General features: G+C 64.7%; 118 protein-coding genes, 4 tRNA genes and 1 pseudogene (2 of these 123 running past the window's edge). 33 read left to right on the forward strand and 90 right to left on the reverse strand.

All coding sequences use genetic code 11. The annotated features are described in order from the left end of the window. On the forward strand, positions 1-791 hold the 3' portion of the coding sequence (locus Sa4125_RS11520; protein ID WP_223998225.1) for a diguanylate cyclase. Its footprint begins 223 nt before the window's first position; only the last 791 of its 1014 coding nucleotides appear in the window; its start codon lies off the left edge, out of view; it ends in the stop codon at positions 789-791. 47 nt (positions 792-838) lie between these two features. On the opposite strand, the gene Sa4125_RS11525 is transcribed toward Sa4125_RS11520, so the two are convergent. From Sa4125_RS11525 to crcB, 5 genes are all read right to left on the reverse strand, one after another. Further along, a complete protein-coding gene (locus Sa4125_RS11525) occupies positions 839-2371 on the reverse strand; it encodes an acyl-CoA carboxylase subunit beta (protein WP_223998226.1) in 1533 nt (510 codons plus the stop codon). An 84-nt stretch (positions 2372-2455) separates the two neighbouring features. After that, the gene (locus Sa4125_RS11530; protein ID WP_223998227.1) at positions 2456-3229 is read right to left on the reverse strand and encodes an ATP12 family protein; all 774 of its coding nucleotides are present in this window, start codon (positions 3227-3229) and stop codon (positions 2456-2458) included. Positions 3230-3255: 26 nt separating this feature from the next. Further along, positions 3256-3954 carry an HAD-IA family hydrolase gene (locus Sa4125_RS11535; protein WP_223998228.1) on the reverse strand — a complete coding sequence of 233 codons (699 nt, stop codon included), beginning with the start codon at positions 3952-3954 and terminating at the stop codon, positions 3256-3258. A gap of 2 nt (positions 3955-3956) precedes the next feature. Continuing rightward, complete coding sequence (locus Sa4125_RS11540; protein WP_223998229.1) at positions 3957-4943, reverse strand: RluA family pseudouridine synthase; 987 nt, start codon at positions 4941-4943, stop codon at positions 3957-3959. Between the two features lie 385 nt (positions 4944-5328). Beyond that, positions 5329-5709 (reverse strand): fluoride efflux transporter CrcB, encoded by a 381-nt coding sequence (gene crcB / locus Sa4125_RS11545; RefSeq protein WP_223998230.1) that lies wholly within the window; start codon positions 5707-5709, stop codon positions 5329-5331. 189 nt (positions 5710-5898) lie between these two features. On the opposite strand from crcB, the gene Sa4125_RS11550 reads away from it, so the two are divergent. Then, positions 5899-6234, forward strand: a complete 336-nt coding sequence (locus Sa4125_RS11550; RefSeq protein WP_223998231.1) for a DUF3291 domain-containing protein — start codon at positions 5899-5901, stop codon at positions 6232-6234. 44 nt (positions 6235-6278) lie between these two features. Here Sa4125_RS11550 and Sa4125_RS11555 read toward each other — a convergent pair whose 3' ends face one another. From Sa4125_RS11555 to Sa4125_RS11775, 46 genes are all read right to left on the reverse strand, one after another. Next, the gene (locus Sa4125_RS11555; RefSeq protein WP_224007766.1) at positions 6279-7598 is read right to left on the reverse strand and encodes a replication-associated recombination protein A; all 1320 of its coding nucleotides are present in this window, start codon (positions 7596-7598) and stop codon (positions 6279-6281) included. Between the two features lie 49 nt (positions 7599-7647). Then, complete coding sequence (locus Sa4125_RS11560; RefSeq protein WP_223998232.1) at positions 7648-9150, reverse strand: DegQ family serine endoprotease; 1503 nt, start codon at positions 9148-9150, stop codon at positions 7648-7650. A gap of 149 nt (positions 9151-9299) precedes the next feature. Continuing rightward, entirely contained in the window at positions 9300-9434 is a 135-nt protein-coding gene (locus Sa4125_RS24200) for a hypothetical protein (protein ID WP_267461327.1), read from the reverse strand. A gap of 279 nt (positions 9435-9713) precedes the next feature. Next, positions 9714-10814, reverse strand: a complete 1101-nt coding sequence (locus tag Sa4125_RS11565) for an NAD-dependent epimerase/dehydratase family protein (RefSeq protein ID WP_223998233.1) — start codon at positions 10812-10814, stop codon at positions 9714-9716. A 68-nt stretch (positions 10815-10882) separates the two neighbouring features. Then, positions 10883-11305, reverse strand: a complete 423-nt coding sequence (gene rplQ / locus Sa4125_RS11570) for a 50S ribosomal protein L17 (protein ID WP_223998234.1) — start codon at positions 11303-11305, stop codon at positions 10883-10885. Between the two features lie 165 nt (positions 11306-11470). After that, entirely contained in the window at positions 11471-12490 is a 1020-nt protein-coding gene (locus tag Sa4125_RS11575; RefSeq protein WP_223998235.1) for a DNA-directed RNA polymerase subunit alpha, read from the reverse strand. Between the two features lie 141 nt (positions 12491-12631). Then, complete coding sequence (gene rpsK, locus Sa4125_RS11580; RefSeq protein WP_223998236.1) at positions 12632-13018, reverse strand: 30S ribosomal protein S11; 387 nt, start codon at positions 13016-13018, stop codon at positions 12632-12634. Between the two features lie 85 nt (positions 13019-13103). After that, complete coding sequence (gene rpsM, locus Sa4125_RS11585) at positions 13104-13472, reverse strand: 30S ribosomal protein S13 (RefSeq protein ID WP_223998237.1); 369 nt, start codon at positions 13470-13472, stop codon at positions 13104-13106. Between the two features lie 228 nt (positions 13473-13700). Next, entirely contained in the window at positions 13701-14369 is a 669-nt protein-coding gene (locus Sa4125_RS11590) for an adenylate kinase (RefSeq protein WP_223998238.1), read from the reverse strand. Further along, a complete protein-coding gene (gene secY / locus Sa4125_RS11595) occupies positions 14366-15709 on the reverse strand; it encodes a preprotein translocase subunit SecY (RefSeq protein WP_223998239.1) in 1344 nt (447 codons plus the stop codon). The genes Sa4125_RS11590 and secY overlap by 4 nt, the downstream gene beginning before the upstream one ends. Positions 15710-15838: 129 nt before the next feature. Continuing rightward, complete coding sequence (rplO, locus tag Sa4125_RS11600; protein WP_223998240.1) at positions 15839-16312, reverse strand: 50S ribosomal protein L15; 474 nt, start codon at positions 16310-16312, stop codon at positions 15839-15841. A gap of 18 nt (positions 16313-16330) precedes the next feature. Then, complete coding sequence (gene rpmD, locus Sa4125_RS11605) at positions 16331-16534, reverse strand: 50S ribosomal protein L30 (protein WP_188854896.1); 204 nt, start codon at positions 16532-16534, stop codon at positions 16331-16333. Positions 16535-16603: 69 nt separating this feature from the next. After that, entirely contained in the window at positions 16604-17155 is a 552-nt protein-coding gene (gene rpsE / locus Sa4125_RS11610) for a 30S ribosomal protein S5 (protein WP_188854895.1), read from the reverse strand. A 70-nt stretch (positions 17156-17225) separates the two neighbouring features. After that, positions 17226-17588, reverse strand: a complete 363-nt coding sequence (gene rplR, locus Sa4125_RS11615) for a 50S ribosomal protein L18 (protein WP_223998241.1) — start codon at positions 17586-17588, stop codon at positions 17226-17228. A 10-nt stretch (positions 17589-17598) separates the two neighbouring features. After that, positions 17599-18132 (reverse strand): 50S ribosomal protein L6, encoded by a 534-nt coding sequence (gene rplF, locus Sa4125_RS11620; RefSeq protein WP_223998242.1) that lies wholly within the window; start codon positions 18130-18132, stop codon positions 17599-17601. A gap of 42 nt (positions 18133-18174) precedes the next feature. Beyond that, complete coding sequence (gene rpsH / locus Sa4125_RS11625) at positions 18175-18573, reverse strand: 30S ribosomal protein S8 (RefSeq protein ID WP_188854892.1); 399 nt, start codon at positions 18571-18573, stop codon at positions 18175-18177. A gap of 12 nt (positions 18574-18585) precedes the next feature. After that, positions 18586-18891 carry a 30S ribosomal protein S14 gene (gene rpsN, locus Sa4125_RS11630; RefSeq protein ID WP_223998243.1) on the reverse strand — a complete coding sequence of 102 codons (306 nt, stop codon included), beginning with the start codon at positions 18889-18891 and terminating at the stop codon, positions 18586-18588. A 25-nt stretch (positions 18892-18916) separates the two neighbouring features. Then, positions 18917-19474 (reverse strand): 50S ribosomal protein L5, encoded by a 558-nt coding sequence (rplE, locus tag Sa4125_RS11635; protein ID WP_223998244.1) that lies wholly within the window; start codon positions 19472-19474, stop codon positions 18917-18919. Then, positions 19467-19790 carry a 50S ribosomal protein L24 gene (gene rplX, locus Sa4125_RS11640; protein ID WP_223998245.1) on the reverse strand — a complete coding sequence of 108 codons (324 nt, stop codon included), beginning with the start codon at positions 19788-19790 and terminating at the stop codon, positions 19467-19469. Before rplX ends, rplE begins: the two co-directional genes overlap by 8 nt. A 12-nt stretch (positions 19791-19802) precedes the next feature. Further along, entirely contained in the window at positions 19803-20171 is a 369-nt protein-coding gene (gene rplN, locus Sa4125_RS11645) for a 50S ribosomal protein L14 (RefSeq protein ID WP_056504767.1), read from the reverse strand. 140 nt (positions 20172-20311) lie between these two features. Beyond that, on the reverse strand, positions 20312-20554 hold the full coding sequence (gene rpsQ, locus Sa4125_RS11650) for a 30S ribosomal protein S17 (RefSeq protein WP_223998246.1): 243 nt from the start codon (positions 20552-20554) through the stop codon (positions 20312-20314). Positions 20555-20565: 11 nt separating this feature from the next. Then, positions 20566-20766 carry a 50S ribosomal protein L29 gene (gene rpmC / locus Sa4125_RS11655; RefSeq protein ID WP_188854887.1) on the reverse strand — a complete coding sequence of 67 codons (201 nt, stop codon included), beginning with the start codon at positions 20764-20766 and terminating at the stop codon, positions 20566-20568. Positions 20767-20777: 11 nt separating this feature from the next. Continuing rightward, the gene (gene rplP / locus Sa4125_RS11660; RefSeq protein ID WP_188854886.1) at positions 20778-21191 is read right to left on the reverse strand and encodes a 50S ribosomal protein L16; all 414 of its coding nucleotides are present in this window, start codon (positions 21189-21191) and stop codon (positions 20778-20780) included. A 25-nt stretch (positions 21192-21216) separates the two neighbouring features. Next, positions 21217-21924 (reverse strand): 30S ribosomal protein S3, encoded by a 708-nt coding sequence (rpsC, locus tag Sa4125_RS11665; protein WP_223998247.1) that lies wholly within the window; start codon positions 21922-21924, stop codon positions 21217-21219. Further along, positions 21924-22313, reverse strand: a complete 390-nt coding sequence (rplV, locus tag Sa4125_RS11670) for a 50S ribosomal protein L22 (RefSeq protein ID WP_223998248.1) — start codon at positions 22311-22313, stop codon at positions 21924-21926. Before rplV ends, rpsC begins: the two co-directional genes overlap by 1 nt. A 2-nt stretch (positions 22314-22315) precedes the next feature. Continuing rightward, positions 22316-22594: a 30S ribosomal protein S19 gene (rpsS, locus tag Sa4125_RS11675; protein WP_188854883.1), complete on the reverse strand. Its 279-nt coding sequence runs from the start codon at positions 22592-22594 to the stop codon at positions 22316-22318. Between the two features lie 12 nt (positions 22595-22606). Further along, positions 22607-23443: a 50S ribosomal protein L2 gene (gene rplB / locus Sa4125_RS11680; RefSeq protein ID WP_223998249.1), complete on the reverse strand. Its 837-nt coding sequence runs from the start codon at positions 23441-23443 to the stop codon at positions 22607-22609. Between the two features lie 22 nt (positions 23444-23465). Beyond that, positions 23466-23759, reverse strand: coding sequence for a 50S ribosomal protein L23 (locus Sa4125_RS11685; RefSeq protein WP_223998250.1), 294 nt, complete (start codon positions 23757-23759; stop codon positions 23466-23468). After that, positions 23756-24376 carry a 50S ribosomal protein L4 gene (rplD, locus tag Sa4125_RS11690; protein WP_223998251.1) on the reverse strand — a complete coding sequence of 207 codons (621 nt, stop codon included), beginning with the start codon at positions 24374-24376 and terminating at the stop codon, positions 23756-23758. The genes Sa4125_RS11685 and rplD overlap by 4 nt, the downstream gene beginning before the upstream one ends. Beyond that, a complete protein-coding gene (gene rplC / locus Sa4125_RS11695) occupies positions 24376-25098 on the reverse strand; it encodes a 50S ribosomal protein L3 (protein WP_223998252.1) in 723 nt (240 codons plus the stop codon). Before rplC ends, rplD begins: the two co-directional genes overlap by 1 nt. Positions 25099-25123: 25 nt before the next feature. After that, positions 25124-25432, reverse strand: a complete 309-nt coding sequence (rpsJ, locus tag Sa4125_RS11700; protein ID WP_007066362.1) for a 30S ribosomal protein S10 — start codon at positions 25430-25432, stop codon at positions 25124-25126. Positions 25433-25603: 171 nt separating this feature from the next. Further along, positions 25604-26779, reverse strand: coding sequence for an elongation factor Tu (gene tuf / locus Sa4125_RS11705; RefSeq protein ID WP_223998253.1), 1176 nt, complete (start codon positions 26777-26779; stop codon positions 25604-25606). Between the two features lie 68 nt (positions 26780-26847). Then, positions 26848-28938, reverse strand: coding sequence for an elongation factor G (gene fusA / locus Sa4125_RS11710; RefSeq protein ID WP_223998254.1), 2091 nt, complete (start codon positions 28936-28938; stop codon positions 26848-26850). Between the two features lie 30 nt (positions 28939-28968). Beyond that, on the reverse strand, positions 28969-29439 hold the full coding sequence (gene rpsG / locus Sa4125_RS11715) for a 30S ribosomal protein S7 (RefSeq protein WP_188854877.1): 471 nt from the start codon (positions 29437-29439) through the stop codon (positions 28969-28971). 56 nt (positions 29440-29495) lie between these two features. After that, on the reverse strand, positions 29496-29867 hold the full coding sequence (gene rpsL, locus Sa4125_RS11720; RefSeq protein ID WP_188854972.1) for a 30S ribosomal protein S12: 372 nt from the start codon (positions 29865-29867) through the stop codon (positions 29496-29498). 545 nt (positions 29868-30412) lie between these two features. Next, positions 30413-34609 carry a DNA-directed RNA polymerase subunit beta' gene (gene rpoC / locus Sa4125_RS11725; RefSeq protein WP_223998255.1) on the reverse strand — a complete coding sequence of 1399 codons (4197 nt, stop codon included), beginning with the start codon at positions 34607-34609 and terminating at the stop codon, positions 30413-30415. A gap of 142 nt (positions 34610-34751) precedes the next feature. After that, the gene (gene rpoB, locus Sa4125_RS11730) at positions 34752-38888 is read right to left on the reverse strand and encodes a DNA-directed RNA polymerase subunit beta (RefSeq protein WP_223998256.1); all 4137 of its coding nucleotides are present in this window, start codon (positions 38886-38888) and stop codon (positions 34752-34754) included. 360 nt (positions 38889-39248) lie between these two features. Continuing rightward, complete coding sequence (rplL, locus tag Sa4125_RS11735; RefSeq protein WP_223998257.1) at positions 39249-39623, reverse strand: 50S ribosomal protein L7/L12; 375 nt, start codon at positions 39621-39623, stop codon at positions 39249-39251. A gap of 48 nt (positions 39624-39671) precedes the next feature. Further along, positions 39672-40190 (reverse strand): 50S ribosomal protein L10, encoded by a 519-nt coding sequence (gene rplJ, locus Sa4125_RS11740; protein WP_223998258.1) that lies wholly within the window; start codon positions 40188-40190, stop codon positions 39672-39674. A gap of 387 nt (positions 40191-40577) precedes the next feature. After that, positions 40578-41279, reverse strand: a complete 702-nt coding sequence (gene rplA / locus Sa4125_RS11745) for a 50S ribosomal protein L1 (RefSeq protein ID WP_223998259.1) — start codon at positions 41277-41279, stop codon at positions 40578-40580. Between the two features lie 4 nt (positions 41280-41283). Then, positions 41284-41712, reverse strand: coding sequence for a 50S ribosomal protein L11 (gene rplK / locus Sa4125_RS11750; protein ID WP_223998260.1), 429 nt, complete (start codon positions 41710-41712; stop codon positions 41284-41286). Between the two features lie 200 nt (positions 41713-41912). After that, positions 41913-42443, reverse strand: a complete 531-nt coding sequence (nusG, locus tag Sa4125_RS11755; RefSeq protein WP_223998261.1) for a transcription termination/antitermination protein NusG — start codon at positions 42441-42443, stop codon at positions 41913-41915. A gap of 22 nt (positions 42444-42465) precedes the next feature. Beyond that, the gene (gene secE, locus Sa4125_RS11760) at positions 42466-42666 is read right to left on the reverse strand and encodes a preprotein translocase subunit SecE (protein WP_223998262.1); all 201 of its coding nucleotides are present in this window, start codon (positions 42664-42666) and stop codon (positions 42466-42468) included. A 202-nt stretch (positions 42667-42868) separates the two neighbouring features. Further along, positions 42869-42944: transfer RNA gene (locus Sa4125_RS11765), tRNA-Trp, on the reverse strand. Positions 42945-43016: 72 nt separating this feature from the next. Beyond that, the gene (locus tag Sa4125_RS11770) at positions 43017-43901 is read right to left on the reverse strand and encodes a 3-deoxy-manno-octulosonate cytidylyltransferase (protein WP_223998263.1); all 885 of its coding nucleotides are present in this window, start codon (positions 43899-43901) and stop codon (positions 43017-43019) included. A 36-nt stretch (positions 43902-43937) separates the two neighbouring features. Further along, positions 43938-44633 carry a glycosyltransferase gene (locus Sa4125_RS11775; protein WP_223998264.1) on the reverse strand — a complete coding sequence of 232 codons (696 nt, stop codon included), beginning with the start codon at positions 44631-44633 and terminating at the stop codon, positions 43938-43940. 133 nt (positions 44634-44766) lie between these two features. Here Sa4125_RS11775 and Sa4125_RS11780 point away from each other — a divergent pair, with 133 nt between their 5' ends. Together Sa4125_RS11780 and Sa4125_RS11785 are read left to right on the forward strand one after the other, a co-directional pair. Next, the gene (locus tag Sa4125_RS11780; RefSeq protein ID WP_223998265.1) at positions 44767-45885 is read left to right on the forward strand and encodes a hypothetical protein; all 1119 of its coding nucleotides are present in this window, start codon (positions 44767-44769) and stop codon (positions 45883-45885) included. Between the two features lie 8 nt (positions 45886-45893). Further along, positions 45894-46628 (forward strand): hypothetical protein, encoded by a 735-nt coding sequence (locus Sa4125_RS11785; RefSeq protein WP_223998266.1) that lies wholly within the window; start codon positions 45894-45896, stop codon positions 46626-46628. 541 nt (positions 46629-47169) lie between these two features. Here the strand turns inward: Sa4125_RS11785 and tuf (Sa4125_RS11790) are convergent. The 3 genes from tuf (Sa4125_RS11790) to Sa4125_RS11800 all read right to left on the reverse strand — a co-directional run bounded on the left by tuf (Sa4125_RS11790) (position 47170) and on the right by Sa4125_RS11800 (position 48687). Then, complete coding sequence (gene tuf / locus Sa4125_RS11790; RefSeq protein WP_223998253.1) at positions 47170-48345, reverse strand: elongation factor Tu; 1176 nt, start codon at positions 48343-48345, stop codon at positions 47170-47172. A 125-nt stretch (positions 48346-48470) separates the two neighbouring features. Continuing rightward, positions 48471-48544: transfer RNA gene (locus tag Sa4125_RS11795), tRNA-Gly, on the reverse strand. A 59-nt stretch (positions 48545-48603) separates the two neighbouring features. Then, a tRNA-Tyr gene (locus tag Sa4125_RS11800) sits at positions 48604-48687 on the reverse strand. A gap of 187 nt (positions 48688-48874) precedes the next feature. Between Sa4125_RS11800 and Sa4125_RS11805 the strand changes: the two genes are divergently transcribed. Both Sa4125_RS11805 and Sa4125_RS11810 read left to right on the forward strand, forming a co-directional pair. Then, positions 48875-49735, forward strand: a complete 861-nt coding sequence (locus Sa4125_RS11805; RefSeq protein ID WP_223998267.1) for an RNA methyltransferase — start codon at positions 48875-48877, stop codon at positions 49733-49735. Positions 49736-49902: 167 nt separating this feature from the next. Next, entirely contained in the window at positions 49903-50586 is a 684-nt protein-coding gene (locus Sa4125_RS11810; RefSeq protein ID WP_223998268.1) for a DUF1007 family protein, read from the forward strand. A gap of 18 nt (positions 50587-50604) precedes the next feature. Here the strand turns inward: Sa4125_RS11810 and Sa4125_RS11815 are convergent, their stop codons facing one another. The 3 genes and pseudogenes from Sa4125_RS11815 to Sa4125_RS11825 all read right to left on the reverse strand — a co-directional run. Next, positions 50605-51000, reverse strand: a complete 396-nt coding sequence (locus Sa4125_RS11815) for a Fur family transcriptional regulator (RefSeq protein ID WP_223998269.1) — start codon at positions 50998-51000, stop codon at positions 50605-50607. Beyond that, a complete protein-coding gene (gene znuB, locus Sa4125_RS11820; protein ID WP_223998270.1) occupies positions 50997-51818 on the reverse strand; it encodes a zinc ABC transporter permease subunit ZnuB in 822 nt (273 codons plus the stop codon). The genes Sa4125_RS11815 and znuB overlap by 4 nt, the downstream gene beginning before the upstream one ends. Positions 51819-51942: 124 nt before the next feature. After that, positions 51943-52728 (reverse strand): annotated as a pseudogene (locus tag Sa4125_RS11825) (ATP-binding cassette domain-containing protein); the annotation flags it as partial. A 153-nt stretch (positions 52729-52881) separates the two neighbouring features. Between Sa4125_RS11825 and Sa4125_RS11830 the strand changes: the two are divergent. Continuing rightward, a complete protein-coding gene (locus tag Sa4125_RS11830) occupies positions 52882-53877 on the forward strand; it encodes a zinc ABC transporter substrate-binding protein (RefSeq protein WP_223998272.1) in 996 nt (331 codons plus the stop codon). A gap of 305 nt (positions 53878-54182) precedes the next feature. Here the strand turns inward: Sa4125_RS11830 and Sa4125_RS11835 are convergent, their stop codons facing one another. The 14 genes from Sa4125_RS11835 to Sa4125_RS11900 form a co-directional block, all read right to left on the reverse strand. Continuing rightward, positions 54183-55271 (reverse strand): hybrid-cluster NAD(P)-dependent oxidoreductase, encoded by a 1089-nt coding sequence (locus Sa4125_RS11835; protein ID WP_223998273.1) that lies wholly within the window; start codon positions 55269-55271, stop codon positions 54183-54185. Positions 55272-55277: 6 nt separating this feature from the next. Further along, positions 55278-56519 carry an aromatic ring-hydroxylating dioxygenase subunit alpha gene (locus Sa4125_RS11840; protein ID WP_223998274.1) on the reverse strand — a complete coding sequence of 414 codons (1242 nt, stop codon included), beginning with the start codon at positions 56517-56519 and terminating at the stop codon, positions 55278-55280. Between the two features lie 309 nt (positions 56520-56828). Next, the gene (rirA, locus tag Sa4125_RS11845; protein WP_223998275.1) at positions 56829-57272 is read right to left on the reverse strand and encodes an iron-responsive transcriptional regulator RirA; all 444 of its coding nucleotides are present in this window, start codon (positions 57270-57272) and stop codon (positions 56829-56831) included. 151 nt (positions 57273-57423) lie between these two features. Next, a complete protein-coding gene (gene msrB / locus Sa4125_RS11850) occupies positions 57424-57831 on the reverse strand; it encodes a peptide-methionine (R)-S-oxide reductase MsrB (protein ID WP_223998276.1) in 408 nt (135 codons plus the stop codon). 434 nt (positions 57832-58265) lie between these two features. Then, entirely contained in the window at positions 58266-59447 is a 1182-nt protein-coding gene (locus tag Sa4125_RS11855) for a Gfo/Idh/MocA family oxidoreductase (protein WP_223998277.1), read from the reverse strand. 54 nt (positions 59448-59501) lie between these two features. Further along, positions 59502-60557, reverse strand: a complete 1056-nt coding sequence (locus Sa4125_RS11860; protein ID WP_223998278.1) for a sugar phosphate isomerase/epimerase — start codon at positions 60555-60557, stop codon at positions 59502-59504. 201 nt (positions 60558-60758) lie between these two features. Continuing rightward, the gene (gene rbsK, locus Sa4125_RS11865) at positions 60759-61679 is read right to left on the reverse strand and encodes a ribokinase (RefSeq protein WP_223998279.1); all 921 of its coding nucleotides are present in this window, start codon (positions 61677-61679) and stop codon (positions 60759-60761) included. Between the two features lie 306 nt (positions 61680-61985). Next, positions 61986-62732, reverse strand: coding sequence for an SDR family NAD(P)-dependent oxidoreductase (locus tag Sa4125_RS11870; RefSeq protein WP_223998280.1), 747 nt, complete (start codon positions 62730-62732; stop codon positions 61986-61988). A 12-nt stretch (positions 62733-62744) separates the two neighbouring features. Beyond that, positions 62745-63932: an alanine--glyoxylate aminotransferase family protein gene (locus Sa4125_RS11875; protein WP_223998281.1), complete on the reverse strand. Its 1188-nt coding sequence runs from the start codon at positions 63930-63932 to the stop codon at positions 62745-62747. 24 nt (positions 63933-63956) lie between these two features. Beyond that, positions 63957-64763, reverse strand: coding sequence for an N-acyl homoserine lactonase family protein (locus tag Sa4125_RS11880; protein ID WP_223998282.1), 807 nt, complete (start codon positions 64761-64763; stop codon positions 63957-63959). 50 nt (positions 64764-64813) lie between these two features. Then, the gene (locus Sa4125_RS11885; RefSeq protein WP_223998283.1) at positions 64814-65749 is read right to left on the reverse strand and encodes an ABC transporter permease; all 936 of its coding nucleotides are present in this window, start codon (positions 65747-65749) and stop codon (positions 64814-64816) included. 3 nt (positions 65750-65752) lie between these two features. After that, a complete protein-coding gene (locus tag Sa4125_RS11890) occupies positions 65753-66844 on the reverse strand; it encodes an ABC transporter permease (RefSeq protein WP_223998284.1) in 1092 nt (363 codons plus the stop codon). Next, entirely contained in the window at positions 66841-68403 is a 1563-nt protein-coding gene (locus Sa4125_RS11895) for an ABC transporter ATP-binding protein (protein ID WP_223998285.1), read from the reverse strand. The genes Sa4125_RS11890 and Sa4125_RS11895 overlap by 4 nt, the downstream gene beginning before the upstream one ends. A gap of 64 nt (positions 68404-68467) precedes the next feature. Continuing rightward, positions 68468-69520: a BMP family protein gene (locus Sa4125_RS11900; RefSeq protein WP_223998286.1), complete on the reverse strand. Its 1053-nt coding sequence runs from the start codon at positions 69518-69520 to the stop codon at positions 68468-68470. 70 nt (positions 69521-69590) lie between these two features. On the opposite strand from Sa4125_RS11900, the gene Sa4125_RS11905 reads away from it, so the two are divergent. Next, positions 69591-70001: a hypothetical protein gene (locus Sa4125_RS11905; protein WP_223998287.1), complete on the forward strand. Its 411-nt coding sequence runs from the start codon at positions 69591-69593 to the stop codon at positions 69999-70001. 20 nt (positions 70002-70021) lie between these two features. Here the strand turns inward: Sa4125_RS11905 and Sa4125_RS11910 are convergent, their stop codons facing one another. From Sa4125_RS11910 to Sa4125_RS11960, 11 genes are all read right to left on the reverse strand, one after another. Continuing rightward, positions 70022-71029: a TRAP transporter substrate-binding protein gene (locus Sa4125_RS11910; RefSeq protein ID WP_223998288.1), complete on the reverse strand. Its 1008-nt coding sequence runs from the start codon at positions 71027-71029 to the stop codon at positions 70022-70024. A gap of 14 nt (positions 71030-71043) precedes the next feature. After that, entirely contained in the window at positions 71044-72315 is a 1272-nt protein-coding gene (locus Sa4125_RS11915) for a TRAP transporter large permease (RefSeq protein ID WP_223998289.1), read from the reverse strand. Beyond that, the gene (locus tag Sa4125_RS11920) at positions 72312-72866 is read right to left on the reverse strand and encodes a TRAP transporter small permease (RefSeq protein ID WP_223998290.1); all 555 of its coding nucleotides are present in this window, start codon (positions 72864-72866) and stop codon (positions 72312-72314) included. The genes Sa4125_RS11915 and Sa4125_RS11920 overlap by 4 nt, the downstream gene beginning before the upstream one ends. 4 nt (positions 72867-72870) lie before the next feature. After that, positions 72871-73800, reverse strand: a complete 930-nt coding sequence (fhmpcd1, locus tag Sa4125_RS11925; RefSeq protein WP_223998291.1) for a 5-formyl-3-hydroxy-2-methylpyridine 4-carboxylate 5-dehydrogenase — start codon at positions 73798-73800, stop codon at positions 72871-72873. 85 nt (positions 73801-73885) lie between these two features. After that, positions 73886-75502, reverse strand: a complete 1617-nt coding sequence (locus Sa4125_RS11930; protein WP_223998292.1) for a choline dehydrogenase — start codon at positions 75500-75502, stop codon at positions 73886-73888. A 108-nt stretch (positions 75503-75610) separates the two neighbouring features. Next, positions 75611-76330, reverse strand: a complete 720-nt coding sequence (locus Sa4125_RS11935; RefSeq protein WP_223998293.1) for a class II aldolase/adducin family protein — start codon at positions 76328-76330, stop codon at positions 75611-75613. A 19-nt stretch (positions 76331-76349) separates the two neighbouring features. After that, the gene (locus Sa4125_RS11940; RefSeq protein WP_223998294.1) at positions 76350-77633 is read right to left on the reverse strand and encodes an IS66 family transposase; all 1284 of its coding nucleotides are present in this window, start codon (positions 77631-77633) and stop codon (positions 76350-76352) included. A 133-nt stretch (positions 77634-77766) separates the two neighbouring features. Further along, positions 77767-78225, reverse strand: coding sequence for a YbhB/YbcL family Raf kinase inhibitor-like protein (locus Sa4125_RS11945; RefSeq protein WP_223998295.1), 459 nt, complete (start codon positions 78223-78225; stop codon positions 77767-77769). Positions 78226-78252: 27 nt separating this feature from the next. Beyond that, positions 78253-78843, reverse strand: coding sequence for an amino acid synthesis family protein (locus Sa4125_RS11950; RefSeq protein WP_223998296.1), 591 nt, complete (start codon positions 78841-78843; stop codon positions 78253-78255). Between the two features lie 61 nt (positions 78844-78904). Further along, positions 78905-80044 carry an NAD(P)/FAD-dependent oxidoreductase gene (locus Sa4125_RS11955; RefSeq protein WP_223998297.1) on the reverse strand — a complete coding sequence of 380 codons (1140 nt, stop codon included), beginning with the start codon at positions 80042-80044 and terminating at the stop codon, positions 78905-78907. A gap of 46 nt (positions 80045-80090) precedes the next feature. Then, on the reverse strand, positions 80091-80921 hold the full coding sequence (locus Sa4125_RS11960) for an alpha/beta hydrolase (RefSeq protein WP_223998298.1): 831 nt from the start codon (positions 80919-80921) through the stop codon (positions 80091-80093). A 217-nt stretch (positions 80922-81138) separates the two neighbouring features. Here Sa4125_RS11960 and Sa4125_RS11965 point away from each other — a divergent pair, with 217 nt between their 5' ends. The 5 genes from Sa4125_RS11965 to Sa4125_RS11985 all read left to right on the forward strand — a co-directional run bounded on the left by Sa4125_RS11965 (position 81139) and on the right by Sa4125_RS11985 (position 85452). Then, positions 81139-81807, forward strand: a complete 669-nt coding sequence (locus tag Sa4125_RS11965) for a GntR family transcriptional regulator (protein ID WP_223998299.1) — start codon at positions 81139-81141, stop codon at positions 81805-81807. A 108-nt stretch (positions 81808-81915) separates the two neighbouring features. Next, positions 81916-82872, forward strand: a complete 957-nt coding sequence (locus Sa4125_RS11970) for a GMC family oxidoreductase (RefSeq protein WP_223998300.1) — start codon at positions 81916-81918, stop codon at positions 82870-82872. A gap of 63 nt (positions 82873-82935) precedes the next feature. After that, positions 82936-84144: an IS256 family transposase gene (locus Sa4125_RS11975; RefSeq protein ID WP_223998301.1), complete on the forward strand. Its 1209-nt coding sequence runs from the start codon at positions 82936-82938 to the stop codon at positions 84142-84144. 135 nt (positions 84145-84279) lie between these two features. Next, positions 84280-84858 (forward strand): GMC family oxidoreductase, encoded by a 579-nt coding sequence (locus Sa4125_RS11980; RefSeq protein ID WP_223998302.1) that lies wholly within the window; start codon positions 84280-84282, stop codon positions 84856-84858. A 518-nt stretch (positions 84859-85376) separates the two neighbouring features. Beyond that, positions 85377-85452 (forward strand) — tRNA-Thr (locus Sa4125_RS11985). A 346-nt stretch (positions 85453-85798) separates the two neighbouring features. On the opposite strand, the gene Sa4125_RS11990 is transcribed toward Sa4125_RS11985, so the two are convergent. The 5 genes from Sa4125_RS11990 to Sa4125_RS12010 all read right to left on the reverse strand — a co-directional run bounded on the left by Sa4125_RS11990 (position 85799) and on the right by Sa4125_RS12010 (position 90027). Further along, positions 85799-86575, reverse strand: a complete 777-nt coding sequence (locus Sa4125_RS11990; RefSeq protein WP_223998303.1) for a glutamine amidotransferase — start codon at positions 86573-86575, stop codon at positions 85799-85801. Between the two features lie 114 nt (positions 86576-86689). Beyond that, positions 86690-87523 carry an ABC transporter permease gene (locus Sa4125_RS11995; RefSeq protein ID WP_223998304.1) on the reverse strand — a complete coding sequence of 278 codons (834 nt, stop codon included), beginning with the start codon at positions 87521-87523 and terminating at the stop codon, positions 86690-86692. After that, complete coding sequence (locus tag Sa4125_RS12000) at positions 87513-88325, reverse strand: ABC transporter ATP-binding protein (RefSeq protein ID WP_223998305.1); 813 nt, start codon at positions 88323-88325, stop codon at positions 87513-87515. The genes Sa4125_RS11995 and Sa4125_RS12000 overlap by 11 nt, the downstream gene beginning before the upstream one ends. Further along, on the reverse strand, positions 88322-89029 hold the full coding sequence (locus tag Sa4125_RS12005; RefSeq protein WP_223998306.1) for a M24 family metallopeptidase: 708 nt from the start codon (positions 89027-89029) through the stop codon (positions 88322-88324). Before Sa4125_RS12005 ends, Sa4125_RS12000 begins: the two co-directional genes overlap by 4 nt. An 8-nt stretch (positions 89030-89037) precedes the next feature. Next, a complete protein-coding gene (locus Sa4125_RS12010) occupies positions 89038-90027 on the reverse strand; it encodes an ABC transporter substrate-binding protein (RefSeq protein WP_223998307.1) in 990 nt (329 codons plus the stop codon). A gap of 231 nt (positions 90028-90258) precedes the next feature. Here Sa4125_RS12010 and Sa4125_RS12015 point away from each other — a divergent pair, with 231 nt between their 5' ends. From Sa4125_RS12015 to Sa4125_RS12070, 12 genes are all read left to right on the forward strand, one after another. Then, positions 90259-91131 carry a nitrilase family protein gene (locus Sa4125_RS12015; protein ID WP_223998308.1) on the forward strand — a complete coding sequence of 291 codons (873 nt, stop codon included), beginning with the start codon at positions 90259-90261 and terminating at the stop codon, positions 91129-91131. A 64-nt stretch (positions 91132-91195) separates the two neighbouring features. Further along, positions 91196-91795 carry a cupin domain-containing protein gene (locus Sa4125_RS12020; RefSeq protein WP_223998309.1) on the forward strand — a complete coding sequence of 200 codons (600 nt, stop codon included), beginning with the start codon at positions 91196-91198 and terminating at the stop codon, positions 91793-91795. A gap of 130 nt (positions 91796-91925) precedes the next feature. Then, positions 91926-92864, forward strand: a complete 939-nt coding sequence (locus tag Sa4125_RS12025) for a substrate-binding domain-containing protein (protein WP_223998310.1) — start codon at positions 91926-91928, stop codon at positions 92862-92864. A 112-nt stretch (positions 92865-92976) separates the two neighbouring features. After that, the gene (locus Sa4125_RS12030; protein ID WP_223998311.1) at positions 92977-93768 is read left to right on the forward strand and encodes an ATP-binding cassette domain-containing protein; all 792 of its coding nucleotides are present in this window, start codon (positions 92977-92979) and stop codon (positions 93766-93768) included. Positions 93769-93803: 35 nt separating this feature from the next. After that, complete coding sequence (locus Sa4125_RS12035; RefSeq protein WP_224007768.1) at positions 93804-94799, forward strand: ABC transporter permease; 996 nt, start codon at positions 93804-93806, stop codon at positions 94797-94799. After that, on the forward strand, positions 94799-95881 hold the full coding sequence (locus tag Sa4125_RS12040) for a phosphotriesterase-related protein (RefSeq protein WP_223998312.1): 1083 nt from the start codon (positions 94799-94801) through the stop codon (positions 95879-95881). Before Sa4125_RS12035 ends, Sa4125_RS12040 begins: the two co-directional genes overlap by 1 nt. Next, positions 95878-96828: a ribokinase gene (locus tag Sa4125_RS12045; protein WP_223998313.1), complete on the forward strand. Its 951-nt coding sequence runs from the start codon at positions 95878-95880 to the stop codon at positions 96826-96828. Before Sa4125_RS12040 ends, Sa4125_RS12045 begins: the two co-directional genes overlap by 4 nt. 13 nt (positions 96829-96841) lie before the next feature. Next, positions 96842-97684, forward strand: a complete 843-nt coding sequence (locus Sa4125_RS12050) for a BtpA/SgcQ family protein (protein ID WP_223998314.1) — start codon at positions 96842-96844, stop codon at positions 97682-97684. Between the two features lie 647 nt (positions 97685-98331). After that, the gene (locus Sa4125_RS12055; RefSeq protein ID WP_223998315.1) at positions 98332-99198 is read left to right on the forward strand and encodes a transporter substrate-binding domain-containing protein; all 867 of its coding nucleotides are present in this window, start codon (positions 98332-98334) and stop codon (positions 99196-99198) included. A 39-nt stretch (positions 99199-99237) separates the two neighbouring features. After that, on the forward strand, positions 99238-99882 hold the full coding sequence (locus Sa4125_RS12060; protein ID WP_223998316.1) for an amino acid ABC transporter permease: 645 nt from the start codon (positions 99238-99240) through the stop codon (positions 99880-99882). After that, positions 99879-100532 carry an amino acid ABC transporter permease gene (locus Sa4125_RS12065; protein WP_223998317.1) on the forward strand — a complete coding sequence of 218 codons (654 nt, stop codon included), beginning with the start codon at positions 99879-99881 and terminating at the stop codon, positions 100530-100532. The genes Sa4125_RS12060 and Sa4125_RS12065 overlap by 4 nt, the downstream gene beginning before the upstream one ends. Positions 100533-100542: 10 nt before the next feature. Continuing rightward, complete coding sequence (locus Sa4125_RS12070) at positions 100543-101328, forward strand: amino acid ABC transporter ATP-binding protein (RefSeq protein ID WP_223998318.1); 786 nt, start codon at positions 100543-100545, stop codon at positions 101326-101328. Between the two features lie 51 nt (positions 101329-101379). On the opposite strand, the gene Sa4125_RS12075 is transcribed toward Sa4125_RS12070, so the two are convergent. Continuing rightward, positions 101380-102315 (reverse strand): LysR family transcriptional regulator, encoded by a 936-nt coding sequence (locus tag Sa4125_RS12075; protein ID WP_223998319.1) that lies wholly within the window; start codon positions 102313-102315, stop codon positions 101380-101382. 118 nt (positions 102316-102433) lie between these two features. Here Sa4125_RS12075 and Sa4125_RS12080 point away from each other — a divergent pair, with 118 nt between their 5' ends. The 8 genes from Sa4125_RS12080 to Sa4125_RS12115 all read left to right on the forward strand — a co-directional run bounded on the left by Sa4125_RS12080 (position 102434) and on the right by Sa4125_RS12115 (position 109206). Continuing rightward, complete coding sequence (locus Sa4125_RS12080) at positions 102434-103432, forward strand: ABC transporter substrate-binding protein (protein ID WP_223998320.1); 999 nt, start codon at positions 102434-102436, stop codon at positions 103430-103432. Positions 103433-103463: 31 nt separating this feature from the next. Beyond that, positions 103464-104336 (forward strand): ABC transporter permease, encoded by an 873-nt coding sequence (locus Sa4125_RS12085; RefSeq protein ID WP_223998321.1) that lies wholly within the window; start codon positions 103464-103466, stop codon positions 104334-104336. Further along, positions 104336-105112: an ABC transporter ATP-binding protein gene (locus Sa4125_RS12090; protein ID WP_223998322.1), complete on the forward strand. Its 777-nt coding sequence runs from the start codon at positions 104336-104338 to the stop codon at positions 105110-105112. Before Sa4125_RS12085 ends, Sa4125_RS12090 begins: the two co-directional genes overlap by 1 nt. Beyond that, on the forward strand, positions 105109-105870 hold the full coding sequence (locus tag Sa4125_RS12095) for an SDR family oxidoreductase (protein WP_223998323.1): 762 nt from the start codon (positions 105109-105111) through the stop codon (positions 105868-105870). Before Sa4125_RS12090 ends, Sa4125_RS12095 begins: the two co-directional genes overlap by 4 nt. Beyond that, complete coding sequence (locus tag Sa4125_RS12100) at positions 105864-106574, forward strand: SDR family oxidoreductase (protein ID WP_223998324.1); 711 nt, start codon at positions 105864-105866, stop codon at positions 106572-106574. The genes Sa4125_RS12095 and Sa4125_RS12100 overlap by 7 nt, the downstream gene beginning before the upstream one ends. Positions 106575-106627: 53 nt before the next feature. After that, the gene (locus Sa4125_RS12105; protein ID WP_224007770.1) at positions 106628-107404 is read left to right on the forward strand and encodes a creatininase; all 777 of its coding nucleotides are present in this window, start codon (positions 106628-106630) and stop codon (positions 107402-107404) included. After that, on the forward strand, positions 107401-108396 hold the full coding sequence (gene speB / locus Sa4125_RS12110) for an agmatinase (RefSeq protein WP_223998325.1): 996 nt from the start codon (positions 107401-107403) through the stop codon (positions 108394-108396). The genes Sa4125_RS12105 and speB overlap by 4 nt, the downstream gene beginning before the upstream one ends. A gap of 108 nt (positions 108397-108504) precedes the next feature. After that, on the forward strand, positions 108505-109206 hold the full coding sequence (locus Sa4125_RS12115; protein ID WP_223998326.1) for an urea carboxylase-associated family protein: 702 nt from the start codon (positions 108505-108507) through the stop codon (positions 109204-109206). A 254-nt stretch (positions 109207-109460) separates the two neighbouring features. On the opposite strand, the gene Sa4125_RS12120 is transcribed toward Sa4125_RS12115, so the two are convergent. Further along, positions 109461-110765: an amidohydrolase family protein gene (locus Sa4125_RS12120; protein WP_223998327.1), complete on the reverse strand. Its 1305-nt coding sequence runs from the start codon at positions 110763-110765 to the stop codon at positions 109461-109463. A 23-nt stretch (positions 110766-110788) separates the two neighbouring features. Then, a protein-coding gene (locus tag Sa4125_RS12125; RefSeq protein WP_223998328.1) for a LysR family transcriptional regulator crosses the window boundary here: on the reverse strand, positions 110789-110800 show its end. Its footprint extends 927 nt past the window's final position; the window shows 12 of its 939 coding nt (coding positions 928-939); its start codon lies beyond the right edge, outside the window; the stop codon is at positions 110789-110791.

Consider the following 110800-nt stretch of genomic DNA (forward strand, 5'->3'; position numbering starts at 1 on the left):
GCCTCGCCGATCTGGTGCTGCGCGAGCGGTCCGACACGATCGATGCGCTTTACAGCGTCAATCGCAGCAAATCCTTCGGCGATACCGGGCTTTCCGCAGAGAACTGGTGCGAGCCGCCGAACGCCCACGGCGCGCGACGCTACCTCGCCTTGGACGCCGGGCCGATCTTCAGCGAGACGGGGGAACTCCTGGCCGTCGTCGAGACCCTTCGCGACATCACCGTTCAGAAGGAAGCCCAGATGGCACTGGAGGCGCTGGCCAGCCAGGATGGGCTGACCGGCATTCCGAATCGGCGCTACTTCGACCAGTTCCTCGAGCAGGAATGGCGCCGCGCCATTCGCGACGATCGGCCCCTGTCCCTGCTCATGATCGATATCGACCACTTCAAGCAGTACAACGACCTCCTCGGTCACCAGAACGGTGACGAGTGCCTGAAGCGCACCGCCTCTCTTCTCTCAGGTTCCATGCTGCGGACGACCGACTTCGTCGCGCGCTATGGCGGCGAGGAGTTTGGCGCCATCCTGCCGGGCACCGACCTCAACGGTGCGGTCCGGGTCGGCGAGCGCATTCTGGAAATCATGAAGGCGAGCGCTCTGCCCCATCCGGGCATCAACCCGAAGATCCTGACCGTCAGCATCGGCGCCGCGAGCCTTGATGCGGGAACGGGCTCGCCCGATGGGCTGATCGCGCGCGCCGACGAGGCCCTCTACAGCGCCAAGCGCCTCGGCCGGAACCGCGTCGCCATCGCCGAGCCCATCACTGTCCGCCAGGACACGCTGCTGACGGCATGATGGCCGGAACTTGACCTGCCACGCTTGGGACAGCGACCGCCCCGCTCCTACAGCGGAATGTTGTCGTGTTTCTTCCAGGGATTTTCGAGATCCTTGTTGCGCAGCATCGCGAGCGCCCGCGAAACGCGCCGCCGTGTCGAATGCGGCATGATCACCTCGTCGACATAGCCGCGTTCCGCGGCGACGAAGGGCGAGAGGAAGCGGGTCTCGTAGGCCTTGGCATGGGCGGCGATCTTGTCCGGGTCCTTCGCGTCGCGGCGATGGATGATCTCGGCCGCGCCCCGCGCGCCCATCACGGCGATCTGGGCGGACGGCCAGGCATAGTTGATGTCGCCGCGCAGATGCTTCGACGCCATCACGTCGTAGGCGCCGCCAAAAGCCTTGCGGGTGATGATGGTCACCTTCGGCACCGTCGCCTCGGCATAGGCAAAAAGCAGCTTCGCCCCGTGCTTGATGAGGCCGCCGTATTCCTGCGCGGTTCCCGGCAAGAACCCCGGCACGTCGACGAAGGTCACGACCGGGATCGAAAAGCAGTCGCAGAAGCGCACGAAGCGGGCCGCCTTGCGCGAGGCGTCCGAGTCGAGAACGCCGGCGAGCACCATCGGCTGATTGGCGACGATACCGACCGTGCGACCCTCGATGCGGCCGAAGCCGGTGATGATGTTCCGGGCAAAAGCTGCCTGGATCTCGAAGAAATCGCCCTCGTCGACGGTCTTGCGGACGAGTTCCTTCATATCATAGGGCTTGTTCGCGTTGTCCGGAACAAGCGTATCAAGAGACATGTCCATATCGTTGATGGACTGAGAGAATTCGATTTCTGGTACTGGCGAGGTGTTGGATGCCGGGAGGAAGTCGACCAGACGGCGCATGGCCAGCAGCGCCTCGACGTCGTTGTCATACGCCCCGTCGGCAATCGATGATCTCGTCGTGTGAACGGAGGCGCCGCCGAGCTCTTCGGCCGTCACCGTCTCGTTGGTCACGGTCTTGACGACGTCCGGCCCGGTGACGAACATGTAGGACGTGTCGCGGACCATGAAGATGAAGTCGGTCATCGCCGGGGAATAGACGTCGCCGCCGGCGCAAGGCCCCATGATCACCGAGATCTGCGGGATGACGCCCGAGGCCAGCACGTTGCGCTGGAAGATCTCGGCATAGCCGCCGAGCGCGGCGACACCCTCCTGGATGCGCGCGCCACCGGCGTCGTAGAAGCCGATGATCGGCGCGCGGTTGCGCAGCGCCATGTCCTGGACCTTCTGCACCTTTTCCGCATGTGCCTCGGAAAGAGACCCGCCGAACACGGTGAAATCCTTGGCGAAAACGAAGACGGTTCGGCCGTTCACGGTACCCCATCCGGTGACGACGCCGTCGCCAAAGACCTTCTGGTCCTCCATGCCGAAATCGGTGGAGCGATGCTGGACGAACATGTCGAATTCCTCGAACGATCCCTCGTCGAGAAACACCGCGAGGCGCTCGCGCGCGGTGAGCTTGCCCTTGGCGTGCTGCACGGCGATGCGGGCGGTGCCGCCACCCATGCGGGCGAGCTCGCGCCGACGCTCCAGTTCGACGATGACGTCCTTCATGCCCGCGCCTCCGCATGCCCACCCATTACCGCCGGGTCTAGCATGCGCCGCCGAACCGCGGAAATCAGACGGAAGGCTGAGGGATCAGGAAGCCTCTTGCGGGAAATGTCCCGCCGCGTCATCGCCGCTCTCCGGCGCGAGCGCCTGGAGCAGGATCACCGCCGCGCGCATGTCGGCATACCGTGCCGCACGCCGCGCCTCGGCTTCCGCATCTCCGCCCCAGAGGCCGATGTTCCAGTCCTCGTCGACATGCGCCGCCTCCCAGGCCAAATCGGCATCGAGCCAGCCTTCCGCGATGCCCAGCGGCAGCAGCGCCGAGCCGGTCAGCGTCGTCATCTGGTGGAGCGCGGCAACCGCGAAGGGATCCTCCACGGCATCGATCCGCTGGCGAAACGCTGCGATGGACGCAGGCGGCTGGGCGGCGTGCATGACGCCCTCGGCCAGAACGAAGCGGCTGCCGATGCGCCGTTCGGCCTCGGCGATGATCGGATCCCAGGCCGCGCGCTGGCGCTCGACCAAACGTTCGGGATAGCCGGCACGGTAGAACAGCATGTCGGTCTCGATATAGCCGGCGAGATCGGCGCGCACGCTGCCCGGATCGTCGGCGATGCCGTCGATCACGGTATTGGCGAGCCGGGTCAGCGGCATGGTCGCGGGATCGATCCGCTCCTTCTGCGCTTCCCATTCGCTCGCAAGGAGCGCGGCAAGCGCTCGCGTCGGCACGACGAGCTTGCGCCGCAGCGGCGTGCGCAGGCCCCGCCCATCCAGCTCGATGGAGAAACCGCCGCCCTCGGCGGTGACGACCGAGACGGCGGTATAGAAGCGCTTGGGCAGTTCCGGGCGATTGAGGGAGGACATGAGGATCTCGTCAAAATGCAGGGAACTCAGGCTGGGATGAACCGGGGGCCAGAGACGGTCTCGCCGGAAATCCAGAAATCGATCAGACGGCCCATTTCGCCGACATCGGCAGCGACTCCAAGGGCGCCGGCTTCGGACAGAGCGTGGGGCGTGCTCGCTCCCCAGGCGACGCCGAGCCCGGCGGCCGCGGCCGCCAGAGCCATCTGCATGTCGAAGACGGCGTCGCCGACGACCAGCGTGTCGGCAGGCTCGACGCCCACCGTCTTGCAGCATTCGAGCACCATCGCCGGATGCGGCTTGGACGGGCAGTCGTCGGCCGTGCGGATGGCGTAGAACACGCCGTCCAGCCCATGCGCCTCGACGACCGCGTCGACACCGCGGCGGGTCTTGCCGGTAACGAGACCGAGCCGAACATCCTGCCGCGCGCCAAGATCGGCGAGCAGAGCCGGAATGCCGTCGAAGAGCGTCTCGCGAAACGCTGCGTCCTCTCGCGCGGCGCGAAAGTTCAGCCGATAGGCCGCAACCAGCAGCGGCAGCATCTTCGGCGCACATTCCGGGTAGAGCCGCAGGATCGCCGTATCGAGCGACAGGCCGATGATGGCCTGCGTCGCAGCATCTTCAGGCACCGGCAGATCGTGTGCGGCAAAGGTCCGGCGCATGGCCTCGCAGATCAGCCCGAAACTGTCGGCGAGCGTGCCGTCGCAGTCGAAGAGAACGAGCTTCATGGTCAGTCTCCGGTCTCGGACTCGTCGAAGCCGAAGAGGTTCCAGGTCTGGACCATGTGCGGCGGCAGCGGCGCCATCTGCTCGATCACGCCGCCGTCGGGATGCGGGATGGCGATGCGGCGCGCGTGAAGATGGAGCCGTTTCTGCACACCGCCGGGAAAGTCCCAGTTGATGTCCGCATCGAAATATTTGGGATCGCCGATGATCGGATGGCCGATGTGCAACGCATGGACGCGGAGCTGGTGGGTGCGGCCGGTATAGGGCTCGAACTCGATCCAGGAGAAGTTCTGCGCCGCCTGGTCGACGACCCGGTAATGCGTCAGCGCATGGTCGGCGCCGTCCTCACCGTGCTTGCCGACGCGCATGCGGTCGCCGTCCTGCGTCTCCTCCTTCACCAGATAGGTCGAGATCCGCCCCTCCTTCGGGTTCGGCACGCCCTTCACGATCGCCCAGTAGGTCTTCTTGGTGTCGCGCTCGCGGAACATCTTGGTGAGGAAGGACGCTGCGCCCCGTGTCCGGGCGACGACGAGAACGCCTGATGTATCGCGGTCGAGCCGATGCACGAGGCGGGGCTTTTCGCCGCGCTTGTTGCGCCAGGCTTCCAGCATGTCGTCGACATGCCGCGCGACGCCCGAGCCGCCCTGGACGGCAAGGCCCGCAGGCTTGTTGAAGACGAGAACCTTCTCGTCCTCGTAGATCAGCATCTGCGAGAGGACGTCGCCATCCTGCCGGCCCTTCATCAGATTGGTGGTGAGCGGCGCGCCCTTGGCACGGGCAGCGTCCGTGCCGATCGGCGGCACGCGCACCATCTGGCCCGGCGCGATGCGCGTGTCGGACTTCACCCGCCCACCGTCGACGCGGATCTGCCCGGAACGCAGCAGCTTCTGCAGATGCGTAAAGCCGAGGCCGGGATAGTGGATCTTGAACCAGCGATCGAGGCGCAGGCCGGCCTCGTCGTCTTCGACGCGTTTCTGTTCGATGATCGCCATATCAGGGCGAACTCCTTGTTGATCCGCCGGCACGGGGCCGACCGGCATTGCCGGGAGACTGTCGGCGACGCCGAACATCAAGTCTTCTTCACTGGGGAAGCACTGAAGCCCGGAAGAATCGGACACTGCCGGCACATCGCAGAAGCACCGCCGACAGTGTCAGCCGAGCGACTTCGACGCCGTGCGGCAACGGCCCGTCTTCTTCCCCTTTGACAGGGCACAGACTTCGATCTGTCGGTGACGGCGAAGGCGCCCAACAAAAGCGAAGAGAGCAGGACCGGTACCAAGCCTGCTCGTATCACATTCGGAAGGGGGTTGTAACGTCGCACGTCGATCTGCCTCGCCAGAGGGTGAACCGGCCTGTTCCGCGCCACCCCCTTTTCCCTTAGGCTAGGGCGCGAATCAAAAAGAGGCCCCCAACCAGGGCGGCAATGCCGGTCAGCACCGAGCCAAGGACATAGGCCAGAGCCAGCAGCGCGTATCCGCGCTCGAAGAGGCTGACGGCATCGAGCGAGAAGCTGGAAAATGTCGTGAATCCACCCAGAAATCCCGTGGCCAGCAAGAGCCGCAGCTCCATCGACATGTCGAAGCGGCGCGCCAGGACCTCGATCAGGACGCCCATGGCAAACGAGCCGGCGATATTCACCGTCATCGTCCCCCAGGGAAAGCTCATCCCGAAGAGCCGCGTGCAGCCGACGACGACGAGATGACGGAGGGCCGAGCCAGCGGCGCCGCCGGCGGCGACGAGGAGGATTTGCTTGAGCATTCGCAGACTGCCTGATCCGGGCGAGCCCGTTCCTAGCGACGAAGGCGCCGACCGTAAAGACTTCAACATCTGTGTCGGCGTCATGACACGCTCATTGCCGAGGCTCCAGAATCGGCTCCCGGGCCTTGCAGCCAGGCCTCGCGCGTGATTTTGCTTGTGCCATTCGCGGCATCGGGGACGCATGCGCTCATGGCCTATCGGCTGGCCCTGTACAATTTCGGCATGTTTCGCCGTCCCTCGGACGATCCGGTCAATCGCGGCTTCCACGACAGGAACGATCCGAACCTGCGCGCCGTCGAGGCGAGCGACGGCTTCATTTCCCGGTCCGGCTATCCCGACGAGCCGGGACCACCCAGTTGGGGCGTGCAGGTTTTTCCGCGCTTTTTCGTGGACAACGGCGACGGCTGGGCGCCCTCGACGCTGTCGCTGCGCAAACGAGGATTTTTCAGGCCTCCTGAAAGACCGCAATTTCATGGTCGTCTGCCGGCACCAGACCGATTGAACGTCGATGCGCCATGCGCCTGAAAGCCTCGATCCGGTGCCCGTGGATGATCGTCAGCGCTGTCGCCTTAGTCCTCGCCGCGTTCCGCCCGCAGCCTCGCCCAGTGATCCATGCGCTTCTTCAGCGTCGCCTCGAAGCCGCGTTCGACCGGCTGGTAGAAGCCCTGGCGGCCGAGTGCCTCGGGAAAGTAGTTCTGGCCGGAAAAGGCGTCGGGCTGATCGTGGTCGTAGCGGTAGCCCGTGCCGTAGCCCTCGCCCTTCATCAGTTTGGTCGGAGCGTTGAGGATGTGCTTGGGCGGCACCAGCGAGCCGTGCTCCTTGGCCGCCCGCATCGCCGCCTTGTAGGCGGTGTAGACGGCGTTCGATTTCGGCGCGGTGGCGAGATAGACGGTCGCTTCGGCAAGCGCCAGTTCGCCCTCGGGCGAGCCGAGATAGTCGAAGGCGTCCTTGGCGGCATTGGCGATGACGAGCGCCTGCGGATCGGCGAGGCCGATGTCCTCGGACGCCATGCGCACCAGCCGGCGGCCGAGATAGAGCGGGTCCTCGCCGGCATCGAACATCCGGCAGAGATAGTAGAGCGCGGCGTCGGGATCGGAACCGCGGACAGATTTGTGCAGCGCCGAGATCAGATTGTAGTGGCCGTCCTGGCCCTTGTCGTAGACCGGGGCGCGGCGCTGCACGATCGTCTGAAGAGCCGTCGCGTCGAAGATTTCGCCGGGCTTGGCGGCCCGCCACACCTCCTCGGCCAGCGTCAGGATGGCTCGGCCGTCGCCATCGGCCATGCGCACGAGCACGGCACGCGCCTCATCGTCGAGGGGCAACGACCTGTCTTCGACCGCCTCGGCCCGGCCGAGGAGCTGCGACAGGCTTTCCGCGTCATGCGGATGAAAGGTCAGGACCCGCGCCCGCGACAGGAGAGCCGCGTTGAGCTCGAAGGACGGGTTCTCCGTCGTCGCGCCGACGAGGACGACCGTGCCGTCTTCCATCACGGGAAGAAAACTGTCCTGCTGGGCGCGGTTGAAGCGGTGGATCTCGTCGACGAAGAGAAGCGTCGGTCGCCCGTTGCTGCGCCGCAGCCGCGCCGATTCGAACATCTTCTTGAGATCGGCGACACCCGAGAAGATCGCCGAGATCTGCTCGAAGGCGAAATCGACCTGGCCCGCCAGAAGCCGCGCGACCGTCGTCTTGCCGGTACCGGGCGGCCCCCAGAAAATCATCGAGCCCAGCGTCTCCGCGCCCAGCATGCGCGTCAGCACGCCGGAGGGCCCCGTCAGGTGATCCTGCCCCACGACCTCGGCAAGCGTCGTCGGCCGGAGCCGGTCGGCCAGCGGGCGGCGCGGTTCGGCGGCGGCCCTGTCGCCTACAGCGCGGCGCGGCTCCGTCGGCATGGAGGCCGCGGACGCGTCGCCGAACAGGTCGCTCACGAACAGATCCTCATCAGCGCACCGTCTGCACCATGCGCTTGCCGTCGCGCTCGATCTCGTAGCGCCAGCCGCGCCGCGTCGCATCGGCCATGCGCTCAAAGGCCTGCGTCGAGCGCGCCGGCTCACCGTTGAGACCGACGATGATGTCCTTCGGCCGAAGACCGAAGCGCGCCGCAAAGGACCGCGGATCGATCTCCGTGACGACAACGCCCATCTTCGTCGCGGGAAGGTCGAGTTCGTCGGCAAGACGCGGCGACAGATTGGCGATGGTCGCGCCGGAGAACGGCGTCTCGCCTTCGAGCCGGCGTAGATCGCGCGGCGGATCCTCGGGCGCCGCGGCAAGCGCCAGGGTCAGCGTCTCCCGTTCCCCCGCAGACAGAACGTCCAGCGAAACGCTGCGGCCGATGCCCGAGGTCGCCAGCCGGTAGCCGAGAACGTCCGGATCGCCGACGACGAAGCCATCGATGGCCAGAACCACGTCGCCCGGCTTCAGCCCGGCGTCATTGGCCGGCCCCTTCGCCGCGACATCCTGGACGAGCGCCCCGCGTGGCAGGTCGAGACCGACGGCAGCGGCGACATCGGGCGACACCGGGGTGAAACTCGCGCCGATATAGGGACGCTCGAAGCGCCCGCCCTTCTTCGCCGCCTCGACGAAGACGCGGACCATGTTCGAGGGGATGGCGAAGCCGATGCCGTTGGAGCCGCCCGAGCGCGAGAAGATCGCCGTGTTCACGCCGATGAGGTCGCCCCGCATGTCGATCAGCGCGCCGCCGGAGTTGCCCGGATTGATCGCCGCATCCGTCTGAATGAAGTAGCCGGCATCGTTGACGCCGATATGGGTGCGGGCAAGCGCTGAGACGATGCCGTTCGTCACGGTCTGGCCGATGCCGAAGGGGTTGCCGATCGCGAGCACCAGATCCCCGATCTCGAGCGCGTCCGAATCGGCAAGGCCGATCGAGGGGAACGGCTGATCACCCTCGATCTTGAGGACGGCGAGATCTCCCCGCTCGTCCTTCAGCAGAACCTTCGACGTGAATTCGCGGCCGTCACTGAGCGCCACCTTCACCTCGTCGGCGTCGCGGATGACGTGGTTGTTCGTGACGATGAGGCCGCTCTGGTCGACGATCACGCCGGAGCCAAGCGAGGCCTGCATGCGGGGCCGCTGCTGCTGCAGGCGACGGCCGAAGAACTGCTCGAAAAATGGATCGCCGGCAAAGGGCGAGCGCTGCGGCATGGCTCGCGCCGCATAGACGTTCACCACCGCCGACGCGCTCTTCTTGACCAGCGGCGCGAAGGACAGCTTGATCTCGGTGGCGTCCGCCGGAACCTGACGACCGGTCACTGTCGATGCGGGGGCCGCTGGCTCGATCGGCACGGGAGCGGCCGGCGGCGTGTCGGATGCTGCCTGGCGCTCCTCCTTGTTGCCGAACAGTCCGGAGAGCCATCCATCGGCCGCCATGGCGGGATGAGCGGTCAGGAGGACGGTGGCGACGAGAAGGTATTTTTTGTTCTTCACGCAGAGGGTTCCCATGCAATTGCCAGGCTGGTTGACCTTCGCCAGGCCTAGCGCCTCAGGCGCCCGATGTCGCCGGCTGATTGCAACGAAAAAGGGGCCGCAACGCGACCCCCCTCTCTAAATTCTTGCGATGTCAGGCGTGGCGTCGCTCAGCGACCGACCATCACCTGCGGCGCCGAACCGTTTATGGCGCTCTCCGCCGGCAGATCTGCCGTGGCATAGCTCGCTGTCAGGACGCCGAAGGCGGCGACAGCGCCGAGGAGAGTAAGGAGAGTGCGGCGCATGGAGGGGATACTCGTTCCAATTTCGATCGTGTTATCATTCATTTGAATCATTTAATCCGCGTAAATCCCGCCACACATGCGGCAACAGTCCCTTGTCGCCATAGAAATGACGTGACGCCGACAAAGTTGCGTTGCCGCTGGAAAATCTGGCACCGATCTCCGCGGGCGAGCCTATCGCACGGGGCGGACCCTCCCACCTATCGCAAAGCCGCAACACTTGCCGGCAGATCAATCAGATTGACAGAACAACACGTTGGCAACGCAAGCGGAATCCAACTCTCAGGCGGCCCCGTGGGCGATCAGGCTCGCGGCCATGGCAGCGATGGCTGCCTCGGGCGACCGAAATGCAACATCCAGGATTTCTTGCGCCGGACGTGCATCCAGAAGCTTCGGCGGTCCGAGTTCCGGCAAGAGCTGGGCCGCCGCCGGCACAGCCAGCGCCGCCGCCCGCACCACCCAGTCCGGCAGTGTCGCTCTCGGAAGCTTCCAGCGATAGGCCGGCTGCGCCGACGCGATCACGGCCGCGATCTCGCGCAGGGATCGCGATCCGGCCGACAGGATGAAGCGTTGCCCCGCCGCTGCCGGCACCGCGAGGGCCCGCACATGGGCGTCGGCGACGTCGCGGACATCGACGAGCCCGAAAGAGACGTCGGGTACGAGAGGCAGGCGTCCTGACATCATCATCTGCACGAGCCGGGCCGAGGTGCCCACCGAGCGGCCAAGAATCGGTCCGAGCACCAGCGCCGGATTGATCGACACCAGTTCCGTCGCGGATCCCTCCAGCATCTCCCACGCGGCGGCCTCCGCCATCGTCTTCGACACCGCGTAAGCCGAAATCGCGGCGGCATGAACATTGGAATGGTCAGCGGCCGAAAAAACCCGGCTCGGATCCGGGCTGTGACCGTAATAGATCGCCGCGACGGACGAGGTCATCACCACCCGTTCGACCCCCGCCCGCATCGCGGCACCGATGACCCGCGCGGTGCCGCCGCGCGCCACGGCGACCAGCGCAAACCTGTCTTTCGGCACGGAAGCCGGAAAAGGCGAAGCGGTGTGGACGACGAAGCGACATCCCGAGACCGCCGTTTCCCAGCCCCCATCTTCCGTGAGATCGGCAAGGACGAAGTCGAGCCGTTCGCACGAGGTACCCTGCCCTTCAATAGCAGCCGACACGCGCTCCATGACATCCTTCGACCTCACGGTACCGCGAACGGCGTAGCCGGCCTCCAGAAGCGCGCGTACGACGTGCCTTGCGATGAAGCCCGCCGCTCCCGTCACCAGTACCCGGTCGCCCTGAGGTGCCATCGCCCTGCCCTGCCTGTCTGCCATTGCCGGTAACCTGTCTTCCCGAGTTCCCGCGTCGAACCCGCGCCACCCCATAAGGCCGCTCTGCCCCGGAAACGAAAAAGGGCCCCGCAGGGCCCTTCGCGCATCAATGGACGTTCCGCTTACGCGGCGTCGGCAGCCGCTTCGGCTTCGACCCGGTCGCGATCGATCTGGCCGCGGGCTTCGGGGTTGCGGTCGACGAACTCGATGACTGCCATCGGGGCGTTGTCACCGCGGCGGAAGCCGGCCTTGAGAACGCGGCAGTAACCGCCCTGGCGATCGGCATAGCGCGGCGCGAGGGTGTCGAAGAGCTTCTGGATGCAGGTCTCGTCGCGGACCTTGGAGATCGCCTGGCGACGAGCGTGCAGGTCTCCGCGCTTGCCGAGCGTGATCATCTTTTCCATGATCGGGCGAAGATCCTTCGCCTTCGGCAGGGTGGTGACGATCTGCTCGTGCAGGATCAGCGATGCCACCATGTTGGCGAACATCGCCTTGCGATGTTCGGCGGTACGATTGAGTTTACGGCCGCGGCTTCCGTGACGCATGGACTTGTTCCTTTAAGAAATGGCCGGCTCGTTGAACCGGGGGACGGCATCCTCGCATCCACGCCTTCGGCGATGTGCATGTGCCTTTGAATGATTGGGCAGTTCGCAGAACCCGCCTCCCAGGCGGGACACAATCCCGCCGCCCGGAGGCGGCGGAAGAATGGCTTAGTACTGGTCTTCGTAGCGCTTGGCCAGATCGTCGATATTCTCCGGCGGCCAGGCGCTGACTTCCATGCCGAGATGAAGGCCCATGGCAGCGAGGACCTCCTTGATCTCGTTCAGCGACTTGCGACCGAAGTTCGGCGTCCGGAGCATTTCCGCCTCGGTCTTCTGGATGAGGTCGCCGATGTAGACGATGTTGTCGTTCTTCAGGCAGTTCGCCGAACGGACGGACAGTTCGAGTTCGTCGACCTTCTTGAGGAGAGCCGGGTTGAACGCCAGCTCCGCGATATGCTCCTCCGCACTGCGGGTCTCGCGCTGCGGCTCCTCGAAGTTCACGAAGATAGAGAGCTGGTCCTGCAGGATGCGCGCGGCATAGGCGACCGAATCCTCGCCAGAGATCGAGCCATCGGTCTCGATCTGCATGGTGAGCTTGTCCTTGTTCAGGTCCTGCCCCTCGCGGGTGTTCTCGACCTTGTAGGACACCTTCTTCACGGGCGAGAACAGGCTGTCGACCGGGATCAGCCCGATCGGCGCGTCTTCCGCCCGGTTCTGGTCAGCCGGAACGTAGCCCTTGCCCGTGTCGACGGTGAACTCGATACGGATCTCGGCGCCCTCGTCGAGGGTGCAGAGCTCGTGCTCGGGGTTCAGGATCTCGATGTCGCCCACGGTCTGGATGTCGCCGGCGCGCACGATGCCCGGACCAGACTTGCGCAGCACCATCCGCTTCGGGCCTTCGCCCTGCATGCCGATGGCGATTTCCTTGACGTTCAGGACGATGTCGGTGACGTCCTCGCGGACGCCCGGGATCGAGGAGAACTCGTGCAGCACGCCGTCGATCTGGATCGCGGTGACGGCCGCACCCTGGAGCGACGACAGGAGCACGCGCCGCAGCGCGTTGCCGAGCGTCAGGCCGAAGCCGCGCTCCAGCGGCTCGGCCGTCAGGGAGGCCTTCGTGCGGCTTCCGCCGCTCTTGAAGACCACGCTGTTGGGCTTGGTGAGATTTTGCCAATTGCTGGAAATCATGGCATTTGCCTTTCAGTAACCTCGCCACCATCCAATCGTGGCGATAGGTCTGAGCGAGGAAGGGATCACCTTCCCCAAGGGGCCGATCATGCGAACGCCGCCCCTTGGACAGGGGCGGCATCGCAGTCAAACTCGTCCGGACTAGACGCGCCGACGCTTGCGCGGGCGAACACCGTTGTGCGGAATAGGCGTCACGTCACGGATCGAGGTGATCGTGAAGCCGGAAGCCTGCAGGGCGCGCAGCGCCGATTCGCGGCCGGAACCGGGACCCGAGACCTCGACTTCCAGCGTCCGCATGCCGTGTTCCTGCGCCTTCTTGGCAGCATCTTCGGCAGCGATCTGGGCGGCGAACGGGGTCGACTTGCGCGAGCCCTTGAAGCCCTGGGCGCCAGCCGACGACCAGGCGATCGTGTTGCCCTGCGCGTCGGTGATGGTGATCAGGGTGTTGTTGAAGGTCGACTGCACGTGCGCGACGCCCGACGAGATGTTCTTGCGCTCGCGACGGCGGATGCGCTGCTCTTTAGCCATGGTTCATTCTTCCTTGAGATATCGACACCGCCGTAGTTCCAGCGGCTCCACCACCCAAGCGCCCGCTCAGCGGGCGCCTCGGCAATTACTTCTTCTTGCCGGCGATCGCCTTGGCAGGACCCTTGCGCGTGCGGGCATTGGTGTGCGTGCGCTGGCCACGGACCGGAAGGCCGCGACGATGACGCAGGCCACGATAGCAGCCGAGGTCCATCAGACGCTTGATGTTCATGGATGTCTCGCGACGCAGGTCGCCCTCGACCTGATAGTCGCGGTCGATCATCTCGCGGATCTGGAGGACTTCAGAATCGGTCAGGTCGTTGACGCGGCGCTCGGGGCCGAGATTGACCTTCTCGACGATTTCCTTCGCGACGGTCGGACCGATGCCGTGAATGTACTGAAGCGCAATGACGACGCGCTTGTTGGTCGGGATATTAACGCCTGCGATACGGGCCAAGTCCGTACTCCTTGAAAATGGGGCTCGAAGCCCTTGTGAAGCAAGGAACGGAGCCGATAAGCGAACAGCGCCCGGCTCGTGCTCCTCGAAAGGAACCCGGGCCGACCGCAGGAAAATCGCGATATGGCGCCGGATATAGTCTGGAAGTCCGGCGGGAGTCAACCAAGCCGGCGCTTCTCATTGCTTGTCAGCCGGGGCTCGAGGCCCCGGGATCCGATGTCGTCGCGGTCAGACGGCAGCAGCCTTCCCGGTACTCTCGATGATCGCCGAGAGATCCGCCGTCACCTCGTCGATGGCCTTCATGCCGTCGATGAAGCTGAGAATCCCCTTGCAGTGGTAATAGCCCACCAGAGGAGAGGTCTCCTTGTAGTAGGCGCGCAAGCGGGTGCGCATCACATCGGCATTGTCATCGGGGCGACGCTTGAAGTTCGAATGCCCGCAGTCGTCGCACACACCCTCAGCACGCGGCTTGCGATCGGTATCATGATAGACAGCGCCGCATTCAGCGCAGGTGTAGCGCCCGGAGACGCGATGGACGAGGACCTCGTCGTCGACGCGCATCTCGATCACGTGATCGAGCTTCATCCCCTTCGCCTTCAACATGGCCTCAGTCGAATCGGCCTGTTGAAGCGTCCGGGGATAGCCATCGAGAATGAACCCGTTGGCGCAGTCCGCCTGGTCGATCCGCTCGGCGATGATGGCATTGACGATCTCGTCCGAGACGAGCGAGCCGGCATCCATCACCGACTTCGCCTTGAGACCGATCTCGGTCTTCGCCGCGACCGCGGCCCGCAGCATGTCGCCGGTCGAGAGCTGCACGATGCCGTATTTCACGATGAGACGGTGGGCCTGCGTCCCCTTGCCCGCACCCGGTGGCCCTAGAAGTATCAGCCTCATCTTGCTCCCCGTTTCCCCCCACGGAGCTTCGCCTTTTTGACGAGCCCTTCGTATTGATGTGCCAGCAGGTGTCCCTGCACCTGGGCGACGGTATCCATCGTCACGCTGACCACGATCAACAGCGAGGTGCCACCGAGATAGAACGGAACGCCGGCGGCCGATATGAGGAATTCGGGCAGTAGACAAATGACGACCAGATAGATAGCGCCGATCACCGTAATCCGGGTCAGCACAAAGTCGATATACTCCGCCGTACGATCGCCCGGACGAATACCGGGGATGAAGCCACCGTGCTTCTTCAGGTTGTCTGCCGTGTCCTTCGGATTGAAGACCACCGCCGTGTAGAAGAAGGCGAAGAAGGCGATCATCGCCGCGTAGAGCAGCATGTAGAGCGGACGCCCATGTCCGAGCGACGCGATGACCGTCCCCGCCCAGCCCGGCAGGCTCGCCGTATCGGCGAAATTGGCGACCGTCACCGGCAGGAGCAGAAGCGACGAGGCGAAGATCGGCGGGATGACGCCGGCGGTGTTCAGCTTCAGCGGCAGGTGCGAGGTGTCGCCCTGGAACATCCGGTTGCCGACCTGACGCTTCGGGTACTGGATCAGCAGCCGGCGCTGGGCGCGCTCGAAGAACACGATTCCCGCGATGCAGGCGATCGCCACGAAGATCACGATGAGGATGATCGCCGCCGACAGCGCTCCGGTGCGGCCAAGCTCCAGCAGGTTGGCGATGGCGCTCGGAAGATTCGCGACGATGCCGGCGAAGATGATCAGCGAGATGCCGTTGCCGATGCCGCGCGAGGTAATCTGCTCGCCCAGCCACATCAGGAACATCGTGCCGCCGGTGAGCGTCAGGACGGTGGAGATGCGAAAGAACGTGCCGGGATCGCTGACGATGTTGGACGACGATTCGAGGCCGGCGGCGATGCCGTAGGCCTGCACCAGAGCCAGGAGCACGGTACCGTAGCGCGTATACTGGTTGATGACTTTGCGGCCCTGCTCGCCCTCCTTCTTCAGCGCCTCCAGCGTCGGAATGACCGAGGTCATCAGCTGGATGATGATGGAAGCGGAGATGTAGGGCATGATGCCGAGGGCGAAGATCGCCATGCGCCCGACGGCGCCGCCGGCAAACATGTTGAACAGGCCGAGAATGCCGGAGGACTGCTGCTGGAAGGCTTGAGCCAGCGCTTCCGGGTTGATGCCGGGCATCGGGATGTAGGTTCCCAGGCGGTAGACCAGAAGGGCCCCGAGGGTGAACCAGATTCTCTTCTTGAGGTCTCCGGCCTTCGAGAAGGCAGAGAAATTCAGATTCGCGGCAAGTTGTTCCGCAGCCGATGCCATCGCGTGTTATCTCCGGATTGCCTCAAGGGGGAGTCGGACGAACAGCCCCCTCCCCCCGAGGGAGCACGAGAGATAGGCGGCTGTGCCGACGCAATCAAGCGAAGGCTTCAGCCCTCGCCCGGCCGGTGATCAGGCTTCCGCGGCAACCGCGGGAAGCGTGACGGAACCGCCAGCCTTTTCGATCTTCTCGATCGCCGACTTCGACGCACCGGCGACCGTGATCGCCAGCTTGCCGGTCACTTCGCCGTCGCCGAGCAGGCGAACGCCGTCGCGGGTCTTGCGAACGATGCCGGCCAGCTTCAGCGCGTCGACGTCGATCGGCTTGCTCGCATCGAGCTTGCCGGCGTCGATCGCGATCTGGATGCGCGCCAGGGACACCACGGTGTAGTCCTTGGCGAAGATGTTCACGAAGCCGCGCTTCGGCAGGCGGCGATACAGCGGCATCTGGCCGCCCTCGAAGCCGTTGATCGCAACGCCCGAACGGGACTTCTGTCCCTTGACGCCGCGGCCACCGGTCTTGCCGGTTCCCGAACCGATACCGCGACCCACGCGCTTGCGCGAATGGGTGGCGCCGGCCACATCGGAAATCTCATTGAGTTTCATCGGATAAGCTCCTCGGGATCAGGCCTCGTCCACAACGCGGACGAGATGGCTGACCTTGGCAATCATGCCGCGAACCGAGGACGTGTCCTCGAGGGTCCGGGTACGGTGCATCTTGTTGAGGCCGAGACCGATCAGCGTCTGGCGCTGCTCGATCGGACGGCGGGTCGGGCTACCGATCTGTTCGACTGTGACAGTCTTGCCCTGGGTTTTCGTATCGGCCATCGCTTGGCTCCTTCGTCAGGCAGGCGGACGCTCCGAGCGCCCTGCCCCGCCAAATCAATCTTCGGCCTATCAGTCTTCAACGGCTACGAGGTCGCGACGGCGAGCCTGGAGCGCGGAATACTTGATGCCACGACGGGAGGCGACATCCTTCGGATGCATCGATCCCTTGAGCGCGTCGAAGGTCGCGCGCACCATGTTGTAGGGATTGGACGAACCGAGGGACTTGGCGACGACGTCATGAACGCCGACGGCCTCGAAGACCGCGCGCATCGGACCGCCGGCGATGATGCCGGTACCAGCCTCGGCCGAGCGGATGTAGACCTTGCCGGCGCCATGGCGGCCAGCGACGTCGTGATGGAGCGTACGCGCATCGCGCAGCGGCACGAAGATCAGGTCGCGCTTGGCGGCTTCCGTCGCCTTGCGGATGGCCTCAGGCACTTCACGCGCCTTGCCGTGGCCGAAGCCGACACGACCCTTGAGGTCGCCGACGACGACGAGAGCAGCGAAGCCGAAACGGCGACCACCCTTCACCACCTTGGCGACGCGATTGATGTGAACCAGCTTGTCGACGAAACCGTCGTCACGCTCGGTGCGGTTGTTGCGATCGTCTCTTGGCGCCATGATCCTATCCTTATTCTTTTCCGGAGGCGTCCAGCATTGTCAGCCTGCTCTTTGACGAGCAGTGCCGGGCTTAGAAGTTCAGGCCGCCTTCGCGGGCCGACTCGGCAAGAGCCTTGATACGGCCGTGATAGATGAAGGCGCCCCGGTCGAAGACGACGTCGGTGACGCCAGCTTCCTTGGCACGCGCGGCAACGAGCTTGCCGACGGCAGCAGCGGCACCGGTATCGGCGCCGGTCTTCAGTTCCTTGCGCAGGTCCGCGTCGAGCGTCGATGCGGCGGCAAGCGTCCGGCCTTCGACATCGTCGATGACCTGGGCGTAGATGTTCTTGGAAGAGCGGTGAACCGAGAGACGCGGGCGTCCGTTGGCGACCTTCTTCAGCGAACGACGGACGCGCGAAGCGCGGCGCCGCAGATTTTCTTTCTGGGTAGCCATTGGTCGAGCCCTACTTCTTCTTGCCTTCCTTGCGGACGATCGTTTCGCCCGCGTACTTCACGCCCTTGCCCTTGTAAGGCTCGGGCCCGCGATAGTCGCGGATCTCAGCGGCAACCTGACCGACACGCTGCTTGTCGATGCCGGAGATGACGATCTCGGTCGGCTTCGGAACGGTGATCTGGATGCCCTCAGGCACCGGATAGAGCACCTCGTGGCTAAAACCAAGAGCCAGCTGCAGGTTCTTGCCCTGCAGCGAGGCGCGGTAGCCGACGCCGTTGATCTCGAGCTTCTTCTCGAAGCCCTTCTCGACACCCGACAGGATGTTGGCGATCATCGTGCGCGACATGCCCCACTTGGACCGGGCCGTCTTGGTCTGGTCACGCGGATCGACGGCGATCGCGCCGTCTTCCATCTTGACCAGGACCTCGTCGTTGACGACGAACTTCAGTTCGCCCTTCGTGCCCGTGGCCTTCACCGTCTGGCCGTCGACCGTCGCGGTCACGCCCTTGGGGATGGAAATGGGCTTCTTACCAATACGAGACATGTTGAAACCTGTTCGTTTCTGCGCGTTGAAAGCTGTGCTGCGTCAGACGACGCGGCACAGGATCTCGCCGCCGACATTCTGTTCACGGGCACTGTGGTCGGCCATCACGCCCTTGGGCGTCGACAGGACCGAGATACCAAGCCCGTTGGCGATGTGCGGAATCGTCTTCGCCGACACGTAGACGCGGCGGCCAGGCTTCGACACGCGGGCGATTTCCCGGATGACCGGGCCGCCTTCGTAATACTTCAGCTCGATCTCGAATTCCGACTTGCCGTTCTCGAAGGCTGTTTCCGTGTAGCCACGGATGTAGCCCTCGTCCTTGAGCACGTCGAGAACGCGGCCGCGCAGCTTGGAAGCCGGGGTCATCACCGAGGTCTTGTTCCGCATGACAGCATTGCGGATGCGGGTCAGCATATCGCCGAGGGGATCTGACAAAGACATGGGGTCTACTCCTTACCAGCTCGACTTCACGATGCCGGGAATCTGGCCATTGTTGCCAAGGTCCCGGAGCGCGATACGCGACATCTTCAGCTTGCGATAATAAGCGCGCGGGCGCCCGGTCACTTCGCAACGGTTGCGAATGCGGACCTTGGAGCCATTGCGCGGCAGCTCGGCAAGCGCCAGCTGGGCCCGGAAGCGGTCTTCCATGCTGGCGCTCTGGTCCTTGGTGACGACCTTGAGAGCCGCGCGCTTGGCGGCGAACTTCGCCACCAGTTCCTGGCGGTGCTTGTTCTTCTCGATCGAGCTTTTCTTAGCCATATCTTCGTCCTTTGCTCGCGCGCCGTTACTGGCGGAACGGGAAGTTGAACGCCTTCAGCAGCGCCCGGGCTTCGTCGTCGGTCTTCGCCGTCGTACACACGATGATGTCCATGCCCCACATCTGATCAACCTTGTCGTAGTTGATCTCGGGGAACACGATGTGTTCCTTGATGCCCATGGCAAAATTGCCATTGCCATCGAAGCTCTTCGGGTTCAGGCCGCGGAAATCGCGGACGCGGGGCAGAGCGATCTGGATCAGGCGATCCAGGAACTCGTACATCTTGTCCTTGCGCAGCGTGACCTTCGCGCCGATCGGCATGTTTTCGCGGACCTTGAAGCCAGCGATGGAGGTGCGGGCCTTCGTGATCACCGGCTTCTGGCCGGCGATGCGGCCGAGGTCCTCGGCAGCGACCGTCGGCTTCTTCGAGTCGGCCGTGGCCTCGCCGACGCCCATATTGATGACGATCTTGTCCAGACGCGGGACCATCATCTCGTTGGCGTAGGAGAACTCCTCCTGCAGGGCCTTGCGGATGTCGGCCCGGTAGACCGCCTTCAGGCGCGGAATGTACTGGGTATCAGACATCGATCTGTTCTCCCGAACGCTTTGCGACGCGAACCTTGCGCGCCGACTCGCCCTCGCCGACCACCTTGAAGCCGACGCGGGTCGGCTTGCCGTCCTTGGGATCGGCGACCGAGAGGTTCGACAGGTGGATGGAGGCTTCCTTGGAAATGATGCCGGCTTCTTGCGTCGCGGACTGGCGGGTATGGCGCTTGACCATGTTGATCCCGCGCACCACGGCGCGATCGTCCTTCGGCATCACTTTCAGCACTTCGCCGGCACGGCCCTTGTCCTTGCCCGCCAGCACGACGACTTTGTCGCCCTTCTTGATCTTCTGCATCGATCCGGTTCCTTACAGCACTTCAGGCGCCAGCGAGATGATCTTCATGTGGTTGCGACCACGAAGCTCGCGGGGGACCGGTCCGAAGATACGCGTGCCGACCGGCTCTTTCTTGTTGTCGATGAGAACGGCGGCATTCCGGTCGAACCGGATCACCGAACCGTCGGCACGACGGATGTCTTTCGCGGTGCGGACCACCACGGCTTTCATCACGTCGCCCTTCTTCACGCGGCCGCGCGGGATCGCCTCCTTGATCGAGACGACGATGATGTCGCCGACCGAGGCATACTTCCGCTTCGAGCCGCCGAGCACTTTGATGCACATGACACGACGAGCGCCGGAATTGTCGGCCACGTCGAGGTTTGTTTGCATCTGAATCATGTCAGGCCGCCTTCAAACGCTATGAGCGCGTCCACCGGTCCGACCGGAGAAAGAAACGCTCAATTCAAAAACAGGAGCGCCACACGAGAGTGCGACGCCCGTTGTCCGAAAACGCGGCATACCGCGTTCATCGGGAAATGTCAGGCCGGGACCTCGTCCCGAAGGACGATCCAGGTCTTGTCCTTCGAGATCGGCCGGGTCTCCTCGATGGAGACCTGATCACCGACCTTGCAAAGGTTGTTCTCGTCATGCGCCTTGTACTTCTTCGAGCGCCGCACCGTCTTCTTGAACAAAGGGTGCGTGAAGCGACGCTCGACGAGGACGACGACGGTCTTCTCATTCTTGTCGGAGACCACTGTCCCCTGCAAAACGCGTTTGGGCATAGTGATCTACCTCAGGACTTTGTCTCGGCCGCCTGCTGGCGGGCGATGGTTTTGATCCGCGCGATATCGCGACGCACCTGACGAACACGCGAGGTGTTCTCGATCTGCCCGGTGGCGCCCTGGAAGCGCAGGTTGAACTGCTCTTTCTTCAGCTTGCCCAGAGCGTCAGTCAGCTCGTCGGATGTCTTTGTCTTCAACTCGGAGGCTTTCATGTCACCTCTCCTTATTCGGCAATGCGCTGGACGAAGCGCGTTCTGATCGGCAGCTTCGCAGCGCCGAGTCGCATCGCCTCGCGGGCGAGCTCCTCGGATACACCGTCGATCTCGAACATGATACGGCCGGGATGAACACGCGCCGCCCAATATTCGACGGAACCCTTGCCCTTGCCCATGCGCACTTCGGTCGGCTTGGCAGTGACCGGGACATCCGGAAAGATCCGGATCCAGACACGGCCCTGGCGCTTCATCTGACGCGTGATGGCCCGGCGGGCCGCCTCGATCTGACGCGCGGTCACCCGCTCCGGCTCCACGGCCTTCAGGCCGTAGGTGCCGTAGTCGAGGTTCGTGCCGCTCTTGGCAGCGCCATGGATGCGCCCCTTGAACGTCTTTCGGTACTTCGTGCGCTTTGGTTGCAGCATCTATTCTACTCCGAAACCCTGATGATCAGGCGTGTTCGCGACGGCGGTTACCGCCACCGGACTGATCGCCCTCGATCGCGCGGCGCTCGGACGCCATCGGATCATGTTCGAGGATCTCGCCCTTGAAGATCCAGACCTTGACGCCACAGACGCCGTATGCGGTGTGCGCTTCGGCCGTGCCGTAGTCGATGTCGGCCCGGAGCGTGTGCAGCGGAACGCGTCCCTCGCGGTACCATTCCATGCGCGCGATCTCGGCGCCGCCAAGGCGGCCGCCGCAGTTGATACGGATGCCTTCGGCACCCAGGCGCATCGCCGACTGGACGGCGCGCTTCATGGCGCGACGGAAGGCGACGCGGCGCTCGAGCTGCTGGGCGATCGACTGCGCGACGAGCGTCGCGTCGGTCTCAGGCTTGCGCACCTCGACGATGTTGATGTGCGTCTCGGCCTTGGTCATCGAAGCCAGCTGCTTGCGCAGCTTCTCGATGTCCGCACCCTTCTTGCCGATGACGATGCCCGGACGCGCCGAGTGGATCGTGATGCGGCACTTCTTGTGCGGACGCTCGATGACGATCTTGGAGACCGCCGCCTGCTTCAGCTCTTCCATCAGGAACTTGCGGATCGCAAGGTCCTCGTGGAGGAGAATGCCGTACTCGCCGGTGTTCGCATACCAGCGCGAATCCCAGGTCTGATTGATCCCGAGCCGGAAACCGGTCGGATTGATTTTCTGACCCATCAGGCGGCCTCCTCGACTTCAGCGACTTCGCGAACGACGATAGTCAGATGCGAAAACGGCTTCTCCACCCGGCTGGCGCGACCGCGGCCACGAGCGTGGAAACGCTTCATGGTGATCGACTTGCCGACATAGGCCTCGGAGACGACGAGTGCGTCGACGTCGAGATCGTGGTTGTTCTCGGCGTTGGCGATCGCGCTCTGCAGCGTCTTCAGCACCGTCTCCGAGATCCGCTTGCGCGAGAAGGTCAGGTCGGCCAAAGCGGCCGAAACCTTCTTGCCGCGGATCATCGCAGCGACGAGATTGAGCTTCTGCGGGCTGACACGGATCGTCCGCGCGACGGCGCGCGCCTCGGTATCCTTCAGCTGGCGTTCCAGCTTTGGCTTGCCCATCGTTACTTCCTCTTCGACTTCTTGTCGGCGCCGTGCCCGTAATAGGTCCGGGTCGGGGAAAACTCGCCGAACTTATGGCCGATCATGTCCTCGTTGACGTTGACCGGGATGTGCTTGCTGCCGTTGTAGACGCCGAAGGTGAGACCGACGAACTGCGGCAGGATCGTGGAGCGACGGCTCCAGATCTTGATCACCTCGTTGCGGCCGCCTTCACGGACCTTGTCGGCTTTCTTGAGAAGGTAGCCATCGACGAACGGACCCTTCCAGACGGAACGTGCCATGAAGAAACCCTCTTACTTCTTGCGCTGATGGCGCGAGCGCATGATGAACTGGTCGGTCGCCTTGTTCTGGCGGGTCCGCTTGCCCTTGGTCGGCTGACCCCATGGCGACACCGGATGACGGCCGCCCGAGGTACGGCCTTCACCACCACCGTGCGGGTGATCGACCGGGTTCATCGCGACACCGCGAACATGCGGACGCTTGCCGAGCCAGACGTTACGTCCGGCCTTGCCGAGATTGATGTTGCCGTGATCGGCATTCGACACCGCGCCGACCGTGGCAAAGCACATGCCCGACACCAGGCGCTGTTCGCCCGAGTTGAGACGCAGGATCGCCATGCCGGCATCACGGCCGACCAACTGTGCGTAGGTGCCGGCGGAGCGGGCGATCTGACCACCCTTCTCCGGCTTCATCTCGACATTGTGGACGATCGTGCCGACCGGCATGGCCGAAAGCGGCATCGCATTGCCCGGCTTGATGTCGATACCCGACAGACCCGAGACGACCTTGTCGCCGGCGGAAATGCGCTGTGGCGCGAGGATGTAGGCAAGATGTCCGTCCTCGTACTTGATCAGCGCGATGAACGCGGTGCGGTTCGGATCGTATTCGAGCCGTTCGACCGTGCCGACCATGTCGAACTTGCGGCGCTTGAAGTCGATGATGCGGTAAGAGCGCTTGTGCCCGCCGCCCTGATAGCGCGCGGTGATGCGGCCGGTATTGTTGCGTCCACCCTTCTGCGACAGGCCTTCGGTCAGAATCTTGACCGGCTTGCCCTTCCAGAGGGAGGAACGGTCGACGAGGACGAGCTGGCGTGTGCTCGGCGTCACCGGATTGTAATTTTTCAATGCCATGACTTAAATCCCAAGCTCGCCTTCAGAGGCCCGTCGACACGTCGATCGACTGGCCCTCGGCCAGCGTCACGATGGCCTTCTTCTGGTCGCTCTGATGACCGATGCGGCCCCGGAAGCGCTTCGTCTTACCCTTGCGGATCAGCGTGTTCACACCGGTGACCTTGACGCCGAAGAGATACTCGACGGCCGCCTTGATCTGCGGCTTCGTCGCGGTCTTCGGAACGTTGAAGACGACCTGGTTGAACTCGGACACCATGGTCGACTTTTCCGTGATCACCGGGCTGGTGATGACGTCGTAATGGCGAAGGTCGCTCATTTGAACCGCTCCTCCAGAGCTTCAACCGCAGCCTTGGACAGAACCAGGGTATGCCGGCGGAGAATGTCGTAGACGTTGATGCCCTGGACCGGCAGCACGTCGATGTTCGGGATGTTGCGGGCCGAACGCGAGAAGTTCACGTCGAGGACCGGGCCGCCGATGAACAGCGCGTTGGCAAGGCCGAGACCTTCGAACGTCGAGACCATGTTCTTAGTCTTGGCATCCGTCGCCGTCAGATCGTCGATGACGACGATCGAACCCGTGCGGGCCTTGGCCGAAAGAGCGTGGCGCAGCGCGAGCTGGCGAACCTTCTTCGGCAGGTCATGGGCGTGGCTGCGCGACTTCGGGCCATGGGCCTGACCACCGCCGCGGAACTGCGGCGCACGCGCCGAGCCGTGACGGGCACGTCCGGTGCCCTTCTGCTTGTAGAGCTTGGCGCCGGTGCGCGCGATCTCGGCGCGGCCGAGGGTCGAGTGCGTGCCCTGCTGGCGCTTGGCCAGCTGCCAGCGAACCATGCGCTGCAGAATGTCCTCGCGCGGCATCAGGCCGAAGATCTCTTCGGCGAGCGTGACGGTACCGGCATCCTTGCCGTCGAGAGACTTGATCGTAATGTCCATTATTCCGCTCCCTCGGAGGCTGCCGCGGTCTCGTTGCCGCCGTTTGCAGACGCGCGAAGGCCAGCCGGCTTCGGTGCGGCTTCCGGAAGCGCCATTTTCACGGCGTCGCGGATCAGGATCCAGCCGCCCTTCGATCCCGGCACGGCGCCGCGGATGAGGATCAGGCCCTTGTCGGCGTCCGTGCGGACGACTTCGAGGTTTTGGGTCGTCACGCGGGTCGAGCCCATGTGGCCGGCCATCTTCTTGCCCTTGAACACCTTGCCCGGGTCCTGACGCTGTCCGGTCGAACCGTGCGCACGGTGGGAAACCGAGTTGCCGTGGGTCGCGCGACCACCACCGAAGTTGTGGCGCTTCATCGAACCCTGGAAGCCCTTGCCGACCGACGTTCCCGTCACATCGACCTTCTGGCCGGGGACGAAATGCTCGGCGGTGAGTTCGGCACCCAACTCGATCATGTTGTCTTCCGACACGCGAAACTCGACGAGCCGCTTCTTCGGCTCGACCGAGACCTGCGCGAAAACGCCGCGCATGGCCTTGGACGTCCTGTTGACCTTGGCGAGCCCGGCGCCGAGCTGCACGGCGGTGTAGCCGTGCTTGTCCTCGGTCCGCTGAGCCACGACCTGGCAGTTCTCGATCTTGAGAACGGTGACCGGAACATGTTCGCCGGCGTCGTTATAGACGCGGGTCATGCCGACCTTCTGTGCAATCACACCTGAACGCATGCGCGTTATCCTTCCCGTGCTCTGATCAGAGCTTGATCTCGACGTCGACGCCAGCGGCGAGGTCGAGCTTCATGAGAGCATCCACGGTCTGAGGCGTGGGGTCGACGATGTCGAGCAGACGCTTGTGGGTGCGCATTTCGAACTGCTCGCGCGACTTCTTGTCGATGTGCGGCGAACGGTTCACGGTAAACTTCTCGATACGCGTCGGCAGCGGGATCGGCCCGCGCACGTTCGCGCCTGTGCGCTTCGCCGTCGAGACGATCTCGCGGGTCGATGCATCCAGCACGCGGTGATCGAACGCCTTCAGGCGGATGCGGATATTCTGGCCGTTCATTGGAATTATCCTCTCGTCGGCGAACTGCCGGTTCGCCGGCAACTGTCCGAGCGCTTGTCAGTCTTCAGCCAATTCAAACGGAACGCTGCAAACCAGCGAACCAACCGCCCGTTTCCGGGCAGGACCGCCCGCTCCCGTCATGGGAGCGGGCAAGCCCAAACTCGATCGAGCCTACTCGAGGATCGACGACACGATGCCGGCGCCGACGGTGCGGCCGCCTTCGCGGATGGCGAAGCGCAGCTTGTCTTCCATCGCGATCGGCACGATCAGCTTGACGTCCATGGTGACGTTGTCGCCGGGCATGACCATCTCGGTGCCCTCGGGCAGCGTCACGACGCCGGTCACGTCCGTCGTGCGGAAGTAGAACTGCGGGCGGTAGTTGGTGAAGAACGGCGTGTGACGGCCACCCTCCTCCTTCGTCAGGATGTAGGCCTCGGCCATGAAGCGCGTGTGCGGCTTCACCGTGCCGGGCTTGCACAGCACCTGGCCGCGCTCGACGCCCTCGCGGTCGACGCCGCGAACGAGCGCGCCGATGTTGTCGCCGGCCTGGCCCTGGTCGAGCAGCTTGCGGAACATCTCGACGCCGGTCACCGTCGTCTTCTTGGTGTCGCGGATGCCGACGATCTCGACTTCCTCGCCGACCTTGACGATGCCACGCTCGACGCGGCCGGTGACGACCGTGCCGCGGCCCGAGATCGAGAACACGTCCTCGATCGGCATCAGGAAGGGCATGTTGATCGGACGCTCAGGCGTCGGGATGTACTCGTCGACGGCGGCCATCAGGGCGCGAACGGCGTCTTCGCCGATGGTCTTGTTGGAGTCTTCGAGCGCGGCCAGCGCCGAACCCTTGACGATCGGGATGTCGTCGCCGGGATATTCGTACATCGACAGCAGTTCGCGAACTTCGAGTTCGACGAGCTCGAGCAGCTCCTCGTCGTCGACCTGGTCGACCTTGTTCAGGAACACCACGATCGCCGGCACGCCGACCTGGCGGGCGAGCAGGATGTGCTCGCGGGTCTGCGGCATCGGGCCGTCGGCAGCCGAACAGACCAGGATCGCGCCGTCCATCTGGGCGGCACCGGTGATCATGTTCTTGACGTAGTCGGCATGGCCCGGGCAATCGACGTGGGCATAGTGACGGGCCGGCGTCTCGTACTCGACGTGCGCCGTCGAGATCGTGATGCCGCGTGCCTTCTCTTCCGGCGCCGCGTCGATCTGGTCGTAGCGCTTGTACTCGCCGAAGTACTTCGTGATCGCCGCCGTCAGGCTCGTCTTGCCGTGGTCGACGTGACCGATCGTGCCGATGTTCACATGCGGCTTGTTGCGCTCGAATTTGCTCTTGGCCATGTTGCCACTCCGTTATCTGGTTCGGACCGCGAACGGTCCTGTTCGGTTATCGCCTCGCGATCAACGCGTCAGGCGAACTTCTTCTGAATCTCTTCGGCGACCTGGTTCGGAACCTGCTCGTAGTGGTCGAAGGACATCGTGTACTGGGCCCGACCCTGCGACATCGACCGCAGCGTGTTGACGTAGCCGAACATGTTGGCGAGCGGCACCATGGCATTTACCACCGTGGCGATACCGCGTGTCTCGGTGCCCTGGATCTGACCGCGACGCGAGTTCAGATCGCCGATCACGTCACCGACGTAATCCTCGGGGGTGACGACCTCGACCTTCATCACCGGCTCGAGCAGCTTCGGAGCCGCCTTGGCGATGGCTTCACGGAAGCCGGCGCGCGATGCGATCTCGAAGGCCAGGACCGAGGAGTCGACGTCATGGTAGGCGCCGTCGAGGAGCTCGGCCTTGATGTCGACCATCGGGAAGCCCGCGAGCGGACCGGAGGTCATCACCGAAGCGATACCCTTCTGGACGCCCGGCACGTATTCCTTCGGAACCGAACCACCGACGACCTTGGATTCGAACACGTAACCCGTGCCCGGCTCGCCCGGCTCGATGTGGATCTTGATGCGGGCGAACTGGCCCGTACCACCGGTCTGCTTCTTATGCGTGTAATCGACGTCGGCGCCACGCGTGATCGTCTCGCGGTAGGCAACCTGCGGCGCACCGATGTTCGCCTCGACCTTGTATTCGCGGCGCATGCGGTCGACGAGGATGTCGAGATGCAACTCGCCCATGCCGGCGATGATCGTCTGGCCCGACTCCTCGTCGGTCTTGACGCGGAAGGAAGGATCCTCGGCAGCCAGGCGGTTGAGCGCCAGGCCCATCTTCTCCTGATCGCCCTTGGTCTTCGGCTCGATCGCGATCTCGATGACCGGCTCGGGGAATTCCATGCGCTCGAGAATGACCGGCTTCAGCGGATCGCAGAGCGTATCGCCCGTGGTGACATCCTTGAGACCGGCGAGAGCGACGATATCGCCCGCGAACGCCTCTTCGATGTCTTCGCGCGAGTTGGAATGCATCTGCAGCATGCGGCCGAGACGCTCTTTCTTGTCCTTGACCGTGTTCTGCAGCGCGGTTCCCTTGGAAACCTTGCCCGAATAGATCCGGCAGAAAGTGAGTGAACCGACGAAGGGGTCGTTCATGATCTTGAACGCCAGCATCGACAGCGGCTCGTCGTCAGAGGCGCGACGCTCGATCTCGGCATCGTTCTTCGGGTCGATGCCCTTGATCGCCGGAACGTCGATCGGCGACGGCAGGTACTCGACGACGCCGTCGAGCAGCGGCTGGACGCCCTTGTTCTTGAAGGCCGAACCGCAGAAGATCGGCGTGAACCAAACGTCGCAGGTACCCTTTCGGATCAAGGCACGAAGCTTCGTGTTGTCCGGCATGACGCCTTCGAGATAGGCTTCCATCGCCGCCTCGTCGACTTCGACGGCGGTCTCGATCAGAAGCTCGCGATACTCCTTCGCCTTTTCGACCATGTCGGCCGGGATCTCGACGACGTCCCACTTCGCGCCGAGCGACTCGTCGCGCCAGATGAGAGCGTTCATCTCGATCAGGTCGACGACGCCCTTGAACTCGGTCTCGGCGCCGATCGGCAGCTGGACGACGATCGGACGGGCGCCGAGGCGCGTCTTGACCATTTCGACGCACCGGTAGAAGTCGGCACCGGTCTTGTCCATCTTGTTGACGAACATCATCCGGGGCACGTGATACTTGTCGGCCTGGCGCCAGACGGTCTCGGTCTGCGGCTCTACGCCGGCATTGGCGTCGAGCAGCGCGATCGCGCCGTCGAGAACGCGCAAGCTGCGCTCGACTTCAATGGTGAAGTCGACGTGGCCGGGCGTGTCGATGATGTTGAAGCGGCGCATGGTGCCGTCACGACCGGCCCAGTAGGTGGTCGTCGCAGCGGAGGTGATCGTGATGCCACGCTCCTGCTCCTGCTCCATCCAGTCCATGGTCGCAGCGCCGTCATGCACTTCGCCGATCTTGTGCGACTTGCCGGTGTAGTAGAGAATCCGCTCGGTCGTCGTGGTCTTGCCGGCGTCGATATGCGCCATGATCCCGAAGTTGCGGTAGTCCTCGATCTTATATTCGCGCGCCATATGGCTTCGCCTTTCAATAAACTTCGGGGGTTACCAGCGGTAGTGCGAGAAGGCGCGGTTCGCTTCCGCCATGCGGTGCGTGTCTTCGCGCTTCTTGACGGCGGTACCACGATTGTTCGCTGCATCCATCAGCTCGCCGGACAGACGATCGACCATGGTCGTCTCGTTCCGGTTGCGGGCAGCGGTGATCAGCCAGCGGATCGCCAGCGCCTGACGGCGCTCGGGACGAACGTCGACCGGGACCTGGTAGGTTGCACCGCCGACGCGCCGCGAACGGACTTCGACGTGCGGCGCAATGTTCTCGAGCGCCTGATGGAAGATCGTCAGAGCCTCCTGGCGGCTCTTGTCCTTGACCACGTCAAACGCGCCATAGACGATCCGCTCGGCGATCGACTTCTTGCCGTCGTACATGACGGCATTCATGAACTTGGTGACAACGAGATCGCCGAACTTCGGGTCCGGGTTGATTTCGCGCTTCTCGGCACTGTGACGACGGGACATCTATAGGTCTCTCAATCTCTGGCAGTCGGTTCTGGCTTCAGGAACCGTCGGGCGCCTTACTTCGGACGCTTGGCGCCGTACTTCGAACGCCGCTGCTTGCGGTCCTTGACACCCTGGGTATCGAGGACGCCGCGGATGATGTGGTAGCGAACGCCGGGAAGATCCTTCACGCGACCGCCGCGGATCATGACCACGGAGTGCTCCTGAAGGTTATGGCCCTCGCCGGGAATGTACCCGATGACTTCGAAACCGTTCACGAGGCGAACCTTGGCGACCTTACGCAGAGCCGAGTTCGGCTTCTTCGGCGTCGTCGTGTAGACGCGGGTGCAGACACCGCGCTTCTGCGGGTTGGCTTCAAGGGCCGGAACCGTGTTGCGCTCGGCAGGGCGAACGCGCGGGTTGCGGATCAACTGGTTGATGGTCGGCATTCCAACCTTACCTCTTCTTTCAAATTCCGGTTCGCCACGAACGGCAAGGCCGGCATCATGGGTGGAACCCATCATGCACGTATCCAGGCATCGATCCGCATGTGTTGCGGACTGCCTGGAAAAATGCAGAGGACCGACAATGTCGGTCATGCGGCCAGCGATTTGTCGTCTCGTTGAACGGGGCCTTGTTTGAAGCGCTTTTCCCGGACGCGGCGTCCTGGGGAAGATTCGGCTTCACATCGGCTCTGTTGGCCGGTGTTTAACGATTCCACCCCTGCCCGTCAAGGGTTGTCCGGCAATGCTTTTGCTTCGGAGGCCATGCGCCGGGATCGAAGCGTAAAGAATGCGTGAAGATCGACGCTTTAGTGACTCTTCGTCACCGCCAAGCAGATCCGGATCGTTGCCGACCCCCCTGCCCGTCTTATTGGCGGCTGTCCCCGGCACAACGGCAGCTGGGCGCCCTCATAAACAAAGAAGGCCGCCCCCGGGGACGGCCTTCTTCTTACACTGCGCACTCGGGCGACGTCGCCGCCGGAGCGATCGCCCTATTCGGCGGCGTTCGTCATGTCCGTCAGCATGCGGTCCGCACCTGCGGCGTTCGACGTTGCGCGGCGATCCTCGATGATGAGGTCGTCGCGGGCCGTCGCGATGCGGCGGACCTGGGTCATCATGCCGCCGGTACCGGCCGGGATGAGGCGGCCGACGATGACGTTTTCCTTCAGGCCCTGCAGCGTGTCGGTCTTTCCGGCAACGGCCGCCTCGGTGAGGACGCGGGTGGTTTCCTGGAAGGATGCCGCCGAAATGAAGGACGGCGTCTGCAGCGAGGCCTTGGTGATGCCGAGGAGGACCGGGTTGCCGGAAGCCGGGCGCTTGCCCTCCTCCTCCAGCCGCTCGTTCAGCTCGGCGAGCTCGATCCGGTCGACATGGTCGCCCGGAATGTAGCCGGAATCACCCGACTCCACGATCTCGACCTTCTGCAGCATCTGCCGGACGATGACCTCGATGTGCTTGTCGTTGATAAGCACGCCCTGCAGCCGGTATACCTCCTGGATCTCGTTGACGAGGTAGCTCGCCAGAGCTTCCACGCCGCGGATCGCCAGGATGTCGTGCGGTGCCGGGTTGCCGTCGAGGATGTAGTCGCCCTTCTCGATGACGTCGCCTTCCTGGAGATGGAACGGCTTGCCCTTCGGGATCAGATACTCGACAGGCTCGACGCCGTCCTCATGCGGCTCGATGATGATCCGGCGCTTGTTCTTGTAGTCGCGGCCGAACTTCACCGTGCCGTCGATCTCGGCGATGACCGCATTGTCCTTCGGCTTGCGGGCCTCGAACAGTTCGGCAACGCGCGGCAGACCGCCCGTGATGTCCTTGGTCTTGGCGCTTTCCATCGGAATACGCGACAGAACGTCACCAGCACGCACCTTGGAGCCCGGCTCGACCGACAAAATGGCGTCGACCGAAAGGAAGTAGCGGGCGTCCGTGCCGCGGGCGAGCTTCTGCACTTCGCCGTCGGCATTGCGGATGATCATCGCCGGCTTCAGATCCTGACCGCGCGGGCTTGCCCGCCAGTCGATGACCGCCCGCTTGGTGATGCCTGTCGCCTCGTCCGCCTGCTCGGAGACGGAGACGCCCTCGACCAGATCCTCGAACTCGACGATGCCGTCGATTTCGGTGAGAACCGGACGGGTGTAGGGGTCCCACTCGGCGATGCGCTGGCCGCGACGGACCTGGTCGCCATCGTCGACGAAGACGCGGCTGCCGTAGGTGACGCGGTGCGACGCCCTCTCCTTGCCCGCCGGGTCAAGGATCAGGATCGCCATGTTGCGGCCCATCGCCACCAGTCGGCCGTCCGAGTTGCGGACGACGTTGCGGTTGCGGATCTGCACCGTGCCCTCGTAGGACGCCTCGAGGAAGGAACTGTCGACCACCTGCGCCGTGCCGCCCATGTGGAACGTGCGCATGGTGAGCTGCGTGCCCGGCTCGCCGATCGACTGCGCCGCGATGACGCCGACGGCCTCGCCCATGTTGACGGGCGTGCCGCGGGCGAGATCGCGCCCGTAGCAGATGGCGCAGATGCCGGTCCGGATCTCGCAGGTGAGCGCCGACCGGATCTTCACCGACTGGATCGACGCCTTCTCGATGATCTCGACATCCGGCTCCTCGATGGTGACGCCACCCTTGACGATGACCTCGCCGGTGAGCGGATGCACGATGTCCTCGAGCGCCGTACGGCCAAGGATCCGCTGGCCGATCGAGGCCACGACCTGGCCGGCATCGACGATCGGCTGCATCGTCAGGCCCTTCTCGGTGCCGCAATCGGTCTGCGTGATGATGCAGTCCTGCGCCACGTCGACGAGGCGACGCGTCAGATAGCCCGAGTTCGCCGTCTTCAACGCGGTGTCCGCGAGACCCTTACGGGCGCCGTGGGTCGAGTTGAAGTATTCGAGAACCGTCAGGCCCTCCTTGAAGTTCGAGATGATCGGCGTTTCGATGATCTCGCCCGAAGGCTTGGTCATCAGGCCGCGCATCGCGGCGAGCTGGCGCATCTGCGTCGGCGAGCCACGCGCACCGGAGTGCGACATCATGTAGATCGAGTTCATCGGCTTCTGACGGCCGTCCTCGTTGAACTCGATCGCCTTGATGCGGATCATCATCTCTTCGGCGATCTTGTCCGTGCACTTGGCCCAGGCGTCGACCACCTTGTTGTACTTTTCGCCCTGGGTGATCAGGCCGTCATTGTACTGCTGCTCGAATTCCTTCGCGAGCGTCTGCGTCTCGGCGATCATCCGCGGCTTGGTTTCCGGGATGAGCATGTCGTCTTTGCCGAACGAGATGCCGGCCATGCAGGCGTGCTTGAAGCCGAGCTGCATGATCTTGTCGCAGAAGATGACCGTGTCCTTCTGGCCGCAGTGAGGGTAGACCTGATCGATCATCCGCGAGATGTTCTTCTTCGTCATCAGCTCGTTGCAGATGTCGTAGGGAACCATGTGGTTCTTCGGCAGCAGCTGGCCGATGAGCATGCGGCCCGGCGTCGTCTCGTAGATCTTCGAGACCGGCTTGCCCTCGGCGTCGACGGTCTTGAAGCGGCCGCGGATCTTCGAGTGCAGCGTCACCGCCTTGGTGAACACGGCCTGCTCGAGTTCGCCGATGTCGGAGAAGGCCATGCCCTGCCCCGGCTCGTTCTCGTTCATGATCGACAGGTAGTAGAGCCCCAGCACCATGTCCTGCGACGGCACGATGATCGGCTGACCGTTCGCGGGATGCAGGATGTTGTTCGTCGACATCATCAGGACGCGGGCTTCGAGCTGCGCCTCGATCGACAGGGGCACGTGCACCGCCATCTGGTCGCCGTCGAAGTCGGCGTTGAACGCCGTGCAGACGAGCGGATGCAGCTGGATCGCCTTGCCCTCGATCAGCACCGGCTCGAAAGCCTGGATGCCGAGGCGATGCAGCGTCGGGGCGCGGTTCAAGAGCACCGGATGCTCGCGGATGACCTCGTCGAGGATATCCCAGACTTCCGGACGCTCCTTCTCGACGAGCTTCTTGGCCTGCTTCACCGTCGAGGAGAAGCCCTTGGCGTCGAGGCGCGCATAGATGAACGGCTTGAACAGCTCGAGCGCCATCTTCTTCGGCAGGCCGCACTGGTGCAGCTTCAGCTCGGGTCCCGTCACGATGACCGAACGGCCGGAATAGTCGACGCGCTTGCCGAGAAGGTTCTGGCGGAAACGGCCCTGCTTGCCCTTCAGCATGTCCGACAGCGATTTCAGCGGACGCTTGTTGGCGCCGGTGATGACGCGGCCGCGGCGGCCGTTGTCGAACAAAGCGTCGACGGCTTCCTGCAGCATCCGCTTTTCGTTGCGGATGATGATGCCGGGCGCGCGCAGCTCGATCAGCCGCTTCAGGCGGTTGTTGCGGTTGATGACGCGGCGGTAGAGGTCGTTCAGATCGGACGTGGCAAAGCGGCCGCCGTCCAGAGGGACGAGCGGGCGGAGATCCGGCGGGATCACCGGCACGATGCGCATGATCATCCACTCCGGCTTGTTGCCGGACTCGATGAAGTTCTCGACGATCTTCAGCCGCTTCATCAGCTTCTTGGTCTTCAGCTCCGAGGTGGTCTCGGCGAGATCGGTGCGCAGGTCGCCCGCGATCGTCTCGAGATCCATCGTCGCCAGAAGTTCCTGGATCGCCTCGGCGCCGATGAGCGCGGTGAAGCTATCCTCGCCGTATTCGTCGACGGCGAGCATGTAGTCCTCTTCCGACAGGAGCTGGTGCTCCTTCAGAGCGGTCAGGCCCGGCTCGGTGACGATGTAGTTCTCGAAATAGAGGACCCGCTCGATGTCCTTCAGCGTCATGTCGAGCAGCGTGCCGATGCGGCTCGGCAGCGACTTCAGGAACCAGATGTGCGCGACCGGGGCGGCCAGCTCGATATGGCCCATGCGCTCGCGCCGCACGCGCGAGAGGGTGACCTCGACGCCGCACTTCTCGCAGATGATGCCCTTGTACTTCATGCGCTTGTACTTGCCGCACAGGCACTCGTAGTCCTTGATGGGCCCGAAGATCCGGGCGCAGAACAGGCCGTCGCGCTCCGGCTTGAAGGTCCGGTAGTTGATGGTTTCCGGCTTTTTGATCTCGCCGAAGGACCAGGACAGGATCTTCTCGGGACTGGCCAGCGAGATGCGGATCGAGTCGAAAGTCTGCGCCTGCACCTGAGGATTGAAAAGGTTCATAACCTCTTGGTTCATGGGGCTCTCCTCATGGGGCGTGATAGCCCCGATTGCGCCGGACGAGGCCGGCGACCAGAAATTCCGAACGGACGAACCGGCGCCTGAAACGAGGCGCCGGCATGGCCGCGGCTGTTGCCGCGACGCTTTGTCATGACGCGGCCTATTCGGCGGCGTTCGGCAGGGCGGTCTGCCCCGGCAGATCGATCGAGTTCGCCAGGTCGACGTCGAGACCGAGCGAGCGCATTTCCTTGACGAGCACGTTGAAGCTCTCGGGAATGCCCGACTCGAACGCGTCGTCGCCGCGCACGATCGACTCGTAGACCTTCGTGCGCCCGGCGACATCGTCGGACTTGACCGTCAGCATCTCCTGCAGCGTGTAGGCGGCGCCGTAAGCCTCGAGCGCCCAAACCTCCATCTCGCCGAAACGCTGTCCGCCGAACTGCGCCTTGCCGCCGAGAGGCTGCTGGGTGACCAGCGAGTACGGGCCGATCGAGCGGGCGTGGATCTTGTCGTCCACCAGATGGTGCAGCTTCAGCATGTAGATGTAGCCGACCGTCACCTGCCGATCGAAGGATTCGCCGGTACGACCGTCGTACAGCGTGACCTGGCCCGACCCCTTCAGGCCCGCCTTCTCCAGCATCTCGACGATATCGGCCTCGACCGCGCCGTCGAAGACGGGCGTGGCGATGGAGACGCCGCGCTTCATCTGCCTTGCCAGGGTCAGGACGGACTCGTCGTCGTAGTCCTTGACCTTCTCGTTGCGGTCGTTGTCGCCGAGCAGCGACGCGATCTCGTCGCGCAGCGGCCTGACGTCGAGCGACTTCTGGTAGGCCTCCAGCATGTCGCCGATCTTCCGGCCCATGCCGGCGCAGGCCCAGCCGAGATGCGTTTCGAGGATCTGTCCGACGTTCATCCGGCTCGGCACGCCGAGCGGGTTGAGCACGATGTCGACATGCGTGCCGTCCTCGTTGAACGGCATGTCCTCGACTGCAAGGATGCGCGAGACCACGCCCTTGTTGCCGTGGCGTCCCGCCATCTTGTCGCCGGGCTGGATCTTGCGCTTGACCGCGACGAAGACCTTGACCTGCTTCATGACGCCGGGCGGCAGTTCGTCGCCGCGCTGCACCTTCTCGACCTTGTCCATGAAGCGCCCTTCGAGCGTCTTCTTGGATTCGTCGTACTGGCCACGCAGGGCCTCGAGCTCGCCCTGCAGACGCTCGTCCTCGACGGCGAACATCCACCACTGCGACCGCGGGAATTCGCGCATCAGATCCGGATTGACCGTCGCGCCCTTCTTGAAGCCCTTCGGACCGGCCAGAGCGACCTGGCCGTCGAGCATGTCGATCAGACGGCCGTAGACGTTGCGGTCGAGGATCGCCTGCTCGTCGTCGCGATCCTTGGCGAGACGCTCGATCTCCTCGCGCTCGATCGCCATGGCGCGCTCGTCCTTCTCGACGCCATGACGGTTGAACACGCGCACCTCGACGACGGTGCCGTAGGTGCCGGGCGGCATGCGGTTCGAGGTGTCGCGAACGTCCGACGCCTTCTCGCCGAAGATGGCGCGCAGGAGCTTTTCTTCCGGCGTCATCGGGCTTTCGCCCTTCGGCGTGATCTTGCCGACGAGGATGTCGCCAGGGGCCACTTCCGCGCCGATATAGACGATGCCGGCCTCGTCGAGGTTCTTCAGCGCTTCTTCCGACACGTTCGGAATGTCGCGGGTGATTTCCTCAGGCCCGAGCTTGGTGTCGCGCGCCATGACCTCGAATTCCTCGATGTGGATCGAGGTGAAGACGTCGTCGGCGACGATGCGCTCGGAGAGGAGGATCGAATCCTCGTAGTTGTAGCCATTCCACGGCATGAACGCGACGAGCACGTTGCGGCCGAGGGCGAGATCGCCGAGATCGGTCGACGGACCGTCCGCGATGATGTCGCCCTTCTGCACCCGGTCACCGACGGAGACCAGCGGACGCTGGTTGATGCAGGTGTTCTGGTTCGAGCGCTGGAACTTCATCAGACGGTAGATGTCGACGCCCGTCTTGCCCATTTCCAGGTCTTCGGTGGCGCGAATGACGATACGCGTCGCGTCGACCTGGTCGACGACGCCGGTCCGCCGGGCGCCGATGGCGGCGCCCGAGTCACGGGCGACGATCGGCTCCATGCCGGTGCCGACGAACGGCGCTTCGGCCCGCACCAGCGGAACGGCCTGACGCTGCATGTTCGAGCCCATGAGGGCGCGGTTCGCGTCGTCGTTCTCGAGGAACGGGATCAGCGCCGCGGCAACCGAAACCAGCTGCTTCGGCGAGACGTCCATGAGATCGACATTGTCGCGCGGCGTCATGAAAACGTCGCCGGAATGGCGGCAGACGACGAACTCGCTCTCGAACGTCATGTCGTCGGTGATGACGGCATTGGCCTGCGCGACGTGGTGCTTGGCCTCTTCCATCGCCGAGAGATAGACGACGTCATGCGTGATCTTGCCGTCGATGACCTTCCGGTACGGGCTCTCGATGAAACCATACTTGTTGACGCGAGCAAACGTCGCCAACGAGTTGATAAGGCCGATGTTCGGGCCTTCCGGCGTCTCGATCGGGCAGATCCGGCCGTAATGCGTCGGATGAACGTCGCGGACCTCGAAGCCCGCGCGTTCGCGCGTCAGACCGCCGGGTCCAAGCGCCGAAAGACGACGCTTATGCGTGATTTCCGACAGCGGGTTCGTCTGATCCATGAACTGCGAGAGCTGCGAGGAACCGAAGAACTCGCGCACGGCGGCAGCCGCAGGCTTGGCGTTGATCAGGTCCTGCGGCATGACCGTGTCGATCTCGACCGAGGACATGCGCTCCTTGATGGCGCGCTCCATGCGGAGCAGGCCGACGCGGTACTGGTTCTCCATCAGCTCGCCGACCGAACGCACCCGGCGGTTGCCGAGATTGTCGATGTCGTCGATCTCGCCCTTGCCGTCGCGCAGATTCACCAGCGTCTTGACGACGGCCAGGATGTCCTCCTTGCGCAGCACGCGCACGGTGTCCTCGGCATTGACGTCGAGGCGCATGTTCATCTTCACGCGGCCGACGGCCGAGAGATCGTAGCGCTCACTGTCGAAGAACAGCGAGTTGAACATCGCCTCGGCAGTGTCCATGGTCGGCGGTTCGCCCGGACGCATGACGCGGTAGATGTCGAACAGCGCGTCCTGGCGGCTCTCGTTCTTGTCGATCGCGAGCGACGAGCGGATGTAGGCGCCGACCGTGACGTGGTCGATGTCGAGGACCTCGATGGTCTCGTGACCGGCGTCGATCAGAACCTTCAGCGTCTTCTCGTCGATCTCGTCGCCGGCTTCGAGATAGACCTCGCCGGTCTGGTAGTTGACGATGTCCCTGGCGAGATAGTTGCCCCAGAGATCCTCCTCCGTGGCGCGGAGCGCGACGACGCCCTTTTCCTTCATCTGCCGGGCCTGACGCGCCGTGACCTTCTGGCCGGCCTCGACCAGCACTTCGCCGGAATCGGCGTCGATGAGGTCGGTGACCGCCTTCTGGCCGCGCACGCGCTCGACCGAGAACGGAATCCGCCAGCCGTCGGAGTCCTTCTGGAACTCGACGATGTTGTAGAAGGTCGAGAGGATCTCCTCGCCATCCATGCCCAGCGCCATCAGGAGCGAGGTCACGGGGATCTTGCGGCGACGATCGATGCGCGCGAAGACCACGTCCTTGGCGTCGAACTCGATGTCGAGCCAGGAGCCGCGATAGGGGATGACGCGGGCAGCGAACAGCAGCTTGCCCGAGGAATGGCTCTTGCCCTTGTCATGATCGAAGAAGACGCCCGGCGAGCGGTGCATCTGCGAGACGATGACGCGCTCGGTGCCGTTGACGATGAAGGTGCCGTTCGACGTCATCAGGGGCATGTCGCCCATGTAGACGTCCTGCTCCTTGATGTCCTTGATGGACTTCGCCTGGGTGTCCGGGTCGATGTCGAACACGATGAGGCGGAGCGTCACCTTCAGCGGAGCGGCGAAGGTCATGTCGCGCTGGCGGCACTCGTCGACGTCGAACTTCGGCGCCTCGAACTCGTATTTGACGAATTCGAGCATCGACTGACCGGAGAAGTCGGAAATCGGGAAGACCGACTTGAAGACGGCCTGGAGGCCTTCGTCACCCCGCCCGCCTTCGGGCTCCTTGACCATGAGGAACTGATCGTAAGAAGCCTTCTGGACTTCGATCAGGTTGGGCATTTCGGCAACCTCGGGAATGGACCCGAAGAACTTGCGCACCCGCCTGCGACCGCTGAACGTCGTCGTCTGAGACATTGTCGCTCCTTCATTTCGACTGCGCCCCGTCGCCTGCCGGCCGGGGCTGAAACATCACTTCCCCTCTGGCGAGGGGGTCCCCGTGCAAATTTTCCCGCGATCGGGACTGCCGGGGGCATCGACTTCTTTCGGAGCTGCCCTCTCTAGACCTGAGAAGACCGCTAGCCCGGGTCTCCCGGCGACCGCTGACGGTCGCCGGGAGACCCGCGCACGGACACGACGCCCGCCCCTTTCCGCATCGCCGTGGCCATGCGAATACCCCTGGCGAGAACGCCTCGCTTCAGGAGCACGGAAAGCGGAACGGCAATCTGCCGTCCCGCCTTCCAGTTCTCATGCGCAAACGCGGGGCAAAGCCCGCGATTACTTGACTTCGACCGTCGCACCAGCCTTTTCGAGCTGGTCCTTGATCTTGGCAGCGTCGTCCTTGCTGACGCCTTCCTTGACCGGCTTCGGCGCGCCATCGACGAGGTCCTTGGCTTCCTTCAGGCCGAGGCCCGTGATCGCGCGGACTTCCTTGATGACGTTGATCTTCTGCGCGCCGGCAGAAGCGAGGATAACGTCGAACTCGGTCTTCTCCTCGACCGCCTCGGCAACCGCACCACCGCCCGAAGCGGCAGCTGCGACCGGAGCGGCGGCGGAGACGCCCCACTTTTCTTCCAGCATCTTCGACAGTTCAGCCGCCTCGAGGACGGTCAGGGTCGACAGGTCTTCAACGATCTTGGCCAGATCAGCCATGTGATATTCCTTTCAGGTTCGAACAAATGATGCAGCGAGGAACCAACCTCAGGCCGCCTCGTCCTTCTTGGCATAAGCTGCGAACACGCGAGCCAGCTGAGCAGCTGGCGCGGCGACGACGGCTGCGATGCGGGTTGCCGGGGTCTGAATCATGCCCACCAGCTTGCCGCGCAGTTCGTCGAGCGACGGCAGCGAGGCAAGTGCCCGCACGCCATCCGCATCGAGTGTGGTCTTTCCCATCGAGCCGCCGAGGATGACGAGCTTGTCGTTCCCCTTGGCGTAATCGTTGGCGACCTTCGGTGCCGCGATCGGATCGCTTGAGTAAGCGATCAGTGTCTGGCCTTCGAAAAGTCCAGCGATCGGTTCGGCATCCGTGCCTTGAAGAGCGATCTTGGCAAGACGGTTCTTCGCGACTTTGACGGTGGCTCCCTGTGCACGCATCTTGGAACGAAGATCGTTCATCTGCGCGACGGTGAGACCGACATAGCGAGCCACCACGACAGCACCCGAGGCCTTGAAGGTCTCGTGAAGCTCCGTGACGAACTCGAGCTTTTCCGCTCTTTCCACTGCCTCTCTCCAGTTAAGCGACCATTCGACGTGAACGATCGCCGGTTGCCTTTAGCCACCCGGACCACCCGGGCGACGCTCGAGGATCCTGTCCCCTTGGCTGATCGCGAATTCCCGGGGGAACGCGCGGGTGACACAAGGCATTCGGAGGTTCGAACCAAAAGACCGGGCTCATCGCCCGGGAAAATCGGAACATTCCCCGTCTACTGCAGGCTTGTCGATTAAGACCTCTCGGCTTGCGCCTCGAAGTCGCCTGAAGTCTCGGACAGGTTGGAGAGCCGAAGCCCTCCTGCACCGGAACCGAAGTCCCGGATTGCGGTATAGGCGACGGGCCTTGGCCCGCCACCACACATCTTCGTGCCCGATCGAAGACCGGGCCGAGAGGCGTTAGGCCGAGGCCTGGATGCTGGACAGCTCGACCTTGACGCCCGGTCCCATGGTCGAGGTGACCGAGATGCGCTGCAGGTAGTTGCCCTTGGCGCCAGCGGGCTTTGCCTTCTGGACGGCATCGGCGAAAGCGCGGATGTTCTCGGCCAGGGCGTCGAGCTCGAACGAGACCTTGCCGACGCCGGCATGCACGATGCCGGCCTTCTCGACGCGGAACTCGACAGCACCGCCCTTGGACGCCTTGACGGCAGCGGCGACATCGGGCGTGACCGTGCCGACGCGCGGGTTCGGCATCAGGCCGCGGGGACCGAGAACCTTGCCGAGACGACCGACGAGGCCCATCATGTCCGGGGTCGCGATGGCGCGATCGAAGTCGATATTGCCAGCCTGAACCTGCTCGACGAGATCTTCCGCGCCGACGATGTCGGCGCCGGCCGCACGGGCTTCCTCAGCCTTGTCGCCGCGCGCAAAGACGGCGACGCGCACGGTGCGGCCGGTGCCGTTCGGCAGGTTGACGACGCCGCGGACCATCTGGTCGGCGTGGCGGGGATCGACGCCGAGGTTCATCGCGATCTCGATGGTCTCGTCGAACTTGGCGGTTGCCCGCTCCTTCAGCATCGTCAGAGCCTCGGAGAGGCCGTAGAGCTTCTCGCGGTCGATACCGGTACGTGCGTTGGCGATACGCTTGCCAGCTTTTGCCATGGTCTCAGCCCACCACTTCCAGGCCCATGGAACGGGCCGAACCTTCGATCATCAGCATGGCCGAATCGATGTCGTTTGCGTTGAGGTCCTTGAGCTTGGCGGTCGCGATTTCGCGAACCTGCTCGCGCGTGACCGAGCCGGCGTTGATCTTGCCGGGCTCCTTGGAGCCGGCGGTGAGACCAGCGGCCTTCTTCAGGAAGAAGCTCACCGGAGCCGTCTTCATCACGAAGGTGAAGGACTTGTCGGCGTAGTAGGTGATCACGACGGGGACGGGAGAACCCTTCTCCATTTCCTGCGTCTGGGCGTTGAACGCCTTGCAGAATTCCATGATGTTGATGCCGCGCTGACCCAGCGCCGGACCGATCGGCGGGGACGGCGTCGCGGACGCCGCCTTGACCTGAAGCTTCAGCTGGCCTGCAATTTTTTTAGCCATTCGTTTCTGCCTTTTCGTTACGCCGCCTGCGATCGCCTAAAACGATGCTGGGACGGCGGGTCGCCCAGGGCGACACTATCGCAGTTGCGCGGTACGGCCCGTTCCGGCGGCTAAACCGGACCTACCTCCCGCACGGGTGATGGAGATGCGCCGCTCGCGCAGCGCCCAACGCCGCAGCAGCGGCACCAGGCCTCCTTCGATCAGACCTTTTCGACCTGACTGAATTCCAGATCCACCGGCGTCGCACGCCCGAAGATCGATACTTCCACCTTGAGGCGCGCCCGCTCCTGATCGACTTCCTGCACCGTACCGTTGAACGATGCGAAGGGGCCGTCGGAGACCCGGACCTGTTCCCCGATATCGAAGGAAACTGTCGTCTTGGGCCGCTCCACGCCTTCCTGAACCTGCATCAGGATCTGGCTGGCCTCGGTCTCGGAAATCGCCACCGGCCGATTGTCGGGACCGAGGAACCCGGTTACCTTCGGCGTGTTCTTGATCATCGAAAAGACTTCGTCGGTCAGCTCCGCCTTGACGAGAACATAACCGGGAAAGAACTTCCGCTCAGCATCGACCTTGCGGCCACGCCTGACCTCGACGACCTTCTCGGTCGGCACCAGGATCTTCTCGAACTTGTCGGACAGCCCCTTCTGCCGGGCCTGTTCCTCGATCGATTCGGCCACCTTCTTTTCAAAATTGGAATAGGCCTGAACGATGTACCAGCGAGCCGTCATGAAATTTCAATGTCTCCGAATGTCAGAAGCTCGCGCCTTGAATCAGGCTCATCGCATAGCCGAAAAAAAGGTCGGCCAGGAAAAAGAACACGGAGGCAAAGGCCACCATGACCAGCACCATGATCGTCGAAATGAACGTTTCGCGCCGCGACGGCCAGGTGACCTTCGCGGTCTCCGCGCGGACCTGCTGAATGAAGGCGAACGGACTGGTCTTGGAAGCCATGCAACGCTCACAACCATAGGCGCGTAGAGGCTGACCATCAGCCTCACGCGCCACTGTTTCAGATATTGTGCCTGATATATCCGCCCGACGACCGATTCACAAGCCCCGGCAAACGTCAAATGTTAATATCGGATATGTCAGCCGGTGCTTGATCCGGCGCTTGATCCGGAAGGCCACGATGCCGACGTCAGTCGGCGGGGCCTGGCAGGGGCAGCCGGGCTCGAACCGACGACCTGCGGTTTTGGAGACCGCCGCTCTACCAACTGAGCTATGCCCCTTCGCCTCGGCAAGACACCGCATAATGAACCCCGGAAGAATTGGCAAGGGTCTAAAGCGGAGCCTCTATCGGATCAGGTGGCTCCCGGACCGCTTTCCGTGCTGGCCCGCGCATCGGCCAGTTTCTGTTTGCGCGTCTTCGGCTTCAGGAGAAGGAGATTGCGGCGCAAAACACGCTGCCAGCGGGTAACCGAGAGAAGCCCGTCGATAGCGGTATCCGCCTCGTTCAGCCTTCCCGCCAGTACGTCGGACGCGACGAGGACGATGTCCTGCGCGGCAATCTCGGGAAAGCGCCTGGCGATTCGCGCCAGATCGCCTTCGGGAGCTTCGTCCCCGACGAGGCTGATCCGTCCGGTCTGGGCCAGGAGACGCTGGACGGTCTGCTCGAAGGTCCAATCGTGGATGCGAAACAGCTTCCAGTCCTGACTGCGCTGCCCCGAAAATCCCACCAGCGAAATCCTGCCGGGAAGCCGCTGCTCGGCCAGCCAGAGAGCGAGGGCGAAGCCGCTGCTGGGCAGCCGGCCCCGGGGGTAAAATCCCTCGAAGTGGCGCGATAGATCGAGGAAACCGGCCGCGCTGCCGGCGAACTCGTCGGCGCCGCTGAAGCGCTCGCTGGCTGCCGCCTTCAGGTTCAGGATGCCAGTAAAGCCAGGGGGCCGAAAATAACCGACGACCGTCTCCACCTCGCGGCGATAGACGATGTTCGCTCCGGCCTCGCTGCTGCGGGCGACCAGCAGCGCGGCACCGCCGAAGGGCGCGGAGAGAACCTTGTAGACCTTGTTGAAGAAGACGAAGAGCGCGCCCGGCCCGAACTGCGCGCAGAGCGCCGCCATGTCGACCTTGTCGCTGTTGGCGACCAGAACGATGTCGCCATATCCGGCGAAGAAGCTGGCCCAGCCGTCGGCATCCACCGGCAGCGCGGCGGCCGTCTTCGCCCTCGACTGCCCCGCCTCAGGCAAAGCCGCGCCGCCCGCGGAGGTCGGCCGGTTTCGGCTTCACGCGTCGCCGCGCTGCTGCACATGCAGCGTGCGGTCGCGCATGGCGAACCATTCGTCGGCATAGTCGTCGTTGCGATACTCGTCGAAATACGGACCGCCATCGGTGAAATGGATGTTCTTGGCAGCCGGATCGTGGTCGTATTCGTTCACCAGCCAGTTCCAGCTTGCGGGCAGCTCGCCGATCAGGTTGTCGTCACCCAGCCACTTGAACTGGTGCAGTTCGAGCCCGGTGGCGGTGTTGACATAGTCGGTCGTCAGCGCCTGGCATCTCGCGTTGTTGAACAACACGAAGCTCGACCAGTTCTTCTTTTCGTATTTGGTCTGCGTCTGTCCCAGAAACTTGGTCTCGACCTTGGGCTGGTAGTCGTGCTTGACGCACATCACCGCATAGCGGTCGTCGCGCAGGGCCCAGAGCTCGGCAATGTCGACGCGCATCAGCATGTCGCAGTCCATGAACAGGCTCCAGCCCTGAAAGCCGCTGAGCGCCGGAACGAGAAAGCGGGAGAAGGAAAATTCGGTCGTCTGCAGCGCATTGCGCTCGCGCGTGAACGTCTTTTCCAGGTGCGGCAGCACGATCGGCGTGAACGACACCGGCATCGAGGCGTGCTCGATCACACTCTGAGCGAGCACGTGGTAGGCGACGACCTCTTTGGAATCGAATCCGATGAAGACGCGGGCGGTATCGATGGTCAAGGTGACTTCTCCCCATGCATGCGCTGGACCGCTCCCGCATCGAGCCCGCCGGCGGGCGCCCTGTGCGTGCGGTCTGGAAGCACGTTACGCCGGCTGCGTGGTGTGCCGGCGAACGGCCGACTCATTAGGACAATTGGGAATTGGCCTCAAGCCGGTTTATCGGCTAGCAGAACGGGCCCAGCTGCGGTCGGCCACACGGGCCGAGCCGGCTTGGAGAAGCGAAGGACGGGACATGGATCAAACGGTCGCACCGACGCTGCCGGAAATCATCGCCGAGAAACGCCACTCCACATGGCACAAGTTTCGGATCTGGCTGAGGACGCGAAACGCCCTGCACAACGCGCGCTTCGGCGAAGATGCCTTTGCCGACTTCGAGGCTGGCGTCACCGGATCCTACCCCCGGGAAGGCGGCGGCGGCATCATCCTGGCGGCCTGCGACGATCTCTATTACTGGCGGTTCGCCATCACGCTGCTGTTGTCGATCGAGGATCAGGGCGAGCATCAGCAGGTGCACCTGCATCTGTGCCGTCCCAGCGCCGAGACGCTGCGCCACATCCGCGGCCTGCCAGCGTTGCTAAACCACGTCGAGCTTACCTGGACAGCGGATGAATGCCGGTTGGCGGAACGGCTGCAGTTTCGGACGGTCTATCTCGCCTCGGCGCGTTTTCTGATCGCCGCGGTGGTGATGCGCGAGGCCAAGGCGCCGATCCTCTGCATCGATGTGGATGCCATCGCCGTCAAGCCGGTCTGGCCGGCCTATGCCGAGGTCCAGCAGCGCGGCGATGCGGTTTTGATCCAGCGAACGGAAGAACGCAGCGTCAGCCGCCGGCTTCGCGCCGGCGCGGTCGGCTTCAACCCGACGCCGGCAGGACAGCGCTATGTCTCCGCCGTCGGGCGTTCGATCACCTCGATCTTCGCCATTCGGCCGCGGTACCACCTGGATCAGATCGTCCTCTACTACCTCATGAGGGACATGAAGAAACGGGAACAACTGAGCGTCGCAGATATGCCGGGGCCCCTTTCCGACTTCGATTTCACGTCGGATGCGGTCATCTGGATGGCCAAGGGCTGGGCGGTGAAGAACTCCGACCAGTATGGCGATGCCAAGCGGGCCGTCGATGCTCGCTTTCCCCAAGTGACGCAGTCCCCCTTCCCCACGGACGCCCCTATCGGCTTGTCGGATCCGGGCTCGCATGTCAGAAGCGACGGCCGATCCACTCCCCCGGAACCGCGTATCTACAGCACGAAATGACGCAACCCATGCTCCATCACGACAACGAGCCTTTGCCGGGACCCTTGTCGACGGCGTCCCATGTCGGGGAAGAGAAGCTCTTTGCGAAAGACCGGTTCATCGCCCGGCATAGCCGCTTTCTCGATCGGCTCGGCATCCGCGATCAGCCCTGGCTGATCTTCGGCTCCGCCCCGGAGCCGACGGTACCGGACGCCCTGCGCGAAGGCTATGCGCGGATCGACATCAACAATGCCGGTCGATCGGCAGCCCTCCTCGGTCTTGGGTGCGCCGACCTCACCATCCGGGCCAAGAAGAAGTCGTGGCAGGAGCACCCGCATCTCGACACGCGGGGGCTGCTGTGGATCCATACCGCGCCGGAGATTTTCCTTCGGATGCTCCTCCTGCCCAAGCCGTACGACCATATCGGCTGCATCGCTGCCCTGCGCCGGCGCGACCGGGAAGCCGTGGTCACCCATGTCAGTGGTGCCTCGGTCGAGGCGATCGGCGATCTCGGCAAGGTAACGAACGGCGTGGCGGCGATCTGCTACGGCCTGCTTCTGGGCGTGCCGAAAATCGTCGTTGCCGGCGTGTCACTGTCCAAGGTCGGCCATTCCTACGACGATCTCGGCCGCGTCCGCCGCCAGACGGATGAAGACAGCTTCATTCTCGACAGGTTGAAGGACCATCCTCGACTGTTCACGACCGAAGCAGACCTTGCACGCGACAGCGGTCTTCGGCTTTGGGATGCTGAAGGCGCAGGCTGAGGATCGACGCCGCCTCAGGGCTCAAGACGAGCGCCGCAGACATTTCGTCCGGCAGACAAGGGTGCAGTCCGCCTCCACGTTTGCCTCCTGCCGGGTGGAGAGCCAAAGCGTGACTCCGAACCCGAGCTAGTCGAGATCGTCGCAAGCGACGAGCACGACTCCTTCGCACTCCATCATGGATACTTGCCCAGATGCGCCGCCGGGAGACCGTTGCGGTATCTGCGCCGGGCAGGCCGGGCGAAACGGAACCAGGTGCGGTGCAGCACTCACGCGCAGACCACCACGAGTACCTTTTTGCGTCACACCTCTTTCGGCGACCGTCGGCCCTCCAGGCGGCGACGTGCTCTCATCTGGCGGTTCTGGCATCCGATTTTCGACGCCGCAACATACCGCCTCACGAAAACTGCCTGGGCTTCAGAGAGGCCTCACAGTTTCTCGCAGTGACAAAAAAAAAACGGGCCCCGAAGGGCCCGTCTGGAACTTCATCAAACGGAACGGGGAAGCCCGGTCCTCATAGGAAGGGCCGCCCCCGATCTTCCAGCTACTCGAGGATCGACGACACGATGCCGGCGCCGACGGTGCGGCCGCCTTCGCGGATGGCGAAGCGCAGCTTGTCTTCCATCGCGATCGGCACGATCAGCTTGACGTCCATGGTGACGTTGTCGCCGGGCATGACCATCTCGGTGCCCTCGGGCAGCGTCACGACGCCGGTCACGTCCGTCGTGCGGAAGTAGAACTGCGGGCGGTAGTTGGTGAAGAACGGCGTGTGACGGCCACCCTCCTCCTTCGTCAGGATGTAGGCCTCGGCCATGAAGCGCGTGTGCGGCTTCACCGTGCCGGGCTTGCACAGCACCTGGCCGCGCTCGACGCCCTCGCGGTCGACGCCGCGAACGAGCGCGCCGATGTTGTCGCCGGCCTGGCCCTGGTCGAGCAGCTTGCGGAACATCTCGACGCCGGTCACCGTCGTCTTCTTGGTGTCGCGGATGCCGACGATCTCGACTTCCTCGCCGACCTTGACGATGCCACGCTCGACGCGGCCGGTGACGACCGTGCCGCGGCCCGAGATCGAGAACACGTCCTCGATCGGCATCAGGAAGGGCATGTTGATCGGACGCTCAGGCGTCGGGATGTACTCGTCGACGGCGGCCATCAGGGCGCGAACGGCGTCTTCGCCGATGGTCTTGTTGGAGTCTTCGAGCGCGGCCAGCGCCGAACCCTTGACGATCGGGATGTCGTCGCCGGGATATTCGTACATCGACAGCAGTTCGCGAACTTCGAGTTCGACGAGCTCGAGCAGCTCCTCGTCGTCGACCTGGTCGACCTTGTTCAGGAACACCACGATCGCCGGCACGCCGACCTGGCGGGCGAGCAGGATGTGCTCGCGGGTCTGCGGCATCGGGCCGTCGGCAGCCGAACAGACCAGGATCGCGCCGTCCATCTGGGCGGCACCGGTGATCATGTTCTTGACGTAGTCGGCATGGCCCGGGCAATCGACGTGGGCATAGTGACGGGCCGGCGTCTCGTACTCGACGTGCGCCGTCGAGATCGTGATGCCGCGTGCCTTCTCTTCCGGCGCCGCGTCGATCTGGTCGTAGCGCTTGTACTCGCCGAAGTACTTCGTGATCGCCGCCGTCAGGCTCGTCTTGCCGTGGTCGACGTGACCGATCGTGCCGATGTTCACATGCGGCTTGTTGCGCTCGAATTTGCTCTTGGCCATTCCGGGGTACCCTTGAAGAACATTTGCGAATGAGGCCGCGACATAGAGACTTGGCCGGGGAAACACAAGCGCCCGCGTCAAAACACGGGTGGCGTTGTCCAACTATCGCGTCGGGATGAGAGGGCTGGAGCGGGTAGCGGGAATCGAACCCGCATATTCAGCTTGGAAGGCTGCTGCTCTACCACTGAGCTATACCCGCATGCCAGATCCGGCGAGATAACGCCGGCATTCGAGATCCGGCGGGCAGCCGGCAGGTTATGGTGGAGGGAGTTGGATTTGAACCAACGTAGGCGAACCAACGGATTTACAGTCCGTCCCCTTTAACCACTCGGGCATCCCTCCATAACCGCTGCCGAAAGACAAGCCCCAGCACCGATCGAAAGACGCGGTTCGAGCTGCCGAAGCAGCTCCGTCTTCCGGGCGGCGTTATGCAGAGCCTTCCCCCCGCTGTCAATCGCTGCCGCAGCAGAAGCCTGAGATGGTGCGCGAATAAGATTGAGCCGGGGCACCGCCTTCGATAGACAGGCGCATGACCAAAGATCACAAGAGCCACACGCCCAAGGACAGTCACTACGCCACGCTGCGTCGCAGTTTTCGCGATGCCAAGGCGGGCGGCAAGCCGGAATCGGGTGGCAAGCCTGTCGCACCGGCGCGCCCTTCCCATCCCGGCCGCCCCGGCCCGGAAGACAGGGTGCGCCTGTACGGGCTGCACACCGTTGCCGCGGCGCTCGGCAACCCGAACCGCAAGCTGCACCGCCTGCTCGTCACCCGCAACGCGCTGACCCGCCTCGAACTGGCCGACGAGGATGCCCCCTGCCCGATGGAGATCGTCGAGCCCCGCGCGCTCGACGTCGAGCTCGGCAGTGATGCCGTGCACCAGGGCGTGATGCTGGAAGCCGACCCGCTGGCCGGCCACGCGCTCGCCGACCTCGGCGATTCGGTGCTCGTCCTCGTCCTTGATCAGGTCACCGATCCTCACAATGTCGGCGCCATCCTGCGCTCGGCGGCGGCCTTCGGCGCTGGCGCCATCGTCACGACGTCGCGCCATTCGCCGCAGGAGTCAGGCGTTCTCGCCAAGGCCGCCTCAGGGGCGCTGGAGCTCGTTCCCTACATCCAGGTGGTCAATCTCGCGGACGCGCTCGGAACCCTCGCCAAGCGCGGCTACCAGACCGTCGGGCTCGATTCGGATGGCGGCACGGCGCTGGAGACCGCCTTTGCCGGCGAAAAGATCGCGCTGGTCCTCGGCGCCGAGGGCAAGGGGCTGAGGCAGAAGACGCGCGACACGGTCGACGTGCTGGCGCGGCTCGAGGTTCCCGGCGAGATCCGGTCGCTGAACGTGTCCAACGCCGCTGCCGTATCCCTCTACGCTGCCCGGCGCTTTCTCGCCTGAGGCTTAGGCTCCAGACGGCGCAGGCGCATCTCTGTGCCTCGACCAGGGCGTTGCGCGAACCTGGTCCGGCGCGGCGCTGCGGTCGTCGTGGTGGCGCCTTATCCCACGTGCCCGTAATTTTGCCATGCTGGCGAGGTCGGACAACGGCGACACCGCGGAGAAGCAGCATGCGCTCACATCAGCGACAGATTGCAGCATGCCTGATGGCGGCGAGCTTCTTTCTCGGCTCCCCCCTGCCGGCGCACGCTCATCCGCATGTCTTCGTCAGCGCGACGATGACGGTCAGCGCGACCCCCGAGGGAGACCTTCTGGCTGTGCACAACAGCTGGTGGATGGACGAGTTGTTCTCCTCGAGCGTCGTCGTCGACTTCGACGAGAACGCCAACGGCAGGCTCGATCCGGAGGAGCTCTCCGCCGTCGGCAAGCAGGTCGGCACGTCGATCAAGGAATGGTCCTACTACACCTTCGTGCGCCAGGGCGCCGGCGACGTTGCGCTGGCGGCGCCCGCGGCGCTCGACGTGGTCTTCGACGCCAAGCGCGGGCAGCTGCAATTCTCTTTCCAGATGAAGCCGGAAAAGCCGCTGAGGCTGAAGGGGCAGACCACCACCTTCTCCAATTTCGACGATACCTATTTTGTCGCCTTCGACTTCGCCGAGACCGGCGCATTCGTGACGAAGGACCTGCCGAGCGGCTGCAAGAGCGGCGAGTCGGCCCCCTCGCCGGACGAGGCGGCGAAATCCTGGATGGCGACCATCGCGGGTCTGGGACCGGGCGACACCGTGCCGGAGGATGGAATCAAGTTCTCCGAGGTCCTGTCGACGAAGTTCACTCTCGACTGCAGCAAAGACTGATCGCCCCCGACGCGGCCGTCAGGCGGCGCAGGTGGCGCAGATGCCCTTGATTTCGATCGTCGTCTTCGACGGCGTGAACCGGTTGCCGTGCGCCCAGCCTGTGAGCCGCGCCTCGACGCCCTCGTCTGAGAATTCCGAGACATTGCCGCACTTCTCGCAGATGGCGAAGGCCATCATCGAGGAGGCATGGCAATGCGGGTGGGCGCAGGCGACGAAGGCGTTGAGGCTTTCGAGCCGGTGCACGAGCCCGAAAGACAGCAGCTTGTCGAGCGCCCGGTAGACCTGGAGCGGTGCCCTGAGGCCGTCGTCGCGCAGGGTGTCGAGAATGGTGTAGGCGCTCAACGGCCCCTCGGCCTTTTCGAGGGCGCCGAGCACGAGGTTCTGGTTCTTTGTGAGCGTGGGCGTCATGGTCATCTGGCCTTCGACGGTCGGCCGTTCTCGGCCGGGGATAGTTTGAACGGCACGAGGCTGAGAAGAAAGAGCGCGAGTGACGCGACGACGATCGACGGGCCCGATGGCGTGTCGAATTCCAGCGAGCCGAACAGCCCGCCCGCGGCCGACAGCGCGCCGAGGAGCGCGGCGATCACCGCCATGCGCTCGGGCGTCGCGGCAAAGCGCCGGGCGGTCGCCGCCGGGATGATCAGCATGGCGGTGATGAGAAGGATGCCGACGATCTTCATGGCGATGGCGATGACGAGCGCCATCAGGAGCATGAAGACCAGCCGCGAGCGCTCGGGCCGCATGCCTTCGGCCTCGGCGATCTCCGGGCTGACGGTCGCCGCCAGCAGCGGCCGCCACAAGAAGGCGAGCACGGCGAGGACGATTGCCCCGCCGGCATAGATGGCGACGAGGTCGGTCTTCGAGACGGCGAGGATGTCGCCGAACAGAAAGCCCATCAGGTCGATCCGCACCCAGGTCATGAAGGCCACCATCACCAGCCCCAGCGCGAGCGTCGCATGCGACAGGATGCCGAGGAGCGCATCGGTCGAAAGCGTGCCTTTGCGCTGCAGGAAGATTAACGCCAGCGACACCAGCGCCGCGACGACGAAGACGCCGATCATCATGTCGATCTGGAGAACCAGCGACAGGGCAATCCCCAGGAGGGCCGAGTGCGCCATGGTGTCGCCGAAATAGGCCATGCGCCGCCAGACGACGAAGCAGCCAAGCGGCCCCGTCGTCAGGGCAAGGCCGATGCCGGCGAGGATGGCGCGGACGAAGAAGTCATCCAGCATGGACGTGGCTCCCGGCCGCTGGTGCTCTGCGCTGGCTCACCGTCTCCCCTGGAGGCGGCGGCTCGTTCGATGCCGCGACGTCTGCCGGGCGGCCGCCATGATCCTCATGATGATGGGAATGATCGTGATGGCCGTCGCCGGCATGGCAGTGGTCGGTCAGCGTGCCGTCGGCGTGCTCCACCCGGCCGTCCGGGAGATGGGTATGGTCGTGGTGGTGACGGTAGACCGCCAGCGTCCCCGCCGCCCGGGCGCCGAACAGCTTCAGGTATTCCGGGCTGGCAGCGACCTTTTCGGGCGTCCCGCGGCAGCAGACATGGCCGTTCAGGCACACCACCGTGTCGGTCTGCGCCATGACCACATGAAGGTCGTGCGAGATGAGCAGAACCCCGCAGCCGGTGCGGTCGCGGATGTCGCCGATGAGTTCGTAGAGCTGCGTCTCGCCGGTGTAGTCGACGCCCTGCACCGGTTCGTCGAGGACGAGAAGATCCGGCTTGCGCGCCAGGGCCCGGGCCAGCAGCGCCCGCTGGAACTCGCCGCCGGAGAGATGCTGCACCTCGGCCTTCTTGAGATGCGCGATCCCGACGCTGCCGAGCGCAGCGTCGATCTCGGCGGGCCGGAGCCGACCCGTCAAAGACATCAGCCGCTCGACCGTCAGCGGCAGGGTCCAGTCGATCGCCAGCTTCTGCGGGACGTAGCCGACGGCGAGCCCCGGTCTGCGCACGGCGCTGCCCTCGTCCGGCTTCATCAGGCCGATCGCCATCTTGGCCGTCGTGCTCTTGCCCGAGCCGTTGGGCCCGATCAGCGTGACGATCTCGCCGCGGCGTACGCCGAGGTCGACGCCCCGCACGAGCCAGCGGCCGGACCGGCTGATGCCGGCGCCGGCCAGGTTGAGGAGAAGATCTGCGGTCACCCGGGCACCTGTGGGGGAAGAGAGGTCTGTCGTCAGTCCACGGACGGTCGATGCTCGAAACACGCCTGCCGGGCTTGCGCTGCAATATCGCAAACGTTATAGCATGACGCAAGGTGCCGTAATATCATTACATATGACATCGGAGAAAGTGCCATGAAAACCCTAATCGCCCTGTCGACGACCGCCGCCTTGCTGGGCGCCTCCCTTCCCGCTCTGGCGGCGCCGGACGTGGTCGTGTCGATCAAGCCGATCCATTCGCTGGTTGCGGCCGTCATGCAAGGTGTCGGCGAGCCGAAACTGATCATCGATGGCGCGGCCTCGCCCCACACCTATACGATGAAGCCGTCCAACGCCGCCGATCTCGAAGCGGCCGACATCGTCTTCTGGGCCGGCGACGGACTCGAGGCTTTTCTGAAGAAACCGATCGAGACGCTGGGCGCCAAGGCGAAGTCGGTCGAACTCGTCGACGCACCCGGCCTGATCCAGCTGAAGTTCCGCGAGGGCGGCGCTTTCGACGCACACGATCACGGGCACGAACATCACGAGGGCGAAGAAGGGGCCGACCATGCCGCCGCGGAGCACGACCACGCGGCGCACGCGGACGGTGATCACGAGGATCATCACGGCGGCGTCGACATGCACTTCTGGCTCGACCCCGAGAATGCAAAGGCCATGGTCGCGATGATCGAAAAGACCCTCGCCGACGCCGATCCGGCCGATGCCGCACGCTACGCCGAGAACGCCGCGGCGCTCGGCGCACGGCTGGACACGCTGACGGCGACGACGAAGGCGGCGCTCGCGCCGGTCGGCGGGAAGCCCTTCATCGTCTTCCACGATGCCTATCAGTACTATGAAAACCGCTTCGGCGTCGTGGCCGCAGGCTCCATCACGGTCAGCCCCGAGACTCTTCCGGGCGTTCAGCGCATTTCCGAGATGCAGGCCAAGGTCCGCGACCTCGGCGCGACCTGCGTCTTTGCCGAGCCGCAGTTCGAGCCGAAGCTCGTGACCGTGGTCACCGAAGGCAGCGATGCCCGGACGGGCATTCTCGATCCCGAAGGCGCATCGCTCGACAAGGGGCCGGACCTGTATTTCCAGCTGATCGACGGAATTACCGCGTCACTGAAGGAATGCCTTTCGCCGCAGGGCTGATGGTCTAAAGCCCAGCTGAATGCTCAGAGCGAGCTACGTCCCTCGATCGTAGTCATCCTTGGGCTTGTCCCGAGGACCCATGCCGACGCGCCGGCCTTACGCGGCGCGGTGGACAAGAGCGAGACTTGACCTCGAAGGGGCAACTGAACACGCGCGGCATGGGTTCTCGGGACAAGCCCGAGAATGACTAATCTGCCGGGTTTGCGGGGCTTTAGAGATCGCTTGCACCCAAGCGAGCGATAATCCATCGGCAGATTTCCCCTGACGCCCAGATCGACGGACCGGCAATCAAGCCGACCGCCAGATCAGGCCTCGACTTCGACGCGTCCGATCGGCTTGGAGCAGCAGGCGAGGATGTAGCCCTCCTCGACCTCGTCGTCTCGGATGCCGCCATTGTGCACCATGTGCACCTCACCGGAGATCTTCTTCGTCTTGCAGGTGCCGCAGACGCCGAACTGGCAGGCGCTCGGGATGTTCAGCCCGAGACCCTTGGCGACCTGGAGGATCGTATCGGTCTCGGTGCAGGCGGCCTCGAGCCCCGATGTGGCGAAGACGACGCGCGCGCCCTTCCCTTCCTCCGGGATGACATCCTCCGCGCCGACGGGCCCCAGCTCCTCGGCGAGCGGCGCCGAGAAGCTCTCCTCGTGATAGTGTGTCATGTCGAAGCCCGCGGCATTCAGAATGTCGCGCACCGCCTGCATGAACACGGCAGGCCCGCAGCAGAAGATCTCGCGCTCGTGATAGTCCGAGGCGATGAGTTCCAGCATCAGGCTGTTGATGCGGCCCTTGTAACCCGTCCAGGCGTCGAATGGGTCGGCCCGCTCGACGATCCAGGCGAGATCGATGTCGTTGACGCGCGCCGCCATCCGCTCGAGTTCCGCCCGGAAGATGATGTCGCTCGGGCTGCGGGCACAATGGATGAACTTGATGTCGGTATGGCGGGCATAGTCGTAGAGCCAGCGCGTCATCGACATCATCGGCGTGATGCCGGATCCGGCCGAGATGAAGAGATAGCGATCGGCCGGGTGGTTGTGGAAGGTGAAGATGCCGGCCGGGCCATAAGCCTTCAGCCGCACGCCCTCGCGCACATTGTCGAACATCCAGCGACTGGCCATGCTGCCAGCCTGCGCCTTCACCGTCACCGTCACCGACAGCGGCCGCGACGGGCTGGAGGACAGCGTGTAGGTCCGCAGCATGGGGCCGCCGGGCATCGGCAATTCCAGCGTGATGAACTGGCCCGGATGGTAGCGGAACCAGGATTCATCCGGGGTCTGGAACGAGAACGTCATGACATCCCGGGTCTCCGGCAGCACCGCGACGCATTCGAGTACCTGGACCTGGTCGTTCCAGGGACGCATCTCATCGAGATGCTTGTGTCGTGGTGCAGATGTCATGATGGATCAGGCAACCTTCAGATGCGGCACGCTCGCACCCTTGAGGCGCGTCTCCATGAAGTTGCAGTACCAGTCGACGAACTGCAGCACGCCGCCTTCATGCACCGGCGAGTAGGGTCCGGGCACGTAGGCCGGCGAATTGATGCCGAACTGGTTCTCCTCGATGATCCGGCGATCCTGGTCGTTGGTGGCGATCCAGACCTTCGTCAGTTCGTCGATCGAATAGTCGACGCCTTCCACCGCATCCTTGTGGACGAGCCATTTCGTGGTGACCTGCGTCAGGTTCGGGCCGAGCGGCAGAACGCGGAAGGACGAGGCGTGGTCGCCGAGAATGTGGTTCCAGGTGGTCGGGTAGTGGAAGAGCAGCATGGTGCCGATCTGCGGCGTCAGCACGTTCGGCGACAGCGGCCTCTTCGAGGCAGCCTTGCCCGACATGGTGAAGCTGACGGCATCGCGCAGCAGCGGCATGCGCGCGGCGCGGAACTGGCCGTCGGGCGAGATCTGGAACTTGCTGGGCAGGCCGGCGGCCTCGCAGCGCTGCCAGTGCTCGGCGATCTCCGGCTCGTCCATGGCGTCGACGCCGGTCACCCCCGGCGCTTCCGGGAAAGTGCGGCAGAGCTCGGGATGGCTGCCCGCGCAGTGGTAGCACTCGCGGTTGTTCTCCCAGGTGAGCTTCCAGTTGCCCTTCTCGACGATCGTCATCTCGAAAGCGACCTTCGTCTCCGACAGTGTGTGCGGAGCGAAATAGGGCTCCACCATGGCCCGGACCGGGGCGAAGTCCGGCGCGTATTCCGACAGGTTGATGAAGATGTAGCCGCCGACCGTCTCGCAGTGGACGGGCTTCAGCCCGAACTCTGTCGGCTTGAAATCGGCGCCCATGTCGCGGGCAAACAGCAGCCGGCCGTCGAGTTCGTAGGTCCACTGGTGATAGGGACAGACGAGCTTTGCCGCCGTGCCCTTCTCGGCCGAGCAGATGCGCGAGCCGCGATGGCGGCAGGCGTTGTGGAAGGCGCGGACATTCTTCTGCGCATCGCGCACGATCAGCACGGGATAGGCGCCGACCTGGACTGTCATGTAGCTGCCAGGCTTCGGCAGTTCGCAGTCGTGGCCCATGAACAGCCAGTCGCGGTACCAAATCGTGTCGAGATCGACCTGATAGTAGTCCGGGTCGCTGTAGAACGCCTGCTCGAGGCTGTAGCCGGGCTTGCGCTGCTGGAGTTTCGCCAGCATCTCATCGCGAACGTTCATGCCAATCTCCGCATCGCCAGTGGCGTCCAACCCTGCCGGCCATCCCGATCACGCATCCCGCGCCAGACCGATTTATCGAAAGGTCACAGAGTGTTGCGGCGATCGATGGGCAACCGGGCATTCCATATCGACTCACAGGCGCAGCGCCTCTGGACGACCCCCGCAATCACAGCACCGCACCGCACATTCTGGAGCCGGTAAAAGCGACAGCGACGTCGCTGTCTACGACATTGACCGACGCTCGAGGAATAAACCCGTCTTGGCGGCGAAAATGCGTCTGCGGATGAGATGCTGCGGGAAAGATGACGCTCAGGCGACCTCGGCGAGCCCCAGGCGCTGACGCATGACCGACTTCTGGCCCGACAGGTCGGCGATAGTGTAGCTCCCGAGAACGCCGAGAAAGGCGTCGAGCGCCGCATGGAGCGCCGCATTGAGGGCGCAGCTGTCGATCAGGGGGCAATCCGTCGCGCCCGTCTCGAAGCACTCCGCCATCGCAAAGCTCTCTTCCGTCACGCTGACGACGTCGCGCAACGTGATCTGGTCCGCGGGCTTGGCGAGCCGGATGCCGCCATTGCGACCCCGGACCGTCTCGACCATGCCGGCCATGACCAGCGGCTGCAGAATCTTGAAAAGGAAGAGTTCGGACAATGCATAGGCCGCGGCGATATCGCCGACACGGCTCAGCTTGTCAGGATTGACAGCGCAGTACATCAGCATCCGGACGGCATGGTTTGTCTGACGCGTCAGTCGCATGGTCATCTTTCCCAAGGTTCTCGCGGAAGGCACCGGAAAAGGTGACTCCCGCGCACACCTTAGAAGAATTCCAAATTAAATGAAGAGCCTTTTATCTCCTGGGCTGAATCGTTGCAGCGATGACCGCCAAGCGTCGCCACGGGTCCGGACGTCAGTCCTCGACAGGATGAAAGTTCATCGCGACGCCATTGATGCAGTAGCGCAGGTGGGTCGGCGGCGGGCCATCATCGAAGACGTGGCCGAGATGACTGCCGCAGCGCGCGCAGTGGCACTCGGTCCGCACCATGCCGAGCGTGCGATCGACGGTCGTCGCGATGGCCCCCGGCATGGGGTCGTTGAAGCTCGGCCAGCCGGTGCCGCTCTCGAATTTGCGCGTGGACGTGAAGAGTTCCTGGTCGCAGCCGGCGCAGGAGAACGTGCCGTCGCGCTTCTCATAGTTCAGCGCGCAACTACCGGGCCGCTCGGTGCCATGACCGCGCATAACGCGATACTGCTCGGGAGAGAGAAGCGCGCGCCATTCGGCGTCGGTGCGGGTCACGGGATAGGTCTGAACGTCCATGAAAGTGCTCCGTTGGTCTGCCCTTGAGGCGCTATGATCCTCATATGGGCCCGCTTGCGGGAGAGGCAAAGAGGGCCGCGACTGGGGCAGCTGAAAGAACCTCCTTGGGCAGACTGTCCAAATCCCCTGTGACGCGCCACGACGCACCCGCGGCTCGGCCAGCATCAGCGGATGAATGTGCCGCGCAGACAAAGCGTTGTCCCCTTTTCCAGATTCTGACTGGCAGACAAGCGGCCGGGACCCGGCACGGTCCGCGCGAGCCAGCCTGCGCGTCCTTGCCAGCAGCGGGCAACCGTCAAATGGGCACAAGCGCCGCACGCTGATGAGCGCTCGGCTGCAACTTTGACGACCGCCGCGACACGTTCCAGCAAGGCCGGGCGAGAGGTGACAGGAAATTCAGCCACTTGTCGCAAACACCTAAAGCGTCCCGGCAATCATGACCCGCCGTCGATGTGCGTCCAGGCGCTTCCGGCTGCCGAGGAGCGGACGGCGGCCTCGATGAAGGCGAGCCCCGCCATCCCGTCGGCAATGGTGGGATAAAGGACCTCCGGCGGCGGCGGCCGGCCGGCATCGGATGTCCGGATCGCCGCGGCCGCCTCGGCATAGATGGTCGCAAACCCCTCGAGATAGCCCTCGGGATGTCCGGCCGGGATCCGCGAGACGCGTGCCGCCGCCGGCCCCGAACCCGCACCGTTGCGCGTCAACAGCCGTTTTGGATCTCCCAGCGGCGTATGCCAGAGGAGGTTCGGGTTCTCCTGGTGCCATTCGAGCCCCCCCTTCGACCCGTAGATCCGAAGCTTCAGGCCGTTCTCATGGCCGGGCGCGACCTGGCTGCACCAGAGCGTTCCCCGGGCGCCGCCCCGATAGCGCAGCATGATGTGGGCATTGTCGTCGAGCTTTCGCCCGTCGACGAAGGTGTGGAGTTCGGCCGCCAGCTGCTCCGCCTGGAGACCGCTGACGAAGCAGCCGAGCTGATAGGCGTGGGTGCCGATGTCGCCGATCGACCCGCCGGCGCCCGCCTGTGCCGGGTCGACCCGCCATCCCGCCTGCTTGGAGCCGGTATCCTCGGTGCGGCCGGACAGCCAGTCCTGCACATATTCCGCCTGCACGAGCCGGATGTCGCCGAGTTCGCCACTCGCCACCATCTCCCGCGCCTGCCGGATCATCGGGTAGCCGGAATAATTATGGGTGAGGACGAAGACCTTGCCGCTGGCCTCGATCAGCCGGGCCAGTTCCCGTGCATCGGAAAGCGACGTCGTCACCGGCTTGTCGCAGATGACGTGGACGCCTTTTTCGAGAAAGGCCCGGGCGACCGGAAAATGCATGTTGTTGGGCGTGACGATCGCCACCGCCTCGATGCCGTCGGGCCGCTCGGCCTCGCGATCGGCCATCTCCTGGAAGGACCCGTAGCTCCGCTCGTCGGCGAGCCCGATTTCCCGGCCCGATGCCCTGGCCCGTGCTGGATCGGACGACAACGCCCCCGCCACCAGCTCGAACTGGTCGTCCAGCCGCGCCGCAATCCGGTGCACGCCGCCGATGAAGGCGCCCTGCCCGCCGCCGACCATGCCGAGCCGGATGCGCCGGTCCCGGATCTCGCTGCGTCCCTCGATGCTCATCATTCCTCCCGCGTCTTCTGCCGAACGGGCGCTCTCTCGGCGCCTCTGGCTGTTTCAGGCGATGCCGAGCATCCGCCGGTTCGCGGCCTCGTCCGTCCCGCCCGCGGCGAAATCGTCGAAGGCCTTCGCCGTCACCGCGATGATGTGGCTCGCGATGAAGGGCACCCCCTCCGCTGCCCCCTGTTCCGGCGATTTCAGGCAGCACTCCCATTCCAGCACCGCCCAGGAATCGTAGTCGTGCTCGGCAAGCTTCGAGAAGATGCCGGCGAAATCCACCTGCCCGTCGCCGAGCGATCGAAAACGTCCGGCGCGTTTTACCCAGGGCTGATAGCCGGAATAGACGCCCTGCCGCCCCGTCGGATTGAACTCGGCATCCTTGACGTGAAAGGCGCAGATCCGCTCGTGATAGATGTCGATGAAATCGAGGTAATCGAGCTGCTGCAGCACGAAGTGCGAGGGGTCGTAGTTGATCTGGCAGCGGGGATGGTTGCCGGTGCGCTCGAGGAACATCTCGAAGGTCGCGCCATCGAAGAGGTCCTCGCCCGGATGGATCTCGTAGCCGACGTCGCAGCCGGCGGCATCGAAGGCGTCGAGAATCGGCGTCCAGCGTTTTGCCAGCTCGTCGAAAGCTGTCTCGACGAGGCCGGCCGGCCGCTGCGGCCAGGGATAGAGATAGGGCCAGGCCAGCGCCCCCGAAAAGGTCACATGGCTCGTGAAACCGAAATGCTGCGACGCCTTGGCGGCAAGCTTCATCTGCTCGACGGCCCATTCCTGCCGCGCCTTCGGATTGCCGCGCACCTCCGGCGCCGCAAATCCGTCGAAGGCGTCGTCGAAGGCGGGATGAACGGCGACGAGCTGGCCCTGCAGATGCGTCGACAGGTCGGTGATCTCCACACCCGCCTCGCGGCAGACGCCGGCGATCTCGTCGCAGTAATCCTTGGACGTGCCGGCCTTGCCGAGGTCGAAAAGCCGCGCGTCCCAGGTCGGGATCTGCACGCCTTCATAGCCGAGATCGGCGGCCCAGCCGGCGATTCCCGCCAGGCTGTCGAACGGCGCCGAATCGCCCGCGAACTGGGCGAGAAAGATCGCCGGCCCCTTCATCGTCTTCATCAACAGCCTCCCCAAGCATATGGCACGGGGCCGGTCTCCCAACCGGACGCATTCCCGCGCGTTCGAAGCGGAGATTAGGCGGCGTCGGCGCAAAGGTGAAGCGGGCAATCCTTTGCGTCGGGCAAAGAACTGTTGTCCCGCGAACGCGGAGGACCGTCTCCCGTGATCCTTGTCAGGTCCCCCGGCCCGATGGCCGCCCGCTCAAGCGGCGGAATGCTGCCTGAATTCGTCCGCCGTCAGATAGCTCGCCTGTGTTCCGCGCCGGGTGATCGACAGGGCGGCGTAGCGCGCCGCCTGCCGCAGCGAGGCTTCGACCGCGCCGCCGGCGGCATAGAAATGCGCGAAGGCGCCGATGAAGGCGTCGCCGGCGCCCGTCGTGTCCACCGGCTCGACCGCGACCGGGGCGATCTGCCGGACGGCCTCCGCCGTCACCAACAAGGCGCCGCGGCTGCCCATGGTGACGATGACGGTCTTGATTCCCTTCGCAATCAGGCTCTGGGCCGCCGTCTCGACCGCCGCCTGCGTATCGACCGGAAGACCGGAGAGCAGCGCCAGTTCTGTCTCGTTCGGCACGAGGAAGCTGACGTCGCGGATTTTCTCGACGTCGAGATCGGCGGCGGCCGGCGCCGGATTGAGCAGAACCTCGATCCCCCGCGCCTTGCCGAAGGCGATGGCGTGGTAGACGGTCTCGACGGGGACCTCCATCTGCAGGAGGATCAACCGGCAGCTCGACAGAGCATCTGCTGCGGCATCGACATCGCCCGGCAGGAGGTGATCGTTGGCGCCCTTGACGATGAGAATGGCATTCTCACCGGTATGGTCGACGAAGATCGGCGCGACGCCCGAGGAGACCCCGGCCACCCGCCCGACATGATCGACGCGCACGCCATTGGCACGAAAGTTCTCGATCTGCTGCTCGGCGAACGGATCGTCTCCGACTTTCGTCACCATCACCACGTCGCAGCCGAGACGGGCGGCGGCAACCGCCTGGTTTGCTCCCTTGCCGCCATGTCCGATCACGAAGGAATCGGCCGCCAGCGTCTCGCCCGGCGCCGGCATGCGCGGCCCGTAGGTGACGAGGTCCATCATGTTCGAGCCGATGACGGCAATCCGGGTGGCCATGCGATCTCTCCCCTTGCAGCGACAACCGGCACCACGCCTGCGTCTCAGCGGCCGGCCCCTGCCCTGCCGGAGCGCCCGCGCCGCGTGACGCCGTCGCCTGCGCTATAGGGCGCAATTCCGTCCGCCGGGCAACAGGTTTACCGGGCAGAGGTGACCCGGTCTGCCTGAACAGGCTCGGCGGCCTGATAAGTGGATTGCCTGCCCGGTTTAGGCCGCGGCAAGAAGCGGCTGCATGAAGCCAGCGCCGCCCGGAGTTTCGGTCCCAGGCTCGAATGCGGGCATCGTCCGTCGTGGAAAGCCCCAAAATTAATGCCGCACCATCCCCGCATCGACATTGATGGTTTGGCCGGTCATCCAGCGCGCATCGTCTGACGCCAGAAAGGACACCACGTCGGCGATGTGCTCGGGTTGGCCCTTGCCTTTCACCGCCTGCAGCATCTCCACGAACTCGAAGGCGCCGTTGTGCGGGCTGATCTTGACGCCTTCGCTCTCGATCAGGCCGGGCGTGACCGCATTGGCGGTGATGCCGTGCTGGCCGAGTTCCGTCGCCAGTGCGCGTGTGAAGCCGATCACACCGCCCTTCGCGGCCACATAGGCGGCCATGTTGGGCGTGCCGGCGAAGAAGGTGTTGGAGGCGATCGAGATCACCCGCCCGGCCTTCTTCTTCGCGCGCATCTGGTCCGTCGCGGCGCGCGTGACGATGAAGGTGCCGGTGAGGTTGACGTCGATGATCTTGCGCCAATGGGCGAGATCGACGTCGTCCCATGCCACGAAAGGCACGATGGACGCGTTGTTGACGAGGATATCGACGCCACCCGTCCTGCTGTCGATCTGCGCCAACATGGAGGCGACGGCGTCGGGATCCGAAATGTCCGCCGTGATGGCAAAGGCCCCCTGGCCGATCGCTTCGGCAGCGGCGACAGCGCCTTCCGCGTTGACGTCGCTCACCACGACCGTCGCGCCATCGGCCGCCAACCGTGCGGCGATCGCCTTGCCGATACCCTGTGCCGCGCCTGTGACCAGCGCCGTGCGCCCTGAAAGTCTTCCGCTCATCCTGATCTCCTGTTAGCCGACGGGTTCATCTGCGTTGATTTCGGCGATCGCGGCCGCGACGCCGGCCGCCGTATCTGTCTTGGCGCCGGCCGCCTCGAGCGTGCCGCCGACAGCCGCAAGCGCGGCGATGGCGTAGATCGGCTGGGCTGTCGGCCCCATGTGACCGATGCGCGTCAGCTTGCCGAGGGTCTCTCCCCGACCCGACGAGAAGACGACGCCAAAGCGCGAACGCACCTCGCGCCGAAGCGCCGCCTCGTCGATGCCTTGCGGCGTCCTGAACGCGGTGGTCGTCGGCGAGGCGATCTCTTCGCGCGCCGCCCAGATTCCGAGCCCCATGGCGCGCAGGCCTGCCCGCGTGGCTTTCGCGGTCAGCTCGTGCCGCGCCCATACCGTCTCGGGGCCCTCGGCGAGATAAAGGTCGAGCGCCCCGTCAAGGCCGTTCATCTCGGCGACCGACGGCGTAAAGGGAAAGGGCTCCGTGCGCGACCAGGCGTTCTCCCAGTCGAGGATCGACAACATCGAGGCGCGCGGGGCCGCCGGATTGGCCTTCATCTTGTCCCAGGCGCGGGGGCTCACCCCCATCATGGTCAGGCCGGGGGGCGCGCCGAGGCACTTGCTCGGTCCGGTGACGTAGATGTCGGCCCGGCAATCCTCCGGGTGGGTCTTCATGCCGGCGAAGGACGACACGGCGTCGACGATCAGATAGGCGCCGTGTTCGGCGACCACCGCACCGATCTCGTCGATCGGGTTGATGGTGGCGGAAGGCGTGTCGTGATGGCAGACCGAGACGACCGACACCTCGGGATGACGCGCCAGCATGTCGCGCACGGCCTGCGGGTCGATCGCCTCGTTATAGGCGGTCTCGATCTCGAGCAGATTGGGCGAATAGCGCTTCGCCCAGTAGCCGAAGCCCTTGCCATAGACACCAGAGGCGAGGTTGAGCACCGTGTCGTCGGGCGTAATGAGCGACGCCGCCGCGGCCTCGAGCCCCAGCACCGGCTCGCCATGCAAAATGACCGGCTTGGTCGACAGCCGCATCGCCTTCTGCGTCTTTTCGACAACCTGTTCGTAGAACAGCTGGAAGGCCGGGTCGTAATCGTAGAGCACCGTGCGACCGAGCGCCTGCAGGACCTCGGGATAGGCGTTCACCGGGCCGGAGGTCAGCGTCATCACCGGCTTGTCGTGGTCTGAATAGCGCATGTCCTTCACTCCACTTAGTCGGCCTCAGCTGTAGAAGCGCGTGCCGGTGCGATATGTCTCGAAGCTCTCCATGTCGTGCGAGAAGAACAGCTCCGCATCGTGGTCCTCGGCATACTTCTTGATGCGCAGCATCGATTCGATGCCCTTGACCGGGTCGATGTGGAACGAGGCCTGGCACAGCGTTTCCAGGCTGCGGCGCGTATAGGCAGCGTCGAGCACCAGCATCATCGGGCGCCGGTTGGCCAGTTCGATCATCACCGCGTAGTTGCCGACCGCATGGCCGGGCGCAAACAGCATGTGGACGCCCTTGGCGATCTCGAAGTCACCCTCGACGCCCTCGAAGGTCGTATTGGCCCGCGTTGCGGTGGTGAGCAACTGGTCGGTCAGACCCCGCGCCTCGGCCGCTTCGACGGAGAAGCTCAGATCGGAATAGCCGAGATGCTCGAAGGGAGCTGGATTGCAGGCCTGCGGCACCTCCAGCTTGTGGCACACCTTGCGCGCGTCGGGGAAATACTTGTTGCCGCCACAGTGATCGAAGTGGAAATGGGTATTGAAGACGACGTCGATGTCCTTCGGCTCGAGCCCGATCAGCTTGAGCGCCCCTGGCATGGTCTGATCCTTGGTCTGGATCGGCTTTTCGAAGGGCAGAACCTTCATAACGTGATCGTAATCGTAGCCGGTGTCGATCATGAACCGGCCCTCGGCATGCTCGATCAGAATGGAATAGCTCGGGAAGCGCACTTCGCCCCCGGGGCCGCGGTTCCAGAAGATGTGGTAGCCGTCGAGAACGAGCGAGCCACCATCGAGAAAATAGACCTTGGTATCCGTCATGCTTAACTCTCCTTCTTTGCGCGGGTTCCCGCCACGTCGTTGGGTCTGCGTCAGCGCGCACCGCGCTCGTAGGGAATGCCGAGTGCCGCCGGGAGGCTGGCCCGGCGCCCGAAGAGGACCAGCATGGCCATCACGGCCAGGAAGGGCAGCATCTGGATGAGGTCGGTCGGGATGTTGATGCCGGCGACCTGCGCCGCCGTCGTCATCGACAGACAGACGCCGAAGATCAGCGCGCCGATCAGGACCCAGGCCGGTCGGCCACGCGCCAGCATTGCGAGCACGATCCCGAGGAAGCCCGCCCCGTTGGTGATGAAGGGGATGAAAAGTCCCGCGCCGACATTGGCCAGGTAGGCGCCCCCCAGCCCCGCCATGCCGCCGGTGAACAGCACGGCCATCGTCCGGGTGCGGATGACATCGATGCCGGCGACGTCGAGCGCTGCCGGCTTGTCGCCCGCCGCCTGCAGGCTCAGTCCGAGTTGCGTGCGCCGATAGACCCAGATCATCACGACGACCATCGCCACCGCGAGATAGACGATCAGATGATGCCGGAAGAGCGCCGGACCGAGGACAGGTATGTCGGACAGGAACGGGATCACGGTCGCCTCGGCGGCCGGCAGCCGCGGATAGCTGCGCGAAAACTGGAAGTGGTGCAGGATCGCCGTCAGCCCATCGAGGCCCAACGTCAGCGCAATGCCGATGACGATCTGGTTGAGGCCGATGCGGACGCAGAGCAGCGCCATCAGGGCGGCCACGGCGATGCCGCCCACGGCGCCCGTGAGGAATCCAAGCCAGAGCGACTCGGAATAATAGGCGCCGACGAAGCCGAGATAGGCGCCCGAGATCATCATGCCTTCGATGCCGATGTTGAGCACGCCGGCTTTTTCCGACATCTGTTCGCCGAGGCCGGCCAGCAGCAGCGGAATGGCCGCCGTCACGGCGCCGAAGAACAATGCCGCCAGGAAGGTCTCACTGAGAAATCCGCTCATCGCTCAAGCCCTCCGCGCCTGGTTCATCCGGTTGTCCAGATACTCGGCGATCGCGAGCGTGATCAGCACCGTCGAGATCAGGACCAGCGTGAAATGCTGGGGAACGCCAAGTCGCCGCGCCGCACTCTCTCCGCCGATCGACAGCACCGACAGCAGGAATACGAAACCGATGGCCGCGAGGCCGTTCATGCGGGCGAGGAAGACGACGGGTATGACCGCAAGGCCATAGGCCGGGTTCCAATCTGCCCGGACATTGCCCTGAATGCCGATGATGTCGATCGCGCCGCCCATGCCGACCAGCCCTGCCGAGATCGCGAAGACCGCGACGGTCAAAAGCGGGACGTTGAGGCCGGCGTGAACGGCCGCGCGCGAATTGGCGCCGACGGTCCTCAGCTTCAGGCCGAAGGCCGTCCGGGTCATGACGAGGTGGACCACGATGATGGCAACGAGACCATAGACGAGGCCGCTCGTGATGGTCGTTTCGAAGAGGCGCGGCAGCCGGTCGGCGACTGGCAGCGTGCGCGTCTGCGGCACGGTGGTGGCGGGGTCGAGGAAGACGAGCTTGACCAGGACATTGGCCAGCGAGACGCCGAGGAACGACATCATCAGCGTGGTGATGATCTCGTTGACCCCCTGATAGGCGCGCAGCAGCGCCGGGACGAGCGACCAGAGCATCGCGACAGCGGTGGCGATCAGGAAGGCCGCCAGCATCGCGAGCCAGGCGGGCAATGCCTGGACCAATAGCGGCGCACTGGCGGCGGCGGATACGGCGCCGAGCAGGAACTGGCCGTCACCGCCCAGATTCCACATGCCGGCGCGAAAGGCGACGATGAGGCCGGCCGCGATGAACAGCAGCGGCGCCATGCGCGTCAGCGTCTGCTGCAATCCGAGCGGCGACAGCAGGCCGCGCTCCACGACAAGCCCGTAATAGGCGAGCGGGTCGACGCCGACGGCGAGCAGCACGCCACCGGCGAGCACCAGCGAGACGACGACGGGCCCGAGCGTGATGAGAAGTCGGCGGCCAATGTCGCGACCGGGCTGGCCTGGCGGGGTGGCAACGGCGCTTTCGGCGCTGGAGACGGTCTTGTCACTCATGCTGGAAGTCCGATCATGAGACGACCGACCCGCTCGCCGGCGCGCGCGCCGTTCTCGACGGTGCCGACAAGGCGTCCCTGCGAGATGACGGCGATGCGGTGGCACATGGACAGCAGCTCATCCAGGTCGGTGGAGATCAGGAGGACCGCCAGGCCCTGCCCGGCGATGTCGCGGACACGTTGCCGCGTGGCCAGTGTATTGGCGAGGTCAAGACCGTAGGTCGGCTTGTTGAAGATCACGGCGCGCGCGCTGTCCGCGAGTTCGCGGGCGATGAGCACCTTCTGGATGTTGCCGCCCGACAGCCGGCCGACCGGCGTCGAGACGCCGGGCGTGCGCACATCGTAAAGCCGCGTCAGTTCCCGCGCCCGCTCGTCAATCGCGCCTGCGCGCTCGACCCCGGAGCGCCAGTACGGCGGCTCGCCGATCTGCTTCAGGAAGTAGTTGATCGAGACGGGGAAGGTTGCCACCGTCCCCTCCCCCAGCCGGTCATCGGTGAGGTAGCGCAGCCCCTTCCGGCGCCGCTCGCCGACATTGAGCGCATCGAGCTTTTCCCCGGCCAGCGTCACGCTGCCGCCACTTGCCGTCCGCTGACCGGCAAGTGCCTCGGCAAGCTGCTTCTGGCCGTTGCCGTCAATGCCGGCAATGCCCAGGATCTCGCCACGCCCTATACGGAAGGAAATCGCCTCAAGGCCAGGCGCATCCGAAGTCGCAGCGACGCAAAGGTCGCGCACGACGAGCAAGGCGTCGTCATTAGCGGCCCGCGGCGGAATGGTGACGGCATCGTCGCCGGCCTGGCGGCCGAACATCATCGCCACGATCTCGTCGACCAGTGCGCCGCGATCAAGCGATCGGAGCTGTTCCGGTCGCATCTCGCCGACCTTGCGGCCGAGTTTGAGCACCGAGACGCGGTCGCCGAAATCGGCCGCTTCGCCAAGCTTGTGGGTGATGAAGACGACGGCAAGCCCGCGATCGACGAGCCGCCGCATCAACGCGCCGAGTTCGGCGGCGCCTTGCGGCGTCAGCATCGACGTCGCCTCGTCGAGGATCAGCACCCGGCTGTCGCGCAGCAGCGCCCGCACGATCTCGACCTGCTGTTGCTCGCCGAGCGACAATTCGGAGACGCGCGTGCCGAGGTTGATCTCGATACCCAGCGGCCCGGTGATTTCCGCGACACGGGTGGTAAGTTCGGCGATCCTCGGTCGCTGCCACCAGCGGCCGCCAAGCGCGAGGTTCTCGGCGACGGTCAGCGTCGGCACGAGCATGTTGTGCTGGAAGACCGTTCCGATGCCGAGCGAGAGGGCATGGCTCGGCGAGCGGATCGACATTTCCGTGCCATCGACCAGAATGCGGCCGCCGTCCGGCTGCTGCAGGCCCGACAGGAGGCCGATCAGCGTGGACTTTCCGGCCCCGTTCTCGCCGAGCAGCACATGCACTTCGCCGGCGCGAATCTCGAGGTCGATGCGGTCATTGGCAACGATCCCCGGGAAGCGCTTCGTGACGCCTTCCAGCGCAACGATTGGCGGTGCCGCATTCTGCTGCTGCATCATGTGCTCAATCATCCCATTCCAGCTGGCTCGATCCAGGCGGAAGGGACACTGATGCCCCTTCCGCCTGGCGTCATTGCTACTGCGCAGCCGCGGACACATCCGTCATCAGGGCCCGTACGGCAGTGGCCTCGAAGACCGGCTCGATCTTGACCTCCCCCGAGATCATCTGATCGCGGACCGTCTGGATCTCGGTCCAGACGTCATCCGGGATCTGATCCGTCTTCAGCAGCTCGACCGAATTGTCGGCGAGACCGATCGCGTAGCGCTTGGTGCCAAACGTGTCGTCCTGCAGGTCCTTGATCATCGCCGCGTAGACCGGGGTGATGTTCCAGACGACCGAGCTGAGCAGGAAGCCCTTGCTGACCGAGGTCTTGTCACCGATCACATCGATGAACAGCACCTTGCCGCCGTCTCCTGCCTTGGCAGTTTCCACCGCCTGCAACATGCCGAAGCTCGAGCCGTTGCCCTGGCCGAAAATGATGTCGGCACCGGCCGCGATCACGCTTTCGGTCACGCGACGGCCGCCGGCGGCGTCGCTGTAGGCAGCCGGTCCGATCACCGCGTAGGTGATCTTCACATCCGGGTTCTCCGCCTTCACGCCCTGCGCGAAGCCGGCCGACTGCGAGTTCCACGACGGAGGCTCGCCGGAAACGACGATGCCGACATGCTTGGACCGGCTCATTTTGGCGGCCATGCGACCGGCAAGATAGGCACCCTCATGGCCGCTCAGCGTGTAATCGGCAACGAGGCCTTCCTTGAGCGCCTGAGGGGAGTCCACGATCGCCACCGGAACCTTGGTTTCCTCGGCGATCTCGGGTGCCGAGGTGGCGTAGCCGCTGGCATGGGCGATGATGAGGCTCGCCCCATCCGCAGCGATTTCGCGCAGCGCCGGGCGGACGTCGCCATAACCGAGACCCGAGGCGATGATCACCTCGATGCCGGCCGCCTCCGCCGCCGCTTTGGCCGCGTCAACGCCCTGCTGGTTCCAGCCGAAGTCGGTCCCTTCTTCCGGCGTCATGATGGCTATCGACTTCACCTCTGCAGCGAGGGCCGTACCGGCCAGAAACGCCGCGGTCACTACAGCGAGCACGCTGCGTTTGATCAAACTAGTTGTCACTTTGCTCTCCATTTGTTTGACTGTTCACGATCACATCCCGACTTCTTTTTATTTTTCTTAGAACTTTGGACTGGAGGCCTGCTTGGCGCGTTCACCTCTCCTTCTCGCTGTTGCCGCCTTCGCGGTCTTTGCTTGCCCCGCCGCGGGCGGCGAACCCGTGGACCAGAAGGGCCTTATCCGGCTGCCGGTGGACGTTAGAAATTCGGGGCATGACACCATCCTCTGCCAAGCCGAAATCGCACACTGGTTCGCGACCAATCTCGCCAGCATCGCGCCCGATGAACATGCCAGCCTCGACCTGCGTTTCGACACGCTCAGCGGCGCATGGGCGGCGATGAACGCGCGCGACGAGGCTCTCCCGGTCGAGCGCGCCTGGTGCGGCGTCAAGGGCCGCACCTACGAAACGCGCTGGGACCTTCCGCTAGAGCGCGACCAGCCGCAGGCGCGGCAACTCGACTGCCGGACCGAAGGCCCGAGACTTGCCTGCCGCTAAAATGGGACCGGCCTGCGCGCTCACTGCTGGGGCCTGGCGTCGACGAGGGCGCGCAAGCGATCATATTCCGCCTTTACCGCTGGCTCCGCGTCCAGGACGTCCGCCGCCAGCTTCGAGAAATCTGCCTCCATGGCGGCCTGGTCCTCGCTGGACAGCTCGTTGAGCTTGCCGCCATTGTCACTCCAGATCTTGTAGGTCTTCTCGACATTCTCGACGCCCCACGGGAAGACCAGCTCTTCAGCTGCGCGGCCTGCCTCGATGATCGCTGTCTTGACCTCATCGGTCTGGGTCTGGAACCAGTCCTCGTTCACCACAGTCACGGAGACGATCTGCGCGAAACGCAGATCGAGGATGTTCTTGCCGACGTCGTAATATTTGAAAGCCGTCAGGATCGGCATGCCGACAAGCATGCCATCGAGACCGCCGGACTCGAGCTGCGGAATGACCTCGGTCAGGGCCAGCGGCAACGGTGTCGCGCCCAGCAGCTCCATCGGCTTGATCTGCAGTGGCGACGCGAAAGTGCGGATCTTCAGGCCGCGCAGGCCATCGAGCGTCGTCACGTCCTTCATCGTGAAGACGACGGTCGGGCTGTTGTAGATCGCCCCGATGACGCGAAGACCCTTGTCGAGGAACATCTCCTCTAGATGGCCGCGATACTCGGGATCATGGATCGCGGCATGGACGTCGTCCGGCGTCTTGAACAGGCCGGGAACGTCGAAAGCCTGGAAGCGTGGATCGACATTGGTCATGAACGAGGTCGGGGTCGTGAAGGCCTCGATCGTGCCGAGCAACACGCCTTCGGCCATGCGCGGAATGGCGCCAAGCTGGCTGGCTGGATAGATTTCGGTCTTCAAGGCGTCACCGACGCGCGCCTGCAATTCGCTGGCGAACACCTTCTGCCATTCGTGCTGCACGTCGTTGATCGTCGCCGAGGCGAGCTTCATCGTCGACTGCGCCTGCGCCGCGGCGAGTGGCGTCAGTGCGATCGCGGAGGCAAGAAGAGCAAGTTTGAGGAATTTGACAAGCATGGAAATCTCCGTCGTTAGAGGCTCGACCCCAGCGTCAATGACAACGCCGGCACATAGGTGATGATGAGCAGCGCCAGCACGAGCACGATCGTGAAGGGCATGACTCCGCGATAGAGGGAGTGGGCCGGCAGGCCGGTGACCGACTGGGCGACAAAGATGTTCAGACCGAAGGGGGGCGTGAACATCCCGATGGCCAGGTTGACCGTCATGACGATGCCGAAGTGGATCGGATCGATGCCGAGGGATACGGCGATCGGCACCAACAGGGGCGCAAAGACGAGGATCGCGGATGTCGGGTCGAGGAAGCAGCCCATCACCAGCAGAGCGATGTTGACGACGAGCAGGAAGGTCAGCGCATCGAGCTGCAGCGCGTTGATCCACGCGATGATGGCCTGGGGTACGCCCTGGGTCGTCAGGATCCAGGTGATGACGCTGGCGGCCGCCACGATGATCAGGATCTGGCCGGACAGCATCGCGGCGTTGCCCGCGGCGCGGATGACGTCGCCAAGCGTCATCGTGCGGTAGATGAACATGGCGACAACGATGGCATAGACGCAGGCGAAGCCGCCGGCCTCGGTCGGGGAAAACAGGCCGAGATAGATGCCGCCGAGGACGAAGACGGGCATCAGGAGCGCCCAGAAGGCGTCTCTGGTAGCCTGCCATGCCACGCGCGGCTCGAAGCCGGCCTCGCTTGGAATGCGTTCGCGCCAACCAACCATGATGACGAACCCAGCCATCATCGCGGCCATCAGCAGCGCCGGAAGCACGCCGGCCTTGAACAGCCTCGGAATGGATTGTTCGGCCGCCAGCCCATACAGGATCATGGCGATGCTCGGCGGGATGACGATGTCGATCGCGCCGCTGGCGGCAATCAGTCCGCCGGCCCGCTCGCGTCCGTAGCCGGAAGCGACCAGCTTCGGATACAGCGTCTTTCCGAGCGCGGCGACGGCCGCGACGCTCGACCCGCTGATCGCACCGATCGCGGTGGAGGCGCCGACCGTGGCGACGCCGAGACTGCCCGGCACGCGCCCCACCATGGCCATGGCCCAGTTGATCAACCGGTTGGCGATGCCGCTGGAATTCATCAGCTCGCCGGCGAAAACGAAGAAGGGGATCGCCAGCAAGGCATAATTGTCGAGACCGCCGAACATGACCTGTTGCAGGGCGACCGCCGGCAAGGGCAGGACGAACATCATGGTGACCGCAACCGCGGTCAGAAACACCAGGAAGACGGGCGTGCCGACGGCAAGCAGCAAGAGCGGGAGGATGGCCAGCGAGAGAATCATGGCTGGACCTCTTTACGAGGTTCATTGCGAACCAACGCCGCCAGGTCGCGAACCAGCATGATCGCACCCGCGAGGGTCAGCCCGCCAAAGCCGACCAGCAGCGCGGCGTGCGGAATCGTCATCGGCACGCCGAGCCCCATGCTCTTCACGCCCAGTGCCGAGATGCGGCCGATGAAGAGCCAGGAGGCGTAGGTGGCGTAGCCGCAGGTAAACACCGCAGCCAGATCGTGGACGACACGCAGCAGGTGGTGGAACCGCCCTCTCGAGTAGAGCGGCAGCAGATTGACGTTGATGTGCGACCGCAGGAACAAGGAGAGGATCGAGGCGATCATGACCGCCCAGTTGACGACATAGACCATCAATTCGTCGGCCCCCACGGGCGAGATGCCGAACAGATAGCGGCTGGCCGCATTCAGAAAGTTGACTCCGACAACAAAGAGCAGTGTCAGGCCAAGCAGGAAGTGCAGCACGTTCATCGCCGAGCCCGCCAGACGCGACGGCGCCGTGATCGGGTCAGTCTCGGTCAAAGTGGCGCGATCGGTTCCTGCCATGACCCTAGTCGCTGCCCTCGAGGATGCGCCGGATGGCGACAAATTTTCGCGCGCGGTGTTTCTGGAGCTGGGCGATCTGGTCGGGCGTGTAGGCGTAGATGCCCTCCCCCGACTTGATGCCCAGCGTGCCGGCCGCGATCTTGGCTCCGATCATCGGCGCGACATCCTTGCGATCCGAGAGTTCGGCGTTGAGGAACGACGAGACCGAGTTGTAGATGTCCAGTCCCGCCATATCGAGCAGGGCCATCGGCCCGACGACGGCGAGCTTGTAGCCGATGCCCCAGGAGACGCAGGTATCGATGTCCTCGGGCTCGATAACGCCGTTTTCCACGAGGTCGACCACTTCGCGCAGAAGCGCATAGAGCACGCGGTTTTCGACGAAGCCCGGCACGTCCTTCTTCACCACGACGGGCAGAAGGCCCAGCGCGCGAATGAGGTCGCGGATGATTTGGACGGTTTGCGGGGCCGTCTGCGCTCCCGCGATCACCTCGATCATCGGGATGATGTGCGGCGGGTTCGACCAATGCATGCCGACCATGCGCGCGGGATGGGAGATATGCGCCTGGAGCTTGGTGATCGGAATGCCGGACGTGTCCGATGCGACGATCGTGTCGGGAGCGATCAGCCCGTCGATCCTGCGATAGACCTCGGCCTTGATCGTCTCGTTTTCCGGTACGTTCTCGATGATGAGGTCGGCGGCCGAGACAGCGGTCGCGAGGTCGTCGGCGAAGTGCACGGTCCCGACACCGTCCGCCGGAGGCGCGATGCCCAGAGCGTCGAGAACGGTTTCGGCGGTGCCAAGCATGGACTTTGCCCGCTCGATCGCGGCGGCAGAGACATCATGGGCAACCACGTCGAGACCGCCCCTCGCGAGCCGGGCGGCCATGCCGGGCCCCATCGTGCCGAGACCGATGATGGCGACGCGGCGGATCATCGAGACACACCGGATGCGCTGGAACCAACCGTACGAACCGCTAGTGCCAACCTTTCGCAGCATGCCTCGATTTTGCGTTCGCGCATCAAGTCCTCCCCGATGTCGTGATGAGATCAGCGGCCTTCTCGGCGATCATGATCACCGCCGCGTTGATGTTGCCGCAGACGAGATCCGGCATGACCGACGCGTCGACCACCCTGAGGCCGCCGAGACCGCGCACACGCAACTGCGGATCGACCACGGAGGCCGCGTCGGCGCCCATCCGGCAGGTCCCCGCCGGATGATGGACGGTGATGGACGTCTTGCGGATGTGCTCGTCGATCTCGTCGTCGCTCTCGCATTTCGGACCGGGAAAGAACTCCGCCTCGACGAAGGGCTGCATGGCGGGTTGCCTGGCCAGGTCCCGGGCTACCCGGAAGCCGGCCCGCAGCGACTCCCAGTCTCTCGTCGAGGCGAGGAAGTTCTGATGGATCAGCGGCGCCGCGGCGGGGTCGGCCGAGGCTAGCTTCACCGAGCCCCGGCTTTCAGGCTGCGTCGCCACGACCCGCGCTGCGAAGCCATCAGCAAACGGCGCCTTGAACGGCTCGAAATAGGGCCACGCGGCAAGCGGAGCTGCCGTGAACAGCAGCTGCACGTCCGGCAGAGGCCGGTCAGCATCGCTTTTCAGGAAGGCGACGACGCCGCCGGGAACATCGCCCGAAAAGCCCTTGCCGGTCAGATAGGTCTTGACGAAATCGAGGCCGATGCGGTCCGCGCGCATCATGCGTCTGAACGGACCGGGTTCCCGGCGACGGTACATGAGAATGACCGAGACATGATCCTGCAGGTTCTTGCCGACCGCGGGGAGGTTCAACCGCGTCTGGATGCCGTGGCCGCCCAGTTCCTCCTCGTCGCCGATGCCGGACAGCATCATCAGTTGCGGCGTGTTGATGACACCGCCCGACAGCAGCACCTCGCGGCGCGCGATCACCGTGCGCTCGGCGCCCTGATGCGTCAGCGTGATCCCGGTGGCGCGCGCGCCCTCGAGCACGATCCCGATTGCCATCGCGTTCGTCAGTACCGTCAGGTTCGGACGTTTCAGCGCCGGCCGCAGATAGGCGCTGGCGGTGGAACAGCGACGACCCTTGGAGATCGTCATCTGCAGACGACCGAAACCGTCCTGCTCCGCGCCATTGTAATCCTCTGTCTGCGGATAGCCGGCCTGGACGCTGGCCTGCGCAAAGGCATCGATCAGCGGATCCTTGTAGCGGCAGAACTGGGTGCCGAGCGGACCTGTGCCGCCCCTGTATTCGTCGGCGCCCCCTTCCCAGCTTTCCTGCTTGCGGAAATAGGGCAGGACCTTCTCGTACGACCAGTCGCTCAGCCCGGACGCTGCCCAGCGATCGTAATCCCCTCGATTGCCACGCACATAGGCCATGGCGTTGGTCGACGATGAACCGCCGATGACCTTGCCGCGCGCGCACTCGACCCTGCGGCCACCGACATTTGCCTCAGGTTCGCAGAAATACATCCAGTCATGCCGGCGCTCAGTGAGGATTTTTCCCCAGCCAAGCGGAATCTGGATCATCGGATCGCGATCCCAGCCGCCGGCCTCCAGCAACAACACCGAGCATTTCGGATCCGCGCTCAGCCGGTTTGCCAAGACGCAACCGGCCGATCCGGCCCCAACGATGACGTAGTCGTAGCTTTCCGCGTGCGGCATGGTGAGTTTCGCTGCCTTCCCGTTATGCGCCTGCGCCAGAAGGATATCGAGACCGGACGCCCTGCTTCCGGGCCGGGCTCGATTCTCGCGAGGTTTTTTCCAAGGACATCACGACAGCAGGCCCACTTCCCGCAGGCGCTGCGACCAGTGGTTCCAGCCGCGGTCAATCTGCGCCCCGACGAGCTTGCCGGCCGTGGTGACCTCGCCCGGCGAAAGATACTTGACCGTGCCGATCTGCAGGCCGGCCGTGAGCGCCGCCGCCTCCTGCTCGAGATAGAATGCGCGGAACACCACTTCGCGGATGGAGTTGCCGACGTTCACCACGCCATGGCGGGCCATCAGAACGACGGTCTGCTTTCCGAGGCTTTCCGCGATGTCCGCACAGACCTCGCGACTGCCGCCGAAGAGATCCGTCTCCTCCCCCCGCTTGTCACGGATTTCGTAGACGGGCACGGACTCGCCCATGAACGCACCCATATGCGTCACCGGGCGCAAGGGCGTATCGACGAAGCAGTAGGGCAGCACGGCCGGCGAGTGGGTGTGGAGCACACACTGAACGTCCGGCCGCGCCTTGTAGATCTCGCTGTGGATGTAGCGCTCAAGGTAGGACGGGCGGTTGTCCGTCGTCTCCCCGTCGAGATTGAAGCGAAGAATATCGTCCTTCGTGATCATGCTCGGCGCCAGTTTTTCGGCCAGGAAGAAGCTCTCGGCGTCGAGCGGGTCACGCACGCTGATGTGCCCGAACGTATCCATGATGCCTTCGTGCAGCAGGATCTTGGTCGCGATGACCAGCTCTTCGAACAGCTTCGGGTGAGTGTAATTACCCACCCCCGCATTCCGTAGAATGTCAGGCGCCTACCGTCTCGAGAATTGTGTTGAAGACGTTGCCCCCTTGGCGCAGCCGGGCGGTATCGACGACGGTTCGGATGTCAGCTTCGCCTTCGGCGGCCCACATGGATCGATAGCCGTTGGTGACCTTGCGCTGGATCACGGCCGGTCGCAGGGCGCGCTCGCAGCCGTTGTTGGTGGCCTCGACCATCCCGGTCCAGAGAGTGAAGGTCAGGAGCTGGTCGCGCGCTCGCCTGAACTTGTGCTGGACCACTCGAGCGAAAGGGCAGGAGGTCGGTGCGGCGAGGATCTCGGAAAGACTTCGCTCCAGTGCACGGCGCTTGGCGACGATGGTCGATGCGGCGAAGGTCGTGATGCCGCTGGCCAAAGCGAAAGCCTTGGACAGCCAGATCCGCAGCCGCGACGGCAGCAGATCCTCGCCCGCCTGTTCGGCGTAGGCGACGTCGCGGGCCAGATGAGCCAGACAGGTCTGATGGGCGTCGGCATGTCCCTGCTGGGCAGAGTAGCGATCGGAACACCAGACCTTTGGCCGGTGCCCGTCCATCAGGGTCCTGACCACGATGGCACCACGGGTCGGAGCGGCACGATGGACGACTGCGTCATCGCAGCGAAACACCCATTGGAAGGCGTTGCTGCCTTCGATGCGAACGCCGGTCTCGTCCGAGGCCACCACCTTGGAGCGGCGCAGGGCGGCAATGGCGAGATCGCGGTCGGCGACGAAGGTGCCCTGCGCCCGGCGCAGCATGTTCATCAGCCCGCCCTGGCTGATCTGCAAGCCGAAGAGATCGGCCAGAGCTTTCTGAAGCCGTTCATAGGACAGGGCCTGGAAGGTCTTAAGATAGGTCGCCACCGCATGCAGCCGCGGCCCGAACGGCGTCCCCCTTGCCGCATCGGGCAATCCCGCTGAGACAAGCGTGCCGCAGGAAGGACAACAAACCGAAAGCCGGCGATGACGCGTCACGAACGGCTTGATCTCCGGCAGATCGACCGTCTCGTACGTGCCGCCGATCTCCGCGGGAAGGCTATCGGCCAGGGCTGCCTGGCAGCAGGAGCATTGCTCGGGACGGTGATCGACGAGCCGATCGAAATCCTCACCCATCGCTCGGCTGTGGCCTTCGTGACCGGGCTTGGCGCCGCCAGGTCTTGCCTGCTCACGGCGCTCCTTGCGGTCACTAGACGGAGGCTTCGAGGATGTGCGTGACGTCTTCTCCGGACGCTGAATCTTCAGCACCAGATCGATCAACTCTTCCTTCGTCAGACGCTGCAAATCACCGCGATCCATCCGTCCATGGATTCAGGGAATTCGGCCCGTGACAAGGGGGTGGGTAATTACGGGTGAGTACTATTGACCTCTGGCATCAGCGCCCCCTCCAATCACAAGCAACTTGAATTTTCAGTCGACAGGCGGTGTCGCCTCATTTGTTCTCGTAGAGACCGACTATGCGGTTCTGCTCGATGATGTTGCCGGCATAGGTTTCCAGGAATTGCTCTCGGGTCGGCGTTCCTTCGACATTCGTATCGAGCGCGTAGACCCAGAAATAGTAGTGATGGATGCCGTGCCCGGCGGGCGGCTGGGGTCCGTAATACTGCTTGTCGCCGGCCCCGTTGGGACCGACGCGAAACCTGTCCTGCGCGTCCGAGAGGTCGGTTGCCGACGGGTCGATGCCGTAGACGGTCCAATGGGTGAAGCCGTTGGCCAGGGGCGCGTCAGGATCGTGGCAGATCACCGCCAGTTCCTTGGTGCCGGCGGGGACGCCGCTGACCGTGAGCCTTGGCAAGACGTTGCCCTTGTCGCCGGCATGCTCGTCGCGCAGATGTCCTAGCGGCTCGAAATCCGCCGAAATTATCTTGAGATCCATAATGTTCAGGGGCATGGGCCTATGCTTCCAATTCCGGTGGGCCTAGACGGCCGCGTTGAGGTCCGCGACGGTCTTGCCGCCGACGCGCTGGTGCACGCGCGGACCGGTTGCCACGGCGACGCAGATCAGTAGCTCGTCCGGACGTGGTCCGTCCGGCACTGAGAAGGTGACCGCGTCGTAGTGCGAGCGGATGTAGAGCTCGTCCTTGTGGGCGAGCGGGATGTCGATTGCCGTGCCGGCCGCGGCAACCTTGCTTGCTGACGAAATCCAGGCCTCGCCGCCGCCGACCGCTTCGCGCAGCGGATTGCCGAACGCCGTGGTGATGCAGGCGACGACATGTTCCTGCTCTCCGGACGTGCCGGCGATGCCGCCCTTGCCGTAACTTTCGACCGCGCGGCCACGAAGCAACGCGGCAGCGCGCTCACCCAGCGCATAACCGATGGCAAGGCTTGGCCTGGTAAGGTCGCCCAGGTCAGCGACGAACTTTCCAGCGAACGGATTTCGAATGATGACGCCAACCGCCGCCTTGATCAGCGTATCTCCCGGCGTGCCGCCGTCATGCCGGATCTCATGGACGAGGGAGTACCACCCCCTGACCGCGTAGTGCCTTTCGACTTCGACCGAATAATCCATTCCTATCTCCCGAGAAGCGGGCCGCTGATGCGCACCCAGATTCTGTGACGGTGGTCCGGTCCTACTGCGGCCATGAAGAGACCTTGCGCAGCGGGTCGTAGCAGGCAGCCTCCAGTGCCGCCGGCGTGAACATGTTGCCCTTCGACAGAGAGCGATTGGCCGCGTAGTCGGCGGAAATGGCCTGGCAGCGGTCAGTGATCGGGCGCATTCGCTTTTCCCACCCGACCAGCGCCTCTTCGATGGACGAAGCGGACGCGACGTCCTGGGCAATGCTGAAGGCATTGACCATCGAGCAGCCAGCGCCCTGTGCGAGCGCCGGGCACATCGCATGCGCGGCATCCCCGACCAGCGCGACCCTGCCGCGCGTCCAACTATCGAGCTTGGTGGTCTCGTACTTGTCGTATCTGGCCGACTGCAGCTTCGCCGCCTCGACGAGACAGGGTTCCAGGAACGGGAACATCTCGACCCATACGTCCAGGTCGATCGGCACGCGAGACCCGCGCGGATCGGCCGCTGGCGCCATCATGCCGAGATAGAGTTCCCTGTCGTTGCACGGCGAATAGAGGATGCGCTGGACGCGTGGGCTGGTGTTCCACATGTCGATGGTGTTGTCCCATTCGCCGTCCCCGAGTTCTTCCTTCTTGCGGGGCACGATCAGGCGGATGATGCCGTCGGTGGCGCTCCAGCGCTCCTGCTTGAAGCCGATGGAATCCCTGACCTTGGAGCCAACGCCGTCGGCGCCGACGATCAGGTCAGCCTCGAGGACCTCGCCGGTTTGCAGCGTCAAGCGGCCCTGCGGATCGGCGGCGACCGCCTCTGAGTTGACCCGGATATCAACACCCACTTCCCGCACGCGGCGGACCAGCGCGTCGTGCAGATGGCTGCGTGTCATGACCCGCCATGGCAGTCCGTTGAACGTTTCCCTGGAAACGGACTTGTTGTGCATCCAGGTCTCGTAGGTCGGCGGCGTGTGGGAGCCTTTCAGTACATCTTCCATCGCGCCGACGCCTTCCAGAACGCGCAGGCCGTTGTGCCAGAGATAGATGCCCGCGCCGAAGGCTCTGAGCTCCGGGCTCTTCTCGTGTAGGCGGACATCCCAGCCGTTCTGCCTGAGCGCGATAGCTGCAGTCAGGCCGGCAAAACCGCCTCCGGCAATTTCCGCACGGCGCGTTCTGCCGGAGGTTGAAGTCATGTTGGCCATTTTGCTGGATCCTGCTGATGCTTAAAGATGGTGCGGGTGCCGAGCCTCAGGCGTCGACGAAGTTGGCAAGGGCCCTCAGCGTGATCTCCGGAGCAACCTCGTTGACGTAGTGGTCGGCGCCGGGGACCACGACCACCGGGAGGTCGGGCCGCAGCCGGCTGGTCTTGGACAGCGCATCCGCCGAGACAAGCTTGCTGTGTTCGCCGCGGACGATGAGGACGGGCTTCGTCACCTGCTGATAGACCGGCACGAGATCCGCCCGGAGGCCCATTGCGGTCTGTGCCATGGCCGGTGGCGAGGCCAGCGGACGCAAGCCGCCCTCGACGGCGCGGTAGCCGCTCTCGGCGCGAATTTCGATCGCGGCCTGGGGAAGGTTCACGTAGCGACCGGCAAGATAGGCCTTGACCGCCGCGACATCCTTGAAGAGCTGATCGCCCGCGTTCACCCGGCTCTCGAGCGCATCAAACACGTCCGACTCGATGTAGGGCGTGAAGTCGATGGCGATGACCGACCGTACCAGGTCAGGGTAGATCGCCGCCGCCGTGACGGAGTTCCGTGCCCCCAACGAATGCCCCACGAGAATGGCCGGGCCGGCGTCGAGCGAGCGGATCAATCCGGCGATGTCAGCCGCGTAATCCTTCGCCTCGTAGCCGGAGTCGGGCTTGTCGCTGAGGCCATGCCCTCTCTGGTCGACCGCAATGGTCCTAAAGCGGCAGGACAATCGATCAACCAGCGGCGCGAAGACGGCCGAGTTTGACGTGATGCCGTGGAAGAATAGCATCAAGGGCCCGTGGCCCTGCTCGCGTACGTTCAGCGTGATGCGGCCAATGTCCACCCGTCGCGAATTCAGTTGGTCAGAAAAGGTGCCTGCCAGCATGTCCCGCCCCTCGCCACTGCTGCCTCTCAGCCGAGAATGGAGCACAGTATCCCGAGGCTCGTCAACACGGATTGTCTGTCAATCTGGCAATCTGGCAATATGCCAATCTTGAAGCTGACAACCGATCCGGGACACGCTATTGAGGCGCTGTCGCATGGCGTGTCGCGCCACGCATCGTGGGTCCGCCTGGAAACTCGCGCCGATTGATTGGAAGCCGATGGCAGATTTGAACTTGCGCGTTTCGCCTCGCACGGTTCAGCAGGGGACCGTCGACAAGATTCGATTGGCCATCTTTTCCGGGTTGTTCAAGCCTGGAAGCCGCCTCGTGGAAAGCCAGCTCTGCACGCAGCTGGGGGTCAGCCGCCCCTCGCTCCGGGAGGCCTTGCGCAGTCTGGAGGCAGAACGGCTGATCGAGATCGTGCCCAACAAGGGGCCCTCGGTCCCCGCCCTCTCCTGGCAACAGGCGATGGCCATCTACGAGGTCCGAGAGCTGTTGGAGGTCGAGGCCGCCGGCCGATGTGCCGCAAGGATCACGGAAGCGGAAGTGCAGGCGCTGGAAGCATCCCTCCTGGCATTCGAAGCGGCCGCTTCGAGCAAGGATGGCATGGCCCAGGTGACCACCGCGGCCGATTTCTACGCCATCATTCTCGCCAATTGCGGAAACCCTGTGCTGGAGGAGGTTCATCGGGGCCTTCTGGCCAGGGTCAGCTTCTTTCGGGGACGCTCGATGTCCCTGGAAGGCAGGGCGTGGAACAGTCTTCTGGAGATGCGGGAGATCTTCGAGGCGATCGCGGCCCGAGACGCGAAAGCCGCCCGGAAGGCGGCCAAGAAGCACGTCCTGAGGGCCAAGGCAGCGGCGAAGATTGCCATGGACAGCAATATCTGAGCGTCCCGCGTGCCGGTCGATCGCTTCCGGCATCCGGCGACGCTCGCAAGGCCCGCCGTCATCGGCCGTCGGCGGCGGGCGATACGCCGATGATGACACGGAGTGGTGATGACCCAGGCGCCGGACAGTGAACGCACGTGGAATTGCAATGTCGTCATCATCGGTGGCGGTTCTGCCGGGGCCCTGTTGGCAACACGCCTGAGCGAGAAGCCTGGGCGCCGGGTCCTCCTGATCGAGGCCGGCGAAGAACCCACCGATCCGGACATCTGGGTGCCCGCCGCCTGGCCGGCACTTCAAGGCCGCAGCTACGACCGGAACTATCGCACCGTGCCGCAGCAGGGGACCGCAGGTCGCATCCATCACTGGGCGCGCGGAAGGGTTGTCGGCGGATCAAGCTGCCTGCATGCGATGGGCTACATGCGCGGCCATCCTTTGGATTATCAGGCGTGGGTGGACGCGTCCGGCGATGACCGGTGGGGCTGGGATAAACTCTTGCCCGCCTTTCAGGCCATCGAAGATCATCCGCTCGGTGGCGATGGCGTGCACGGCAAGGGGGGCCCGATGCCGATCCATCTGCCGTCAGACGAGGTCAGTCCGGTCACGCGCGCGTTCATCGAGGCGGGCGCCGCTCTGCGCCTGCCGCGCCTTGAGGGGCACAATAGCGGCCGGATGATCGGCGTTACCCCCAATTCGATGAACATCCGCGAGGGGCGACGGGTCACGGCGGCGGATGCCTGGCTCACGCCCGCCGTTCGCGGCCGCGCCAACCTGACCATCCTTAAGGGTTCGCAGGCGCGGCGACTTGTCCTCGGTGGCGGCCAAGTCCGCAGCATCGAGGTGATCGGGCACGGGGGCTCAATCGATGTCTTTGCGGACCAGGTCGTCCTGTGTGCAGGCGCGCTGGAAAGTCCGGCCTTGCTGATGCGATCAGGCATCGGTCCAAGCGATGTGCTCGATACCGCGGGTGTAGGCTGCTTGATCGAGATGCCGGAAATCGGTCGCAACCTTCAGGACGGTAGTGTCCGCGCTCGTGGTGGAAATTCCGACATTGAAAGGTGTGGCTGAGGCGGTCACCGGATAGGGCGGCTAAGGTGGAGTTGCGAGACTTCAACCTGACCGGAGAACCCGATGACCGAGGACAGACTACCGCTTGCCGAGCTTTTTGCGAAAGCCGGGGACGGCGATTTCCTGAGAACGATAGCCGAGAGCGTGATGCAGCTCCTTATGGAGGTCGACGTTGAAGGCATGATCGGCGCCGGGCGCCACGAACGGACGCAGGAACGGGCGACTTATCGCAATGGCTACCGCGACCGCTCGCTCGACACGCGGCTCGGCTCGTTGCAGCTTCGGATACCCAAGCTTCGGCAGGGCAGCTACTTCCCGCCGTTCCTGGAGCCGAGAAAGCTCTCGGAGAAGGCCTTGGTTGCCGTCATTCAGGAAGCTTGGATCAGCGGCGTTTCCACCCGGCGGGTCGACGATCTGGTACAGGCCATGGGGCTGTCGGGGATCGGCAAGAGCACCGTATCGAAGCTGTGCAAAGACATCGACGAACGCGTCGGCGGCTTCCTCGACCGTCCTCTCACTGGCGACTGGCCCTACCTCTGGCTGGATGCGACCTACCTGAAGCAGCGCGAGGGTGGACGCATCGTTTCGGTCGCCGCCATAATCGCCGTGGCCGTGAACACGGACGGCAAGCGCGAGATCGTCGGCCTTCACATCGGCCCCTCGGAAGCGGAGACGTTTTGGTCGAGCTTCCTCAAGAGCCTCGTGCGCCGCGGCCTGTCCGGCGTGAAGCTCGTGATCTCGGATGCTCACGAAGGGCTGAAAGCCGCCATTCGCCGGGTGTTCAGCGCCTCCTGGCAGCGCTGCCGGGTGCATTGGATGCGCAACGCCCTGTCGTATGTCCCGAAGGCGCAGCAGAGCATGGCGGCGGCCGCGCTGCGCCAAGCCTTCGCCCAGCCCGATCGTGCTAGCGCCAGCCAGGCGCTGCGCCACGTCGCCGACCAGCTTCGGGGAAAGTGTCCAAAGCTCGGGGCCTTCATCGACAACAGCGAGACCGACGTGCTGGCGCACATGGATTTTCCCAGTCAGCACCGGACCCGGATCCATTCGACGAATTCCCTGGAGCGCCTGAACAAGGAGGTGAAGCGGCGTGCCGACGTCGTCGGAATCTTCCCGAACGAGGGATCCATCATCCGGCTCATCGGCGCCGTCCTTCTCGAGGCCAACGACGAATGGCAGATCCAGAACCGCTACATGCAGACCGAACCCATGGCCGACCTCATGGCCATGGGCAACACTGCAAAACCCGAACAGATTTCCACCGAAGTCGCCTGAAACGGAGCCGCTTCAGCTACACTCAATTTCCACCACGTTGACGGACACGACCTTCAGGACCACCTGCTCGGCGCCGGGAACCTCTATGCGGCACGCAAGCCTGTCCCCCCGTCACGCCTCCAGCATTCCGAATCGATGGCCTATATGCGCGCCGGCGACTTTGCGGCCACCGGGCAGCCGGAAATCGTCGTTGGCTGCGGCGTCGCTCCGATCGTGTCCGAACGCTTCCAGGCGCCTGCCGCCGGCGCGGCGTACTCGCTGCTGTTCGGGATTACGCATCCAACGAGCCGCGGCAGTCTGCGCATCAGCGGCCCCGAGCTTGGCGATCCCCTGATCATCGACCCGGCCTATCTGCAAACCAGCCGCGACCGCGCCCTGTTTCGCCAGGCGCTCGAGGCCGCGCGCACGATCGGCCATCATGACGAACTCAACGACTGGCGCGAACGTGAACTCCTGCCGGGCAGGCTGAACAGCGCAGCCGAGGTCGACGACTTCGTCGCGCAGTCAGTCATCACCCACCATCATCCCTGCGGCACCTGCAGAATGGGCAAGGACGCGAACGCCGTCGTCGACGCCGATCTGCGGCTCATAGCGCTCGACAATCTTTTTGTCGTGGACGCATCCATCATGCCAAGCCTAACCGCGGGGCCCATTCACGCTGCCGTGCTGGTGATCGCAGAGACGTTCGCCCGGACGATGAACGCCGAAAGCTGATTGTCGCTGGAGAGCGGACCCGTGAAGCGGGTTGCCCGCGATAAAGACGGGCTCAAGGCGGAATATGACGCCTTCGCCACGCTGCCCTGCACCGAGGACAAGGGGTTCGATCTCAAGGCGCGGGCCCGTGCTTCCATCCCGTTATACGAGTCGCTGAACCCCAGGCCCGAGCGCTCTGGCGCCCACACGAGACCTGAAAAGGGTGGCGAACCTCCACCACCACATGGGCGCCCGATGAGCGTCGATCCGCAAACGGGCCGGACTGCCCAATGTACGAAACATGATCTGCGCCATTCGTTTGCCTCCCGGCAAAACAGCGCGGAGTGCCCGAAACAACCATCATGAGCCTCATCAGGCACTCGACACACAGCATGGTTAGGCGCTATTCACGCGACGGCCACGAGTCACTGCGTTCGACCATGAAGACCATGACCGGAAACACAGTTTCGAACACACCGCCAACTGACAACGACGGCGGCTGATGAAAAAGACCGGGATTTCAATCCCTTAAGAGGTAGGCCGGCTTAGCTCAGTTGGTAGAGCACCTGATTTGTAATCAGGGGGTCGCGGGTTCGAGCCCTGCAGCCGGCACCACTCCTACACCCGATCCGGTCGGGCACAGCCTGGCCGAAGCGGTTGCCGGCTCATGGTTGGTGGGTCGATACAGATCGCGGATCGGAGGGGACTCGTGACCCTGACCGGCGCGGCAACGCTTCCCGTTTTCCGTCGCCGATCATCGCCGGAGTTCCGGGCCGATCGCGAGCGTCAAGCATCCCTTCGAATGGGACCCGTTCGATGGGCCTGCACGAAAAACGCCCGTCGAACCGGCTGGAGCCCCCGGCCGCCAGCCAACAGCCCGCGACCTGCCCGGCTTGGAGCCGCGATATGGTCGCTTCCGGCCCGTCGGGAACAGCCGACCTATCTTGATACTCGCCTCGGATCACGAGAGGCGGGTGACCCAGCCGAGCGCGTTCTTCCAGAGTTTTGCGTAACCCGGCCATTCGACGAAGGTATTCGGCAGCCAGTGCGGGCCGATGTCCGAGGTCCAGACGAGGGTCCGGCCCTTGCCGAACTCGCCGGTGACCAGCAGCGGGTGTCCGCCTTCCGATTCCGGCAAGGTCGCCAGCACCTCGATGCCGGGCTCTTCCTTCAGCACGACCTCGTTGGCGCCGAGCAGCAGCGGCCAGGCGCCGTCGATACCGCTGAGCAAAGGATGCGTCGCCGGGCCGGTGATGGCGGGGATGAAGCCTTCCGGGATCTCCAGTCGGTCGTCATAGCTGAGGCAGGAAACCGGCAGCGCCTCCTCGACGGGCGTGCGCCGCCAGCGCGCCTTGCCGTCGATGCCCTGGAAGGAGAAGTAGCCGCCCATCATCATCAGGCCGCCGCCGGCGCGCGTCCATTCGCGGATCAGCTTCAGCCGGTTCGGCATCGGCTTGCCCTGCATCCAGACCTCCTGCGGCAGGAGAAAGGTGTTGGTGCCGATGTCCGAGAGAATGATGGCCGAATACTGCGACAGGCCTTCCATGTCGTAGGGAAACTCGCCGGCCGCGGCATGCGCGGTCATGTAGGTCAGCTCGAACTCGCTGTCCTTCAACACCGCCACCAGCGGTTCGGCACCGAGGTGGAAGGTGACGCTGCCGAACTGATCGAAGCCCTTGTAGTGGACCGCCGAACTCGTCCAGCTTTCGCCGACGAGAAGCACTTTCTTCCTGGCCATATCTCTTTCTTTCGCTCCGGCGCTCGCGGCCGAGGGGGACAGAATCATGATGCTCGAACATTGGGATCGTCGACGCCACGGACGCCGGCGAGGCATTCTCCACCGATAGACGGTCTAGGCATGGTGAACTCCCGGCGGGTCGCGCCAGTAGGTCCGCGACCATCGCCGCGCCTTTGTGCCCGACTTCCACGGGGTGAGGCCATATTCGGCGAGCACCACCAGAAGGAAACTCGCCACACCGAGCAGCGCCAGAAAGGCGATGGCGGAAAAGGTCCCGGCGGTATTCAGCCGCGAGTTGGCTTGCAGGAGATAGGCGCCGAGACCGCCGCTGGTCGAGGCGGTCCACTCGGCGATGACGGCACCGGTGACGCTGAACGTCGCCGAGAGCTTCAGCGCGGAGAACAGCGGGGTGTAGGTCGCCGGCAGCTTCACGTGCCGGAAGGTCGACCAGGCCGAGGCGCCCATCGAGCGCACGAGATTCAGGACGTCGCGGTCGACCGAGGCGAGGCCGTCGAGAACGTTCACCACCACCGGGAAGAACACCACCAGCGCGACGATGACCAGCTTCGGCGCCAGGCCGAAGCCGAGCCAGATCGTCAGCGCCGCCGAGATCGCGACCACCGGCACCGCCTGGCTGGCGATCAGCACGGGATAGAGAATGCCGCGCGTCGTCTTCGAGGCGTCCATCAGGACGGCGAAGATGAAGCCCGCCCCAGCGCCGCAGACAAAGCCCAGGATGAACTCGATGAAGGTGATGCGGAAGCCGTCGAACAGCGTGCGCCAGTCGCCCTTGATGTGCTCCCACACCTGCATCGGCGATGGCATGACATAGCGCGGGATCTCGTAGAACGAGACCGCGAGCGCCCAGCCGAGGATGACGATGATCAGCGCCGCCACCGGATAGAGAATCTGCACCGCCATGCGAAGCGCCGAACCGTCACGCCCCATCGGGGACCTCCCCCGAAGCGTCGGAATAGATCAGATCGAGAATGCGCGCCTTCAGCGCGATGAACGCCGCGCTGGTGAGCGAGGACATCGGCCGCGGCCGAGCGATCGGAACGGGCAGGATCCCGCGGATGCGGCCCGGCCGCGGGCTCATCACCACGACGCGGTCGGCGAGCAGGATCGCCTCGTCGATGTCGTGCGTGACGAAGACGATGGTGCGCTTCTGCTCGGCCCAGATGCCGAGCAGCCATTGCTGCATCGACAGCCGCGTCTGCGAATCCAGCGCGCCGAACGGCTCGTCGAGCAGCATGACGTCGCGGTGCATGGCGAGCGTGCGCATGAGGGCGACGCGCTGGCGCATGCCGCCCGAGAGTGCCGCGGGATAGTGGTTGATGAAGTCGCCAAGCCCGTAGCGCCGCGCCAGCGCCACGCCCTCCGCCCGCTGCGCGCGGCTCGCGCCGCCCTTCAGGAGGGCGCCGAGGACGATGTTGTCGATGACGCTGCGCCACGGCAGCAGCAGGTCCTTCTGGAGCATGTAGCCGACATGGCCGGAGCCGCCGGTGACGTCGCGTCCGTCGATCAGCACATGGCCGGAGGTCGGCGCCAGCACGCCGGCGACGATGTTGAACATGGTCGACTTGCCGCAGCCGGACGGGCCGACCACGGAGACGAACTCGCCCGCCGCCACGTCGAGATCGGTCGAAGCCAGCGCCTGCGTCTCGCCGAAACGCTGCGAGATGCCCTGCAGCACCAGTTTCGGCTTCGGCCCGCCGGCGCCCGAGGCAGAGGATCCTCCGACGATCACAGGACGGTGCAGTCGCTGCGGCCGAACCAGACGAGATCCTCGACCTTCACGGCGATGCCACCGCGCTCGGCGAAGGGCTCGATGGCCCAGGCGCCCCACATCGGCGTGTCGTTGGATGCGTCGATGAAATTGTGGAGATAGGCTGCGCCGGGCGTCAGCGAATGGCCGATATTGGCAAGGAGGTCGAGGAGCACGAAGCCTTCCGCCACCAGCCTCGCGTGGCACAGGCCGAACAGCTCGCTCGCCGGCATGCCCGGTCGGCATTGGGCCAACACCTCGTAGTGCAGCGTTTCGAGATCGTGCAGCGCCGATGCGGCTTCCGGGAAGTCGCCGATCACCTTGCAGCGCGTGCAGTCCCCCCAAAACCCGTCGGGCGTAATCGGATGGACGTCGACCATCACGACGTCCCGCTCCGCCGCCGTCAGCGCCGTCGGCGGATGCGTCGGAAAGCAGATCCTGGCATTCTCGCCGAGGCCGACATTGGTGATCGTCCAGACATGCTCGACGCCGTGCCCGGCCATCTCGGCCGAGATCGCCAGCTCCACCTGCCGCTCGCTGACACCGGGCGCCGCCGCGGCAAGGCCCACGGCAGCGGCGGCCTTGGCGACCGCCTGCGCCTTGACGAGACCAGGCGGCGGTCCATCGCTCACATCCGGTCCCGGCCGGTAGGTCCAGGCCGGGACGATCCGTTTCGCTTGGTTCATGCTGGCCGTCACTCGGCGATATAGGCGTTGGTGTAGTAGGCCGAGGGCTCGAGCGGCGCCTTGACGACGTCGAACTTCTTCAGCGCCGCGAGCAGCGAGACCCAGTCGGCATCGTTCGACGTCATCATGTCGGCACTGGCCTCGCCGAACAGCGGGATGGTGTCCTTCCACTGCTGCGCGATGAATTTCGGATCATAGGCGTTCGAATAGAGCGCGGTAAACGCGGCGATCCCCTCGTCGGGATGGGCCATGGCATAGTCGATGCTCTTGCGGGTGGCGCGCAGGAAGGCCTTGGCCATCTCGGGATTGGCCTTCAACCAGTCGTCATTGGCCGCGATCATGAAGATCGGCGTGTCCGGCACGCCATGGTCCTTGGCGGCGAGGAAGGATGCCTTCTGGTTGCCGAGCACCGCCATGCCGGTGCCCTCGGCATTGGTGATGCCGGTGATCGCGTCGACCTTCTTCTGCAACAGCAACGGCACGGTGTCGTCGGCGGCGGCAACGGTCTGCACGTCGGCCATGGTCAACCCGCCATCGGCCAGCATCATGGTCAGCTGCGCGGTGGTCCAGGCGTCGTTGTAGATGCCGATGGTCTTGCCCTTCAGCTCCGGCACGGTCAGCGGCACGCCCTCGGGGCTGAGGATGCCCCAGTTGTTGCCGCGGCCGTAGCGCGCGATCGCCGTCACCGGCGCCTGCTGTTCCCTGGCGAAGATCACGTCCATCACCGTGGTGAAGGCGACCTGCGCGCGGCCGGTGCCGAGGAACTTCGTGGTGTCGGCGACGGTCGGCGGGGTGACGATCTCGAGCTCGATGCCCTCCTCGGCATAGAAGCCCTTGGCACTGCCGAGGATCCACGGCACCCAGAAGCCGTCCGGCACCGGCCATTCCTGGATGTAGGTGAGCTTGGTCAGTTCCTTGGCGGAGACCGGGCCGGCGAGAACGCCGAAGGCGGCGACGGCGGCCAGCGCCGAGGTGAAGGTCCGACGGGTCAGTCTCATGGCGGGGATCCTACGTGCCGAGGAGGGATTTCTCCGCGAAGACTGGACCGCGCGGAAGACCGGTGTCAACTGACTTGCAGAAAAATCAAGCGACTTGCAAAGCGCTCAAGTTTTAGTCAGTCTTCGCGTGGGCGGCACGGAACTGCATCGGGGGATCTCCCCGCTTTGCATTCCACGTGCCAAATGTGAGGCGTCGCGGATCCGAGGCGATGCCGCGAAGAGGAGAGTTCGATGCCGAAGCCCGAAGCCGAGGTGACCGTCGCCGTCATCCAGATGGAGCCGGTGTTCGGCGAGACCGCCCGCAATGTCGCGCACTCCATCGCGATGATCGAGAAGGCAGCCGGCCAGGGCGGGCAGCTCATGGTGCTGCCGGAGCTCTGCAATACCGGCTATGTCTTCGCCAGCCGTGCGGAGGCGATGGCCCTGGCGGAGGATATTCCGTCCGGCCCGTCGACGCAGGCCTGGATGGAGGTGGCCGCGCGGCTGAACCTCCACATCGTCGCCGGCATCACCGAGCGCGCCGGCGACCTCCTCTACAATTCGGCCGTCATCGTCGGTCCGGAAGGGCTGATCGGCCGCTTCCGCAAGATGCATCTCTGGGCCGACGAGGCACTGTTCTTCACCCCCGGCGATCTCGGCTTCCCGGTCTTCGATACCGCCATCGGCCGGATCGGCTGCCACATCTGCTACGACTGCTGGTTCCCGGAGAGCTTTCGGCTTGCCGCTCTGCAAGGGGCGGAAATCGTCTGCGTTCCGACCAACTGGGTGCCGATCCCGGGCCAGGATCCGAAGCGCGAGGCGATGGCCAACATCCTCGTCATGGCCGCCGCCCATTCCAACTCGGTCTTCGTCGCCGCTGCAGACCGCGTCGGCACCGAACGCGGCCAGCCCTTCATTGGCCAGAGCCTGATTGCCAGCTATACCGGCTGGCCGGTCGCCGGCCCCGCGAGCCCGACCGACGAGGAAATCCTGCTGGCGACCGTCAACCTCGCCGACGCCCGTCGCAAGCGAAACTGGAACGCCTTCAACCAGGTATTGCGCGACCGACGCACTGACAGCTACGCAGAAATGCTCGGCAGCGACCATAGGCCCGGCTGGTACTGACACCGCCGTTGCAGCTGTCGCAGTCTGGAGCGTCGAGACCGGAAGCAAGCGTGAAATGAAATCGATGCAGAGACGGTCCATGGCTCCGGCAGATGATTTGGCGACCGCTGCCCGTCTGGGGGTACGGATGAAGCTTGCCCGGCAGATGCGTGGCATGACCTTGAAGGCCGTCGCCGATGCGGCAGGCTGCTCGGAAAGTCTTCTTTCGAAGATCGAGAACGGCAAGGCTTCGCCGTCGCTGCCCATGCTGCACAAGGTGGTGCAGGTCCTGGAAACCAATATCGGCTGGATGTTCGAAGAGGTGGACGGCGAGGAAGGCATCATCTTCCGCGCCGGAGCCCGTCCGCTGATCGCGCTCGACCCGCTCCGTCGCGGCGAGGGAATCTCGCTCGAACGCGTGATCCCCTACTCCCCGGGTCATATGCTCCAGTGCAATATCCACCACGTCGACGCCGATGGGGCGAGCGCCGGGCCGATCCAGCACTCCGGCGAGGAAGTGGGCTACCTCATTGCCGGCGAGATCGAGCTGATCGTCGACGAAAAGACCTACAAGCTCTCCCCCGGAGACAGTTTCGTTTTCCGTTCCGAACTGCCGCACCATTATCGCAATGTCGGCACCGAGCGGGCCAGCATCTTCTGGGTCAACACGCCGCCCACATTCTGAGCAGCAGGGCGGATGCCGGAAATCTGCTCAGGTGCATTGACTCAAATTCAAGGATCTTGAATTCTCACCCTACAGGCCGACGCTGATCGCAGGGGCGACAGGAGTGGCTGGCAATCAACGGGGACCCGACATGCGCCTGACCCAGATGCTCTCCCGCGGCATCGCCGCCGCCGCAATCCTCGCCGCCATGACGGCCGCTGCCGACGCCGCGACCTATGCGCTTGTCACCATCAACCAGCAGGCGCTGTTCTTCAACCAGATCAACGACGGCGCCCAGAAGGCGGCCGACGCCGCCGGCGCCGAACTGGTGATCTTCAATGCGAACAACGTTCCCGCCGCGCAGAACGACGCCATCGAAACATACATCACCCAGAAGGTCGACGGCATCATCCTCGTCGCCATCGACGTCAACGGCGTCAAGCCGGCGATCACCGCCGCCAAGGCGGCCGGCATTCCCGTCATCGCCATCGACGCCCAGATCCCCGACGGCGACAACATCTCCTTCATCGGTGTCGACAACACCAAGGCCGGCGAGGACATCGGCAAGCACTATGCCGAATACGTCAAGGCCAACATGTCCGGCACCGCCAAGGTCGGCATCATCGGCGCGCTGAACTCCTTTATCCAGAACCAGCGGCTCGACGGCTTCAAGAAGGCCGTCACCGACAGCGGCCTCGCCGTCACGGTGACCGACACCGTCGACGGCCAGAACGTTCAGGACGTGGCCTTGGGCGCTGCCGAAAACCTGATGACCGCCAATCCCGATATGACGACGATCTACGCCACCGGCGAACCGCAGTTGATTGGCGCCGTCTCGGCGGTCGAGAGCCAGGGTCGCCAGAGCGACGTGAAGGTCTTTGGCTGGGACCTCACCGCCCAGGCGGTGAAGGGCATCGACGAAGGCTGGGTCGCCGCCGTCGTGCAGCAGGACCCTGCCGGCGAAGGGCAGGCCGCCGTCGAGGCGCTGGTCAAGCTCGGCAAGGGCGAGACGATCGAGCCGATCATCAACATTCCCATCACCATCGTCACCAAGGAGAACGTCGACCAGTTCCGAGGCATGTTCAAATAGGCAGCGGCCTCTCCCGGCAAGCCTCTCCCGGCAAGCCTGCCCCGGCAAGCCTGCCAATGACGCGTCATTCGGACTTCCGCCCGGATGACGCCCGACATGACGGAGCCAAGCGATGGAAGACCGATACCGGGTCAAGATGACCGGCGTCTCGAAGCGCTATGGGCCGATCCAGACGCTCGACAACGTCTCCTTGAACCTGAAGGCCGGCGAAGTTCTCGGTCTCGTCGGCGACAACGGCGCCGGCAAGTCGACGCTGTCGAAGGTGCTCTCCGGCGCGGTCGTTCCCGACTCGGGGACGATCGAGATCGACGGTGATACCGTCTCCTTCGCGTCACCCGCCGATGCGCGCGAAAAGCACGTCGAGATGGTCTACCAGGACCTCTCGCTCTGCGACACGGTGGACGTCGCCGGCAACATCTTCCTCGGCCGTGAGCCGAAGCGGCGCATCCTCGGCCTGCCCTTCCTCGACAAGCCGCGCATGCACGCGAACTCCCGTGCCATGCTGGAAAAGCTCGGCATCGACATCGCCGACACCCGGCTGAAGGTCGAAAACCTCTCCGGTGGCCAGCGCCAGTCGATCGCCATCGGCCGCGCCGCCTCGTTCGATCCCGCCGTGCTGATCATGGACGAGCCGACCGCGGCGCTCGCCGTCGCCGAGGTGGAGGCGGTGCTGGACCTGATCCGCGCCGTCAGCGCCCGCGGCGTCAGCGTCATTCTCATCACCCACCGCCTGCAGGACCTCTTCCTCGTCTGCGATCGCATCCAGGTAATGTACGAGGGTCGCAACGTCGCCGAGCGGTTGATCGGCGAGACCAGCATCGAGGAGGTGGTGAACCTCATCGTCGGCCGCAAATTCGCCGCGCGCTCCGCGGGCCGCGCCGAGCCCGCCGGGGTCCTGCCATGACCGCCGCGTCGACGCCCTCCGGCGAGAACGCCCCGATGCATGCCCATGGCGGTCCGGCGCGCGTGCGTCAGGCGACATGGCAGGACTGGTTCATGGCGAACGGCAGTGTCGCCTCGATCGCCATCTTCTTCATCGTCGTCTGCCTGCTGTTCACCTTCCTCACCGATGCCTTCCTGACGGCGCCGAACCTCCTCAACGTCATCCGACAGTCGGCGCCGCTTCTGATCGTCGCTGCGGCCATGACGCTGGTGATCACCACGGGCGGCATCGATCTCTCCGTCGGGTCGGTGCTGGCCCTTGTCTGCGCGCTGTCGGCCACGCTGCTGCAACTGGGCGTGCCCTGGCCCGCGGTGATCCTCGCCATGCTGGCGCTGGGCGCCGTCATCGGCGCGATCCAGGGATTCTTCATCGCCTATGAGGGAATTCCGTCCTTCATCGTCACGCTCGCGGGCCTGTCGGTCATCCGCGGCGTCGCCCTGCTCATCACCGGCGGCTATTCGATCCCGATCGAGCCGACCAGCGCCTTTGTCTATATCGGCCGCGCCTGGCTGTTCGGCGTGCCCTTCCCTGCCCTCATCGCCCTTGTCGTGCTGGTGGTCGCCTATCTCACCTTCAACGAGACCCGCTTCGGTCGATACATCACCGGTATCGGCGCCAATGCCGAGGCGGTGCGCCGCGCTGGCGTCGACACGCGGCGAACCATGTTGATGGTCTACATGATCTCGTCGAGCGCGGCGGCCCTGGCGGGCATCATCCTCGCTGGCCGGCTTGGCTCGGGATCGTCGAATTCCGGCCAGGGCTTCGAGCTCGAGGTGATCGCCGCCGTCGTCCTGGGCGGCACCAGCCTGTTCGGCGGCCGCGGCACCATCATCGGAACCGTTCTCGGCGCCCTGACCGTGGCCGTCATCGCCAACGGCCTGATCCTCGCCCACATGTCGCCCTTCCTGACGCCGATCGTCACCGGCTGCATCATCCTCGTCGCGATCTGGCTGAATTTTCGCCTGTTCCGCGGCGCCGTGCGGAGGCGCTGATGGCCCTCGACTATACCGACCGCCCCCCCGCGCCAGCAGGTGTCGGGATCTCGACCGGGCACGTCATGACCGTGCTCGGCCCGATCCCCGTCGCCGAGATGGGGGTGACGCTGATGCACGAGCACATCCTGATCGACGGCACGAAATCCTGGGCCTGCCCCTGCCATCCCGACCTCGCCGCCATCGCCGAGCAGCCCGTGTCGATCGAGATCATCGGCGAGCTCCGGATGAACCCCTACCTCAACCGCGACAATGTCAGCCTCGACGACAGCGACCTCGCGCTGACAGAATTGCGAATGTTCCAGAAGCTCGGCGGCCATACCGTGGTCGATCCCACGAACATCGGCATCGGCCGCGACCCCACGAAGCTCGCCCGCATCGCGCGCATGTCGGGCCTGAAGATCGTCATGGGCTCGGGCTTCTACCTCGAACACACCCATCCGGACTGGCTGAAGGCGATGGACGTCGACGATGTCACCGAATTCCTGGTGAACGACGTCGGTGGGGGCAAGGAGAAGCCGGCCGTCGTCGCCGGGATTATCGGCGAGGTCGGCGTCAGCAAGGATTTCACCGACGAGGAGCGCAAGTCGCTGCGCGCCTCGGCACGCGCCTCCGCCCTGACCGGCGTGCCGCTGTCGATCCACCTGCCCGGCTGGGAACGGCTGGCACACGAGGTGCTGGACATCGTCGAGTCCGAGGGCGCCGATCTCCGGCACACCGTGCTCTGCCACATGAATCCGAGCCACGACGATCTGCCGTACCAGAAGGCGCTGGCCGAGCGCGGCGCGTTCCTGGAATACGACATGATCGGCATGGACTACTACTATGCAGACGCCGACTCGCAGTCGCCCTCCGACGAGGAGAACGCGCGGGCGATCCGCAGCCTCGTCGATATGGGACTGGCCGACCGGGTGCTTCTGTCGCAGGACGTTTTCCTGAAGATGATGCTCACCCGCTTCGGCGGCTTCGGCTATGCCTACATTCTCCGCCACTTCGTGCCGCGGCTGCTGCGCCACGGCGTCGACCAGGCGACGATCGACCGGATGATGACGGACAACCCGCGCTCGGTCTTTTCGGCATGACCGTCCATGTCGTCGGCAATGTGTGCATCGACACCACCTTCCAGCTTCCACGCTTTCCGCGGCCGGGCGAGACCCTGAACGCCAGCGGCGTCTCCGACGGGCTGGGCGGCAAGGGCGCCAACCAGGCGGTCGCGGCATCGCGCACCGGCGCAAACCTGAAACTGTGGACCGCCGTCGGCCGCGACGAGACCGCGCGGCGCATCGTGGAGATGCTCGCTGCGGAGGGTCTCGACGTCTCCGGCCTGGCACGTCTCTCAGAGGCGAGCGACCGTTCGTCGATCTTCGTCGATGCGGCGGGCGAGAACGTCATCGTCAGCGCCGTGCCCTGCGCCATCGCTTTCGACCCGCGCGTCGATACCGACCTCGATGGCGAGATCGCCGCTGGCGACGTCGTCGTCATGCAGGGCAATCTCGGACCCTCCGTCACCCGCAACTGCCTCGCCTTCGCCAGATCCAGGGGCGCGACGACCGTGGTCAACGCCAGCCCCCTGCCCGAGGGCGGCGGCATGGACCTTGACGACATCGACGTCCTGATCGTCAACGCCGTGGAAGCAAATCTGCTGACCGGCTGCGACACGCCCCAGAACGGCGCCCGTGCGCTGCTCGGGCGCGGGCCGCGCCATGTGCTGCTGACCCTCGGCGCCGACGGGGCAATCGTCGCAGAAGCGGGACAGACCGATTTTGTCCGCATCCTCGCCCCTGCCGTCGTCGTGGTCGATACGTCGGGGGCCGGTGATGTTCTTTGCGGTGTGGTGGCCGGCCTCATCGCCCTTGGCGAGAACGTCGAAGGCGCGGCCAGGATTGCGGCCCGGGCCGCGTCGCTGGCAGTGACACGGCCGGGCACGCTCGCCTCCTGCCCCAGCGCGGCCGAGATCGCTGCGCTGCGGACGGCAATGGCCGGACATTTCCCCACGGCGAACACCGCCGTCCTTCGCGCAACGAACTGAAACGGATACTTCCATGAACACCTCCACCAAGCCGATCGGCCAGGCCGGCGGCGATGCCATCCAGTCGATTTTCGGCCGCACGAAGGTGGTGATCGGTGTCGTCCACCTTGCGGCTCTGCCGGGAGCCCCCCGACACGACGGCGAGACGGTAGAGGCGATCTACCGGCGCGGCCTCGACGACGCCCGCGCCTATCTCGCCGGCGGCTGTGACGGGGTAATTGTCGAGAACCACGGCGACGTACCCTTCGCCAAGCCCGACGACATCGGCCACGAGACATCGGCGCATATGGCCGTCGTCGCCGACCGCATCCGGCGCGAGCTCGGCCGGCCGATCGGCGTCAACGTGCTCGCCAACGCCGCAATCCCCGCGCTCGCCGTCGCGAGCGCTGCCGGCGCCAGCTTCATCCGTGTCAACCAATGGGCCAACGCCTACATCGCCAACGAGGGCTTCATCGAGGGCGAGGCGGCCCGCGCCATGCGCTACCGCGCCCATCTCCGGGCCAAGGGCATCAAAATCTTCGCTGACGCGCATGTGAAACACGGCGCCCATGCGATCGTCGCCGACCGGCCGGTCGAGGAGCAGGTCAAGGACCTCGTCTTCTTCGACGCCGACGCCATCATCGCCACCGGCCAGCGCACCGGCCATGCCGCGGATCTCGGCTACATCAGGACGATCAAGGAGGCCGCTGGCCTGCCGACGCTCGTCGGCAGCGGCGTGACGCCTGATAACGTCAACGACATCCTCGGCATCGTCGACGGCGTCATCGTTGCGAGTTCGCTGAAGTATGACGGCGTCTGGTGGAACCAGGTCGAACCTGCCCGCGTCACGGCTTTCATCGACGGCATCAGGCGGTGACTTGCGCCGCGATCGCGCGGCCCATTCCCTGCGAAGGAGCGACCCGTTCGCATTTGGCGCGGCACAGGTCGGCGGCGTCGATCGCCAGGCGTTGACGCGAGGTGACAGCGGTCTCCGGCGCTGTCGGTGGAGCATCCCTTTGTCGTGGCGTCCACGGTGACGCTGAACGCGGCGGCGAAACACTTCGGTCGCCGCATGAGGCGCGACGACGGCCCCGAACCGGCTTTTGCCCCGATGTCCGGCGGGCAGCCGCGTTCCTCGCCGCACGAGTCCTCACAGCGGGTCTCGAGAATGTCGAGCTTCCTGGAACGGGGGACGTCTGCGAGGACAAGCTTCGGACAGCGCATCGCCGGCCGCGGGATGTCTGGCCGAGTTTCGACGCCGATCGGCGATGCGAGCAGGGATGAGCCTGTTCCGCCCATAATTCTGCCGAGACGCCTAACCCGTGCGCAATTCTCGGCGGCGGTCCCGTGACGCCGACCCTCGTGCCGGGACGGAATTCCTGTCGGACCGGAGAACGGCAGTTCGCGACGGCGGCGATCCGAACCTGGCACGGCATTTGCTGAGCACAGCAGCGACTGGCTCGCTCATCGACGATCCAATCGCGCTCTACCCCATCGCCTCCGAACCGCTCAAAGGAATTCTGCATGTGTTTCGACCGTGACTTCCGCCGTCTTCCGGGCCTTCTCACGCGGCGACTGGCCGTCTGTGCGCTGGCGCTGGCGCCGCTGGTGCTCGCCGGCCTCCCGGTGCAGCCTGCCCGCGCTGCGGACCTTGATGCGATCAAGGCGGCCGGCACGATGAACGTGGCGACCGAAGACGACTTCCATCCCTTCGAATTCATCGAGGACGGCAAGCCCGCAGGCTATGACAACGAGCTTCTCGCGCTCGTCCAGGCCGAGGCCCCCTTCAAGATCAATCAGGAAATCATTCCCTGGGCGGGCATCCTGCCGGGCGTCACCACCGGCAAGTACGACATGGCCGTCACCGCCGTTCTGGTGAACGACGAACGCAAGCAGTCGCTCGCCTTCGCCAGTCCGATCGCCGAATCCACCAGCTTCTACGCCGTTCGCAAGGACGAGGACGGCATCAAGTCCGGCACCGACCTCAGCGGCAAAACCGTCGGCGTCCAGTCCGGAAGCGCAATGCTGAAGCACCTGCAGACTTTTGACGCCAAGCTGAAGGCCGAGGGCGGGGCTGGAGTCAAAGAGATCATCGAGTATCCGAGCTATCCCGAGGCCTATCAGGATCTCGCCATCGGCCGCACCGATGCCGTGGTCAACACACGCATCAACCTGCAGTCGCTGGTGAACTCGAAGCCGGACGTCTTCGCCATCGGCGAGGCGATCTCCGAACCTGTCTACATCGCCTGGGCCACGGCCAAGGGCAATGACAAGCTGGTCGAGTACATCGACTCCGTGCTGCTCGGCCTGCGCAAGAACGGCAAGATGTACGAACTGCAGAACAAATGGTTCGGCACCAGCTTCGAAAACATGGCCGAGACGGTCCAGTAGAACTGGCTTGCAGCAGCCGGACCGGCACGGGAACGACGCATGACCTGGTACGACGTCTACAGCATCTGCCAGGGAGCGCTGTTCACCGTGTCGATCTCGCTGGCCAGCATCGTGCTCGGCCTGCCGCTCGGCCTCGGCCTGGCGCTGGTCCGCTGGTCCCGCCTGCCGGTGCTGAATTATCTCGTCATCGGCTATGTCAGCGTCATCCGGGCCTCGCCCTCGGTGACGCTGGCGCTGCTGATCTTCTTTGCGCTTCCCAGCTTCGGCCTGTCGCTCAGTCCGATCGCCGCGGGCATCATCACCCTGACGCTGAGTACCGCTGCCTTTAACGCCGAAATCTGGCGCGGCGCGCTGCTGGCCTTTCCCAAAGACCAGCTGGAGTCGGCCGCCGCCTTCGGAATGAGGCGAGGACAGCGCTTTCGCCGCATCGTCTTCCCGCAGATCGTCCATGCCGCCCTGCCCGCCCTCGTCAATGAGATGACGCTGCAGGTGAAGAGCAGCCCCGCCGTCGCCGTTCTCGGGATCGTCGAGATCACGCGGGCGGCCACGCGCGTCGGGGCACGGACCTACGATCCACTGCCGCCGATCCTTGTCGCCGCCGTCCTCTACAGCTTGATCGTCTTCGTCTTCGTCAGCCTGCAGCGCCGGATCGAGCGCCGTCGCGGCACGGGAGCCCCGGCATGAGCGGCATCGACATCGTCTGGGAGCACCGCGACGTCCTCTTGGCAGGTTTCGGGAACACGCTGCTGCTGTTCTCGGTGGCCGCCCTCGCATCGCTGGGGCTCGGCGCCGTCCTGACGATGGCCCTCATGGCGCGCAGCCGCCTCGCCCGGCGCCTTGCCACCCTCTATGTCGACAGCATGCGCTGCATGCCCTTCCTATTGTTCGCGTATCTGCTGTATTTCGGCCTGCCGAGCTTGGGTATCCGGATGAACAACTGGACCTCCGGCCTCGTCGCCCTGATCCTCTACAACACCGCCTACATGGCCGAACTGCTGCGCGCTGCGTGGAGCAGCCTCCCGAAGGACAACATCGAGGCGGGCCAGGCCTTCGGCTTCCACGGCTGGCGACTGGTGCGGCACATCATCCTGCCGCAGGTCTTCTTCGCCGCCGCGCCGATGATTGGCAACCAGACCATCCAGATCGTCAAGGACAGCGCCTTCCTGACGATCATCGCCGTCTCCGAGCTCACCCATGCCGCGATGGCGATCCAGACCACCTACTTCGTACCCTTCGCCTCCTTCGTGGCGGCGATCCTGTTCTACTGGGCCACCTGCATGGTGATCGAGCTCGGCGTCGCCCTCGTCGGCCGCCGCGCCCTTGTCAGACGCTGAGGAATTTTCGATGACCCTGCCCGTGCCCGACGAGGCGCCGATCGTTCTGGCCACCAACGGCCTCGGCAAGCGCTTCGGCGAAAATACCGTGCTGACCGATATCAGCCTGACCGTGCGCAAGGGTGAGACCGTGTGCCTGCTGGGACCGTCCGGCTCGGGCAAGTCCACGCTGCTGCGCTGCATGAACTGGCTGGAACAGCCGGACTCCGGCACCGTGGTGCTTTCCGGGCAGAGGATCGGCGTGCGCCCCGGCGGAAACGTCGCCATGAACGATCAGGAGATGGCCGCCGTTCGCACCCGCATCGGCATGGTATTCCAGCATTTTGCGCTCTGGCCGCACCTCACCGTCCTGCAGAACGTCATGGAAGCGCCGGTCAACGTGCAACGGCGCGATCGCGCCACCGTGCGCCACGAAGCGGAAAGGCTGCTCGATCGTGTCGGCATCGCCGACAAGGGCGACCAGTATCCGGCGCGGCTGTCGGGCGGACAAAAGCAGCGCGTCGGCATTGCCCGGGCCCTTGCGATGAAGCCCGAACTGCTGCTGTTTGACGAGCCGACCAGCGCCCTCGATCCCGAGCTCGTGGGAGAAGTGCTGGCGGTGATGAAGGATCTGGCCAACGAGGGCATGACCATGGTCGTCGTCACTCACGAAATGGCCTTTGCGCGCGAGGTCGCCAGCCGCGTCATCTTTCTGGACCACGGCCGCATCGTCGAATCTGCCCCGCCGGAAGACTTCTTCACGCAGCCGAAAACGGATCGTGCCCGGCAGTTCCTGCTGCGATACTCGGCTCAGTAATCCTCGATCGCCGCGACCCCGCGGCGCCGGGCTGACGAACACGTTCCACGCTCAGGCGTCCGCGGCGGCCTCGCCAACCACTCCGCCCTCGCGGCCCGCAGCCTGCCGGCAGATCTCCTCGACGAAGGCCGCGATCGGCGGCGTCCGGTCGCCGATGCGGGTGGCGACGAAATGCTGCGAGGAAAAATTGTAGCGCGTCGGCTTGACCCGTCGCATCTCGCCGCGACCGACCCAATGGTCGCCGATGTGCAGAGGCAGGAAGCCGATGAAGCTGCCGGACAGGATCATCATCACCTGGGCCTCCATCTGCATGACAGTGCCTTCCGGACGGGGGTGATGCGCGCGGTAGAGATCGTCGAAATGCAGGTAGCCGCGCACGCTGAAGGCAACCGCCTCGATCTCCTGCGCGCTGATCACCTCGTCGGGCCGAGCAAACAGCGGATGCGCCTTGCCGCAATAGAGCCCGTGCGGTTCGCGAAAGATCGGCCGATAGGCAAGTCCGGTGATCTTTTGCGACATGGGGCCGATGACGACGTCGCGCTCGCCGTCGGCCACCGCGCGCTCCAGCCCGAGCGGCGTCGACAGCGCCAGATCGAGAAAGACATCGGGCGCATAGATGCGGAACCGGCCGATGGCGGTCTGCAGGCCCAGTTCCGGCGAGGTGACGACGCCGTCGACGATGCCGATCCTCAGACGCCCGGAAAGGCGCTGGCTCTCCTTGCCGATACGGGCCTGGAAACTCTCAATGTCGGCAAAGAGGATTTTGGCCGCGGCATAGGTCGCCTTGCCGAAGTCCGTCAGCCGGAAGCCGCGCCGGCCCCGCTCGCAGAGACTGGCACCAAGCTTCTTTTCCAGCGCGGCGATGTGGGTCGAGAGCGTCGACTGGCTGAGGTTCAGCTGGATCTGCGCATCGTTGAAGCTGCCGGCCTCAGCCAGCGCGACAAAAATCCGGATCAGCCGCAGGTCGATATTGTCCAGTCGCCGCATAAAGACCCCCTCACCCGATACATCGATACTTTTGGATGTGATCTTCGATTAAATTCGATTCCTGTCGATGTGACAATGACCAATAGTCTCTGGGATCAGCTCTTGGAGGACCGCCCGCATGACCAGGCTTCGCCCGCTTCTTCTCGCCGGTACCATTGTCGTCGGCGCCCTCGCCGCGTTGCCATCACGCGCCGCGGCAGAAGACGTCATCCGGGCCCTGGCGCCGACCTGGCCGGGGTTTGCGCCCGTCTTCGTCGCCATGGACAAGGGCTACTTCAAGGACCTCGGCCTCGAGGTCGAGTTCAGCTTCGAGGACGACCGGGCCAATGTCCTGGCCGCGATGGCGCGCGGCGACATCGAGGTCGACATGCGCACCGTCGGCGAGCATCAGGGTCGGCCCCGCGTCGACTCGACGCCCGGCATCATCATCGGCACGATCGACAAGTCGGTGGGTGGCGACGGCGTGATTGCCGATGGCTCGATCACCGCGGTCGCCGACCTGAAGGGCAAGACCGTCGCCGTGGAGCCGAACATCCCTGCCCGTCTGCTGCTGCAACTGGCGCTGAAGAAGGACGGCTTGTCGCTTTCCGATCTGAAGGTGGTCGAGATCGCCACGGCCGACACCGTCGCGATCTTCGCCGACTCGTCGATTTCGGCGATCGGCAGCTACGAGCCGTTCATGTCGCAGGCAATCACCAACATGCCCGACCGCAAGGGCAAACTGCTGGTCTCGTCGAAGGACTCCGACATCATCGTCGATGTGATCACCGCCCGTGAGGACGATCTGGCGGCCAATCCGCAGAAATACGCCAACTTCCTCACCGGCATCTACAAGGCTGTGGCGCTCTACGAAAGCGACCCGGATGCCTTCATCGCGCTCGCGGCCCCGCACTACAATCTGAGCGAGGCCGAGGTGAAGGGCATCCTCGATACCAGCCTCGGCTACACCAACCTTGCCGAAGCCAGGACGCTGATCGGCACGAAGGACAAGCCCGGCACGCTGACTCCGATCTTCGACACGGTGATGGAGCTCAATGTCGAGAACGGGGCTGCCGAGGCACCGCTCGAAGCGGCCAAGGAAATCGATCCGTCGGCCCTGGCGCTGGTCCGGGAATGACCGGCGTCCCCTCTGCCGGATCCCGCCGCTCATGAGGGACGACACCAAGCGCGAAACGGCGGCACTCGTCGTGCCGGCCGGTCTCGACGCGGCGCCGGCGCCCGTCGATCGCCGGGCATCACCGCGGCCAAGCCGCTTCGGCTTTCGCGCCGCGCTCTCCCGCCCCGCGGAACTGGGTTTCGCCCTCGCCGGCAGCGTCGGTACCCTTGTCCTCTGGGAGGCCATCGTCCGCCTCGGCCTCGCCAACGCCGTCTTCTTTCCCGCGCCCTCGACGGTCGCCGCCGCCATGGCGCGGATGATCGCGGGCCAGGATCTCCTGTGGCATGCCGGGATATCGACGCTGCGGGTGTGGTCGGCCTTTCTTCTCGCCGCCCTGATGGCGATCCCGATCGGCATCCTGATGTCGAGCTACCGGGTCGTCGGTGCGGCCTTGGAGCCGATCGTCGACTTCATCCGCTACCTGCCGGTGCCGGCCCTTGTTCCGCTGTCGATCATCTGGTTCGGGGTCGGCGAGGGCACCAAGATCTTCCTGCTCTGGCTCGGCACTTTCTTCCAGCTGGTGCTGCTCGTCGCGGACGACATGCGGCGCGTGCCGCAGGAATACATCGAGATCACCCAGACGCTCGGCGCCAAGCCCCGCCAGATTCTGCGCGACGTCGCGTTCCGCGCCATGCTGCCCAATCTCGTCGACAATCTGCGCGTGACGCTGGGCTGGTGCTGGACCTATCTCATCATCGCCGAGATTGTCGCCGCCTCCAGCGGCATCGGCTTCGTCATCTGGACGGCGCGGCGCTACATGAAGACGCCCGAGGTCATGGCCGGTGTCGTCCTCATCGGGATCATCGGCCTTCTCTCCGACCAGTTGCTGCGTGCCCTGCACCGCCGCATGTTCCGGTATCTCTGATGACCCTCCCCTATCTGTCCTTCGAGAAAGTGACGAAGCGCTTCGAGGCGCTCGATGTCGTGGCGACGCCCTTCGACCTCACGGTCGAGCGTGACGAATTCGTCGCCTTTCTCGGCCCCTCCGGCTGCGGCAAGACCACGCTGATGCGCATGGTGGGCGGGCTCGACACGCCGTCGAGCGGCCGGATCTGCCTCGAGGGCACGCCCGTCGGTCCGCCCGACCGGCGGCGGGGCATGGTGTTCCAGTCCTATTCTTCCTTTCCCTGGCTCACCGTGGCGGAGAACGTGGCCTTCGGCATGCGCTATCGCACCGATTTGTCCGAGGAGGAAAAGCTCGGCCGCCGCGACCACTATCTCGATCTCGTCGGCCTCTACGAATTTTCCGACGCCTATCCCGCGCGCGTGTCCGGCGGCATGCGCCAGCGCATCGCGATTGCCCGCACGCTCGCCGCCGGCTCCGACGTGCTTTTGATGGACGAGCCCTTCGGGGCGCTCGACGCACAGCGGCGCGAGGGCCTGCAGGTGCAGTTGCGCAAGATCCAGCGGCGCGATGCCAAGACGGTGATCTTCGTCACCCACGATGTCGAGGAGGCGGTGTTTCTCGCCGACCGCGTCATCGTCTTTTCCAAGCGCCCGGCGCGCCTCGTCGCCGACGTCGACATCACCGCCCGCCTCGGCCCCGAGCGCCCTCTCGAGCTGCGCGACGGCGCCGACTTCTTCAGCCTCAGGGGCGAAATCCTGCAGATGCTGCGTCAGGCAGCCGGAGACGACGCATGAGCCTCACCCTCGATTTTTCCGGTCGCACGGTGCTCGTGACCGGCGCCAGTCGCGGCATTGGCCTCGGCATCGCTCGGGGCTTTGCCGAGGCAGGAGCAATGTTGCACCTGGCGGCGGAGACCGACGCGGTCTTTGCCGCCGCGGAAACGATTGGTGCGACGGCGCACCGGGTCGACATCACCGACAACGCCGCTGTCGTCGCCATGATGACGGCGATCGGCGGCCTGGACGTCCTGGTCAACAATGCCGGGCTGGAGCTGATGACGCCGCTCGACGACGAGAGCGCCGAAAACGAGACGGCAGTCCGGCGCATCACGGAGATCAATGTCGCCGGCACGTTCCTCGTCACCCGCGCGGCCGTTCCGCACCTGTCCGCCGGCAGCGCCGTCGTCAACACCGCCTCCGTCTGGGGCCGCACCGCCGAGCCGCTGTTCGGCGCCTATGTCGCGTCGAAGCACGCCGTCATCGGCCTGACCAAGACCTTCGCGCGGGAACTCGGGCCGCGCGGCATCCGCGTCAACGCCGTCTGCCCCGGCTGGGTCAGGACCGAGGCCTCGATGCGCTCGCTCGGGCGCATGGCCGCCCGCAGTGGCCGTTCCGAGGAATCGCTCCTGGCCGAGATCATCGGCGCCCAGGCCCTGCCCGGCCTGATGGAGCCGGCCGACATGATCGGCCCCTATCTCTTCCTGGCATCCGATCTTGCCGCCAACATCACCGGCCAGAGCCTTTCGGCCGATCGCGGAGAAGCGCCATGGTGAATGCGTTTTCCGGCGTGCGCGTGCTCGTCACCGGTGCCGCCTCGGGGATCGGCCATGCCGCCTTCCTCGCCTTCCGCGACGCCGGCGCGCGGGTGATCGGGCTTGACATCAACCCCGTCCCGCAAGCCGAATCCGAATGGATCGGGCTCGACCTCCGGAACGAGGCGTCGATCGTTGCCGCCGTCGGCGAGGCAGGGCAGCGTCTTGGCGGCTTCGATGTCCTCGTCAACTGCGCCGGCATCCAGATCGATGGCGGCATCCGCGATCTCGACATCGCCGGCGTCGACGCGATGATGGCCGTCAACCTCCGCGCGCCGATGCTGGTGACGCGCGAGGCGCTGAAGCGCATGCAGGCCGGGGCCCGCATCGTCAACATTGCCTCGGAGCTCGCCTATCTCGGCCGCGGCGGTTCGTCCGGCTACTGCGCGACGAAGGCCGGCATCCTGTCCCTGACCCGGTCCTGGGCGCGGGAGCTCGCGCCGGGCATCCTCGTCAACGCCGTGGCCCCCGGTCCGATCGACACGCCGCTGCTCGGCTTCGACCGGATGGATGCCGCCATGCAAGCGCTGGAAACCGACAACCCGCTGCGCCGGGTCGGCCGGCCGGAGGAAGTGGCGCGGGCCATTCTCTTCCTCGCGTCTCCGGGGACGAGCTTCACCACGGGCCAGTGCCTCAGCGTCGACGGCGGCGCCGCCATGCACTGAACCGGCAACTTTCCGAAATCCTTTGTCGGCCTTTATGAAGAACGGGAACGATGATGAACGACAGCGTCTACATGGCCGAACTGACCTGGCCGGAATATCAGCGTCGCGTCGCGGCCGGGGCGACGATCTTCCTGCCGCTCGGCGCCACCGAACAGCATGGCCCGCACATGGCGATGAATGTCGACGTCGTGCTGCCGACGGGAGTCTGCGAAAGGGTGGCGCGAAACGTCGGCGGTCTCGTCGCGCCGACCGTTCCTTATGGCTACAAGTCGCAGCCGCGCTCGGGCGGCGGCGAGGCTTTTCCCGGCACGACCAGCCTCGACGCCAACACCTTTTCCCTCGTCGTCCGAGATATCATCCGGGGACTGGGACATGACGGCGTGCGGCGGATCGTACTGGTGATCGGCCATTTCGAGAACGCCTGGCCGGCCGTCGAGGGCCTCGACCTCGGGCTGCGCGAACTGCGCCGCGACGGCATTGCCGACATGCAGGCCATGCGGCTGGAATACTGGGATTTCGTCCGACGGGAGACGCTGGATCGGCTGTTTCCCGGCGGCTTTCCCGGCACGGAACTGGAGCATGCAAGCCTCCTCGAAACCTCGCTGATGCTCCTCCTGCGCCCCGATCTGGTCGACATGGAAAAAATCCCCGACGACGGGCCGGCGACGTTTCCGACCTATGACCGCTTCCCCGTTCCGGCTGATTTCGGACTGCCGCCATCGGGGGTCCTGGCGCGGGCCGACGGCTCCTCGGCGGAAAAGGGAGCGCTGCTCATGCAGGACCACGTCGAGCTGATCACCGCTGCCGTCCGGAAGGAGTTCTCGCTGTGACCGGCACGGCCGACTTCCAGCCGCTCGATTCCGGCGTCGTGCCGCGTTTTGCCGGCCCGGCGACCTTCATGCGGTTGCCGCAGGCACGACCCGATGAAGTCGACATCGCCCTGGTCGGAATTCCCTTCGATGGCGGCACGACCAACCGCACCGGCACCCGCCACGGTCCGCGCGAGATCCGTAATCAGTCCAGCATGGTCCGCCGTGTCCACCATCACAGTCTGGCCTCTCCCTTCGACAAGGTGCGTGTCGGGGACTGCGGCGACGTTCCCGTCAATCCGCTCGACGCGGGCGTGACGCTCGACTGGATCACAAGCTTCTACCGGCAGCTCCATGCCGGCGGGGCGCGGCCGCTGACAGCCGGCGGCGACCACCTGATATCCCTGCCGATCCTGCGCGGAATCAGCGACGGGTCACCGCTGGGAATGATCCATTTCGATGCCCATTCAGATACTTTCGATGAGTTCTTCGGAAACCGATATAATCACGCGACACCTTTTCGCCGGGCGATCGAAGAGGGCCTGCTGGATCCGAAACGTGTCGTCCAGATCGGCTTGCGTGGTGCGATCTCCGGCGCCTCGAACTTCGACTATGCGCGCGACGCCGGCATGCGGCTGATCTTCATCGAGGAGTTCATGGCGCGCGGCGCCGACGACGTCATGGACGAGGCGCGGGCCATCATCGGCACCGCGCCGACCTACGTCTCCTTCGACATCGACGTCATCGACCCGGCCCACGCGCCCGGCACCGGCACACCGGAGATCGGCGGCATCTCGACCTTCCAGGCGCAGTCGCTGGTGCGGCGCCTCGCCGGCCTCGACATCGTCGGAGCCGATCTCGTCGAGGTCTCGCCGCCCCTCGATCCGACCGGCCTCACGGCGCTTACCGGCGCCACCATGCTGTTCGAACTGCTCTGCGTCATGGCCGAGGGCATGGGCCGATCCGGCGACACCGCCGACATCGGAAACATCAGCGCTGCAACGACGTCCTGACGGAGCGACCCGGCAGGAGGCCGGCGCCTCCTGCCGCAACCGATCCAATCGCCCGCATTCCGCCCGTTCTGCCCCGACATCGAACGGCTTTCTAGAAAAGGACCTGCCATGCTGCGTCACGACATCTGCGAACATCCCGCCGAAAACGGCCCCGCCGTCGGTACCAATGCCACCGCCGGATCCCCGATCTCTTCCGATGGGACGCCCGTCCTCGGCGAACGTTACGTCGTCCCGGCTCGCAACGGCCGCGCCGTCCGGGTCGCCAAGGGCCAGGCAATCACCGTGATCAATCCGCACGGCACCCAGGTCTGCGATTTCTGGGCGTTCAGTGCCGCCAACCCGAACGAGTTCCTGTCCTGGGAACATGCCCGCGCCGGTCTCAGCGCCATCATCCCGAAAGTCGGGGACGAGCTTTTGACCAACCGGCGGCGCCCCATTCTTTCCATCGAGGAGGACACGTCGCCGGGCATCCATGACACGCTGATGGCGGCCTGCGATCTCTTTCGCTACACCGGCCTCGGTTGCACCGAGTATCACGACAACTGCGCCGACAACATGCGCCTCGCCATGGCGGCGATCGGCATGACGCCGGCGGAAGTGCCCCAGCCCTTCAATCTCTGGATGAACATTCCCGTCGCTGCCGACTGGAGCGTCCAGTGGCTGGCGCCCGTCTCGAAACCCGGCGACCGGGTCGTCATGCGCGCGCGGATGGATCTGGTCGCCGTCATGTCCGCCTGCCCCCAGGATCTCCTGCCGATCAATGGCAACGATATGGCGCCGGTGGAAATTCAGTTTGAAGTCAACGACTGATCGCTCCGGCCACCAAGCTTCGCCGGCGGACGACAGATCAAATCCCGCAGGCGACTGACCGCTGGGCGCCCAGGAAGGGCTTGGCATGCACCAGTCCCAGCGGGGCGCCTGGACGCGAAGAGGGACGATGGCGTTTGCCCGAACGGCCCCATCGCGAAGACCGAGCCTTGAAGGCGGGGTCGCCTTCGAAGCGATCCACGTTCAGGAGGGCCAGCTCTCCCCCGAAGCAGCCCGGGAGGCCGGCAGCAGTCCTGTCAGGCCGATGCCGCCGGCCATGCCGGGCCGTATCCGGCGACCGAGCTCTGCGACGGGCGGCCGGGCAGGCTCAGCGTTGTCCTGCGCACCGGGGTCTGCGCCAGCACGACGCCGCGGCGCACCACGAGCAGCCGGTCGGCGCGCAGACGGATCGCTTCGATCGGATCTTTGGCGTCGAGAAGCACGAAATCGGCGTGGCATCCGGGCGTCAGTCCATAATCCTCGAGACCAAACGCCTTAGCGGCATGGGTGGTGATGGCCTCGAAGCACCAGCGGATCTCGTCGAGGCTGATCATGTGGGCGGCATGCGTCGCCATATGCGCGACGTCGAGCATGTCGGCATTGCCGAAGACGTACCAGGGATCCATGCAGGAATCCTGGCCGAGAGCGATGTTGACGCCCTTGGCGCGCAGTTCGGGAATGCGCATCAGGCCGCGGCGTTTGGGATAGGTGTCGCTGCGGCCCTGCAGGTTGATGTTGGCGAGCGGGTTGGGGATGCAGTGCATTCCGGATTCGGCGATCAGCGGGATCAGCTTGCTGGCATAGTAATTGTCCATCGAGTGCATCGATGTGAGGTGCGAGCCCGAGACACGGCCCTGCAGCCCCAACCGGATCGTCTCGGACGCCAATGTCTCGACATGGCGCGACATCGGGTCATCGGTCTCGTCGCAGTGAATATCGACGCGCAGACCGCGCTCGGCGGCCAGCTCGCACTGGGCGATCACCGAGTCCCGGCCGTCCTCCATCGTCCGTTCGAAATGCGGGATGCCGCCGATCACATCGACACCGCGGTCGAGCGCCCGGGCGAGGTTAGCAGCGGCGTTCGGCGAGCGGAAATAGCCGTCCTGCGGGAAGGCGACGAGTTGCAGGTCGATATAATCCTTCACCCGCTCGCGTACCTCGAGGAGCGCCTCCACGCCGACCAGGCGGTCGTCGCAGACGTCGACATGGGTGCGGATGGCGAGGAGGCCCTGGGCGACGGCGAGGTCGCAATAGCGCATGGCGCGTTCGACGACCACCTCCTGGGTGAGGGTCGGCCGCTGCTCGTTCCATAGCGCGATGCCCTCCAGCAGGGTGCCGGAGCGGTTGAAGCGGGGCGTGCCGACCGACAGCGTGGCATCGAGATGAAAGTGGATGTCGACGAAGGGCGGACTGACCAGCCGGCCACCGGCATCGACCTCCTTGCCAGCCTGGGCGTCGAGCGTCGCCTCGACGGCGACGATCCGGCCGTCGCGGCAGCCGATGTCGACGCCGGTCCGGCCGTCAGGGAGGTGGGCGTTGCGCAGGATCAGATCGAAATTCACGGGAAGAGCCTCCAGGAGCGGGGTCAGCGGGGATC

This window comes from Aureimonas sp. SA4125 (assembly GCF_019973775.1).
In the GTDB taxonomy this organism is placed as follows: Bacteria; Pseudomonadota; Alphaproteobacteria; order Rhizobiales; family Rhizobiaceae; genus Plantimonas.

Excerpts from the sequence above, each read along its gene's own strand:
- Sa4125_RS11525 (WP_223998226.1), bottom strand. The coding sequence starts at position 2,371 with ATGAAGGACGTCATCGTCGAACTGGAGCGTCGGCGCGAGCTCGCCCGC.
- Sa4125_RS11530 (WP_223998227.1), bottom strand. The coding sequence starts at position 3,229 with ATGTCCTCCCTCAATCGCCCGGAACTGCCCAAGCGCTTCTATACCGCC.
- Sa4125_RS11535 (WP_223998228.1), bottom strand. The coding sequence starts at position 3,954 with ATGAAGCTCGTTCTCTTCGACTGCGACGGCACGCTCGCCGACAGTTTC.
- Sa4125_RS11540 (WP_223998229.1), bottom strand. The coding sequence starts at position 4,943 with ATGGCGATCATCGAACAGAAACGCGTCGAAGACGACGAGGCCGGCCTG.
- crcB (WP_223998230.1), bottom strand. The coding sequence starts at position 5,709 with ATGCTCAAGCAAATCCTCCTCGTCGCCGCCGGCGGCGCCGCTGGCTCG.
- Sa4125_RS11550 (WP_223998231.1), top strand. The coding sequence starts at position 5,899 with ATGGCCTATCGGCTGGCCCTGTACAATTTCGGCATGTTTCGCCGTCCC.
- Sa4125_RS11555 (WP_224007766.1), bottom strand. The coding sequence starts at position 7,598 with ATGCCGACGGAGCCGCGCCGCGCTGTAGGCGACAGGGCCGCCGCCGAA.
- Sa4125_RS24200 (WP_267461327.1), bottom strand. The coding sequence starts at position 9,434 with ATGCGCCGCACTCTCCTTACTCTCCTCGGCGCTGTCGCCGCCTTCGGC.
- Sa4125_RS11565 (WP_223998233.1), bottom strand. The coding sequence starts at position 10,814 with ATGGGGTGGCGCGGGTTCGACGCGGGAACTCGGGAAGACAGGTTACCG.
- rplQ (WP_223998234.1), bottom strand. The coding sequence starts at position 11,305 with ATGCGTCACGGAAGCCGCGGCCGTAAACTCAATCGTACCGCCGAACAT.
- Sa4125_RS11575 (WP_223998235.1), bottom strand. The coding sequence starts at position 12,490 with ATGATTTCCAGCAATTGGCAAAATCTCACCAAGCCCAACAGCGTGGTC.
- rpsK (WP_223998236.1), bottom strand. The coding sequence starts at position 13,018 with ATGGCTAAAGAGCAGCGCATCCGCCGTCGCGAGCGCAAGAACATCTCG.
- Sa4125_RS11590 (WP_223998238.1), bottom strand. The coding sequence starts at position 14,369 with ATGAGGCTGATACTTCTAGGGCCACCGGGTGCGGGCAAGGGGACGCAG.
- secY (WP_223998239.1), bottom strand. The coding sequence starts at position 15,709 with ATGGCATCGGCTGCGGAACAACTTGCCGCGAATCTGAATTTCTCTGCC.
- rplO (WP_223998240.1), bottom strand. The coding sequence starts at position 16,312 with ATGAAACTCAATGAGATTTCCGATGTGGCCGGCGCCACCCATTCGCGC.
- rpmD (WP_188854896.1), bottom strand. The coding sequence starts at position 16,534 with ATGGCCGATACGAAAACCCAGGGCAAGACTGTCACAGTCGAACAGATC.
- rpsE (WP_188854895.1), bottom strand. The coding sequence starts at position 17,155 with ATGGCGCCAAGAGACGATCGCAACAACCGCACCGAGCGTGACGACGGT.
- rplR (WP_223998241.1), bottom strand. The coding sequence starts at position 17,588 with ATGGCTACCCAGAAAGAAAATCTGCGGCGCCGCGCTTCGCGCGTCCGT.
- rplF (WP_223998242.1), bottom strand. The coding sequence starts at position 18,132 with ATGTCTCGTATTGGTAAGAAGCCCATTTCCATCCCCAAGGGCGTGACC.
- rpsH (WP_188854892.1), bottom strand. The coding sequence starts at position 18,573 with ATGTCTTTGTCAGATCCCCTCGGCGATATGCTGACCCGCATCCGCAAT.
- rpsN (WP_223998243.1), bottom strand. The coding sequence starts at position 18,891 with ATGGCTAAGAAAAGCTCGATCGAGAAGAACAAGCACCGCCAGGAACTG.
- rplE (WP_223998244.1), bottom strand. The coding sequence starts at position 19,474 with ATGTCTGATACCCAGTACATTCCGCGCCTGAAGGCGGTCTACCGGGCC.
- rplX (WP_223998245.1), bottom strand. The coding sequence starts at position 19,790 with ATGCAGAAGATCAAGAAGGGCGACAAAGTCGTCGTGCTGGCGGGCAAG.
- rplN (WP_056504767.1), bottom strand. The coding sequence starts at position 20,171 with ATGATTCAGATGCAAACAAACCTCGACGTGGCCGACAATTCCGGCGCT.
- rpsQ (WP_223998246.1), bottom strand. The coding sequence starts at position 20,554 with ATGCCCAAACGCGTTTTGCAGGGGACAGTGGTCTCCGACAAGAATGAG.
- rpmC (WP_188854887.1), bottom strand. The coding sequence starts at position 20,766 with ATGAAAGCCTCCGAGTTGAAGACAAAGACATCCGACGAGCTGACTGAC.
- rplP (WP_188854886.1), bottom strand. The coding sequence starts at position 21,191 with ATGCTGCAACCAAAGCGCACGAAGTACCGAAAGACGTTCAAGGGGCGC.
- rpsC (WP_223998247.1), bottom strand. The coding sequence starts at position 21,924 with ATGGGTCAGAAAATCAATCCGACCGGTTTCCGGCTCGGGATCAATCAG.
- rplV (WP_223998248.1), bottom strand. The coding sequence starts at position 22,313 with ATGGGCAAGCCAAAGCTGGAACGCCAGCTGAAGGATACCGAGGCGCGC.
- rpsS (WP_188854883.1), bottom strand. The coding sequence starts at position 22,594 with ATGGCACGTTCCGTCTGGAAGGGTCCGTTCGTCGATGGCTACCTTCTC.
- rplB (WP_223998249.1), bottom strand. The coding sequence starts at position 23,443 with ATGGCATTGAAAAATTACAATCCGGTGACGCCGAGCACACGCCAGCTC.
- Sa4125_RS11685 (WP_223998250.1), bottom strand. The coding sequence starts at position 23,759 with ATGAGCGACCTTCGCCATTACGACGTCATCACCAGCCCGGTGATCACG.
- rplD (WP_223998251.1), bottom strand. The coding sequence starts at position 24,376 with ATGGACATTACGATCAAGTCTCTCGACGGCAAGGATGCCGGTACCGTC.
- rplC (WP_223998252.1), bottom strand. The coding sequence starts at position 25,098 with ATGCGTTCAGGTGTGATTGCACAGAAGGTCGGCATGACCCGCGTCTAT.
- rpsJ (WP_007066362.1), bottom strand. The coding sequence starts at position 25,432 with ATGAACGGCCAGAATATCCGCATCCGCCTGAAGGCGTTCGATCACCGC.
- tuf (WP_223998253.1), bottom strand. The coding sequence starts at position 26,779 with ATGGCCAAGAGCAAATTCGAGCGCAACAAGCCGCATGTGAACATCGGC.
- fusA (WP_223998254.1), bottom strand. The coding sequence starts at position 28,938 with ATGGCGCGCGAATATAAGATCGAGGACTACCGCAACTTCGGGATCATG.
- rpsG (WP_188854877.1), bottom strand. The coding sequence starts at position 29,439 with ATGTCCCGTCGTCACAGTGCCGAGAAGCGCGAAATCAACCCGGACCCG.
- rpsL (WP_188854972.1), bottom strand. The coding sequence starts at position 29,867 with ATGCCGACCATCAACCAGTTGATCCGCAACCCGCGCGTTCGCCCTGCC.
- rpoC (WP_223998255.1), bottom strand. The coding sequence starts at position 34,609 with ATGAACCAAGAGGTTATGAACCTTTTCAATCCTCAGGTGCAGGCGCAG.
- rpoB (WP_223998256.1), bottom strand. The coding sequence starts at position 38,888 with ATGTCTCAGACGACGACGTTCAGCGGTCGCAGGCGGGTGCGCAAGTTC.
- rplL (WP_223998257.1), bottom strand. The coding sequence starts at position 39,623 with ATGGCTGATCTGGCCAAGATCGTTGAAGACCTGTCGACCCTGACCGTC.
- rplA (WP_223998259.1), bottom strand. The coding sequence starts at position 41,279 with ATGGCAAAAGCTGGCAAGCGTATCGCCAACGCACGTACCGGTATCGAC.
- rplK (WP_223998260.1), bottom strand. The coding sequence starts at position 41,712 with ATGGCTAAAAAAATTGCAGGCCAGCTGAAGCTTCAGGTCAAGGCGGCG.
- nusG (WP_223998261.1), bottom strand. The coding sequence starts at position 42,443 with ATGACGGCTCGCTGGTACATCGTTCAGGCCTATTCCAATTTTGAAAAG.
- secE (WP_223998262.1), bottom strand. The coding sequence starts at position 42,666 with ATGGCTTCCAAGACCAGTCCGTTCGCCTTCATTCAGCAGGTCCGCGCG.
- Sa4125_RS11785 (WP_223998266.1), top strand. The coding sequence starts at position 45,894 with ATGCTCCATCACGACAACGAGCCTTTGCCGGGACCCTTGTCGACGGCG.
- tuf (WP_223998253.1), bottom strand. The coding sequence starts at position 48,345 with ATGGCCAAGAGCAAATTCGAGCGCAACAAGCCGCATGTGAACATCGGC.
- Sa4125_RS11805 (WP_223998267.1), top strand. The coding sequence starts at position 48,875 with ATGACCAAAGATCACAAGAGCCACACGCCCAAGGACAGTCACTACGCC.
- Sa4125_RS11810 (WP_223998268.1), top strand. The coding sequence starts at position 49,903 with ATGCGCTCACATCAGCGACAGATTGCAGCATGCCTGATGGCGGCGAGC.
- Sa4125_RS11815 (WP_223998269.1), bottom strand. The coding sequence starts at position 51,000 with ATGACCATGACGCCCACGCTCACAAAGAACCAGAACCTCGTGCTCGGC.
- znuB (WP_223998270.1), bottom strand. The coding sequence starts at position 51,818 with ATGCTGGATGACTTCTTCGTCCGCGCCATCCTCGCCGGCATCGGCCTT.
- Sa4125_RS11830 (WP_223998272.1), top strand. The coding sequence starts at position 52,882 with ATGAAAACCCTAATCGCCCTGTCGACGACCGCCGCCTTGCTGGGCGCC.
- Sa4125_RS11835 (WP_223998273.1), bottom strand. The coding sequence starts at position 55,271 with ATGACATCTGCACCACGACACAAGCATCTCGATGAGATGCGTCCCTGG.
- Sa4125_RS11840 (WP_223998274.1), bottom strand. The coding sequence starts at position 56,519 with ATGAACGTTCGCGATGAGATGCTGGCGAAACTCCAGCAGCGCAAGCCC.
- rirA (WP_223998275.1), bottom strand. The coding sequence starts at position 57,272 with ATGCGACTGACGCGTCAGACAAACCATGCCGTCCGGATGCTGATGTAC.
- msrB (WP_223998276.1), bottom strand. The coding sequence starts at position 57,831 with ATGGACGTTCAGACCTATCCCGTGACCCGCACCGACGCCGAATGGCGC.
- Sa4125_RS11855 (WP_223998277.1), bottom strand. The coding sequence starts at position 59,447 with ATGAGCATCGAGGGACGCAGCGAGATCCGGGACCGGCGCATCCGGCTC.
- Sa4125_RS11860 (WP_223998278.1), bottom strand. The coding sequence starts at position 60,557 with ATGAAGACGATGAAGGGGCCGGCGATCTTTCTCGCCCAGTTCGCGGGC.
- rbsK (WP_223998279.1), bottom strand. The coding sequence starts at position 61,679 with ATGGCCACCCGGATTGCCGTCATCGGCTCGAACATGATGGACCTCGTC.
- Sa4125_RS11870 (WP_223998280.1), bottom strand. The coding sequence starts at position 62,732 with ATGAGCGGAAGACTTTCAGGGCGCACGGCGCTGGTCACAGGCGCGGCA.
- Sa4125_RS11875 (WP_223998281.1), bottom strand. The coding sequence starts at position 63,932 with ATGCGCTATTCAGACCACGACAAGCCGGTGATGACGCTGACCTCCGGC.
- Sa4125_RS11880 (WP_223998282.1), bottom strand. The coding sequence starts at position 64,763 with ATGACGGATACCAAGGTCTATTTTCTCGATGGTGGCTCGCTCGTTCTC.
- Sa4125_RS11885 (WP_223998283.1), bottom strand. The coding sequence starts at position 65,749 with ATGAGCGGATTTCTCAGTGAGACCTTCCTGGCGGCATTGTTCTTCGGC.
- Sa4125_RS11890 (WP_223998284.1), bottom strand. The coding sequence starts at position 66,844 with ATGAGTGACAAGACCGTCTCCAGCGCCGAAAGCGCCGTTGCCACCCCG.
- Sa4125_RS11895 (WP_223998285.1), bottom strand. The coding sequence starts at position 68,403 with ATGATTGAGCACATGATGCAGCAGCAGAATGCGGCACCGCCAATCGTT.
- Sa4125_RS11900 (WP_223998286.1), bottom strand. The coding sequence starts at position 69,520 with ATGGAGAGCAAAGTGACAACTAGTTTGATCAAACGCAGCGTGCTCGCT.
- Sa4125_RS11910 (WP_223998288.1), bottom strand. The coding sequence starts at position 71,029 with ATGCTTGTCAAATTCCTCAAACTTGCTCTTCTTGCCTCCGCGATCGCA.
- Sa4125_RS11915 (WP_223998289.1), bottom strand. The coding sequence starts at position 72,315 with ATGATTCTCTCGCTGGCCATCCTCCCGCTCTTGCTGCTTGCCGTCGGC.
- Sa4125_RS11920 (WP_223998290.1), bottom strand. The coding sequence starts at position 72,866 with ATGGCAGGAACCGATCGCGCCACTTTGACCGAGACTGACCCGATCACG.
- fhmpcd1 (WP_223998291.1), bottom strand. The coding sequence starts at position 73,800 with ATGATCCGCCGCGTCGCCATCATCGGTCTCGGCACGATGGGGCCCGGC.
- Sa4125_RS11930 (WP_223998292.1), bottom strand. The coding sequence starts at position 75,502 with ATGCCGCACGCGGAAAGCTACGACTACGTCATCGTTGGGGCCGGATCG.
- Sa4125_RS11940 (WP_223998294.1), bottom strand. The coding sequence starts at position 77,633 with ATGGATCGCGGTGATTTGCAGCGTCTGACGAAGGAAGAGTTGATCGAT.
- Sa4125_RS11945 (WP_223998295.1), bottom strand. The coding sequence starts at position 78,225 with ATGCCCCTGAACATTATGGATCTCAAGATAATTTCGGCGGATTTCGAG.
- Sa4125_RS11950 (WP_223998296.1), bottom strand. The coding sequence starts at position 78,843 with ATGGATTATTCGGTCGAAGTCGAAAGGCACTACGCGGTCAGGGGGTGG.
- Sa4125_RS11955 (WP_223998297.1), bottom strand. The coding sequence starts at position 80,044 with ATGGCCAACATGACTTCAACCTCCGGCAGAACGCGCCGTGCGGAAATT.
- Sa4125_RS11960 (WP_223998298.1), bottom strand. The coding sequence starts at position 80,921 with ATGCTGGCAGGCACCTTTTCTGACCAACTGAATTCGCGACGGGTGGAC.
- Sa4125_RS11965 (WP_223998299.1), top strand. The coding sequence starts at position 81,139 with ATGGCAGATTTGAACTTGCGCGTTTCGCCTCGCACGGTTCAGCAGGGG.
- Sa4125_RS11970 (WP_223998300.1), top strand. The coding sequence starts at position 81,916 with ATGACCCAGGCGCCGGACAGTGAACGCACGTGGAATTGCAATGTCGTC.
- Sa4125_RS11975 (WP_223998301.1), top strand. The coding sequence starts at position 82,936 with ATGACCGAGGACAGACTACCGCTTGCCGAGCTTTTTGCGAAAGCCGGG.
- Sa4125_RS11980 (WP_223998302.1), top strand. The coding sequence starts at position 84,280 with ATGGCCTATATGCGCGCCGGCGACTTTGCGGCCACCGGGCAGCCGGAA.
- Sa4125_RS11990 (WP_223998303.1), bottom strand. The coding sequence starts at position 86,575 with ATGGCCAGGAAGAAAGTGCTTCTCGTCGGCGAAAGCTGGACGAGTTCG.
- Sa4125_RS11995 (WP_223998304.1), bottom strand. The coding sequence starts at position 87,523 with ATGGGGCGTGACGGTTCGGCGCTTCGCATGGCGGTGCAGATTCTCTAT.
- Sa4125_RS12005 (WP_223998306.1), bottom strand. The coding sequence starts at position 89,029 with ATGAACCAAGCGAAACGGATCGTCCCGGCCTGGACCTACCGGCCGGGA.
- Sa4125_RS12010 (WP_223998307.1), bottom strand. The coding sequence starts at position 90,027 with ATGAGACTGACCCGTCGGACCTTCACCTCGGCGCTGGCCGCCGTCGCC.
- Sa4125_RS12015 (WP_223998308.1), top strand. The coding sequence starts at position 90,259 with ATGCCGAAGCCCGAAGCCGAGGTGACCGTCGCCGTCATCCAGATGGAG.
- Sa4125_RS12020 (WP_223998309.1), top strand. The coding sequence starts at position 91,196 with ATGCAGAGACGGTCCATGGCTCCGGCAGATGATTTGGCGACCGCTGCC.
- Sa4125_RS12025 (WP_223998310.1), top strand. The coding sequence starts at position 91,926 with ATGCGCCTGACCCAGATGCTCTCCCGCGGCATCGCCGCCGCCGCAATC.
- Sa4125_RS12030 (WP_223998311.1), top strand. The coding sequence starts at position 92,977 with ATGGAAGACCGATACCGGGTCAAGATGACCGGCGTCTCGAAGCGCTAT.
- Sa4125_RS12035 (WP_224007768.1), top strand. The coding sequence starts at position 93,804 with ATGCATGCCCATGGCGGTCCGGCGCGCGTGCGTCAGGCGACATGGCAG.
- Sa4125_RS12040 (WP_223998312.1), top strand. The coding sequence starts at position 94,799 with ATGGCCCTCGACTATACCGACCGCCCCCCCGCGCCAGCAGGTGTCGGG.
- Sa4125_RS12045 (WP_223998313.1), top strand. The coding sequence starts at position 95,878 with ATGACCGTCCATGTCGTCGGCAATGTGTGCATCGACACCACCTTCCAG.
- Sa4125_RS12050 (WP_223998314.1), top strand. The coding sequence starts at position 96,842 with ATGAACACCTCCACCAAGCCGATCGGCCAGGCCGGCGGCGATGCCATC.
- Sa4125_RS12055 (WP_223998315.1), top strand. The coding sequence starts at position 98,332 with ATGTGTTTCGACCGTGACTTCCGCCGTCTTCCGGGCCTTCTCACGCGG.
- Sa4125_RS12060 (WP_223998316.1), top strand. The coding sequence starts at position 99,238 with ATGACCTGGTACGACGTCTACAGCATCTGCCAGGGAGCGCTGTTCACC.
- Sa4125_RS12065 (WP_223998317.1), top strand. The coding sequence starts at position 99,879 with ATGAGCGGCATCGACATCGTCTGGGAGCACCGCGACGTCCTCTTGGCA.
- Sa4125_RS12070 (WP_223998318.1), top strand. The coding sequence starts at position 100,543 with ATGACCCTGCCCGTGCCCGACGAGGCGCCGATCGTTCTGGCCACCAAC.
- Sa4125_RS12075 (WP_223998319.1), bottom strand. The coding sequence starts at position 102,315 with ATGCGGCGACTGGACAATATCGACCTGCGGCTGATCCGGATTTTTGTC.
- Sa4125_RS12080 (WP_223998320.1), top strand. The coding sequence starts at position 102,434 with ATGACCAGGCTTCGCCCGCTTCTTCTCGCCGGTACCATTGTCGTCGGC.
- Sa4125_RS12085 (WP_223998321.1), top strand. The coding sequence starts at position 103,464 with ATGAGGGACGACACCAAGCGCGAAACGGCGGCACTCGTCGTGCCGGCC.
- Sa4125_RS12090 (WP_223998322.1), top strand. The coding sequence starts at position 104,336 with ATGACCCTCCCCTATCTGTCCTTCGAGAAAGTGACGAAGCGCTTCGAG.
- Sa4125_RS12095 (WP_223998323.1), top strand. The coding sequence starts at position 105,109 with ATGAGCCTCACCCTCGATTTTTCCGGTCGCACGGTGCTCGTGACCGGC.
- Sa4125_RS12100 (WP_223998324.1), top strand. The coding sequence starts at position 105,864 with ATGGTGAATGCGTTTTCCGGCGTGCGCGTGCTCGTCACCGGTGCCGCC.
- Sa4125_RS12105 (WP_224007770.1), top strand. The coding sequence starts at position 106,628 with ATGAACGACAGCGTCTACATGGCCGAACTGACCTGGCCGGAATATCAG.
- Sa4125_RS12115 (WP_223998326.1), top strand. The coding sequence starts at position 108,505 with ATGCTGCGTCACGACATCTGCGAACATCCCGCCGAAAACGGCCCCGCC.